This is a genomic window from Sphingobacterium sp. UBA7625 (genome assembly GCF_002484085.1).
Classification (GTDB): Bacteria; Bacteroidota; Bacteroidia; order Sphingobacteriales; family Sphingobacteriaceae; genus Sphingobacterium; species Sphingobacterium athyrii.
Window position 1 is genome coordinate 115,343 of record NZ_DLJD01000026.1, and the last position, 115,343, is coordinate 230,685.

103 protein-coding genes, 1 tRNA gene and 2 pseudogenes (1 of these 106 cut by a window edge) are annotated in these 115,343 nt (G+C 40.5%); 61 read left to right on the forward strand and 45 right to left on the reverse strand.

What is annotated here, in order from left to right:
* The 4 genes in view from B4G94_RS10945 to B4G94_RS10960 are tightly spaced (at most 29 nt apart) and all read left to right on the forward strand, a layout consistent with a single transcriptional unit that may run on beyond the window.
* Positions 1 to 1,481, forward strand: partial view of a SusC/RagA family TonB-linked outer membrane protein gene (locus B4G94_RS10945; RefSeq protein ID WP_286858868.1) — the end only. Its footprint begins 1,648 nt before the window's first position; only the last 1,481 of its 3,129 coding nucleotides appear in the window; the start codon falls outside the window, past its left edge; the stop codon is at positions 1,479 to 1,481.
* 13 nt (positions 1,482 to 1,494) lie between these two features.
* A complete protein-coding gene (locus tag B4G94_RS10950; RefSeq protein ID WP_286858870.1) occupies positions 1,495 to 2,928 on the forward strand; it encodes a RagB/SusD family nutrient uptake outer membrane protein in 1,434 nt (477 codons plus the stop codon).
* 1 nt (position 2,929) lies between these two features.
* Positions 2,930 to 3,985 (forward strand): isoaspartyl peptidase/L-asparaginase family protein, encoded by a 1,056-nt coding sequence (locus B4G94_RS10955; RefSeq protein ID WP_286858871.1) that lies wholly within the window; start codon positions 2,930 to 2,932, stop codon positions 3,983 to 3,985.
* A gap of 29 nt (positions 3,986 to 4,014) precedes the next feature.
* Positions 4,015 to 4,857, forward strand: a complete 843-nt coding sequence (locus tag B4G94_RS10960) for a cyanophycinase (RefSeq protein ID WP_286858872.1) — start codon at positions 4,015 to 4,017, stop codon at positions 4,855 to 4,857.
* Here the strand turns inward: B4G94_RS10960 and ytxJ are convergent, their stop codons facing one another.
* The 5 genes from ytxJ to B4G94_RS10985 form a co-directional block, all read right to left on the reverse strand.
* Positions 4,858 to 5,187, reverse strand: a complete 330-nt coding sequence (ytxJ, locus tag B4G94_RS10965) for a bacillithiol system redox-active protein YtxJ (protein WP_286858873.1) — start codon at positions 5,185 to 5,187, stop codon at positions 4,858 to 4,860.
* Positions 5,188 to 5,189: 2 nt separating this feature from the next.
* The gene (locus B4G94_RS10970) at positions 5,190 to 5,930 is read right to left on the reverse strand and encodes a hypothetical protein (protein ID WP_286858875.1); all 741 of its coding nucleotides are present in this window, start codon (positions 5,928 to 5,930) and stop codon (positions 5,190 to 5,192) included.
* Between the two features lie 147 nt (positions 5,931 to 6,077).
* Entirely contained in the window at positions 6,078 to 6,566 is a 489-nt protein-coding gene (gene ribH / locus B4G94_RS10975; protein WP_108636317.1) for a 6,7-dimethyl-8-ribityllumazine synthase, read from the reverse strand.
* Between the two features lie 83 nt (positions 6,567 to 6,649).
* Positions 6,650 to 7,321: a tetratricopeptide repeat protein gene (locus B4G94_RS10980; RefSeq protein WP_108636316.1), complete on the reverse strand. Its 672-nt coding sequence runs from the start codon at positions 7,319 to 7,321 to the stop codon at positions 6,650 to 6,652.
* Positions 7,322 to 7,399: 78 nt separating this feature from the next.
* Positions 7,400 to 9,127 carry a nucleoside-diphosphate sugar epimerase/dehydratase gene (locus B4G94_RS10985; RefSeq protein WP_349681864.1) on the reverse strand — a complete coding sequence of 576 codons (1,728 nt, stop codon included), beginning with the start codon at positions 9,125 to 9,127 and terminating at the stop codon, positions 7,400 to 7,402.
* A 416-nt stretch (positions 9,128 to 9,543) separates the two neighbouring features.
* Between B4G94_RS10985 and B4G94_RS10990 the strand changes: the two genes are divergently transcribed.
* Together B4G94_RS10990 and B4G94_RS10995 are read left to right on the forward strand one after the other, a co-directional pair.
* A complete protein-coding gene (locus B4G94_RS10990; RefSeq protein WP_108636315.1) occupies positions 9,544 to 10,755 on the forward strand; it encodes an alanine dehydrogenase in 1,212 nt (403 codons plus the stop codon).
* Complete coding sequence (locus B4G94_RS10995; RefSeq protein ID WP_165305427.1) at positions 10,752 to 11,603, forward strand: alpha/beta hydrolase; 852 nt, start codon at positions 10,752 to 10,754, stop codon at positions 11,601 to 11,603. Before B4G94_RS10990 ends, B4G94_RS10995 begins: the two co-directional genes overlap by 4 nt.
* On the opposite strand, the gene B4G94_RS11000 is transcribed toward B4G94_RS10995, so the two are convergent.
* The 3 genes from B4G94_RS11000 to B4G94_RS11010 are packed head-to-tail and all read right to left on the reverse strand — an operon-like array spanning position 11,600 to position 14,643.
* Positions 11,600 to 12,643 carry an ABC transporter ATP-binding protein gene (locus B4G94_RS11000; RefSeq protein WP_286858880.1) on the reverse strand — a complete coding sequence of 348 codons (1,044 nt, stop codon included), beginning with the start codon at positions 12,641 to 12,643 and terminating at the stop codon, positions 11,600 to 11,602. The two genes, B4G94_RS10995 and B4G94_RS11000, sit on opposite strands and share 4 nt — an antisense overlap.
* Positions 12,644 to 12,666: 23 nt before the next feature.
* Complete coding sequence (gene tsaE / locus B4G94_RS11005) at positions 12,667 to 13,077, reverse strand: tRNA (adenosine(37)-N6)-threonylcarbamoyltransferase complex ATPase subunit type 1 TsaE (protein ID WP_286858882.1); 411 nt, start codon at positions 13,075 to 13,077, stop codon at positions 12,667 to 12,669.
* Between the two features lie 12 nt (positions 13,078 to 13,089).
* Positions 13,090 to 14,643, reverse strand: a complete 1,554-nt coding sequence (locus B4G94_RS11010; RefSeq protein ID WP_108636311.1) for a bifunctional response regulator/alkaline phosphatase family protein — start codon at positions 14,641 to 14,643, stop codon at positions 13,090 to 13,092.
* Between the two features lie 268 nt (positions 14,644 to 14,911).
* Between B4G94_RS11010 and B4G94_RS11015 the strand changes: the two genes are divergently transcribed.
* The 9 genes from B4G94_RS11015 to B4G94_RS11055 all read left to right on the forward strand — a co-directional run bounded on the left by B4G94_RS11015 (position 14,912) and on the right by B4G94_RS11055 (position 24,536).
* Complete coding sequence (locus B4G94_RS11015; protein ID WP_108636310.1) at positions 14,912 to 16,162, forward strand: HD domain-containing protein; 1,251 nt, start codon at positions 14,912 to 14,914, stop codon at positions 16,160 to 16,162.
* A gap of 33 nt (positions 16,163 to 16,195) precedes the next feature.
* Positions 16,196 to 17,236 (forward strand): UDP-3-O-(3-hydroxymyristoyl)glucosamine N-acyltransferase, encoded by a 1,041-nt coding sequence (gene lpxD, locus B4G94_RS11020; protein ID WP_165305430.1) that lies wholly within the window; start codon positions 16,196 to 16,198, stop codon positions 17,234 to 17,236.
* 143 nt (positions 17,237 to 17,379) lie between these two features.
* On the forward strand, positions 17,380 to 18,780 hold the full coding sequence (locus tag B4G94_RS11025) for a bifunctional UDP-3-O-[3-hydroxymyristoyl] N-acetylglucosamine deacetylase/3-hydroxyacyl-ACP dehydratase (RefSeq protein WP_181390675.1): 1,401 nt from the start codon (positions 17,380 to 17,382) through the stop codon (positions 18,778 to 18,780).
* A 10-nt stretch (positions 18,781 to 18,790) separates the two neighbouring features.
* Positions 18,791 to 19,579: an acyl-ACP--UDP-N-acetylglucosamine O-acyltransferase gene (gene lpxA / locus B4G94_RS11030; protein ID WP_075990789.1), complete on the forward strand. Its 789-nt coding sequence runs from the start codon at positions 18,791 to 18,793 to the stop codon at positions 19,577 to 19,579.
* Positions 19,580 to 19,602: 23 nt separating this feature from the next.
* Positions 19,603 to 20,226 (forward strand): ABC transporter ATP-binding protein, encoded by a 624-nt coding sequence (locus B4G94_RS11035; protein ID WP_286858885.1) that lies wholly within the window; start codon positions 19,603 to 19,605, stop codon positions 20,224 to 20,226.
* A gap of 84 nt (positions 20,227 to 20,310) precedes the next feature.
* Positions 20,311 to 20,871: an elongation factor P gene (gene efp, locus B4G94_RS11040; RefSeq protein ID WP_077438233.1), complete on the forward strand. Its 561-nt coding sequence runs from the start codon at positions 20,311 to 20,313 to the stop codon at positions 20,869 to 20,871.
* Between the two features lie 126 nt (positions 20,872 to 20,997).
* Positions 20,998 to 21,573: a 5-formyltetrahydrofolate cyclo-ligase gene (locus B4G94_RS11045; protein WP_165305431.1), complete on the forward strand. Its 576-nt coding sequence runs from the start codon at positions 20,998 to 21,000 to the stop codon at positions 21,571 to 21,573.
* A gap of 217 nt (positions 21,574 to 21,790) precedes the next feature.
* On the forward strand, positions 21,791 to 23,470 hold the full coding sequence (locus B4G94_RS11050) for a tetratricopeptide repeat protein (RefSeq protein ID WP_286858887.1): 1,680 nt from the start codon (positions 21,791 to 21,793) through the stop codon (positions 23,468 to 23,470).
* Between the two features lie 331 nt (positions 23,471 to 23,801).
* Entirely contained in the window at positions 23,802 to 24,536 is a 735-nt protein-coding gene (locus B4G94_RS11055) for a hypothetical protein (RefSeq protein WP_286858888.1), read from the forward strand.
* A 155-nt stretch (positions 24,537 to 24,691) separates the two neighbouring features.
* On the opposite strand, the gene galE is transcribed toward B4G94_RS11055, so the two are convergent.
* The gene (gene galE, locus B4G94_RS11060; protein WP_286858890.1) at positions 24,692 to 25,723 is read right to left on the reverse strand and encodes a UDP-glucose 4-epimerase GalE; all 1,032 of its coding nucleotides are present in this window, start codon (positions 25,721 to 25,723) and stop codon (positions 24,692 to 24,694) included.
* Complete coding sequence (locus B4G94_RS11065; RefSeq protein ID WP_286858891.1) at positions 25,723 to 26,715, reverse strand: UDP-glucuronic acid decarboxylase family protein; 993 nt, start codon at positions 26,713 to 26,715, stop codon at positions 25,723 to 25,725. The genes galE and B4G94_RS11065 overlap by 1 nt, the downstream gene beginning before the upstream one ends.
* A 66-nt stretch (positions 26,716 to 26,781) precedes the next feature.
* Here B4G94_RS11065 and B4G94_RS11070 point away from each other — a divergent pair, with 66 nt between their 5' ends.
* Complete coding sequence (locus B4G94_RS11070; protein ID WP_286858892.1) at positions 26,782 to 28,020, forward strand: 3-deoxy-D-manno-octulosonic acid transferase; 1,239 nt, start codon at positions 26,782 to 26,784, stop codon at positions 28,018 to 28,020.
* Positions 28,021 to 28,172: 152 nt separating this feature from the next.
* Here B4G94_RS11070 and B4G94_RS11075 read toward each other — a convergent pair whose 3' ends face one another.
* On the reverse strand, positions 28,173 to 29,621 hold the full coding sequence (locus B4G94_RS11075) for a glyceraldehyde-3-phosphate dehydrogenase (RefSeq protein ID WP_286858893.1): 1,449 nt from the start codon (positions 29,619 to 29,621) through the stop codon (positions 28,173 to 28,175).
* A 131-nt stretch (positions 29,622 to 29,752) separates the two neighbouring features.
* Positions 29,753 to 30,931, reverse strand: a complete 1,179-nt coding sequence (gene hemW, locus B4G94_RS11080) for a radical SAM family heme chaperone HemW (RefSeq protein ID WP_313533322.1) — start codon at positions 30,929 to 30,931, stop codon at positions 29,753 to 29,755.
* Between the two features lie 209 nt (positions 30,932 to 31,140).
* Here hemW and B4G94_RS11085 point away from each other — a divergent pair, with 209 nt between their 5' ends.
* Positions 31,141 to 32,262 (forward strand): glycoside hydrolase family protein, encoded by a 1,122-nt coding sequence (locus B4G94_RS11085; protein WP_286858894.1) that lies wholly within the window; start codon positions 31,141 to 31,143, stop codon positions 32,260 to 32,262.
* Positions 32,263 to 32,405: 143 nt separating this feature from the next.
* Here B4G94_RS11085 and B4G94_RS11090 read toward each other — a convergent pair whose 3' ends face one another.
* Positions 32,406 to 34,283 (reverse strand): M1 family metallopeptidase, encoded by a 1,878-nt coding sequence (locus tag B4G94_RS11090; protein ID WP_286858895.1) that lies wholly within the window; start codon positions 34,281 to 34,283, stop codon positions 32,406 to 32,408.
* 160 nt (positions 34,284 to 34,443) lie between these two features.
* On the opposite strand from B4G94_RS11090, the gene B4G94_RS11095 reads away from it, so the two are divergent.
* Positions 34,444 to 35,301, forward strand: a complete 858-nt coding sequence (locus tag B4G94_RS11095) for a hypothetical protein (RefSeq protein ID WP_286858897.1) — start codon at positions 34,444 to 34,446, stop codon at positions 35,299 to 35,301.
* Positions 35,302 to 35,378: 77 nt separating this feature from the next.
* Here the strand turns inward: B4G94_RS11095 and B4G94_RS11100 are convergent, their stop codons facing one another.
* The 6 genes from B4G94_RS11100 to B4G94_RS11125 all read right to left on the reverse strand — a co-directional run bounded on the left by B4G94_RS11100 (position 35,379) and on the right by B4G94_RS11125 (position 40,586).
* Positions 35,379 to 36,776, reverse strand: a complete 1,398-nt coding sequence (locus B4G94_RS11100; protein WP_286858898.1) for an MBL fold metallo-hydrolase — start codon at positions 36,774 to 36,776, stop codon at positions 35,379 to 35,381.
* A 12-nt stretch (positions 36,777 to 36,788) separates the two neighbouring features.
* On the reverse strand, positions 36,789 to 37,604 hold the full coding sequence (locus B4G94_RS11105) for a sulfite exporter TauE/SafE family protein (protein WP_286858899.1): 816 nt from the start codon (positions 37,602 to 37,604) through the stop codon (positions 36,789 to 36,791).
* A 97-nt stretch (positions 37,605 to 37,701) separates the two neighbouring features.
* Positions 37,702 to 38,115, reverse strand: coding sequence for a DUF6691 family protein (locus B4G94_RS11110; RefSeq protein WP_108636294.1), 414 nt, complete (start codon positions 38,113 to 38,115; stop codon positions 37,702 to 37,704).
* A complete protein-coding gene (locus B4G94_RS11115; protein WP_206531857.1) occupies positions 38,116 to 38,676 on the reverse strand; it encodes a YeeE/YedE family protein in 561 nt (186 codons plus the stop codon).
* A gap of 82 nt (positions 38,677 to 38,758) precedes the next feature.
* The gene (locus tag B4G94_RS11120) at positions 38,759 to 39,199 is read right to left on the reverse strand and encodes a hypothetical protein (protein WP_245935912.1); all 441 of its coding nucleotides are present in this window, start codon (positions 39,197 to 39,199) and stop codon (positions 38,759 to 38,761) included.
* The gene (locus B4G94_RS11125; RefSeq protein ID WP_286858904.1) at positions 39,189 to 40,586 is read right to left on the reverse strand and encodes a WG repeat-containing protein; all 1,398 of its coding nucleotides are present in this window, start codon (positions 40,584 to 40,586) and stop codon (positions 39,189 to 39,191) included. The genes B4G94_RS11120 and B4G94_RS11125 overlap by 11 nt, the downstream gene beginning before the upstream one ends.
* 293 nt (positions 40,587 to 40,879) lie before the next feature.
* On the opposite strand from B4G94_RS11125, the gene B4G94_RS11130 reads away from it, so the two are divergent.
* From B4G94_RS11130 to groL, 26 genes and pseudogenes are all read left to right on the forward strand, one after another.
* Complete coding sequence (locus B4G94_RS11130) at positions 40,880 to 41,560, forward strand: response regulator transcription factor (RefSeq protein ID WP_108636292.1); 681 nt, start codon at positions 40,880 to 40,882, stop codon at positions 41,558 to 41,560.
* A complete protein-coding gene (locus B4G94_RS11135) occupies positions 41,550 to 42,932 on the forward strand; it encodes a sensor histidine kinase (protein ID WP_286858906.1) in 1,383 nt (460 codons plus the stop codon). The genes B4G94_RS11130 and B4G94_RS11135 overlap by 11 nt, the downstream gene beginning before the upstream one ends.
* A gap of 153 nt (positions 42,933 to 43,085) precedes the next feature.
* Positions 43,086 to 44,294 (forward strand): porin, encoded by a 1,209-nt coding sequence (locus tag B4G94_RS11140; RefSeq protein WP_165305443.1) that lies wholly within the window; start codon positions 43,086 to 43,088, stop codon positions 44,292 to 44,294.
* A gap of 36 nt (positions 44,295 to 44,330) precedes the next feature.
* Positions 44,331 to 44,633: an urease subunit gamma gene (gene ureA / locus B4G94_RS11145; protein ID WP_046674789.1), complete on the forward strand. Its 303-nt coding sequence runs from the start codon at positions 44,331 to 44,333 to the stop codon at positions 44,631 to 44,633.
* A gap of 16 nt (positions 44,634 to 44,649) precedes the next feature.
* Positions 44,650 to 44,946 (forward strand): annotated as a pseudogene (ureB, locus tag B4G94_RS11150) (urease subunit beta); the annotation flags it as partial.
* A gap of 81 nt (positions 44,947 to 45,027) precedes the next feature.
* Positions 45,028 to 46,878, forward strand: a complete 1,851-nt coding sequence (gene ureC / locus B4G94_RS11155; protein ID WP_286858908.1) for an urease subunit alpha — start codon at positions 45,028 to 45,030, stop codon at positions 46,876 to 46,878.
* Positions 46,879 to 46,887: 9 nt separating this feature from the next.
* Positions 46,888 to 47,382, forward strand: a complete 495-nt coding sequence (locus B4G94_RS11160) for an urease accessory protein UreE (RefSeq protein WP_286858909.1) — start codon at positions 46,888 to 46,890, stop codon at positions 47,380 to 47,382.
* A 1-nt stretch (position 47,383) separates the two neighbouring features.
* A complete protein-coding gene (locus B4G94_RS11165; protein ID WP_104385299.1) occupies positions 47,384 to 48,070 on the forward strand; it encodes an urease accessory protein UreF in 687 nt (228 codons plus the stop codon).
* 116 nt (positions 48,071 to 48,186) lie between these two features.
* On the forward strand, positions 48,187 to 48,816 hold the full coding sequence (ureG, locus tag B4G94_RS11170; RefSeq protein ID WP_108636387.1) for an urease accessory protein UreG: 630 nt from the start codon (positions 48,187 to 48,189) through the stop codon (positions 48,814 to 48,816).
* Positions 48,817 to 48,828: 12 nt separating this feature from the next.
* Positions 48,829 to 49,785: an urease accessory protein UreD gene (locus B4G94_RS11175; RefSeq protein ID WP_286858911.1), complete on the forward strand. Its 957-nt coding sequence runs from the start codon at positions 48,829 to 48,831 to the stop codon at positions 49,783 to 49,785.
* Positions 49,778 to 50,257 (forward strand): urease accessory protein UreE, encoded by a 480-nt coding sequence (locus tag B4G94_RS11180; RefSeq protein ID WP_286858912.1) that lies wholly within the window; start codon positions 49,778 to 49,780, stop codon positions 50,255 to 50,257. The genes B4G94_RS11175 and B4G94_RS11180 overlap by 8 nt, the downstream gene beginning before the upstream one ends.
* A gap of 106 nt (positions 50,258 to 50,363) precedes the next feature.
* Positions 50,364 to 51,413: an A/G-specific adenine glycosylase gene (gene mutY / locus B4G94_RS11185; protein WP_286858913.1), complete on the forward strand. Its 1,050-nt coding sequence runs from the start codon at positions 50,364 to 50,366 to the stop codon at positions 51,411 to 51,413.
* A 19-nt stretch (positions 51,414 to 51,432) separates the two neighbouring features.
* Positions 51,433 to 51,891 carry a single-stranded DNA-binding protein gene (locus tag B4G94_RS11190; protein WP_108636283.1) on the forward strand — a complete coding sequence of 153 codons (459 nt, stop codon included), beginning with the start codon at positions 51,433 to 51,435 and terminating at the stop codon, positions 51,889 to 51,891.
* 294 nt (positions 51,892 to 52,185) lie between these two features.
* On the forward strand, positions 52,186 to 53,226 hold the full coding sequence (pheS, locus tag B4G94_RS11195; protein ID WP_108636282.1) for a phenylalanine--tRNA ligase subunit alpha: 1,041 nt from the start codon (positions 52,186 to 52,188) through the stop codon (positions 53,224 to 53,226).
* A gap of 114 nt (positions 53,227 to 53,340) precedes the next feature.
* Positions 53,341 to 53,916, forward strand: coding sequence for a TetR/AcrR family transcriptional regulator (locus tag B4G94_RS11200; RefSeq protein ID WP_286858914.1), 576 nt, complete (start codon positions 53,341 to 53,343; stop codon positions 53,914 to 53,916).
* A 258-nt stretch (positions 53,917 to 54,174) separates the two neighbouring features.
* Complete coding sequence (gene rlmD / locus B4G94_RS11205) at positions 54,175 to 55,587, forward strand: 23S rRNA (uracil(1939)-C(5))-methyltransferase RlmD (protein ID WP_286858916.1); 1,413 nt, start codon at positions 54,175 to 54,177, stop codon at positions 55,585 to 55,587.
* Positions 55,588 to 55,592: 5 nt separating this feature from the next.
* Complete coding sequence (locus B4G94_RS11210) at positions 55,593 to 55,991, forward strand: hypothetical protein (RefSeq protein WP_108636280.1); 399 nt, start codon at positions 55,593 to 55,595, stop codon at positions 55,989 to 55,991.
* Between the two features lie 152 nt (positions 55,992 to 56,143).
* Positions 56,144 to 56,905 carry a hypothetical protein gene (locus B4G94_RS11215; RefSeq protein WP_108636279.1) on the forward strand — a complete coding sequence of 254 codons (762 nt, stop codon included), beginning with the start codon at positions 56,144 to 56,146 and terminating at the stop codon, positions 56,903 to 56,905.
* A gap of 200 nt (positions 56,906 to 57,105) precedes the next feature.
* A complete protein-coding gene (locus B4G94_RS11220) occupies positions 57,106 to 57,795 on the forward strand; it encodes an OmpA family protein (RefSeq protein WP_108636278.1) in 690 nt (229 codons plus the stop codon).
* Positions 57,796 to 58,056: 261 nt separating this feature from the next.
* The gene (gene miaB / locus B4G94_RS11225; RefSeq protein WP_286858920.1) at positions 58,057 to 59,493 is read left to right on the forward strand and encodes a tRNA (N6-isopentenyl adenosine(37)-C2)-methylthiotransferase MiaB; all 1,437 of its coding nucleotides are present in this window, start codon (positions 58,057 to 58,059) and stop codon (positions 59,491 to 59,493) included.
* Between the two features lie 37 nt (positions 59,494 to 59,530).
* Positions 59,531 to 60,808, forward strand: coding sequence for a sigma-54 interaction domain-containing protein (locus B4G94_RS11230; protein WP_108636276.1), 1,278 nt, complete (start codon positions 59,531 to 59,533; stop codon positions 60,806 to 60,808).
* Positions 60,809 to 60,818: 10 nt separating this feature from the next.
* The gene (locus tag B4G94_RS11235; RefSeq protein WP_108636275.1) at positions 60,819 to 61,334 is read left to right on the forward strand and encodes an LptE family protein; all 516 of its coding nucleotides are present in this window, start codon (positions 60,819 to 60,821) and stop codon (positions 61,332 to 61,334) included.
* Between the two features lie 12 nt (positions 61,335 to 61,346).
* The gene (locus tag B4G94_RS11240; RefSeq protein ID WP_286858922.1) at positions 61,347 to 62,420 is read left to right on the forward strand and encodes a hypothetical protein; all 1,074 of its coding nucleotides are present in this window, start codon (positions 61,347 to 61,349) and stop codon (positions 62,418 to 62,420) included.
* A 12-nt stretch (positions 62,421 to 62,432) separates the two neighbouring features.
* Positions 62,433 to 62,852 (forward strand): preprotein translocase subunit SecG, encoded by a 420-nt coding sequence (gene secG, locus B4G94_RS11245; protein ID WP_165305450.1) that lies wholly within the window; start codon positions 62,433 to 62,435, stop codon positions 62,850 to 62,852.
* Between the two features lie 301 nt (positions 62,853 to 63,153).
* The gene (locus B4G94_RS11250) at positions 63,154 to 63,429 is read left to right on the forward strand and encodes a co-chaperone GroES (RefSeq protein ID WP_286858923.1); all 276 of its coding nucleotides are present in this window, start codon (positions 63,154 to 63,156) and stop codon (positions 63,427 to 63,429) included.
* 114 nt (positions 63,430 to 63,543) lie between these two features.
* Positions 63,544 to 65,181 carry a chaperonin GroEL gene (gene groL, locus B4G94_RS11255; RefSeq protein ID WP_104385281.1) on the forward strand — a complete coding sequence of 546 codons (1,638 nt, stop codon included), beginning with the start codon at positions 63,544 to 63,546 and terminating at the stop codon, positions 65,179 to 65,181.
* Positions 65,182 to 65,248: 67 nt separating this feature from the next.
* Here groL and ggt read toward each other — a convergent pair whose 3' ends face one another.
* The 4 genes from ggt to B4G94_RS11275 all read right to left on the reverse strand — a co-directional run bounded on the left by ggt (position 65,249) and on the right by B4G94_RS11275 (position 70,414).
* Complete coding sequence (gene ggt, locus B4G94_RS11260; protein ID WP_286858924.1) at positions 65,249 to 66,952, reverse strand: gamma-glutamyltransferase; 1,704 nt, start codon at positions 66,950 to 66,952, stop codon at positions 65,249 to 65,251.
* A 67-nt stretch (positions 66,953 to 67,019) separates the two neighbouring features.
* The gene (locus B4G94_RS11265; RefSeq protein ID WP_108636271.1) at positions 67,020 to 67,346 is read right to left on the reverse strand and encodes a nucleotide pyrophosphohydrolase; all 327 of its coding nucleotides are present in this window, start codon (positions 67,344 to 67,346) and stop codon (positions 67,020 to 67,022) included.
* A gap of 18 nt (positions 67,347 to 67,364) precedes the next feature.
* The gene (dtd, locus tag B4G94_RS11270) at positions 67,365 to 67,823 is read right to left on the reverse strand and encodes a D-aminoacyl-tRNA deacylase (protein WP_286858925.1); all 459 of its coding nucleotides are present in this window, start codon (positions 67,821 to 67,823) and stop codon (positions 67,365 to 67,367) included.
* A gap of 134 nt (positions 67,824 to 67,957) precedes the next feature.
* A complete protein-coding gene (locus tag B4G94_RS11275) occupies positions 67,958 to 70,414 on the reverse strand; it encodes a TonB-dependent receptor (protein WP_286858926.1) in 2,457 nt (818 codons plus the stop codon).
* Positions 70,415 to 70,826: 412 nt separating this feature from the next.
* On the opposite strand from B4G94_RS11275, the gene B4G94_RS11280 reads away from it, so the two are divergent.
* Genes B4G94_RS11280 through B4G94_RS11290 form a run of 3 tightly spaced genes read left to right on the forward strand, consistent with a single transcriptional unit; the run spans position 70,827 to position 73,830 of the window.
* Positions 70,827 to 72,002, forward strand: coding sequence for an amidohydrolase family protein (locus B4G94_RS11280; RefSeq protein WP_286858927.1), 1,176 nt, complete (start codon positions 70,827 to 70,829; stop codon positions 72,000 to 72,002).
* 37 nt (positions 72,003 to 72,039) lie between these two features.
* Entirely contained in the window at positions 72,040 to 72,321 is a 282-nt protein-coding gene (locus tag B4G94_RS11285) for an acylphosphatase (RefSeq protein ID WP_108636268.1), read from the forward strand.
* 6 nt (positions 72,322 to 72,327) lie between these two features.
* Positions 72,328 to 73,830: a lipopolysaccharide biosynthesis protein gene (locus tag B4G94_RS11290; RefSeq protein WP_165305453.1), complete on the forward strand. Its 1,503-nt coding sequence runs from the start codon at positions 72,328 to 72,330 to the stop codon at positions 73,828 to 73,830.
* A gap of 52 nt (positions 73,831 to 73,882) precedes the next feature.
* Here the strand turns inward: B4G94_RS11290 and dusB are convergent, their stop codons facing one another.
* From dusB to trmD, 13 genes are all read right to left on the reverse strand, one after another.
* Positions 73,883 to 74,878, reverse strand: a complete 996-nt coding sequence (gene dusB, locus B4G94_RS11295; protein ID WP_108636266.1) for a tRNA dihydrouridine synthase DusB — start codon at positions 74,876 to 74,878, stop codon at positions 73,883 to 73,885.
* 66 nt (positions 74,879 to 74,944) lie between these two features.
* A complete protein-coding gene (locus B4G94_RS11300) occupies positions 74,945 to 77,386 on the reverse strand; it encodes an outer membrane beta-barrel family protein (protein WP_286858929.1) in 2,442 nt (813 codons plus the stop codon).
* A gap of 10 nt (positions 77,387 to 77,396) precedes the next feature.
* Complete coding sequence (locus tag B4G94_RS11305) at positions 77,397 to 78,530, reverse strand: PepSY-associated TM helix domain-containing protein (RefSeq protein WP_108636264.1); 1,134 nt, start codon at positions 78,528 to 78,530, stop codon at positions 77,397 to 77,399.
* Positions 78,531 to 78,603: 73 nt separating this feature from the next.
* A complete protein-coding gene (locus tag B4G94_RS11310; protein ID WP_165305456.1) occupies positions 78,604 to 79,833 on the reverse strand; it encodes a hypothetical protein in 1,230 nt (409 codons plus the stop codon).
* A 23-nt stretch (positions 79,834 to 79,856) separates the two neighbouring features.
* Positions 79,857 to 82,238, reverse strand: coding sequence for a TonB-dependent receptor (locus B4G94_RS11315; RefSeq protein ID WP_286858933.1), 2,382 nt, complete (start codon positions 82,236 to 82,238; stop codon positions 79,857 to 79,859).
* A 114-nt stretch (positions 82,239 to 82,352) separates the two neighbouring features.
* Positions 82,353 to 83,441, reverse strand: a complete 1,089-nt coding sequence (locus B4G94_RS11320) for a hypothetical protein (protein ID WP_286858935.1) — start codon at positions 83,439 to 83,441, stop codon at positions 82,353 to 82,355.
* A 145-nt stretch (positions 83,442 to 83,586) separates the two neighbouring features.
* On the reverse strand, positions 83,587 to 84,225 hold the full coding sequence (locus tag B4G94_RS11325; RefSeq protein ID WP_209577603.1) for a hypothetical protein: 639 nt from the start codon (positions 84,223 to 84,225) through the stop codon (positions 83,587 to 83,589).
* Between the two features lie 49 nt (positions 84,226 to 84,274).
* Entirely contained in the window at positions 84,275 to 84,790 is a 516-nt protein-coding gene (locus B4G94_RS11330; RefSeq protein WP_286858938.1) for an RNA polymerase sigma-70 factor, read from the reverse strand.
* Positions 84,791 to 84,850: 60 nt separating this feature from the next.
* Positions 84,851 to 85,633, reverse strand: a complete 783-nt coding sequence (gene trpC, locus B4G94_RS11335) for an indole-3-glycerol phosphate synthase TrpC (protein ID WP_108636259.1) — start codon at positions 85,631 to 85,633, stop codon at positions 84,851 to 84,853.
* A 16-nt stretch (positions 85,634 to 85,649) separates the two neighbouring features.
* On the reverse strand, positions 85,650 to 86,228 hold the full coding sequence (locus B4G94_RS11340; RefSeq protein WP_165305461.1) for an anthranilate synthase component II: 579 nt from the start codon (positions 86,226 to 86,228) through the stop codon (positions 85,650 to 85,652).
* Positions 86,215 to 86,508: a chorismate mutase gene (locus tag B4G94_RS11345; protein ID WP_108636257.1), complete on the reverse strand. Its 294-nt coding sequence runs from the start codon at positions 86,506 to 86,508 to the stop codon at positions 86,215 to 86,217. Before B4G94_RS11345 ends, B4G94_RS11340 begins: the two co-directional genes overlap by 14 nt.
* A complete protein-coding gene (locus B4G94_RS11350) occupies positions 86,505 to 87,908 on the reverse strand; it encodes an anthranilate synthase component I family protein (RefSeq protein WP_286858942.1) in 1,404 nt (467 codons plus the stop codon). The genes B4G94_RS11345 and B4G94_RS11350 overlap by 4 nt, the downstream gene beginning before the upstream one ends.
* A 257-nt stretch (positions 87,909 to 88,165) precedes the next feature.
* The gene (gene trmD, locus B4G94_RS11355; RefSeq protein ID WP_209577610.1) at positions 88,166 to 88,843 is read right to left on the reverse strand and encodes a tRNA (guanosine(37)-N1)-methyltransferase TrmD; all 678 of its coding nucleotides are present in this window, start codon (positions 88,841 to 88,843) and stop codon (positions 88,166 to 88,168) included.
* An 84-nt stretch (positions 88,844 to 88,927) separates the two neighbouring features.
* Here trmD and B4G94_RS11360 point away from each other — a divergent pair, with 84 nt between their 5' ends.
* The 12 genes and pseudogenes from B4G94_RS11360 (at position 88,928) to B4G94_RS11415 (ending at position 102,338) form a co-directional block, all read left to right on the forward strand.
* Complete coding sequence (locus B4G94_RS11360) at positions 88,928 to 90,559, forward strand: ABC-F family ATP-binding cassette domain-containing protein (protein WP_286858969.1); 1,632 nt, start codon at positions 88,928 to 88,930, stop codon at positions 90,557 to 90,559.
* A 122-nt stretch (positions 90,560 to 90,681) separates the two neighbouring features.
* Positions 90,682 to 90,752 (forward strand) — tRNA-OTHER (locus tag B4G94_RS11365).
* A 218-nt stretch (positions 90,753 to 90,970) separates the two neighbouring features.
* Positions 90,971 to 91,596 (forward strand): annotated as a pseudogene (locus B4G94_RS11370) (FGGY family carbohydrate kinase); the annotation flags it as partial.
* Positions 91,591 to 92,424, forward strand: a complete 834-nt coding sequence (locus B4G94_RS11375; RefSeq protein WP_286858971.1) for an FGGY-family carbohydrate kinase — start codon at positions 91,591 to 91,593, stop codon at positions 92,422 to 92,424. The pseudogene B4G94_RS11370 and the gene B4G94_RS11375, both read left to right, overlap by 6 nt.
* 16 nt (positions 92,425 to 92,440) lie before the next feature.
* Positions 92,441 to 93,763: a gluconate:H+ symporter gene (locus B4G94_RS11380; protein ID WP_286858944.1), complete on the forward strand. Its 1,323-nt coding sequence runs from the start codon at positions 92,441 to 92,443 to the stop codon at positions 93,761 to 93,763.
* A 272-nt stretch (positions 93,764 to 94,035) separates the two neighbouring features.
* Positions 94,036 to 95,511 carry a TPM domain-containing protein gene (locus tag B4G94_RS11385; protein WP_286858946.1) on the forward strand — a complete coding sequence of 492 codons (1,476 nt, stop codon included), beginning with the start codon at positions 94,036 to 94,038 and terminating at the stop codon, positions 95,509 to 95,511.
* A 162-nt stretch (positions 95,512 to 95,673) separates the two neighbouring features.
* Positions 95,674 to 96,279, forward strand: a complete 606-nt coding sequence (locus tag B4G94_RS11390; protein ID WP_286858948.1) for a CDP-alcohol phosphatidyltransferase family protein — start codon at positions 95,674 to 95,676, stop codon at positions 96,277 to 96,279.
* Positions 96,272 to 97,117 (forward strand): phosphatidate cytidylyltransferase, encoded by an 846-nt coding sequence (locus B4G94_RS11395; protein ID WP_286858950.1) that lies wholly within the window; start codon positions 96,272 to 96,274, stop codon positions 97,115 to 97,117. Before B4G94_RS11390 ends, B4G94_RS11395 begins: the two co-directional genes overlap by 8 nt.
* Before the next feature lie 70 nt (positions 97,118 to 97,187).
* Positions 97,188 to 98,219 (forward strand): patatin-like phospholipase family protein, encoded by a 1,032-nt coding sequence (locus B4G94_RS11400; protein ID WP_286858952.1) that lies wholly within the window; start codon positions 97,188 to 97,190, stop codon positions 98,217 to 98,219.
* A 153-nt stretch (positions 98,220 to 98,372) separates the two neighbouring features.
* A complete protein-coding gene (locus B4G94_RS11405; protein WP_209577620.1) occupies positions 98,373 to 99,128 on the forward strand; it encodes an SDR family NAD(P)-dependent oxidoreductase in 756 nt (251 codons plus the stop codon).
* On the forward strand, positions 99,110 to 100,534 hold the full coding sequence (locus B4G94_RS11410) for a phosphatase PAP2 family protein (RefSeq protein WP_209577622.1): 1,425 nt from the start codon (positions 99,110 to 99,112) through the stop codon (positions 100,532 to 100,534). The genes B4G94_RS11405 and B4G94_RS11410 overlap by 19 nt, the downstream gene beginning before the upstream one ends.
* A gap of 97 nt (positions 100,535 to 100,631) precedes the next feature.
* Positions 100,632 to 102,338 carry a bifunctional alpha/beta hydrolase/class I SAM-dependent methyltransferase gene (locus B4G94_RS11415; protein WP_209577625.1) on the forward strand — a complete coding sequence of 569 codons (1,707 nt, stop codon included), beginning with the start codon at positions 100,632 to 100,634 and terminating at the stop codon, positions 102,336 to 102,338.
* A 414-nt stretch (positions 102,339 to 102,752) separates the two neighbouring features.
* On the opposite strand, the gene B4G94_RS11420 is transcribed toward B4G94_RS11415, so the two are convergent.
* From B4G94_RS11420 to B4G94_RS11430, 3 genes are all read right to left on the reverse strand, one after another.
* Positions 102,753 to 103,109 carry a helix-turn-helix domain-containing protein gene (locus B4G94_RS11420; RefSeq protein WP_286858954.1) on the reverse strand — a complete coding sequence of 119 codons (357 nt, stop codon included), beginning with the start codon at positions 103,107 to 103,109 and terminating at the stop codon, positions 102,753 to 102,755.
* 25 nt (positions 103,110 to 103,134) lie between these two features.
* Positions 103,135 to 103,326 carry a Txe/YoeB family addiction module toxin gene (locus B4G94_RS11425; RefSeq protein WP_286858972.1) on the reverse strand — a complete coding sequence of 64 codons (192 nt, stop codon included), beginning with the start codon at positions 103,324 to 103,326 and terminating at the stop codon, positions 103,135 to 103,137.
* 71 nt (positions 103,327 to 103,397) lie between these two features.
* Positions 103,398 to 103,604: a DUF2683 family protein gene (locus B4G94_RS11430; protein ID WP_108636245.1), complete on the reverse strand. Its 207-nt coding sequence runs from the start codon at positions 103,602 to 103,604 to the stop codon at positions 103,398 to 103,400.
* A 526-nt stretch (positions 103,605 to 104,130) separates the two neighbouring features.
* On the opposite strand from B4G94_RS11430, the gene B4G94_RS11435 reads away from it, so the two are divergent.
* Positions 104,131 to 105,096 (forward strand): hypothetical protein, encoded by a 966-nt coding sequence (locus B4G94_RS11435; RefSeq protein ID WP_209577629.1) that lies wholly within the window; start codon positions 104,131 to 104,133, stop codon positions 105,094 to 105,096.
* Between the two features lie 255 nt (positions 105,097 to 105,351).
* On the opposite strand, the gene B4G94_RS11440 is transcribed toward B4G94_RS11435, so the two are convergent.
* From B4G94_RS11440 to B4G94_RS11465, 6 genes are all read right to left on the reverse strand, one after another.
* Complete coding sequence (locus tag B4G94_RS11440) at positions 105,352 to 110,196, reverse strand: DNA repair ATPase (RefSeq protein WP_286858955.1); 4,845 nt, start codon at positions 110,194 to 110,196, stop codon at positions 105,352 to 105,354.
* 104 nt (positions 110,197 to 110,300) lie between these two features.
* Positions 110,301 to 112,418, reverse strand: a complete 2,118-nt coding sequence (locus B4G94_RS11445; protein ID WP_108636241.1) for a flotillin family protein — start codon at positions 112,416 to 112,418, stop codon at positions 110,301 to 110,303.
* Between the two features lie 121 nt (positions 112,419 to 112,539).
* On the reverse strand, positions 112,540 to 113,262 hold the full coding sequence (locus B4G94_RS11450; RefSeq protein ID WP_108636240.1) for an OB-fold-containig protein: 723 nt from the start codon (positions 113,260 to 113,262) through the stop codon (positions 112,540 to 112,542).
* Positions 113,263 to 113,273: 11 nt separating this feature from the next.
* A complete protein-coding gene (locus B4G94_RS11455) occupies positions 113,274 to 113,468 on the reverse strand; it encodes a DUF4177 domain-containing protein (protein WP_181390665.1) in 195 nt (64 codons plus the stop codon).
* On the reverse strand, positions 113,455 to 114,162 hold the full coding sequence (locus B4G94_RS11460; RefSeq protein WP_108636238.1) for a PspA/IM30 family protein: 708 nt from the start codon (positions 114,160 to 114,162) through the stop codon (positions 113,455 to 113,457). The genes B4G94_RS11455 and B4G94_RS11460 overlap by 14 nt, the downstream gene beginning before the upstream one ends.
* A 4-nt stretch (positions 114,163 to 114,166) precedes the next feature.
* Positions 114,167 to 114,556 (reverse strand): YbjN domain-containing protein, encoded by a 390-nt coding sequence (locus B4G94_RS11465; protein WP_108636382.1) that lies wholly within the window; start codon positions 114,554 to 114,556, stop codon positions 114,167 to 114,169.
* 91 nt (positions 114,557 to 114,647) lie between these two features.
* On the opposite strand from B4G94_RS11465, the gene B4G94_RS11470 reads away from it, so the two are divergent.
* On the forward strand, positions 114,648 to 115,307 hold the full coding sequence (locus tag B4G94_RS11470; RefSeq protein WP_165305474.1) for a helix-turn-helix domain-containing protein: 660 nt from the start codon (positions 114,648 to 114,650) through the stop codon (positions 115,305 to 115,307).
* The last annotated feature ends 36 nt before the right edge of the window (positions 115,308 to 115,343 follow it).

Below are 115,343 nucleotides of genomic sequence, written 5' to 3' on the forward strand. Positions count from 1 at the left end.
GATTAACCTATCAAAATACTTTTGACGAAAAGCATAATTTGGAGCTCTCAGCTTATTTTGAATATTTATATCGACGTAACCGCGCCTTTGGATACAAAGGTTACGGTATTGATAGCCGTCTGCCCGAGAATCCGAATGGTGTAACAGTAAGTCCGACCTATTTACCAGCAATTTTGGGTGGGCGTACTAAATACGCGTTGGCTTCGTATATGGCCTTGGGAAGGTATACTTATGACAATCGTTATTCGTTGACGGCAAGTTATCGTTATGATGGCTCTTCCCGTGTGGCTGAGGCGAATCGTTGGCATGGTTTCTACTCCTTCGGCGCAAATTGGAATATCAAGGAAGAGGAATTCTTGAAATCCAATGAATTCATACAAGGCCTATCTCTACGGGCCAGTTATGGTACCACGGCCAGTACAATCAATGGTGATTTCAATTACTTAGCAACTTTTAGAAAGGACATTACCTATGGTGGTGAAACAGCCATTCGTCCTTATGATCCCGGAAATCCGAATTATGACTGGGAATATGTGGATGAATTCAATGCTGGATTTGATTTGGAGCTTTTCCCATCAAAGCGGCTTCGTGTTGCCATGGATTATTATAATAAAATAACCAAGAATATGTTTTTTGATCAGCCGATTTCCCTGACATCGGGATTCTTAGATCGTAAGCTACCATTGAGCACAGGCAAGATGCGTAATAGGGGAGTGGAAATGAGCGTGTCCGGTGACGTCGTTAAGACGACGGATTGGGGGCTGACTTTAGGGGTCAATGCATCGTATAATAAGAATACGATATTGTACCTTTCTGATGCATTGACAGAGGTTTTAGATGGAGATACACGTATCATGCGCGTTGGACTTCCCTATGGGACCTACTACGCGCCTGAGTGGGCAGGTGTTAATCCCCAAACGGGTGATGCACAGTATTATAACCGTGACGGCAGTGTAACGACCGAATACGACGAAACTTCACAGGCTGTTACGAAATCCGGAAGCATGTTTCCGAAATGGGTCGGCGGATTTAATACAACTGTTCGCTGGAAAAACCTCTCGTTAGACGCCTTGTTTGCATTCGTTAGTGATGTTCGCCGCTGGAATAACGAGGATTTTTATAATGAGAATTCAAGCTATATGACGAGTAACCAAAGTATACGCATGCTTACGGACCGCTGGAAACAACCGGGGGATAACGCCATTTTACAGCGGATTGATATACCGCGCGAATATACGTCCAAAGATATTCAGGACGCCTCCTTTCTCAGATTGCGGAATGTGAATTTGGTTTATCAGTTTCCGAAAACGTTGTTTGGAGATCAAAAGGTGATTAAAGGAGCCCGGATTTTCTTTCAGGGGCAAAATCTATTGACCTGGACGTCCTGGCGAGGGCTTGACCCCGAAAATAGTGAGGGGATCAGCCGTTTTAACTATCCTGCACCGAGGACATATACCGCGGGATTCAGTGTTAACTTTTAAAAAGACTACGGTGATGAAATCATTTAAAAATATGTTGACAATTGGCCTCTTTACTGTGGGCTTGGCAACTTTATATTCCTGTAATAAATTAGATCTGAGACCTTCAGATACCATTGATCCTGAAAAGGCTTATCGTAACTTGGAAGACATCGATATGGCCATCAAGGGAGCCTATGCAGGGATGACCTATACGCTCATCGGAAATAGTGTGGTTGTTTCGGATGAAGCGATTTACCCCTTGGAAAATACAGTTGGCAATGTGAGTGCTTATCGTTGGCAATATACAGCCTCAAGTTCATCGGTGACGAGCGCTTTTGGTGAGTACTATGTCGTCATAGATCGTGCGAATCGCGCTTTGGCCGGACTCGAAAAATTAGAGAAAGTGGATGCTGATAAGAAGAAACATTACCAGGGGGAATTGTTGGCCATACGTGCTTTTGCACACGTTGAATTGTTGAGAGCCTATGCCGCCGGTTATGAACCTGCAGCATTGGGCATTCCCTATATGATGAAGTCTGAAATAGGGCATCCAAGACGGAACACCGTTGCCGAAGTATTTAATTTGGCCCAAAAGGATATCAATGATGCTTTGGCATTAATTGGAGATGAGGAAGCGATTTATCGCTTTTCTAAAACAGGTTTATATGCATTGCAGGCGCGAGCCGCTTTATATGCAAAAGATTGGACCTTGGCAATTACGGCTTCATCAAAAGTCATCGCAGCAAAACCCTTGGCTGATAGGACTTCCTTTCCGAAAATATGGTCAGACGAGAGTTTCAATGAGGTTGTTTTTTCGTTGCATAGGACTGCTGGGGATCTTCCAAAAGACGATGATTCTCCAGCTGAAGGACCGATCGGGGCGATGTTCTTCAGGCAGGATGGTGAAATAGCACTTTACACACCTTCAAATAAGTTAACTGCTTTATTTGACAAGAATAGAGACATACGTTTTAGAAGCTATATTCTCGATGACCCCAATCGAGGTGCGGGGAAACAACAGTACCTGATTGGAAAATATTTGGGCCGCAAAGAAACTGATGCTACAGCTGGTCTCGTAGATGTAAAATTATTTAGAACAGGCGAGATGTACCTGATCCGGGCAGAAGCCAATGCGGAAATCAATAAGCTCAATGAAGCAAATACTGATTTGAACGCCTTAAGGAGGGCACGTATTCAAGATTATCAAAATCAGGTCATATCCTCTAAAGACGAACTAATTGACGCCGTTTTAGCAGAGCGTTACAAGGAATTAGCATTTGAGGGACATCGTTTTTTTGATTTAAAAAGAAGGAAAATGCCCGTTCGTCGAGGAGCTCAAGATGCTGTAAATACGGCAGGAGCATTAATACTGGAGCCTACAAAAGCGCAATACAATTTTCCAATTCCTGCGGATGAAATATTTGTTAATAAAAATATGGTTCAAAATCCAGGTTATATAAAAGAATAAAATGAAGATACATGCAATGATAGCGGTGATTATGGGTACTGCTGCGGTGACGCTTTCCTGTAATCATAATGATGGAAAGGAAACACAAGAAATGGCGAAAGAGCAATTTGTTCTGGCAATCCATGGCGGAGCGGGGACAATTTTGAAAAAAAATATGACTGACTCCACGGAGAAGGCTTATAAAGCAGTTTTAGAGCAGGCTTTACAAGCTGGTTATAACCAATTGAAGCAAGGTAATTCAAGCGTGGATGCCGTTGAACAGGCGATTCATGTAATGGAAGATTCTCCATTGTTTAACGCGGGAAAGGGAGCCGTATTTACGAATGCAGGAAAAAATGAACTGGACGCGTCGATTATGGACGGAAAGACATTAGCTGCTGGTGCAGTAGCCGGCGTTACAACCATCAGAAATCCAATTTCTGCAGCGCGTGCCGTGATGGAAAAATCGGAACATGTCATGATGGTGGGCAGAGGAGCGGAAGAGTTTGCCAAAGAAGCCGGTTTGCAGCTCGTGGATCCATCTTACTTCTGGACTAAAATGCGTTGGGATGCATTGCAAAAAATTAAAAAAGAAGACAGTACTAAAACGCAGCTGGATCATGATCAGAAACAGAGTTCCCGTTTGGGGATCCTTAATAAGGACTATAAATTTGGAACAGTGGGTTGTGTCGCATTGGATAATCAGGGGAATTTAGCTGCCGGTACTTCGACCGGTGGGATGACGAACAAAAAATTTGGTCGTGTTGGCGATTCACCAATTATTGGCGCAGGGACATATGCTAATAACGCAACTTGCGCGGTTTCCTGTACCGGGTGGGGCGAATTTTTTATTCGTCATGTAGCGGCATATTCTGTTTCAGCCTTAATGGAATATAAAGGAGACAATGTATGGCAAGCTGGTCAAGCTGTTATTGATCGGATTGGCAAGATGGGCGGAGACGGTGGAATGATTGTTATGGATAAAGAAGGTCATGTCGCCATGCCGTTTAATACCGAAGGGATGTATAGAGGGACGGTAACCAAGGATGGTAAGATAAAAGTAGAAATTTATAAATAAATCAAAGGTATTATAAAGGGAAAGCTGTCATGAAAAAGTTGTTGTGTATTATAGTGGTCGTGGTGCTGTGCTCTTTCGCCAGCCAAAAGTCGAAGATTTCACCTAAAGGGACGCTGTTTATTATCGGTGGCGGACATAAGGATGAACATCTGATGGGGGCTTTGGTACAGGTGGCCCAGCTCTCGTCAAAGGACTATATTATGATCTTGCCGATGGCTTCAACTTTGCCCGAAGAGTCCGTTGAGGATATGGTAAAGCAACTGAAGGAGGTCACGAAAAATAAGGTCACCAGTATCAATTTTTCAAAATCAGATGCTGAAAATAAGCGCCTCGTTGACTCGGTCCGTCGCGCTAAATTGATCTATATTACAGGCGGGGATCAAAACCGCTTTATGTCGATAGTCGAGCATACGGCATTGTTCGATGCGATTCACGCGGCTTATCAGCAAGGTGCATGTATCGCGGGTACAAGCGCTGGAGCAGCTATCATGAGTGAGACAATGATTACGGGTAATCAATTAAAAGATTCGACCTATCGACCTACATTCAATAGGCTGGAACATAAAAACTTGGAGACGGCCAAAGGTTTGGGATTGATAAAATCTGCCATTATCGATCAGCATTTTGTGAAGAGAAGCCGATATAATAGACTTTTTACTGCCCTAGCAGAGTTTCCCGACAAGACCTGTATCGGGATTGACGAGGGGACGGCAATTATCGTGCGGCAGAATACTATAAAAGTGGTTGGGGAATCCCAAGTAATCGTTGCCAAAAATCCACGTGGATTAAAGAAAAAATCCAATGGATTGATCACTTGGGATAATCTTACGCTCAGTGCCTATGATGAAGGTAAAATGTTTAAGCTAAAATAATTAAAGGTATTTTTCAATTTCATCAAATTGAATATCCCCATGTGATGCATCGTAAAGACTGTTTCTACCTTCGATAATAATGATCTGGGGGGATTGATGCTCGATATTCCACCGTTGTGCAATTTCATTCGAAAGCGCGCGGTAGCGCAACAAGTCTAACAGGTAGATGGAATAATCCCGATCAGATGTATTTGACATACGTTCTAAGCTGCGCTTTGCCATGTTGCTGATACCACAAGTCGTACTGTGCTTAAATATAGCGGTAACCTTATCCGACTGATAAAGTTCCTGTAATTGTTCTTCTGTATTTAATTCTATCCAATTGATCATAACTATAGTTCTTTGAATTTTTTTTGCTCGACCTGTACAAAAGAAGAGATCGAAGAGAATACGCAGCTTTTCTTAGCATTGCTGACGCAGCTAAATAGACTTGGTAAACGTATCCCGTCACCGATCTCCTTGTACCGGCTTATCTCATAAACGATTTTTTCTGTTTTATCCGTGTAATCATAACGTGTAATCTCGCCCGTATTTTGATCAATATAGAGTAAGCCATCTAGCTTTGAGCCCAGCACTTCACCTGATGAAGTAATGCTTGCAATGGTCAGTTTTTGCCCGCCAGTAAACTGTTCTTTCTGATTTTTAAGCTGGATACTTTTCTGCTCGATGAGTGTTGGTAGCAAAAGCAGATTGAGATCTACAAAAAGTTGGTTTTTAATGGATTTTTTGATTTCCTGACCATCGGTTGCGACATTACCACCTATAAAAAGCTTATCGGTACCACTGCCCTTAAAATTGAATAAATAGGTCACCTGATCAGACCCGCTATACCCGTCGAACCTACATTCCCCGGTTGTCCGGTTAAAGAGGAATTTGCGTTCCTCATTGGACAGCTCTTCAGACATGGTATTTCCCTTCGCTGAAAAAGCTAAGTATTGCAGGGAATCCCACTTGTCTTGGCCACCAATACTACGCCAGATCTGTCTGTTTAAGCTATCATCCTGAGCTGACAGATGTGCCTGGCAGAATATCGATAGCATAAATACCAAAAGTATGTTCGATAATGTTTTCATAATCATATCTAAAAAATAAAAATCGATTAATAAGATATTACCATACTTTATTAATCGATTTATTTAAAATAAAAGTACTGGTGCTTTTTTATGTTTTGGCCCAGAATACTTTTTCATGACTGAATACTAGACAAAATTGATACCAAACTAGAATTTTTTAGCAATGGCAGCCATTTGTATTGCCGTAATAGCAGCTTCTTCTCCTTTATTACCATGTTTGCCACCAGCACGATCCAAGGCTTGTTGAAGATTGTCTGTTGTCAGTACACCGAAGATTACGGGCTTGTTATATTTTAGGCCTACATTTGAAACGCCATTGGCGACCGCATGACAAATAAAATCAAAATGTCGGGTTTCTCCCTGAATGACACAACCCAGACAGATGACAGCATCAAAGCTTTGGTTTCTTAATGCCAGATCTGCTCCAGAAGTCAACTCGAAGCTTCCCGGAACTTCAATGACCTCAATATTACTTTCTTTTGCGCCGTGTTTTTCTAAACCCGAGATTGCGCCGTTCAATAATGCACCAGTGATTTCCGCATTCCACTGTGCAACCACAATTGCAAATTTGAATGGACTTGCATCCGCAACTTGGATATGCGAAAAGTCTGATAGATTTTTAATGCTACTTGCCATAATGGATACAAAGATAATGAATTTAGATGGTCACAAAAAAAGAGGCCATGAAATAGCCTCTTTTTTTGTGTATTTATGTTCTCTTATAAATGTGCTTGTACTCTGCCCAATAGACCATCTATAGTAGATGCTTCTTGGCTTTCAGGGAAATCAGTTTTGATTTTTTTGTATGCTGTTTCAGCACTTTTGTAATCGTTCTGTGCTTCATAAACAAGCCCTAATTTTTTTAGAAATAAAGGTGTTGTGTATGAGTTGCTCGATTTTTCAGAAGCTTGTTTATAGTGATCAGCTGCTTTTTTATAGTCTTTGAGCTCTGAATAGGCATCTCCTGTTAAACCGATAACCAGTGGGTCTAAAATTTGACTTCCTGTAGGTGAATATTTCTCCAATGCTTTTACTGCATCATCAAATTTACCTTGACGTAGGTAAAGACCTCCTAAGTATGCATTTGCAATATTTGCAGATTTTGTATTTGAATATTCATCGGCAATTTGTTTAAAACCAAGGAATGCTCCGTCACCTGCAATTGCTTTATTCTGTAAAGAGTCAATTGTAACAAGTTGCTCAGCTTTATACATGCGATTCGATGCTTCTTCAGCTCTTGGCTGCAAGTAAAGTTTCTCGTATCCAAAGTACAGCAAAATCAATACAATGATACCACCGAAAATAAACGCAACGCTTTTTTGGTTATCTTGAAAAAAAGATCCTTTTGAAGGTTTTAAACCTTGATTTGTATTATTTGTATTTTTAGACATTACTAATCAGTAAAATATGGATTGCAAAAATACACTTTTCGAGCAAATTTGCAAGTATTTTGGAAATTTTAAAGTGAATTAACTTTTGTTTTCGGACTCATTTGATAATTCGATTTCTTTGTCCAGCTGTTCATAGATTGAATTTTTACTTTTAAATTCTGGAACGATAAGCTTCATCTGGTAGACAACCTCATTTTTATTTTGAGTAGCTAACCTCTCTTTTAATTCAGCTAATTTTAGACTGACAATGTTATAATTATTTTCGCGGACTTTGGCGATCATAATTTTCTCATGATGTGTCGGAAGGGTATTCTCAAGGTCATTTAGTAACTCTTCGTATAGTTTTTCTCCTGGCCTTAAACCGGTGAATTTGATTTCGATATCTTCATTCGGTTTAAATCCGGAAAGACGGATCATCTTCTTGGCCAGCTCTACTATTTTTACAGATTTACCCATGTCAAAGACAAATATCTCTCCGCCTTGTCCCATTGCACCGGCTTCAAGAACAAGTCGACATGCCTCAGGAATAGTCATAAAATAACGTGTAATTTCAGGATGGGTTACTGTAACAGGGCCCCCTTTCTGGATTTGATCTCTAAACCTCGGAATGACAGAACCATTGGAACCAAGGACATTTCCGAATCGTGTTGTAATAAATTTAGTGCTCCCATCCTGAATGCTTTCCAGATGATTGTTGAGCGATTGAACATATATCTCGGCAATTCGCTTGGTCGCGCCCATAATATTTGTAGGGTTGACCGCTTTGTCCGTTGAAACGAAAACAAATTTTTCGACCTGGAATTCAACGGCTAGGTCAGCTAGATTTTTAGTTCCCAGGACATTGGTCTGTACCGCTTCCAAGGGATGATTTTCCATCATGGGAACATGTTTATATGCGGCGGCATGGTAGACATAATGTGGTTTAAATGTTTCAAAGAGCAAACGCATTCTTTTTGTACTTCTGATATCAGCGATATAGGTATGATACACCTGATCCGGAAATTCGTCCTGCAGATCCAGTTGTAAATTATGTAATGGTGATTCAGCCTGGTCACATAGAATAATCATTTGAGGTTCATATTTCCCCAATTGAGAAGCAATCTCGCTTCCGATTGAGCCTGCAGCACCAGTAACAAGTATTCTTTTACCTTTTGTCTGGCTTAGAATATGATCGTCATTGATTTTGATCGGATCTCTTTCCAATAGATCTTCAATTTTTATTTTCTGAATCTGATTGGGATTAAGATCTCCATTCATGATTTTTTTAACAGGTGGAAGTGTTAAGATGCTTACATTTCGTTCCAGGGCAATATCTGTAATTTCATTCTTGCGTTCTGAAGGAATATTGTGCGATGCAATAATGACCTCCTCCACATTGAGGGTATTGATAAGATGATTAAACTTCTTGGAGGAGTAAATTTTCGTTCCATCAATCACTTTATTGATTTTTTGGTCGTTATCATCCAAAAAACCAATAATGGCATTTTTCGATCGAACGTCATGGTCCAACGTTCTTTTTACCGCAATACCTAGATCACCAGCACCATAGATTAAAGTTTTCTTTCTACTGCCATTGACCTTTTTAGTATATAAAAAGAAAATTTTGATAATGGTTCGATAGACCGTTAATATTAAAAATGAAAAGAGCGCAAAGAAGATAATTAATGCCGTCGGAATATTTCGCTCGATTTCGTTTGCCTGGATAATCAATTTGAGGACCAAAAGTATGAATACGCTAAATACTATGGTCGATAATATTCGTATGGAGTCAATGGCACTTGTGTAACGAATTATTCCCGTATACATTTTGAATAAGTAGAATGACAGGGAGCAAACGCTTATAAACAAAATATATCGTATGCTGAAATCTATATCAAGGAGAAAGTCGAAGTTAAAATCGTAATAAATAACATTTGCAAGGAGATAGGCAATAGAAACACTGAAAATGTCCAATAAAAAAATGATCCATCTGGGTACGATACTGATTTTACTTAGCATGGTATTAAGTCTGATTAATTTAGACAAATGTAGATAATTTTGTACCATTTCAATGGTCTTTATATGTATTAATCTTTTACAATATATAATGGTTCATGAGGGGAGATCAGTACGCTAGGAATTACGATATTACTTGGAAAATGACGCAGTTGTCGCAGCAATTTTATCTTCGTTTGATTAGATTGATTATTTATCGTAATTTTAACTAAAGTCAATTTAACAAAATGAATGAGTTAGGGAAGCTTGCGAGTCAGGCCATGATGTCTCCGAAAGAGATGCTTTTTGAGAAGAAGAAGAATGCAAAAAGTCTTTTTATTGGGATTCCAAAAGAGACCTCACTTCAGGAAAAGCGTATATGCCTGACACCCTTGGCTGTGGCATTATTGGTCGAGAATGGTCACGAGGTATTAATTGAGACCGGAGCTGGTGCCGGAGCTAATTTTTTAGATCACCATTATAGTGAACAGGGAGCCCGGATAGTGTCTTCGAGAGAAGAAATCTATCAGGCCGATTTGATTATTAAAGTTGGCAGCCCTACCGTGTCAGAAGTCAAATTGATGAAGGAAAGGCAAGTGCTGTTATCTTCGCAGCAACCTTCGCTAATGAATGTGGACGTATTAAAGGCGCTTATGCATAAAAAGATCACAGCAATCTCTTATGAATACCTTAGGGATGAGGGTGGTTGTTTGGCTGTCGTGCGGGCAATGAGTGAGATTGTTGGTGCAACCGCGACCTTAATAGCCGGGGAATATCTAAGTAACGCATTTGGCGGGAAGGGGCTCATGCTAGGCGGTGTTACCGGAGTCGCATCTACGGAAGTCGTTATTATTGGGGCCGGGACTGTAGGAGAGCAAGCGGCACGGACTGCTTTGGCACTAGGGGCTCAGGTAAAGGTCTTTGATAATTCGATTTACAAACTTCGTCGTTTGCAAAACAACCTTGGGAGCAGGGTGTTTACTTCCGTTATTCAGCCCATTATCCTAAATAAGGCCGTAATAAGTTCGGACGTTGTCATTGGTGCATTAAGAGCACAGAATGGCCGCTCTGCTTGTGTGATTTCCGAAGAAACCGTCTCGAAGATGAAACCTAATTCGGTTGTTATTGATGTCAGCATTGATCAGGGGGGGAATTTTGAGACATCGGAAGTAACTTCACACGATAAACCGGTTTTTCGAAAATTTGATGTCATTCACTATTGTGTTCCCAATATCGCGTCGCGGGTGGCGCGTACGGCAACCTATGCGATGAGCAATATTTTTACATCCATCTTGTTGGACTTTGCCGAATTGGGCGGATTGAGAAATGCAATTTGGAAAAGTCCGGGAATAAGAAGTTCAATCTATTTATACCAAGGTAACCTGACAAATGCCGATATGGCTTCCCGATTTAATATGACCGCAAAAGATTTAGATTTATTAGTAGTTTCGTCGTTATGAAAAAAATTCTTATGATCTTATGTTCTTTGATTTCGCTTGCAAAGGCTCAGGAAGCGATTAATCTTTATCAAGATTCTATTCCAAATGCAGCTGATAAAGCTCAGGTTCTTTTGGAAAAAAATATACCTAAATTATTTATCTATACGCCAGATAAAAATACAGCTAAAAATATTGCCGTGCTTGTGATCCCGGGAGGAGGGTACTCGCATATTGCTATGGATCATGAAGGACACGCAGTCGCTAAGGAGCTTGTAAAGAATGGTTATTCGGCATACGTATTGCAATATAGATTGCCTTCGCCAAATATCATGCGGGATAAGAGTATCGGGCCGCTTCAAGATGCGCAACGGGCGATGCAGTTGATTCGTAGCTCCAACCCGCAATTAAAAAAAGTTGGTGTTATTGGTTTTTCAGCGGGAGGACATCTTGCATCAACCCTCATGACCAAGTTTAAGAAAGCATATATCGCCAATCCGTCACATGTGTCACTGCGCCCTGATTTTGCGGGACTGATATATCCAGTGATTTCAATGGAAAACGATGTGACGCATAAAGGTTCAAGAATTAATCTCATTGGAGAAAACCCATCCGAAGAACTTGTTCGGTTATTTTCTTCGAATCTACAGGTTTCTCCCGAAGTATGTCCCGCTTTCTTTGTTCACGCCAAAGATGACACAGCTGTTCCTATCGAAAATAGTTATCGGATGATGGCTGCGTTGGATAAGGTAAATATTCCAAATACGCTCTATGTCTTTGATGAAGGTGGCCACGGCTTCGGGTTAATCAATAAAACTTCGGAAAAAAAATGGTTTGATGCATTTCTTTCCTGGCTGTCGACCTTAAATTAATCGAAAGCGATCCAATTGGAAATTGTTAGATCAACAGCTTGATTTTTCTTGGGTATTAACTGCGAGGTGGTGATGCAATGCAGATCAACGGCATTATTGGAAACCAAAATTTCATAATAAAAACCTCTGAATTTGCTGTCTTTGACAAAGAAAGACGATTCTTCTGTGGTGGAAATAGAAATCCATTCCTGATGAATTCCGATGGACTTTTTACTTTCAATACCCAAATTTTGCGCCTGTTCAGGATTTAATATGTTACTTTTTGCAAGCAGCTGTGCCGTATAAGGGTGTGATGGCTCACTATATAGTACATGTGGATTATTTTGATCCAATATTTTACCTGATTTCATGACAATAAGATTGTCCGCAAGCGCGAGCACTTCGGTGGGATCATGCGAAACTAAAATTATCGTCAGTCCTGTATCGCTGACAATATCTTTTATGTCCTGTTGTAAGGTGTCCCGAAAGGATGCATCGACTTGGTTAAAGGGTTCATCCATCAACAGTACTTCAGGTTCATTGATCAATGCGCGGCAGATGGCAACGCGCTGTTTTTCCCCGCCACTAATGTCAGCGACCCTTTTTTTTGCCAAATGATCTATGCGCAAGCGTTGTAAAATCTCGGCGGTTTTATCCTGTTTACGTTTGATATCTGTATTAGGTAGCTGCGAAGCGACATTATCCCATACATTCGCGTATGTGTTCAAATCGTCAAATCCTTGTGATACGAGTTTCATGGCATCATGTCCGGGTATTAGTTTGTCTTTGCGTGTGGGAACTTGCCAGCCTTTGTACCGCACGGCACCGTTGGTTGGTTCCAATAAACCATAGATTAATCTTAGGAGCGTACTTTTTCCGCTTCCGGATTCACCGATAATAGCGGTTATCTTTCCTCCTTCAATAGCAAAAGAAGCATTTTCGACAGCGAACTGCACATTGTTTTCATGAAAGGAAAAACTTAATTGTTCGGCATGGATAGCTGCTAATCCGGGTACGTGGGTATCAGATGGAATATATTGACAAGACGATGAATGAGCCATAATGGAGGGTGATAAATGCTAGATTAACGGATGGATATTTTACGGGTATCGGGATCTACGATGCTGATCTGTATTTCCTTTGCTTCTTCAGGCAATAGATTGGGGATTTTTTCAGGCCATTCAATGAAGCAATACGCTCCCGAATAGAAATATTCCTCATAGCCAAAGTCAAATGCCTCCTGTTCATCTTTAATCCGATAAAAATCAAAATGATAGATTGGACCATTGTCAGAGTCATACTCATTGACAATGGAGAAGGTCGGACTTGAGGTACTATCCTTTACGCCCAACTGTTCACACAAATATTTTATAAAGGTTGTTTTTCCCGCCCCCATTGGGCCATATAACAGAAAAATTCGATCCTTTGGAAACCTGTTCAAAAGAGTTTGGGCTGCAACAGAAAGATCTGCCGTTGTGTTTACGATAATTTCCATGTTGCAAAATTACTATTTCGGCAAGTATGTCGCAAAGGGGATGATCATTTCTTCCAATGATATTCCTCCATGTTGGAATGTGCCGTTGAAGTAATTGACAAATTGGTTATAATTGTTCGGATAAACAAAGTAGGAATCCTCTTTGGCAAATACATAAGTTGAGCTAACATGGAGTTTGGGCAACTGCGCATCATGCGGATTCTTGATCGTAAATACATCTTTTTCAATGTAGTTTAGATTTTTACCTTGTTTATACCTAAGGTTGGTATTCGTGTTTCTATCTCCGACGATTTTACTTGGTTTTTTGACCCTGATCGTTCCATGGTCGGTGGTGATAATAATACGTACTTTTTTCTGTGAAAGCCATTTTAAAGCTTCTAAAAGAGGTGAATGTTCAAACCAGGACAGTGTTAGCGAACGGTATGCTGCTTCATCATTCGCCAGTTCACGGATCATCGAACTATCTGTTCGCGCGTGGGATAACATGTCGACAAAGTTGTATACCAGGACATTGAGCTGATTGTGCATCATGTTGCCCAAGTTGTCCAAAACATCCTTGCCCTGTTCAAGCGTTAAAACTTTAGTGTAAGAATGCTTTATCGGTTTACGGTATAACCTTTTGATCTGATCATCCAGGAACCGGTCCTCATATAAATTTTTGCCCCCCTCATCCTCATCATTTTGCCATAACTTAGGAAAGCGTTTTTCCATTTCCAATGGTGTTAAGCCGCTGAAAATTGCGTTTCTTGCATATTGAGTAGCTGTTGGTAGGATGCTGAAATAATTGATCTCTTCTTCCAGTCTAAAATAATCTGTAATCACCTCGTTGATGATTTTCCATTGGTCAAAACGCAAATTGTCTATCAGGACGAAGAAGGTCGAGATATTATCCTCAAGGACTGGAAATACTTTCTTTTTAAACAATTGATGGGATAAAATAGGACCATCCTCCGGACGGTTGATCCAATTGATGTAGTTGTTTTCGACAAATTTTGAAAACTGCATATTTGCCTCCGACTTCTGCATCGTCAATATTTCATGCATATTGTTGTCCTCAAGCTTTTCGAGTGATAATTCCCAGTAAACAAGTTTTTTATACACTTCCGACCATTGCATGAAATCTAAGTTGTCATTTAATATCATGCCTAGATTGCGGAAATCCTGCTGGTAGGCCATGGAGGTTTTCTCGTTGACAATACGTTTATTTTCAGTAAGTTTTTTTATTGTCATCAAAATCTGCTTAGGATTTACAGGCTTGATGAGATAATCATCTATTTTGGAGCCAATGGCATCCTCCATGACATGCTCTTCTTCATTCTTGGTGACGAGCACGATCGGAACGGTCGGATTAATGGATTTGATGATCGCAAGGGTTTCGAGTCCGGTCAGCCCCGGCATGTTTTCATCCAGAAAGATTAAATGAAAAAAACCATTTTTAAAGGCTTCAACCGCATCGTTTCCATTGTTGACGGTATCAACTTTATACCCCTTACTTTCTAAAAATAAAATATGAGGTTTTAGAAAGTCAATTTCGTCATCAGCCCAGAGAATATGTGTTTTTTGCATCTTGTTATATATGTCTACTTGTAAGAGAGGTTGGTAGTGTTACTCAAATTTGAATTGTAACAAAAGAAAATACCTCGTTTATTGAATGGATTTCAATATCATACTAACATAAGCAAATATCGTGCTTTAGATTTATTTTTAACATTTCTTAACGATGAACTAACTATCTTTGTTTTAAGTTTATATTAGTGATAACCATAAGTTTGTGTTTTATAAAACTAGGTTTTCAATTTAATATGTTGAAAAGTAGCATTAATTTATCGCCACATTGAACAAAAATAAAATCATCAATGATCCTGTGTATGGGTTTGTTGCCATTCCGACGGGATTGGTATTTGACCTTGTACAGCACCCCTATTTCCAGCGACTTCGTTATATTAAACAGGTGAGTATGACTCATTTGGTGTATCCCGGAGCATTGCATACACGGTTTCAACATGCAATAGGTGCTATGCATCTCATGTCGATGGCATTGGAAACCCTTCGGAGTAAGGGGATCGAAATTTCTGCGCTTGAGGAAGAGGCGGTCTTAGCGGCTATTTTATTGCATGATATCGGTCATGGCCCTTTTTCTCACTCTTTAGAACATAGTTTGATTGTGGGTGTTTCGCACGAGTTGCTTTCCTCTTTGCTGATGGATCGTATAAATCAAGATCTAGGCGGGCGATTGAGCTTGGCTATTGCTATTTTTAATAATCAATACGAGCGAAAATTCCTTCATCAGCTTGTTTCAAGTCAATTGGATGTGGATCGGATGGACTATTTAAATCGAGACAGCTTCTTCACGGGAGTTTCCGAAGGGGTTATTTCATTCGACCGGATTATAAAGATGTTGAATGTTGTGAATGATGAGATTGTCGTGGAATATAAGGGGCTCTACTCCGTGGAAAAATTCCTTATTGCGCGGAGGTTAATGTACTGGCAGGTCTATTTACACAAAACCGTTATCGGAGCAGAGCAATTATTGATTAAAATTTTACAAAGAGCGAAAGACTTGACCGCATCTGGTAAGGAACTTTTTTCCACGCCAGCATTTCATTGGTTTTTGAGTCAGCAGGTTGATCGCACAAATTTTTTGGATGACCCGTTGCATTTAGACTGGTTTACCCGTTTAGATGATACGGATATTATGTCCGCAATAAAAACATGGGAACGGCATGAGGATGAGATTTTGAGTAAAATGTGCCAGCGAATTATGAAAAGGGACCTATATCGTTCAATAATGAGCAATAAGCCCTTTTCTACAGCATACCTTGAACTGGTAAAAAGCAAGGTGCAAGAGTTCTTGGGAGTAAGAAGGGAGGATATCCATTATTATGTATTTACGGAAGAAATCCACAATCGTGCATATAATCCCTCAAACGATCAAATCAAGATATTATTGAAATCGGGTGAACTCATTGATATTACCGAAGCATCGGATCTTGGAAATTTAGAAGCATTGTCTAAAAATGTATCCAAATATGCGTTATGTTATCCAAAAGAGGTGGGATATATTGCAATTCCTTCTGCCGGATAGTTATTTTTTAATAAAAAAACATAGATTTGTACCATGCAATTTACTGCTCAACAAATAGGGACATTATTAGAAGGAAGGATTGAGGGGAATCCAGAAGTTACCGTAGGTAACCTTGCCAAAATTGAGGAAGGTAAAAAAGGCGATCTTTCTTTTTTGTCAAATCCAAAATATGAGCATTTTATTTATAACACGGATGCTTCCATTGTCATTGTGAATGAAGATTTGCAATTGATGCAAGATACCAAACCCACGCTCACGATTATTCGTGTAAAGAATGCGTATGCGGCTTTCTCTACCATACTGAATATGTATAACGAATTTCGTCTTGATAAAAGCGGACGTGAAGAACCGTGTTTCATACATCCTGAGGCAACAATAGGCACAGGGGGGTATATTGGGGCATTTGCCTATATCGGTAAAGGAGCGAAGATCGGCGATCATGTGAAAATTTATCCACAGGTTTTTATAGGAGACAAAGTCACTATTGACGATAATACAACGTTGTATCCGGGAGTGAAAATCTATCATGACTGCAAAGTAGGTAAGAATGTCGTTGTTCATTCGGGCGTTGTGATTGGTTCGGATGGTTTTGGTTTCGCGCCGCAGGAAGATGGTACCTATAAGAAGGTTCCGCAAATAGGTTACGTTCAGATAGAAGATAATGTCGAGATTGGCGCCAATACGGTGATTGATAGAGCGACGATGGGGGCTACGATTGTGCGTGACGGTGTCAAATTAGATAATTTGATTCAGATAGCGCATAACGTTGATATCGGTAAGAATACAGTTATTGCTGCACAGACAGGGATTTCCGGAAGTGCAAAAATTGGAGAGCATGTGGTATTAGGTGGACAGGTTGGTGTTGTAGGACATATTGTTGTCGCTAAAGGCTCCCAGATCCAGGCTCAATCCGGCGTTAACAGATCAATTAAAGATGAGGGGAAAAAATGGGGTGGGACACCAGTAATGCCGTATCAGCCTCAGTTAAGATCCAATGTCATTTTTGCTCGTCTTCCAGAACTGGAGAAACGCATCCAGGAGCTGGAAAAATTAATAGAATTGAAGTTAAAATAATCTTTTTTCATTGAAATAAACTGTTATTTAATTGTAATGAAGCTATCATGAGCGGCCCTAGCCTGCTGCTATTCGATATAAATATTATAATCTCATGATGGTTCCGTCAAAAGAAGTTTTGATTTAAAAATATGTTATTAGAAATGAATGTGAAACAGAGAACCATCAAAAACGAGGTTGAAATTTCGGGGGTAGGTCTTCATACAGGGAAAATTGTATCGATGACGATCAAACCTGCTCCGGAAAATCACTGGTTTAAGTTCAGACGTGTGGATTTAGAAGGTCAGCCGGAGATTTTGGTTGATGCAGATAACGTCACGGACACTTCCCGAGGAACTACTATTTCTCAAAATGGAGCAAGTGTTAGTACAATCGAACATTTAATGGCATCATTAATTGGTCTGCAAATTGATAACGTCCTGATTGATATTGATGGTCCTGAAATTCCAATATTGGATGGGAGTTCAGCAATTTTTGTGAAATTGTTGGAAGAAGCGGGGTTTGAAGAACAAGATGCTGATAGAGATTATTATGAGATATCCAATAATATCCATTATGCTGAGCCAGATCGTAAAGTTGAGATCCTGGGAATGCCTATGGATGGTTATCGGTTGACTTGTATGATTGATTTTAACTCACCTGTTTTGGGAAGCCAACATGCTGCGATTACTTCTATTGAAGATTTCAAAGCTGAAATTGCTTCTTCACGTACGTTTTGTTTTCTGCATGAATTGGAGATGCTTGTCGACCATGGATTGATTAAAGGGGGGGATCTAAGCAATGCGATCGTCATTGTTGATAAAGAGACTTCACCTGAAGAACTACAGAAGCTTGCACATCTATTCCATAAAGAGACTGTTGCCGTTGCCAAAGAAGGTATCCTGAATAATAATCAATTGCGTCATCAAAATGAGCCGGCCCGACATAAACTATTGGATATGGTGGGTGATTTGGCTTTAGTGGGAAGACCTTTGAAAGGCCATATTATGGCTGCCCGTCCCGGACATGCTGCAAATGTTGCTTTTGCAAAGAAAATTAAAGAGCAGATTAAGAAAGATAAAACCCGTAAAAAAATAAAAGTTTACGATCCAAATATGCCGGCATTGTATGATACCGTGGAGATTATGAAAATTCTTCCACATCGTCAACCAATGCTCATGGTCGATAAGATTTTGGAGTTAACCGAGACATATGTTGTGGGATTAAAGAATGTAACCATGAACGAAGACCTATTTATGGGGCATTTTCCCGGAGCTCCGTTATTTCCGGGGGTGCTGCAGGTCGAAGCGATGGCACAGACTGGTGGTATCTTGGTCTTAAAGACCGTTCCAGATCCTGAAAACTGGTTAACATTATTTCTCAAAATTGAGAATGCACGTTTTAAAGCACAAGTTACTCCCGGGGACTCTGTTATTTTTAGATGTGATTTAATGGAACCTATCCGGAGAGGTATCGCTAAAATGAAAGGTGTGGCCATGGTGGGAGAGAAAATTGTCTGTGAGGCTGAACTTATGGCACAGATCGTAAGAGTAAATAACAATTAAAGAAGTATAGATGATACAGCCATTAGCTTATATTCATCCAGAAGCAAAGATTGCTAAAAATGTAGTCATTGAGCCATTTGTAACCATTTACAAAGACGTTGTCATTGGAGAGGGAACTTGGATCGGCTCAAACGTGACCATTATGGATGGAGCTCGAATTGGAAAAAACTGTAAGATATATCCCGGCGCCGTGATTTCTGGTGAGCCTCAAGACTTAAAATTTGATGGTGAAATTACAACAGCAGAAATAGGTGATAATACAACGATTCGTGAATGTGTGACAATTAATCGAGGAACGAAGGACCGATACAAAACGGTCATTGGCAAAAATTGCTTGATTCAAGCTTACAGCCACGTTGCACACGATTGTGAGGTGGGCGATAATTGTGTTTTTTCGAATAATAGTACACTTGCGGGACATATTACCGTCGGGGATTATGTTGTTTTGGCGGGGATGGTGGCTGTACATCAGTTTGTGAAAATTGGTTCACATGCTTTTGTCACAGGTGGATCTTTGGTACGAAAAGATATTCCCCCGTTTGTAAAGGCAGCCCGTGAGCCGATCTCCTATGCCGGAATTAACTCTGTGGGATTGAGGAGAAGAGGGTTTTCGGAAGAGCAGATTGCCGAAATTCAAAACCTTTACCGTATTCTATTTGTTCAGAATAGAAATCTGGCTAAGGCAATAGAAATTATAGAAGCGGAGTATCAGGCAACGGAAATCCGTGATGAAATTTTGGATTTTATCCGAAATTCTGGCCGTGGTATCATGAAGGGATTCAATAATAGAGCAATGTAATTGCATTACCGAATCGGGTTACTTTGGAAATAACATTAAAGGATATTGGTCGAAGATATAACAGTGAATGGATTTTCAGGCATATTAATTATCGTTTTGAGTCCGGAAAGAGTTATGCCGTTCTCGGACAAAATGGTTCTGGAAAATCTACCTTCTTGAAGGTTCTCTCTGGCAGCTTATCACCCTCACAAGGGGAATTGATCTATACCGATAAAGAAATCAATATTGGTATAGATCAGATTTATCAACAGTTGTCTATCGCGGCACCATATATTGAACTGATCGAAGAATTTACCTTGCGTGAATTGCTCGATTTTCATTTTCAGTTTAAAAGTTATCTCCCGGGTTTTGATAAAGAAAGTGTTTTGAATTTGTTGGGGCTGGAACATGCCTTGGATAAAGAAATAAGACACTTTTCATCGGGTATGCGACAACGTGTTAAATTAGTTTTGGCCTGTTGTTCCAATTCAAATTTAGTATTGTTGGACGAGCCAACAAGCAATCTGGATAGTGCTGGAGAGGAATGGTACCTGAATTTAATAGCGCGTACCAAGCGCGATTTTAGATTGTTTATTATCTGTTCAAATCAAAAAAAAGAATACGAATTTTGTGACGAAACAATTTCTATTGTCGACTTCAAAAAGTAACGAATGAAATTTTAATAACACAATTAGTTTTTGTATTTTTGACGACTCAATAATGAGATAACCGTTTAAAGTTCAATTCAAAGAATGGCTAAGGCATCAGAGGTAAAATCAGGAAATATTTTAAGATTTAACGGAGAGTTAGTCTCTGTAGAAGAATATATACACCGTACACCAGGTAATTTACGTGCTTTCTATCAAGCAAGAATGCGTAACGTAAAGACCGGAAAATTAGTTGAATATCGTTTTAGAGTTGATGAGAGTGTTGAGATTGCACGTGTGGAAACAAATGATTATCAATACTTATACGAAGATGGTGAGTTCTTCGTTGTGATGGACAACAACACTTATGAACAATTCAATATCCCCAAATTCTTATTTGGCGATTCAGCTCGTTTCCTGAAAGAGGGAATGACTGTAATTATTGCTTTTGAAAGTGATGAACCGATCATGGCAGAAGCACCTAAAAGTGTTGAATTGGAAATTACATATACAGAGCCAGCAGTGAAAGGAGATACTTCTACAAATGCGCTGAAGAAAGCCACTGTAGAAACAGGAGTAGAGATTATGGTGCCTCTATTTATCAATCAAGGAGAGAAAGTAAGAGTCGATACGCAAACAGGTAATTATATCGAACGCGTAAAGTAATATAAGATTTTAGGTTTAGGTTGATTATTCGGTCTTGATAGCGCTCGCTACAAGGCCGTTTTTTTTGCTCTATCTGTGCTCACCGGTGATCAGCTAAATCATGGAATAAAAAATATATATTTAAGCATGAAATCAAAAAAGGAATTAAGACAGGAGTTTAAGATGAAAAGATGCCGGCTTTCCCTACCGGAGGAGGAAATGCTCAATCATAAATTACTGTTGCAATTTCAAAAAATAGATCTGACGACGGTCAGCTATATGCATGTATTTCTTCCTATCGAAAAATATCATGAGCCAGATACGTATTCCATCATCAACTATGTGAAGGAGTTTTTTTCGAATATTGTCCTTGTCGTATCCCGATCAAATTTTTCGGACTATTCCATGCAGCACTATATTCTTGATGCCCAAACTGTGTTTGAAAAAAATGAATGGGGCATTCCGGAGCCTGTTTCGGGGAAGGAGGTTTCGCCGTTGCTTATTGATTTTATACTCGTTCCTTTGCTGGCATTTGATGTGGATGGTCATCGGGTCGGTTATGGAAAAGGGTTTTACGATCGTTTTTTTGCGCTTTGTGCTGCAGAAACCCAACGAGTAGGATTATCTTTTTTTGATCCAATTGAGCGAATCGCTGATCGGAATGAACACGATGTCATGCTGACAAAAGCAATTACGCCCTATCATATTTATAGTTTTGTTTAGCGTAAATAAGCAAATAGCATGTTAGGGAGCTCTGTTATAGGCTTTATTTTATTGGTCAGCTCATTGATTTTTATTTATATGCTGATTTCAGCACATGATGATTTAATTAAAATTATTTTTTATTTTTAATGTGAAATTCTACTTGTATGCGGCTATGCTGAGATTTTTTCTTATACTTTTTTTTGCAGCTATAATTCCCAATAGTGCTGTTTTTGGAATGGATATAATGGATTCCAATTCCTCTGCAGAAGATAAAAAATTTTACGAGACGATCATCCGGGAGTCACAAAAGCACCGTACTTCCAGTGCAGCATTGAGTAGATACCTAACGCCCTATTTTAACCAGGCTATCCGAAAAAACGATAACGCCCTGCTTGCAATTTATTATTGTGTATTAGCAGATCACTCTTTTGATAATGAAGGTGGTAGAAATAGCTTTAGTGATAAATATTATCTTAAAGCCCTCGATCTGGAAAAGGAGTACAATTATCAAAACGTGAAGGCTTGGGTAAAGGTGATGTACGGATTTTATCTGTATAGATGTTTAAAGGCTTCGGAAGCACTTCCATTACTATTGGAGGGTGAAAAAAGCCTGGAGGATATACCGGGAGAACTGGTGTTAGATCTGACGCAGACTTACAAAAAGCTTGGCTATTTCTTCGGAACTTTGGGCGATTATCGTTCGGGAATTAAGTACCTGGAATTAGGTCAGCAACAGGCGGACATTTCTCCGCAATTGAAAGCGGAGATCTTAGACAACTTAGGCTTATTGATTTTAAAAAGTGGTGGGGATACCGTGCAGGCAATGAAAAACTTTGACCTTGCTCTGCATTTGGCGCTTTCTGAGAAGGATTCTCTTCGTTATGCGAAGGTTCTGGGTAATCAGGCACGGATTTATGAAGGGAGGAAAGATTATAAAAAAGCACTATCACTTTTAGATAAAGATCTAGAAATTTCGAAATCTCTGGGGAATGATAAAAATACCATTTTTGCCTTAATGACGCGGATTCGCTTGCGTATTGCTATGGGAGCAAATCAAGAGGTCCGTCAACTGATCAATGAAACCGAACATCTGCTGGAAGGCGCTGACGATAAAAAAACAATACTTGAGTTGGAGGGGCATAAGTTGAATCTTGCCATTCAAAACCATGATTTGAAGCAAGAGCTTAATGCGCGGCGCCGGATTGAACAGCTTCAGGATTCATTGCGCTTCTTGGACGGAGATCCTGTTTTATCGCAATTGAAATTTATGGCAGATAAACAAAAATATGCCGACAAATTATCCTTGGCACAAGCGCTAATAAAAAAGAAACGTGCCGAAACGAGATTGTGGGTTATATTAAGCTTGTTTCTATTGGTGCTGTTCTTTTTTATCTACAATGCTTTTAGATACCGTTCGAGGAAGCGCATGCAGGCATACGAATATCAGTTGCTGAACCTCAAGTATACCAAAGCCGAACTGGACAAAGAACTGATGAGTTCCAAAAGTCAGCTAGAGGAATACATGGTGTATCTCAAACGTAATAATGAGCAGATAAATCTTCTTTCTTCAATGCTTGATGAGATGGAGGAAACAAGTGCCAAAGACCGGGATGAACTTAAAACACTTTTGCAATCTCATCTTATCACGGATGAGAAATGGCAGGAATTTAAGTTCTTGCTTACCAAGGAATTTCCGAACCTGCTGCATGATATTCAAGGTAAATTTCCTGATATTACAGAGTCTAATCTGCGCGTGATTGTCCTAATGAAAATGGGACTGAATAATAGAGAAGTCGCTAATGTTTTAGGCGTTACACCCGACGCAATCAAAAAGTCAATGCAGCGTTTGAAAAAGAAATTGGGGGGACAGGCCGGAATATTGATGGAATATATTTCTGATAAAGAGCTTGTTTAGAAAGCTGAATTCCTGAATGTCACCCTTCGGCTGGCGGAGTGCTCTAATAGGGAGCAAGTTAATACCTGGTTATTACCAAGTTCGACCTGTAAGCAGATTGAGTGCACAGTGAGTCCACGTTGAGTCCACCTTTTAAGGTGCTTTCACCATGCCTGCATATTTTTTACAAGTCGGGAGCGGGGCGAGCATGGGGCGAACTTGTCGATAAGCTATTTACAATAAAGTCCCTTGAAAATTGCAAGATTTACAATTGTCATTTTACTCGAATTTGGAAATTTTTAAAAATTAATAAGATGCTTGAAAACAGGGTTTTACTGTAGTATCTTTAGGTATGGGAATAAATGATAATGGATTTATCAGGGGCCTGGTCGGTCCGCTGGTGAATAGAAAAGTCGGCAATAAAAACTACCTGCAAAGCAGGCCATACCGCGTCAAACAGACGGATGATACCAAGAGGGCAAGTAAAGATTTTGGAAACGTAAGCCGTGCCGGTGCGCTGATCCGAATGTGTTTTGGGGAAATTCATCAGCAGCTGCATGATGGGCAGATGGGCAATCGCTTAAATAGGCAAATTTATCGAGCGATAAAGACAAATCTTGATTGCGACAAAGGTAGTCGCGCGCTGAGCAACGGTGTATTGGATCGCTTGGTAAATTTTCAGTTCAATGAAAACTGTCACATGCAGGATTATTTTTTTATCGATCCGTTAATCTCCCTGAACAAGAAGAAGGATCTTAAAATATCTTTTCCAGAGTTTGATATCAAAAGAGCACTGGTACTTCCTGAAAAATGCAATGCGGTGGTATTCAAATTTCACGCATTCTCATTCGACTTCGACGAACTTGAGCATAAAGAAATAAAAGATACGGAGTGGGAATACGATTTGAAATATAAGCAGGATCCGATACCGGCAAAGACCCTGACCATCAAGTGTGGAGAGTTTATAGGTAGTTCAATATTCATTGGCTTTACCATTCTGTATCTGGAAAAAGATAGCCGCAGGTCAAATGTGCTCAATGAAATAGATTTTAATGCGGCTTCAATTCTTGCCGCATTTCAGCTGTGATAAAGAAATGATGAGCAGGATATCGGGGAGCCTTTGCAAAAAGAGAAAGGATTTGAACAATCCGATTCACTATAAAAAAATGACCGTCTCAGTTCGTAAGACGGTCAAATGAAGTGCAAAATTATAATGCTTTCTTGAGCTCAACGAGCAGCTATTTAATCCAACGGATTTTCTTTCAGGTTTTTTTCCCATGCCCAAGCCGAGGCCATCATTTCATCGATGCCCAGTTCGGCTTTCCAGTGCAACTGTTCAGCGGACTTGGTCACATCACCATAAACTTTGATGATATCGCCATCCCGACGTGGACCAATTTCATAATTCAATTTTTGACCGGAAGCTTTCTCAAATGCTTTGATGGCTTCCAGTACCGAATAGCCGTTACCGGTTCCTACATTGAATACATCATATTGTCCGTTAGGGTTTCCTTTTTCCAATAATTTGATTGCAGCGACGTGGGCTTTTGCTAAATCGACCACATGAATATAATCACGTACACAAGAACCATCAGATGTATCATAATCGTCTCCAAATACCGTTAGTTTTTCTCTTTTTCCGATAGCGGTCTGCGTAATAAATGGCAGTAAATTCTGTGGAACACCATTTGGCAGTTCGCCTATCAATGCAGACTCATGCGCACCTACTGGATTGAAGTAACGCAGGGCGATAATGTTATAATTATCGTATGCAATAGCTGTTTCTTCAAGAATTTCTTCAGCAATCTGTTTTGTGTTTCCATAAGGTGAAGCCGCTTTTTTAACCGGAGCACTTTCATTAACAGGAAGTGAGTCTGGCTCTCCATAAACCGTACAACTCGAAGAGAATACAAAATTAATCGGTTTATTTCGATAAGACTCCAAGATGTTGATCAAGGAGAAGAAATTATTGTGGTAATATTTTAAAGGGTTTTGAACGGATTCACCTACAGCTTTGGATGCTGCAAAATGAATAATCCCTGAAATATCACTGTTATTTTTCACAAATTCATTTACCTTATTGGAATCACAAAGATCGAATTGATGAAATTCGGGTTTAATCCCGATGATTTTCTCTATTTGATCCAATATCTTGATATTTGAATTGGAAAGATCATCAACGATTACAGGAATATATCCTGCCTGATGTAGTTCGACAACTGTGTGAGAACCAATATAGCCTGTTCCGCCTGTGACTAATATTTTTTTGCTCATTATTTTTGATTATAGTATGTAAAGTCTTTATGTAATAGCGTTTCCAAAGGAATCTTTCTGTAAAAATCTATGGTTTTTTCTAAGCCTAATTTTCGATCTATTTTGGGCTGCCAATTCAGTTTTGCCTTCGCCATACCAATATCCGGTTTACGTTGTTTAGGGTCGTCTATGGGTAATGGTTTATGGCTGATCTTACTGGAGCTGCCGGTAAGTGCTACAATCTCCTGTGCCAGCTGTAATAGCGATATTTCGTCGGGATTGCCTATGTTTATCGGTTGTATACAATTGGAATGCAACAATCTATAAATACCTTCGATTTGATCATCGATATAACAGAACGACCGTGTCTGTGAACCATCACCAAAAAGGGTGATATCTTCGCCACGGATAGCTTGTGCTATAAAAGTTGGGATCGCACGCCCATCATTTAGGCGCATTCTTGAACCAAAGGTGTTAAATATTCTTACGATACGTGTGTCAAGCCCATGTGCATTATGATAGGCCATTGTAATCGCTTCCTGGAATCTTTTGGCCTCATCATATACCCCTCTGGGGCCGACAGGATTTACATTGCCCCAATAATCTTCGGACTGTGGTGACACCAAAGGGTCGCCATAAACTTCTGAGGTCGATGCCACCAATATCCGGGCCTGTTTGGCCCTTGCCAAGCCAAGGAGGTTATGGGTACCTAACGAACCAACTTTAAGCGTTTGAATGGGAATCTTGAGATAGTCGACGGGACTGGCAGGAGAAGCGAAATGGAGGATATAATCCAAATCTCCAGGAATATGCACAAATTTTGAAACATCGTGATGATAGAAATCAAAATTCGCCAGCTTGAATAAATGCGCGATATTCTGTAGGTCTCCAGTGATCAGGTTATCCATGCCGATGACATCGTAATCTTCGGCTATAAAGCGATCGCAAAGGTGGGAACCAAGGAACCCTGCTGCTCCTGTGATTAAAATCCGTTTACGATGTTTATTTTCCACTCAATGGTTCCTTATTAATGAAATGGGTTTGATATCTTTGACTAAGATAAACATTATTTTCACAACATGCGTTTGCTTTATTCAATTGGAATCTTTCTTTATGGACTCTTATTGCGTATTTTGGTCCCTTTCCATGCCAAAGCGCGCCTTATGGTAACAGGGCGAAAAGACTGGTATTTGCGGATGAAACAATCGGTTGATCCTAGTCAAAAACATATCTGGTTTCACTTCGCTTCACTGGGCGAATTTGAACAGGGGAGACCTGTTTTGGAAGCCGTAAAAAATAATTATTCAGACCATAAAATAATTGTAACATTTTATTCTCCTTCTGGCTATGAGATAAGAAAAAACACCAATCTGGCGGATCATGTTTTCTATTTACCTTATGATACCGCTGGCAATGCCACATTATTTTTGGAACTTGTCAATCCCACTTTTGCCGTTTTTACGAAATACGAATATTGGTATTATTATTTTGAAGGATTGCACCGGCGCGGGATACCTTTATTCCTGATTGCGTCTATTTTTAGGCCGGAGCAAATCTTTTTTCAGGATTACGGTGGTTTTTTCAGGAAGATTTTAAGTTATGTGACGTATTTTTTTGTACAGAATGAGGAGAGTGTCCGTTTGCTCAAAGAGTATGGTATCCGCAATGCCGGGCTGGCCGGAGACACCCGTTTTGACCGTGTCATTGATCTTCCAAAGCAGCGGAAAGTGGTTCCTTTGATCAGTGATTTTGTGGGGATATCACCTACATTGGTAGCGGGAAGTACATGGCCGGAGGATGAAAAACTCTTGGAGGAGCTGTTGCGGCAGTTTACTGCATATAAGCTGATTTTGGCACCCCATGAGGTCGACGAAGCACATGTATCGAGCATCATGACGCTGTGGCCGGAAGCCTTGAGGTTTTCAAAAATAGATACATATAGCCGGGATACATTGCAGGCTGCGAAGGTATTGGTCATCGATAATATCGGGCTGCTGTCTTCCCTGTATGGTTATGGGCAGATTGCCTATATAGGGGGGGGATTCGGAGCTGGCATACACAACACATTGGAAGCAGCGACTTACGGAATACCGGTACTGTTTGGGCCCAAGTATAAAAAGTTTCAGGAAGCGAAAGACCTGATTGAACAGGGTGCAGGCTTCTCATTTGTTGATGGTAAGGGGCTTATGGATTTCTTTGGACGATTGCAGAATCAATCAAATCGGACGGAAGCATCCAAGGCAGCCCGCCAATATGTACAGCAGAAGGCGGGAGCAACACCCATTATTATGAAATATTTGAAGAATGCCAATTTATAAAAATATAGAGAAAGCTGTTTCAAAGGTAAAAGCAAATTAGCCGGGGATTGAATAGCTGAAAAAGAGATGCTAAAAGTAAACGAACGAAATTAGAGAAAAATAGGGTATCCGACCTTTTTTGGATACCCTTTCTCTATGTTAAAAATTGGATTTTAATAGTACGTATATCTTCTTACGCCCGCAATATGCCGCGATAAACGCATCACCTGATGTGAATATCCATACTCATTGTCATACCATACATAGAGTACGATATTTTTACCATCGGCTGAAACAATGGTTGCCGGTCCATCAACGACAGCTGCTGCGGTTGTGCCTATAATATCAGTGGATACAAGCTCATCATTGCTGGAGAATTTAATCTGTTCGACAAGATTGCCTTCCAATGCGCTCGTTTTTAAGAGTGTGTTTATTTGTTCCAAAGATCTCGCTGATGTTAATTCTAAATTTAATATGGCTAAAGACCCATTTGGTACGGGTACCCGGATTGCATTGGAGGTGAGTTTGCCTGTTAATGTTGGTAGGACTTTTGAAACAGCATTCCCAGCTCCAGTCTCCGTAATGACCATGTTCAAGGCCGCAGCACGACCTCTTCGGGCCTTTTTGTGCATATTATCAACCAGATTTTGATCATTCGTATAGGAGTGTATGGTTTCTATATGACCTTTCAGGATACCTATTTTATCTTCGAGGACAGCCAAAACTGGCGCAATAGCATTTGTGGTGCAGGAGGCTGCTGAAAAAATTGCATGTTTTTCCAGATCGATCGTGCCTTCGTTTACACCGTAAACGATATTGGGTACACCTTTACCGGGCGCCGTCAGCAATACCTGCGAGGCCCCTTTAGATGCTAAATGGCGGGCAAGTTCTTTTTCGTCACGAAAAGCACCTGTATTATCAATAACCAATGCGTTTTTGATGTCATATATTGTATAATCAATATCTTCAGGTTGTTTTGCTGAGATAAAGTTGACCGTGATACCATTAATGATTAGGGCATTCTTTTCGGGGTCGGTATAGACTTCGCCCTCAAATTCGCCGTGTATAGAATCGCTTTTTAGGAGAGCCGCTCTTTTTAACAATGACTTGGCATCATTAGGGTCCCTGGTGACTATTGCCCGTAGACGAAGTTGCTTGCCAGAGCCTGATTTATTAATGAGTTCGCGTGCCAGCAGACGGCCAATACGACCGAAACCATAGAGCACAACATCGCGGGGTGTTAATTCCTGCCAGGCGGCAATGCCCTCTAATTCATTGGAAATAAAAGAAGATAAATCCTCCGTATTGATCAGGTCGTTTGTGGCTTTTGTAGCAAGTTTACCGATATCAATTCGTGCGGGAGCCAGATTCGATTTTTCCAATACACGAGCAATATTCAATAGATCGAATATGGTCAGTATTTTGCCGGTAAGGATAGTACTTTCCCGAAGGTGCTTGAGAATCACACTTACTTTTTCATCAACAAGCTGTTCTCTGAACAGAACAAGTTCAATAGCTTGATTATACCAAAGATTACTAATGATTTGAATCAGCTCAACAGCTGCATTTTGCTGTTCTCTGTAACTTTTGATTTCTAAATCAAAAGAAGGACTATGTAACATAATATTTTATAATAGATTATGTTGCAAACATAGTATAAACAGAATTAAAAATGCGATTTGATTTTCATTTTCGTAATTTTTGAAATAAAAACACGTGAATTATTATTGTTTTGATAATTTTATGGGTTTTTTTATTGCCAATTTTCAATAATAAATAATTCGGACATGATATGGTCTGCCATTAATTTGCCAGCATCCGTTAATCTTAATGTATTGTCGTCTAATATTAATTGCTGCTGTTCGAGAAATGGTGCGGCATCTTCCATTATTTTACTTTTAACGGCGTAATCAAAATTCTTTTCTAACTGTTCCAGATCAAGCCCCCACATGGTGCGCAGTGAGGTCATAATACACTCATTAATCTGATCGCGAACAGATAGATGTTCGATCTCCAAGGGGAGTTGGTTGGTTTGTATTGAGCCTATGTATTTTGCATTATTGGCGATATTCCAGGATCTGGAATTGCCGTTGAAAGAATGGGCTGAAGGGCCGATACCAAGATAATGCTTGCCTTTCCAATAATTTGTATTGTGACGTGCATACAAACCATTTTTAGCAAAATTCGAAATCTCATATTGCTCATAGCCCGCACCTTTCAATGTGTCGATCAACAGGTTCATCTGATCAGCGGCCTGATCGGAATTAATAGCAGGACTCAAGCCCTTCTTGATGAAATGATCCAGGGCGGTTTTGGCTTCCACCGTCATTGAGTAAGAAGAAATATGAGGGATTGCATAATCGATCAGTTGTTGCATATTGTAGCGCCATTTTTCATCAGTCAACAAAGGATAACCATAAATAAGGTCACAGGTAATATTCTCAAATCCTGCATCCTGTACGCGCATGATCGCTGCGGACGCTTCCTGTCGGGTATGGGCCCGATTCATCCATTTAAGATCTTCCTCAAAAAAAGACTGTATCCCAATACTGAATCTATTGACTGAAGTTGATCTTAATGCATTCACTTTCGCCGAATTAAGATCATCGGGATTGGCTTCCAAAGTAATTTCAGCATGATTACTGATGTCAAATTGTTTGGCAACAGCATCAATGATCCTTGAGATTTCGTCCACATCCAATAGCGAGGGCGTCCCACCACCAAAATAGATGGATTCAATTTTTCTGTCTTCCAAATAAGGAGACCTAAGTTCGATTTCTCGCAAAAGGGCACTCACCATTTCGGCCTTGTATTGCAGTGAGGTGCTGAAATGGAAGTCACAATAATGACAGGCCTGTTTGCAGAATGGGATATGGATGTAAATCATGGGCACAAATATACCAACACTGGACCAACTTCGGAGTTTATTCACATTTTTTCTTCCACTTGGGGAGTCGTTTTCCCTATCCTTTTGGATATTTTTTATTGGCGAGCAAAACCAGTGTTATGTCGCGTCGATGTCGAACGGATTTATGTTCTGAAATAGTCATTTAAAAATAGGAGATAAAGAGTTTGATAACAAACGAGTTATTTTCTATCTTGATGGTCAGATTCATTTTACATAATCAAAAAACCAATCATATGAAAATATCTTCCCGTCGTGATTTTCTAAAAGATATAGTTGGTACCAGTGCTTTATTGGCGCTTTCAAAGCATAGTTTCTCTCTGACTGATGATGCAGAAGAAGCATTTATCGATAGATTGCTCCCTGCAATAAAAGGGTGCGGATTCGCCATGGCAGACTATTGGATATGGGATCCTTCAGTGATTAAGGGGGAGGATGGTAAATATCATATGTTTGCATCACGTTGGAGCAAAAAATATGGCTTTGGTAACTGGGTGACCAATTCCGAAGTCGTGCGTGCGATTGCTGATACACCGGAGGGACCATATGAATTTGTCGAAGTGGTATTGCCTGCCCGTGGGAAAAAGTATTTTGATGGTTGTACAACCCACAATCCTCGGATCGTTAAAAACGGGGACTATTATGTGCTTTATTATTTTGGAAACAATTATGACGAGCCCAATCCCAGCTATTCCGAGAATGTTTGGGAATCGGGGCTGGCACAAAAAGCCTGGATGCATAAACGCATCGGAATGGCCTATTCAAAGTCGATATCAGGTCCTTGGAAGCGTGTAGATCAGCCCATTTTGAATCCTAGGCAGGGTGAATGGGATACTTCCATAACATCCAATCCTTCTCCGGTAGTTTTGCCAGATGGCAAGGTATATCTGATCTATAAATCATCACCGGTGAATTATAATCCCCCTTTGCTATTGGGGGCAGCACAAGCTGATTCGTTCTTGGGACCATATCTTCGTTTGGCTGATAAACCTATTTTTTCTTTCCATAGCGATCAAAATCATGAAAATGATGTGGAAGACCCGTTCGTATGGCATAATGGTCAGCAATTTGAATTGATTATGAAAGACCGCTATGGCAAAATCTGTGGGGAAGAGGGGGGTGGTATCCATGCATATTCGAAAGATGGAATCGATTGGCATCTGTCAAAAGCCGTCAAAGCTTATTCCAAGACGATTCGCTGGAATGATGGTACTGTAAGTCATCAAGCTAATTTTGAAAGGCCATTTTTACTATTTGAAAATGGAAAACCGACACATCTTTTTGCGGCTACAGGAGATGGATCCGAGTCCTATCAGTTTGAACGGACCTGGAATATGGTCATTCCATTGAGGGGGTAGTATTTTGCCGGTTCACTGGACAACCTTCATTTCGTTCAAATAGAAAAAAGCCCCGATAAATTGCAATTTATCAGGGCTTATTAAGTTATCACAAAGTAGTTCTTTTACATCAATCTGCTGCAATGCCTATTTTCAGTATTAAATTAGCGTGTGAGGCTATTGTTCGCTGATTCGACATCCGCAAGTCGAAGAGATGGATCTATCGTGATTGTTTTTGGTGCCTTATTGACTGAAATTTTATATTCTGGGTTGGTCCAGAACCAGTCTGTCAGTACTGTACGTTTTATACCCCGATAGATCTCAAAATTTTCCTCCGGTTTTTCACCGCGCATTTCACGTAAAGGAATGTAAAATAGCTCTTTGCTTCCATCTTTATACTCTACAAGTATATCGAGTGGCATCGCAAAGTTTGATTTATTGAGCAGTTGAATTTCTGAATCGCTTACATGACCGATTGCATAGTCAATTTGACGTGTGGTATTGATAAATAAATTGAAATACCATTTCAGGTTTATTCCGGATACATCCTCTGCAACACGCTTGAAATCATTAGGTGTCGGGTGTTTGAATTTCCAGATGTCGTAGAATTTCAAAAAGGTTTTCTCTAGATTTTCCTGACCGATAATGTAGCCTAATTGCTCCGCCAGAACAGCACCCTTATTGTAAGCTTCATTACTATATCCGTAATTCGTATTGTAATAATCTGCAAGTAGACTCATCGGCTCTTCTTTGCCTGAAAGTGCTAATTTATAATAAGCGCGATAAGCATCGATAAGTGGATTGGATGCGATGGCTCCGCGTTTTTCGAAGAGATGCTGCATCGCCAATTCTTCGACATAGGAAGTGAATCCTTCGTCAAACCACTCATCTACGGTTTCATTGATTCCGAACAAATGTTGATACCAGGAGTGAGCAGATTCGTGGAAGATGACACCAACAAGGCTTTTGAGATTACGGCCTCCAGTAATCAGGGTTGCGGTTCCATATTCCATACCACCGTCACCGCCTTGGATAATGGTATACGTAGGCCAAGGATAGGTGCCGAACTTAGCGCTGCAAAAATCGAAAAATTCAGTAGATAGGCCCAAGGCCGTCTTCCAGTTTGAAATAACTTCTTTGTCTGTTGGAAGATAAACCGTATACACTTTTATTCCATTCTTGCTGGAAGCGGAGTCTACCACAAATTTCGGATCCGCCGCCCATACAAAATCATGGATATTTTGGGCTTTGTAATGCCATGTAGCCTTACCGTTGTTTGCTTTTACTTTGGCTTTTGCCTGATAGCCTTTTACCTCATCGGGATTTTGAAGAACACCCGAAGCACCGACCACATAGTTTTTATTGAGGTGTATGGTAACGTCAAAGTTGCCGAAAGGCGCTATAAACTCACGGCCGATATATTCATCGAGATGCCAGCCGAATTCATCGAACTGTGCCATCTTCGGATACCATTGCGCCATAGAAAGCGCTACACCTTCCGCCGAATTGCGGCCTGACCTCCGGATCTGTTCAGGTACCTGTGCAGTCCATTCTATATTAAAATTTGCTGTTTCGCCATCTGCAATCGCGGTGGGTAGGGTAACTTCTAAGATCGTACCATCAATCTTATAGCTTGTATTGACCCCATTCATGCTGAGGCTTTTGATTTTTTGGTAACCGATTTGATTGGGTTGCAGGGTTTCGATACGGCTCTGCAATATTGGTTTTTCTTTGGTGCCAATATTTGATACCATTCGCTTATCAGGGTCGCTGATATTTTTCAACCGATAATCCATCATTGATCCTGGTTGAAATGCGTTAAAATATAAATGAAAATAAACTTTTTTTAAGGATTGGCCTGAATTGTTGCTATACTTCAAAGCCATTTTTCCATCATATTGATAAGCCTTTTCATCCATGTTGACATCCATTGTATAGTCAACTTTCTGCTGCCAGAATCCTTTTCTCTGGGCCTTTAGCTCTTGTCCCCAAATATTTATTACACATAAAAGTGCAAAAAAGGATAATATTTTGATTTTCATGTTTCAAACTTACAAAATTGTCTCAAGAAATGCCGATTAATCACCCTAATCGAGGTAAATGTCATCAAATCTTGACGAAAAGTGATTTGATTATTAATAATTGGCTTGGTTTTGGTTAGAAAATTTATCTGTTGAGTTAACAAATATTACAAATAAATTTATGGAAAATCTGTATTATAGGCCTTCGGGGAAGGTGCCTGCTTTAGCATTAATCGGTTCACTTGTGTTAGGTATTGTCGGGGCAATTGTTCTGGCCATTATCTACATCGCTTTACAATGGTTTATTCCGATTGTCTATTTCAATGTATTTATCACACTTGGGTTTGGCGCAGGACTGTTCTATCTGCTCAATTTTTGTTTCAAACAGTGGAAGCTAAGAAATAAAGGCGTCGCGATTATCATCACGCTGATTGTTGCCCTAGTTGGTTTTTACGCACAGTGGGCGCTGTTCGTTTCACTGATGTATAATGCTGAGGGTACCATGGGTGGAGACACTTGGGTAAAATCTTCTTTTAGTCTGGAAGGTTTTAAAGCGTTTTTTATGCATCCATCTTTTATCTGGGAGGCGCTGCAGGGGCTAAATGAGGTTGGTACGTTTACCTTAAAGAAGTCACCAGTCTCCGGAGCAATGCTCTGGGCCGTCTGGGCTATTGAAATGGCAATCATCCTGATTACACCCATCATCATGGCTTTTCGTGGGATTACCATTTATCCTTTTTCAGAAAAAGACGAAATGTGGATGAAAAAGAGAATTTTGCCCGGAAGATTAAAATTTATTGAGGACAAAGACGCAATGGCGAACACATTGGCAAATCATGATTTTGCCTATGTCTACGATCACCTTTCCGATGAGGAAGAGCATTTTTCTTTTGCGACTGCAGAAGTGTATGAATCGGATACTGATGACCATCAATATCTGACCATCTATAATCATCAATTTGTCGAGAAGAAAGGGAAGGTGGAAGAGAAGAAGGATGAGATTATTGAATTCCTGCGAATTAATAGGAACAGTCTATAAAAGCTCCTTAATAACTACGATAACAGAAAGACAAAATAGCTCCAGTGATAAATTCTGGAGCTATTTTGTTTAGCAGTCTATTTAACCAGTATGCCACCTTTAGCTTTCCAGTCATTGATGGATGCGCTGTATATTTTAACGTCTTTAATCACATGTTTAGCCAAGATCGAAGCTGCAATCGTCGCCCGATCCCCAGATTGGCAATGCAAGTATAATTCTTTCTCTTGATCAATCTTGTCCAGGTGGTTTTCAATTGTTCCTACGAAGAGATGAGTGGCATTGGGCAAGTGTCCTTCGGTGAATTCTGCAGTGTTCCTGACATCTAAGATTTGAACGTTGGAATTTTTAAATGCCTTATTCATTTCCTGGAATCCAATGAGCTGCTGGCGTTCCAAAGGAATTCCGAGTTGGGCAATGGTTTCCACTGAAATATAACCCACAGCATGATCAAGCCCAATGCGCATTAACTTACGTGCGATTTCATCCTTCTCCTTTTCATCCATGATAAGGACAAAAGGTTGCGTGTAATCCAATATCCAGCCAGCCCAGGTATTGAATGTTCGATTATGTTGTATGTTGATGCTACCCGGGAGATAACCTTGAGCAAAATCAAACTTATTTCGTGTATCAATAACTGTCGTACCAGACTGATATAATCTATTGAACTCTTCCATCGAGAGCTTGGGATACTGAGGTACGCTCGTTTGTAGCGGACGCCTGATTTTGTTGAGTTTCTTCATCATGGCAAAATAGCGTGGTGGCTCAGGCTGTCCATCCAAAAGTTCAGTGACAAAACCACTTTCATTATTTTGATATTGAAGTGCCCAGTTGCGAATCCGTTCGTAGCCAACGGTTGAACTAGGTACGGCGCCCAATGCTTTACCACATGCCGAACCGGCGCCATGGGCAGGCCACACCTGGATATAATCCGGCAGGGTCAAAAAAAGCTGTAAAGACTTAAACATCTGCTGTGCACCAATTTCTTTGGTACCGATGAGTCCAGCTGCATTCTCCAAAAGATCTGGACGGCCGATGTCTCCAACAAATACAAAATCACCTGTAAATATCATCACCGGATCCATTGTTGCCGGAGTATCAATTAGAACAAAACTAAGGCTTTCAGGAGTATGCCCCGGTGTGTGAAGCACCTTAAAAATTAGATTTCCAAGGTGGATCTGGTCACCATCTTTTAATCCAATATGTGGAAACTCATATTGCCAGTCTTCGCCCCCTTCGTCTGAAAGGTAACATTGGGCGCCAGTTAGTTCGGCTAATTCCAATGTTCCGGAGAGATAATCAGCATGGATATGTGTTTCGGCAATATGTGTAATTTTTAAATTGTTTTTTGCTGCAATCGCCAAGTAAGTGTCGACATCTCTTTTGGGGTCAATTACTAGGGCAACACCTTTGGCCTGGCAGCCAATTAAATAACTTGAATGTGCTAAAGATGACTCGAAAATGTGTTGAAAAAACATAATATATGATTTTTAATGATTTACGAATTGAATGATTTCGACCATAAGTATTAAGATACCGATACTGATCAGGAAATAACCGAAAATCCCCTGTAATCGCACCACTTCCAGTTTGTCTTTCCATTTGGAACCCATCTGAAGGCCTATTAAAGTGATTAACGTAAAAGTAAGCAATATCGGCCAATTCATGTGGTTCAACAGCTGGTAGTTCGCAATCAGACCAAAGGAGGCGTTTAACCCAATGATGAATAGTGATGTCGCGATAGCCTTTTTTAATGGAATGCCCAACAATAGCACCAAAGAAGGCACAATAATAAAGCCACCTCCGGCACCGACAAGTCCTGTCATGATACCAACGAGTAAACCTGCAATAATTATTTTTAAAACTTGACCAATATGCATTGTGACGGCTGATATTTCGACCTGTTTCCTTCTGCGGATCATTGCCAGAGCGGAAATCAGGATAACAATCGAAAACAGCAGCATAATAACGTGATTTCTGGAGACCGCCATTTCCGCAAGATGAAATTGCGTTGGTATGGCAATCAACAGGTGGCGCTTGGTCAAGTAGACTGACACTAAGGAAGGGATCAGGAAAATAGCTGTAGTTTTTAGATCTACCTCACCTTTAGTCACTGGCTTGACCGAACCTATCAGGGCCAGTATTCCAATGGAAAACAGGGAATAATCAAGCGCATATTGTGGTTCAACATGAAATAGGTACACGAAGATCGGTAGTGTTAAAATACTGCCGCCACTCCCCATCAAACCCATGGATAGCCCAACTAAAATCGCTAATAAAAAGCCAATTATAAATAGTAATTCCATTTGCCCTAAATTAAATGCTTTCTTTAAAATGAACCTTTGAAGTGGATTATCAGCTTTTTCTCATTTAAGCACAGCGCGGTTAGCGGTAAATCAAAACTCAATGGGGCAATTTGTTTCTCAGTACACCATAGATCCATGTTCCCAAGATGGCAAAGAGCAATACAATGCCCAATGTCCAATAGCCAGAACCGATCAACGCAAACATGGGGCCCGGGCAGGCTCCAGTCAATGCCCAGCCCAGTCCGAAGATGGTCCCCCCCGCCAAATAGCGTGTGATACTTTTGTCTTTGTCCAGAAAGACGATCGGCATGCCATTGCTGTCTTTGACCTGTTTGCGCTTTATAATTTGTACAAGTATAATCGCTGTTGCAAGTGCAGTGCCGATCATACCATACATATGAAAGGAGCGGAACTGAAACATCTCATAAATACGATACCAGGAGGCCGCTTCTGATTTGTATAAAATGATCCCAAATAAGATCCCGATCAATATAAATTTTACTGCTTTCATTTATGCGAAGATTAAAGGAAATAAGAAGTGAACCATGATAATTCCACCTATAAAAAAGCCAATGACAGCAATTAATGAGGGAAGCTGGAAATTACTGAGTCCTGAGATAGCGTGTCCTGATGAACAGCCTCCGGCGTATCTTGTTCCGAATCCAATCAATAGTCCGCCAATGCTTAGTATTAGAAACTGAAACCAAGAGCCATTAAAAATAAAGATAGATTCGGGAAGATAGCCCTGTAGCTGATCAATTATTCCCAGTTCCTTTAAATCAGCGACACTTTTTGCATTGATTTGCGCAGCGGCCCCGTCACTTAAAAAGTAATGAGCTATGAATCCTCCAATGGCGGTCCCGAGTACCACAAGAAGGTTCCAGGATTGCGTCTTCCAGTCGAAGCGAAAAAAAGAGGATGATTTACCGGCACCTAATACCGTACACATTGTCCGCAGATTGTTCGACATACCGAAATCCTTCCCCTGTTTTAGCAACAAGTACATGACTAATGCAATTAAAGGCCCTGAAATATACCAAGGCCATGGTTGTTTGATGTATTCCAATAACATAGCTTGTTCTAAAGTTATATGACAAAGGTACATAGCGCTATTACAAAAAACGGTAACAAATGTTACCGTGGAATGTGCTTTATTACATATCGTAATATTCAATGTTGGCTTCCTTGAGGGCCTCGACTAATAAGGGTAAGTCATCTTCTTTTTGAAATAATTTGTTGCGCCAGGTGCGAAAAGCGGAACCTTTGTTTTGGTTTATGATAATCAAATTTCCACCCGAGCGTCTGAGATTTCGGATATGTGAAATGTTGCTCAATGGGAATTCAATAGTTTTCTTTGAATTGCTGATGGTGAGTATATCCGTGTCCAATCGCCATGTTGAATCCAGTGTAGAACACTTGATCGCCAGATAAAGCGCCAAGGGAACCATCAGAAGAGCTATAATGATCTTATAAATTTCCTGAATCGGAACTTTTGACATCCCTATCCCTATCAATAGAATCGAGGTCAATAGAATAAACATGTATCTTCCGCGATGCAATGTTGAAAGATAGAATGTCTGTGGATTACTCTGCATACTTTTTTATAAACTTTCCTTGAGCATTAATATAGTAAAAATTCTCCAGGTCTTCGCTGACCAAGGCTAATCCATTTTCAAAGGTTTGTGCATTTTGAAATTTAAAAGGAATGACCACTTTGCCACTGTAGTCTATATAGCCATATTTGTTGTCTTTAAAAACCAATAATAATTTCTCGCCAGCAAAAGATAAGAACTCCTGACTTGTAGGTAACAATTTTTTACCGGATTTGTCAACTAACTGATAGGCTTGGTTTTCAATAATCAGTGCTAGGTGGTCACTGTATTCAGCTATTGTCTCATATTTTGCGGGAATCAATATATTGCCTTTCAGATCGAGCACACCGGTATAGTCCCCTTCGGTGTACAGCGCGTGGCTTAAGCTGGGAATGGAGATGAAATCATATTTTGCAGCGAGCAGTAGTTTTCCTGTATAATCCAATAGGCCATACTTTTGGTCTTTCATAAAGACTAACGGTGCGCCTTCCGAATCTAAACTTAACGATTCATATTGACATGGGATAACTTCTCTACCTTGTAGGTCGATCAGGCCAAACATCTGGGCTGCATCGGTGACGATTGCGTAATCACCCACGTAGGCGTAGATGGACGCATATTTTGCAGGAGTGAGTTTATTGCCTAAGCTGTCCTGTACGCCAAAATATTCAGTAGTAGAGTCCTGATACCAAGATAAATGGTCATTTAATGCAGAGTCAGCAGCGGCTTCTTCGGCTTCCCCTTCTTCATAACCTTCTGGAATTTCGAATAAGGCCGTATCATAAGGGACTTCTTCAACTGTAGTCGCCTGAATTCCTAAACCTTCTGCACCGATATAAAGGGCTGCTCCGGGCACCTTTTCGAGATAGTCATAAGTGCCCCAGTATAATTTGGGCAATTGTTCTGCATACCAGACTGTGATCTCAGTTTTTTTATCTTTACTGCCGGCCAGGTTGAATATCGCCTTTTTGCAGGGCAAGCCCGCGATAACTTTCTTTTCATTCGGGACTAGACTGATTTCAAAATCACTGGAATAAGCATAATCAGCACCTTCTGATGTTTCAATAAGCTTGCCGGACGCCAAATCGGTCGGTGTGTAGGTTTTGCTGTTTTCATCTATCAGATAGGAAGTCTCTTCTTTTATATTGCTAATCTGTACTGATTTTCCAAAAAGTAGCGTTTCTACGCGCATTTGATCGTTGCAGATATAGGCATGCATCAAGGCCTCTCCGCTACCGGCCAATATTTTGATAAATTCGGAACTTGATGTGTCTGTACCTGTTTCGGGATCTGCAAACTGATAGGTGATTTTGAATAGTTTTTGTTGAGCCGAACCGGTTTTAACAAAAATTAATGTGAAAAATGCTATGCAAAGGAAAAAATGTTTCATTAGGAATACAAATTAAAATACGAATGTATTGAAATTTGACTGGTTTGTGAAATAATCTTTTGTCATTTGAGAAAAATCATGCAAAAATTTTGATATTATTGTGAGCGAATGCCATTTTGTAAAATAAGTGATTAAAAGCAGACCGAGGTAACTCTGCTGCTTATATCATCGTAAAAAGTATCATATAAAAGTCAAGAAAGAGTGAATTTCATGATAGACAACGGTTTATATAAGAGCTGTGCTGATATTTTTGTATTTTACAAACCTTAAATTTACTTTTTAAAACAATATCTGTGGAACTATTGCTTATAGAAGACGAACCGTCGGTCATATCATTAATAGAAAGAGGGCTAAAGGAAGAAGGCTATAACATTAGCATTGCAATGGATGGCTATACTGGGTTGAAAATGGCCGGCTTAAATCATTATGACCTCATTTTGCTGGATGTTATGCTGCCGGGGATGAATGGTCTGGATGTCTGCAAAAACATCCGTATGTCCAATAATGAGATTCCTATAATTATTCTAACAGCATTAAACCAAACAGAGGATATTGTTGCGGCTTTTGAGCGTGATGCTGACGACTATCTCACCAAACCGTTTCGTCTGGAAGAACTAAAGGCCAGGATCAATCGCTACAGCCGTAAATCCAAAACCGTTAGCGAACAAAAGAATGTGCTGACGTTCGACGATCTGCAACTGGATCGGGACAGTAAATCGGTACAACGAGGAAATACGCCCATCATACTCACAGCTACGGAGTTCCGTTTATTGGAATTCTTAATGCTCAATCGAAATAAAGTATTAACGCGGATAGATATCCTGGAGGAAGTATGGGGGATGGACGTCGATCTAAGTACGAATGTCGTGGATGTGTATGTCAATTATCTTCGGAAGAAGATTGACAAACAGTTTGCACGTAAATTAATCCATACGGTTATCGGTATGGGCTATGTCATCCGTCATGAAAATTAGGACCAAGATTGTACTCTTATTTTCGATCATCAGCACGCTTTTGCTTGTTGTCTTTGCCCTTTATGTTTCTTATTTTACCTACGATAGTTTGCAGACTAAGTTTTTTCACCGGTTAGAAGAAAATGCAGTTATCGTCGGCGATCATATTGTGCACCAAAAGGAAGAAAACAAAGAATTATATATTCAGGTAAAACGCAAATACCTCAAGCAGCTGTCTGAAGGGACAGATCATTTGCTGCGGGTGGTGAAAGGCAGCGACAGTATTCGGTTTAAACCTAACTTACCTATGCCCATGAGCTTCTATAAGGACGTCATTAAGAACGGCAAAGGTAGGTATATGCACAACGAAACTGCATTTGTTGCGGTATTCTTTAACGACAATCTCCATCATGACAATCTTATCGTCGTATCCGAAGGTATAGATGAGTATGGACATGACGAGCAGCGTCACCTAGACCGTACCCTGATAACAGGTGGGTTTTTAGCCATTTTACTGATTATCCTCATGTCATTTTATTTTGCGGACCGACTGCTCAAGCCAATAAAGGATATCAACCGTGATTTAGGGAAGGTGGATATTTCAAATCTGGACTATAGACTTTTCAGTAAATTCAGTAACGCCAAAGATGAACTTGGCGTACTGATCGCGAACCTGAATTCTATGCTCAATCGCCTGGATATTTCTGTGCAGTCCCAACAGAGTTTTATCGGTAATGCGTCCCATTCGCTAAAAACCCCTTTGACAATCATTGGCGGTGAGGCAGAGCTGGCGCGGAATCTTATCCCTAGAGAACATGAAGCGTATTACTCGTTGGAGACAATTGCAAAATATGCCGATAAAATGGAACTTATTATTAATAATTTGCTCCAATTATCCCGTATGGGCTTTAAAGGGGAGGTAGATAATAAAGTAATCATCCGTATTGATGAATTGCTCTATGAAATTTATAAAGCGGAACGAAGCATCTATAAGGATTTTCGGCTGTCTTTTGATCTTACCCAGATCCCCGAGGATAGTGATGAGCTAACTGTCTTTGCAAATCCTGATTTATTTTATATTGCTTTTAGCAATATCATCTCCAATGCATATAAATATGGTAATGGCGAGCAGATACAGATTGCCATCAGCTGTGATGACCAAAATATTACAGTTAAAATATTTGACAAAGGCATCGGAATTCCTCAGAAAGATCAACCCCATATTTTTACTTCTTTTTATCGTGCTTCCAATGTGGGGGATATCTATGGAAATGGCCTTGGCCTTGTTTTAGCCAAAAATATCTTTGATCTACATGGTGCGGAGCTAACCCTAATCTCAGCCGAAGGACAAGGTACCCAAGTGCTTGTCAAATTGCCAAAAATTGTGTTCTAATCTGATTTTAATCTCATCCTTATTCCATTTTTAATTCGCCATGATATACTTGTACACGAATTAGGTATATCATATGAAACCATCATGATTTATTCAAACATATAAACGAATAAATCTGATCGCTTCATCACGAATAAAAAGCGATTTAAACGGATGAAAAAAACACTTTCACTTATTACAACCTTGGGTTTGGGCGTTGTGACATTAAATGCACAGACTCAGACTCCAGTGGATTCTATTCCCGCAGAAAGAAATAGCTTATTATCCAGAAGTAGTTTATTATCAAAAGAACCCGCTAGAGCAAAATCATTTCAATTGGACGTTATGTTGCGCGCTGGTCTGCAATCTGATAATGGGGATGGCTCTGGCCAGGCGAAGGCTAATTTGGATGATGCCCGTATTTTGATGAGCGGTGACTACAACGAGCAGCTTTCTTATAAAGTACGTTTTCGACTGAATAGATCATTTGCACCGACCAGTCAGGACAATGGTTCAAGGGCATTGGATATGGCCTACATCAAATATAAGTTCGGTAAAGATCTCAAATGGTCGGTCACAGCAGGTAAGCAGAGTGCCATTGTGGGGAGCTACGAGTTTGAAAACAATCCAATTTACGAATATAAATTCACGGATTATGTTGATCGCATCCTGAATTTATTTGTAGTCGGCGGAACATTGTCCTACGAAGTTAATCCCAATCATTCCTTACATGCGCAAGTGTATAATACCACAAACGACAGCTTTATGGATGTGCACAGCAAAAATGGGTTTGCAGTAGGTGATCTGGAGCGTTCTGATGTGCCAATGGGTGCTTATTTTACTTGGGTAGGTGCTTTTCTGGAAAAAAAAATAAACACAAAATGGTCTTATAATATCTCTCAGTTTGCAAAGGGACATACCAATCATTCCATTTCCTTGGCAAACAAGCTTAAAACGCCAAAACAGATGCTCTATTTGGATTTGCAATATTCCTATCTGGGTGTTGACCATGCGCTGATTGCTTCATCTGCCATCAACGACTTTTACGGACGTACGGGTACGGGGCGCGTTTTGGCAAAGGATGTCAGTTATACCTCCGCAATCCTTCGGTATGATCAATTTTTGAGTAAAAAATGGGAGGTAGCGCTGAAAGGTGGTTATGAGACTGCTGGAGCAAAAGACGATGATGAAGTTGGTAAAAATTTCCGTCAAAACTGGACATATTTTGCAGCCTTGCAACATAAGCCTTTTCATAATCAGGATCTGCGATTTTACCTTGGTTATGTAGGTAATACCGTAGACTACAAAGGGCATATGAAAATCGACAAAAGCCAATATAACCGTGTTGCCTTTGGCGCATACTTTACAATTCCGGTCTTGTAATAATTCCTTTAACAAAATAACAAACAGATATTTTTTATGCGTTTAACACCGAGAGAAACAGAGAAGCTGCTATTGCATTTAGCAGGAGAATTGGCAGCAAAGCGACTAAAGCGTGGGGTGAAACTAAATTATCCCGAATGTATTGCCTATATCAGTGCGCAGATCATGGAGGAAGCAAGAGACGGACGCTCTGTTGCTGACTTAATGTCTTATGGTACGACCTTATTGAAAAGAAGCCAGGTCATGGAAGGTGTCCCTGAGATGATCCATGATGTGCAGATTGAGGTTACTTTTCCGGACGGCACCAAGTTGGTCACCGTTCATGATCCTATCCGTTAATAAAAATTAAAATAATATGATTCCAGGAGAATACATTTTAAAGAAAGAAGAGATCAAGGCAAATGTGGGCCGAAGGACCACTAGCGTTGTTGTAAAAAATGAGGGCGATAGACCGATTCAGGTGGGATCGCACTATCATTTTTTTGAGGTGAATAAATTGCTGTCCTTTGACCGGGAAAAGGCATTTGGCATGCGCCTGAATATTCCAGCAAGTACAGCAGTACGATTTGAACCAGGTGAACAGAAGTCCATTATTCTGGTTGAATTTGGCGGGAGTAAAGAAATCCACGGATTTAATGGATTGACAAATGGGAAGTATACTGATCAGCATGTCAAAACTAAAGCCGTTGAGAAAATGAAAAAATTAAAATTCAGACAATCTAAATAATATAGCATGGGAGGATGGAATAGACGCGAATGGATTAAGGTTGTAGGACTCACTGCATTGGGTTCTACCGTTGGTCTACATGCGCTTGGTTTAGATAAACTAGGTTTAGATAAATCATCTGTTAAATATATTGATGGGGAGCTTTATATCCCTAGAGAGAAATATGCTGCTCTTTTTGGCCCGACAACGGGTGATAAAGTGCGTTTAGCTGATACGGAGCTGTTTATAGAAATTGAAAAAGATTTCAACGTATATGGCGAAGAGAATAAATTCGGTGGGGGTAAAACGATCCGTGACGGTATGGGACAATCTGCCCGTGCATTACGCGATGAAGACGTATTGGATTTTTGTATTACCAATGTGATCATTATTGACCATTGGGGTATCGTGAAGGGGGATATTGGTATCAAAGACGGGAAAATCGTTGGTATCGGAAAAGCAGGTAATCCTGACGTACAGGATGGTGTCACCAAAGGAATGATTATCGGCGCATCTACCGAAGTTCATGGTGGTGCGGGTTATATTCTTACTGCTGGTGGTATTGATACGCACATTCACTTTATATCACCACAGCAGATCGAGACCGCATTGTATTCTGGGGTAACCACATTTATTGGTGGTGGTGCTGGCCCAGCAGATGGTACTCTTGCGACGACTGTTACATCAGGTAAATGGTATATCGAGCGTATGTTTGAAGCGTTTGAAAACTTACCGATCAACGTTGGTTTCTTTGGTAAAGGTAACGTTTCGACAACAAAGCCGATCGAAGAGCAAATTGAAGCTGGTGCATTGGGGGTGAAAATCCACGAAGACTGGGGTGCTACACCTGCAACAATAGATGCCGCGTTAAAAGTTGCTGATAAGTATGACGTACAGGTGGCTATACACACAGATACATTGAATGAAGCTGGTTTCTTGGAAGATACCGTTGCTGCCATCGACGGTCGTGTTATTCATACCTTCCACACCGAAGGAGCTGGTGGTGGTCACGCACCTGATATCATCAAAATAGCGATGTATCCAAATATCCTTCCTGCATCTACCAATCCGACAAAACCATTTACAGTGAATACTGCAGAGGAACACCTGGATATGTTGATGGTCTGTCATCACCTGGATAGAAATGTAAAAGAAGACGTTGCTTTCGCTGATTCACGTATCCGTCCACAGACGATTGCCGCTGAGGATATTCTTCAGGATATGGGGGTATTCTCCATTATGAGTTCGGATAGCCAGGCGATGGGGCGTGTGGGGGAGGTGATCTCTCGTACATTCCAAACCGCACATAAGATGAAAATTCAACGTGGGCCACTAGCGGAAGATAAAGCACATGGAAATGACAACTTCCGCGTAAAACGTTATATTTCCAAATTTACGATCAACCCTGCAAAAGCGCACGGAATTGATAAATATATTGGATCTATCGAAACAGGTAAATATGCTGATCTGATCTTATGGAAACCCGAGTTATTCGGTGTAAAGCCAGAAATGATAATCAAAGGCGGTATGATCCTAGGTGCGAAAATGGGGGATGCAAATGCGTCCATTCCTACACCACAGCCAATTATCTACCGGCCGATGTTCGGAAATTATGGTAAAGCGGTGTCAAGACTGTGTTTTAACTTCGTTTCAAAAATATCGCTGGAGAATGGAAATATCCAGAAATTGAATTTATCACGTAAATGTTTGCCAGTAGAAGGCTGTCGTACAGTGATGAAAAAGGATATGGTACATAACCATGCCACACCTAATATCGTGGTCAATCCAGAAACGTATGAAGTAACAGTAGATGGTGTGTTAGCGACTTGTGAGCCGTTGAGCGAACTTCCGATGGCACAACGTTACTTCCTGTTCTAATTTGAATATATGATTTTAGCAAGAGACGTTAAAGGCAATATTTGGGCAGCTGGCAAGGAGCATGATGCTAGAGAACTCGATTTTTTAGAGCTTGAATGGTTTGATACTGAGCGGCGTGTCATTCGGGGATTTACCGTTCAAGGCCGGGAGATCGGATTTAAAAACCTGGGTGAAGACTCTTTGTTTGATGGTGATGTCCTGTTTGAAGCAGAGGAGTTCCGTATCGTTGTCCGAATATTGCCCTGTCCTTGTTTGGTCGTACGACCAAAAAATGTATTGGATATGGCAAGAATATGTTTAGAAATAGGCAATAAGCATATCCCAGTTTTTATCAACGCAGCTCATGAAATCATAGCGGCTTACGAAAATCCGCTGTGGGAACAATTACAGCGGGCGGGATTTACACCAACGCAAGAGTCACGGGTAATCGAACGCACGCATACATTGCGCATCCATCAGTATGCCGTAGTGCAAAATAAAATCACACTAGCAAAGGGGGTATAATATGAATCCATTGTTGACATTGATGCAGATCAATGATTCCGTTTTTCCGATTGGAGGATTCACACATTCCTATGGATTGGAAACCTATATAACCAAAGGTCTCGTACATGACTCGAAAACTGCCAAAGAGTACGCGCAGACTTTATTGGAACATAGCTTCTATTACAATGATGCGGCCTTTTTTCATAAGACATGGCAGTTATGCGAGACAAAGGCAACAAAGAAAAAGGTAGCAGAATTAGATGCCTTGATCACAGCCTTTAAAGCGCCATATGAAATTCGGGATGCAAGTAAAAAACTAGGAATACGTTTCTTGAAACTGACTGAAAAACTGCAGCCGGTTAAACGTTGTTCAGCTTATTTAAAAGCAATAAACACCCAAGAACTGCATGGGCATTACGCCATGGCATTTGCCATGTTTGCACATGCACAGGGAATTAGTTATACAGATGCACTGAGCGCATTTTATTATAATTCACTCAATGGTATTATGACCAACTGCGCAAAACTGGTCCCTATTAGTCAGATGGATGCACAGCAGATTCTGTTTAAGTTGCAGCCATTGATCAACAAGTTGGTTGCAGCGCAACCAGCGTTAGAAGAGGATTTAATCGGTAATTGTTGTATCGCGCAGGATATCCGCTGTATGCAACATGAAAAGTTATATACACGTATCTATATATCGTAAAAGCAAGATTACTGTTTATACTTAAAATTTATTTTATCTGATTGAGTGATTTAAATTTTAAGCGGAGTAAACTTCATCTAATCGATGGAAAAAATAATAAGGAAAAAATTATACGGATGAAAAAGACGTCAAAAAGAAATTATGTGAAAATTGGTGTTGCCGGACCTGTTGGATCGGGCAAGACTGCTTTGATCGAACGATTGACACGTTCGATGTCTGCAGATTACAGCATATGTGTTGTTACAAATGATATTTATACACGTGAAGATGCGATGTATCTGCAGCAAAATTCGGCACTCCCGGCTGAACGCATTATTGGTGTAGAGACTGGCGGATGTCCACATACGGCGATCCGTGAGGATGCATCAATGAATATTGAAGCTGTGGAAGAATTGGCTGGTCGTTTTGAGGATGTGGAGCTTATTTTTGTTGAAAGTGGGGGGGATAACCTGACAGCAACGTTCAGCCCTGATCTAGCGGATTTAACCATCTTTGTTCTTGATGTTGCCGAAGGAGAAAAAATGCCGCGCAAAGGTGGGCCGGGTATCACACGCTCAGACTTATTATTGATCAATAAAATTGATTTGGCACCCTATGTACATGCAGATTTGGAGGTCATGCGCCGGGATACATTGCGCATGCGTGGAGAACGTCCTTTTATTTTCACGAATCTGATGACATTAGAAGGATTGGAAGACGTAAAGAAATGGATCAAAGAGTACGCTTTATTAGAACAAGTAGGCTAAAAACAATAGGATATGGATAGTAAGATAGTATTAAATGTAGCCAAAGAGGAAGGTAGAAGCAGGCTGAAAGAAAGCTATCACAATGCGCCTTATAAATTGACCCATTATGGAGCAGTGAATCTAACTGACCATCTGGAAATGATTATCATGAGTGCATCACCCGGTATTATGGATACAGATCATCTTCATATTGATGTCCATGTAAAGGAAAAGGCCCAATTAAAGCTGTTTACGCAGTCTTTCAATAAATTGCATCCGATGAAAACGGGTGCCAGTCAGCATACAGATGTACAGGTTGCATCGGGGGGGATATTGCATTACATCCCACATCCGGTCACGCCTTTTAAAGACTCTATATTCAAGGCGACCAATCATATTCATCTGGCCGAAGATGCGGTTTTGATGTGGGGTGATATCATCAGTGTCGGGCGGATTTATATGAAAGAAGCATTTGAGTTTGATCGTTTGCATACACAGACTAAGATTTTCAGATCTGGAAAACTGGTCTTTATTGATAATCAGCTGTTGCAACCAAAAATGCAGCCCATCAAAAAAATGCTGTTCTTTGAAGGCTACACCCATCAGGCGACCTTTTTATTCTCCGCTCTTTTCGCTCAGGAATTAAAGAATGAGCTTGATGAAATATTGACCGTAGAATATAATGATATCTCTTATGGATTTACACAGGCTTCATCGGATGTAGTTATCCTTCGGGCGCTGGGTTCTGACGGTGAGTTGCTCTATGATTTTCTGCAAATGTTGGGGCAACTGTGCTGGGACTTTACCATGCATAAACTGTCGGAGTCAAAAGAAGTTGAAGTTATCGAAAATGTAGGGGCTGAGCTTTCGCCAGTTGTGGCGGGAACAGTTGTGACAGAAATAGCTGTTGCTGAAAAGAAAAGCGCAGCCAGTCCGCGGAAAAGGAGGGCAAGCAAAAATAAAACAGAGGAAGGACTGAAATATGCGTAAATCGAAAGAGCCGACAGAAATCCTTATTGAGTCCATTCTCAATTTTGAGCATGTTAAATTCAATCGTGAATCGGATATTTTGGATCTTTCCTACTTTGAAGTGAATAAACGCGTTATCCATCGAAAAACGCGTAAGGGCAACACAGTCAAGATACAGCGGGATGACAGTGCGGCCCTACAGTCGGGACAATGTATCTATCATAGTGATGATTTGTTTATTCAGGTCAATATTTTGCCTTGTCTTTGTGTATTGCTTGACAGTCAGGATCTTTCCATGGTCGGCGAATTTTGTTTTGATGTAGGCAATCGTCATTTGCCTGTTTATCTGAAAGCAGATGGACGCTTTGCTGTCTCCTATGATGGGCGGTTGTATCAGGCATTAAAAGAAAAATATAACGGTTCCATTAGTTTGGAGAATGCCATTTTGGAACCGGACGAACAGATTACATCGATTCGCAATGCGAAAAAATAAGAGGTGAGTATTGGAATGCTTGTTTCAGGTTTTGATTTGTTAGCGGCAGCCGATCTTTGTTTGCGCGCTGCTTGAAAATGCTGAAAAATTGTGCATTTTTGTTGTTATGACATTTGGTGCGGAATTGCAGGCCTGGTATAAACAACATAAGCGTGATTTACCATGGCGGGAAACAAAAGATGCCTATAAGATATGGCTTTCGGAGATTATCCTGCAACAGACTCGGGTAGAACAAGGCATGCCCTACTATTTACGATTTGTGGAACGGTTTGAGACTGTCGTTGACTTTGCCAATGCGGAGGAAGACGATATTTTACACCTTTGGCAGGGACTAGGTTATTATTCAAGGGGACGAAATATGCATAAGGCTGCACGAATTGTCCGTGACGAATATAACGGCATTTTTCCCGTAGACTATAAAACGCTGCTAAAACTTCCCGGTGTAGGCGAATATACAGCTGCCGCAATATCATCTTTTGCCAATAATGAGGCTCAGGCTGTACTGGATGGGAATGTGTTTCGTGTGCTATCGAGATACTATGGAATAGATACAGCGATCAATTCTACTGAGGGAAAGAAAATTTTTACGACTATCGCTCAGGAGAATTTAGATCAAGACCATCCGGCGTTATACAATCAAGCTATCATGGACTTTGGGGCCACTCATTGTAAGCCAAAACAACCCTTGTGTATTACTTGTATGTTTAATACATCATGTTATGCCATTCGCCAAGGGGAAGTCGACCGACTGCCTGTTAAACTTAAGGGCAAGGCCAGCAGAGAACGGTATTTTAATTATTTTATCCTTAAAGACGAAGCGCAAATTTTGATGTCAAAGCGCGGAGAAGGCGATGTCTGGCAGAATTTATATGAGTTTCCCTTGGTCGAGTCCGATCGGACTTTAACGATACCGGAGATTCTTATAGATGAGCAATTTGTCCGGTATTTTGGGGAAAAGGCGGAGATCAAACTCCTGCAAAAACAAACTAAACATATTCTGAGCCATCAGAATATTTATGCGACATTCTTTGAAGTGCAGTTAAAGGGCGGTCTAAAACAAAAAAAATCCAATTGGGATTATGTATTTTTAAAAGATTTAGATAAATTAGCTAAACACAAGTTGATCTTTACCTTTTTGGAAAGATCCAATTTTTAACCATTTATGCTTTTAAATTATGTCAGGAGTTAACAAAGTTATTTTAGTGGGACATCTTGGAAAAGACCCCGAAATTCGATATTTAGAAGGCAATGTCTCCGTTGCCAGTTTCCCATTGGCAACTTCAGAAACGTATAACAAGGACGGAAAACGGGTAGAACAAACCGAGTGGCACAATATTGTCATGTGGCGCGGTTTGGCAGATGTGGCGGTAAAATACCTTACTAAGGGCAAATTGGTCTATATCGAAGGTCGATTACGTACGCGTACCTACGAAGATAAAGAGGGTATCAGACGTTATGCTACTGAGGTGGTTGCTGAGACATTTACTCTTTTGGGACGCAAATCGGATTTTGAACCAGCTGGAACTGCTAATACGGGAAATGTTGCAAGCACCCCGGCGCAGAAGGCCGAGGATAAAGAAATCGAAGTTGATTTTACCGAAAATGATCAGGAAGATAATCCGCTTCCATTTTAATCGAACTCGAAAGCAGCTTTGAATATTGAGCGGATATTATTTTACATTATATAGTTATGAGCAAAAGAGCGGATGAAAGTCTGCTCTTTTTGATTTTTAGTATACTCTTGCTTGCCTCTGACAGGGATGAAAAAATCATCTTACCAGTGTTTTTATGTCCAATGAGTTGATTACAAACAGGTTTATTCTGGTTGATCTTAATTGAAATTTTGCAGACAGGGATGTTTTCGAAGCCGTTTGAGAGATGGCTAAAATTTCTTTTTGGCAGAAATTTTGGCTATGTTTGTCGTAATTATGTTGCAAGATAAAATTACGCAGTATACTGAAGAAATTAAGGCGTTTGTGCCATCTTCTTCAGCCGATGTAGAAAATTTCAGATTGAAGTTTTTGGTTTCCAAAGGGATCGTAAAAAATCTTTTTGACGAATTCAAAACAGTTACTCCTGAAGAAAAACGTACTTTGGGGAAAGTACTGAATGAATTTAAGCAGTTGGCAGAAAATACATTCAAGGAAGCACAGGAGAAATTTGGTTCCGGTGAGAAGCAGAAATCCCAACAAATGGAGGGTGATTTAACATTGCCGGGTAATGGGTTTCAATTGGGATCCAGACACCCAATCTCATTGGTTCGCAAGGAAATTGTTGAGATCTTTAAAAAGCTTGGCTTCATCGTTTCTGAGGGACCAGAGATTGAAGATGACTGGCATAATTTCTCCGCGTTGAATTTCCCACCTGAACATCCGGCGCGTGATATGCAAGACACATTCTTTATCAAAAAACAAGAAGGTAACGATATTACACTCAGAACACATACATCTTCTGTTCAGGTTAGACTCATGGAAGCTGGAAAACCACCTTTCCGTGCGATTATGCCCGGACGCGTGTATCGGAACGAAGCGATTTCTGCACGAGCGCATTGTTTCTTTCATCAGGTAGAAGGATTATATGTGGATGAAAATGTTTCGTTTGCTGATTTGAAGCAGACTTTGTACCATTTTGTTCAAGAAATGTATGGTGAGGGCACTAAAGTGCGTTTCCGCCCTTCGTATTTCCCATTTACAGAACCTTCTGCGGAGATGGATATCTCATGTACGATCTGTAAAGGTGCTGGGTGTAATCTTTGTAAATATTCAGGTTGGGTAGAGATTTTAGGTTGCGGCATGGTAGATCCGAATGTACTTGATAATTGTGGAATCGACAGTAAAAAGTATTCGGGTTTTGCCTTCGGTATGGGCATCGAACGGATCACAAATCTTAAATATGTGATCAAAGATTTGCGACTTTTCTCTGAAAATGATACGCGTTTCTTAGCTCAGTTTGAGACTGAATTAATATAAATCAATGCTAATAAAGACTATTGAAACCATCACACTACTACCAATCCTCGCGTGTGTCTTCTTCGGCCCGGGTATTGGGCATAGTGTGATGTGTTCTAGTCTTATCTGAAGAATATGGAACCAGATCATATCATTGAATCCATAAAAAGAACAGCACGGGAACTCTTTCGTCAAAATGGTTATCATAAAACCAGTGTAAACACGTTGGCCAAAAAAGCTAAGATTGCTAAGGCGACGGTTTATAAATACTTTGATAGTAAGGAAATGATCTTGCATGCCATCTTGATGGATTATCTGCGGGCGAGTCTGCTGGATATCTTAAAGACCACAAAATATGAGGATGATATGGCCTCTTTTTTGGCTTCCACCATTCTTCGTGTCAGCCGGCTGACCTATACAGCATGCAATGAATTGATTGGCTGGGAATTTATCCGTGAGTCGGCCAATGCACAGGAATATCTAAAAACACTATCTGAGGATCTGGAATTCCTGCTTTTAAGTACATTTATCCAGAATGAAAAGATCAATGAAGCGATCAGTGAGGAAAAATTGGCATTTCTGATCAAATCAAGCAAGAGCATTGTATTCTCTTTTGCTTTTACTGCCGTTTCGGATGCCGATGTACGTAAAAATTTCATTTCTTTTCAAAAGGAGATTCTTCCGTACCTTGTTCAGGCAACGATTCTCTAATTGATTATGGGGTCTGTTGTTTATTGCTGCCCATTATCTTCCTGTTAAATAATCTTCCTTTTTTGCTAATTCTTTTTTTTTCAAGGAAGTATGTCTGAATTTAGACCTTTCTATAGGCTTAAGCAGTGCTGCATATCCGCGAATAATAAAGGAAATTTGTCTGATCAAAATGGATTATTGCGCTATATAAAAGATCTTTTTTCTAAGACCATGTAGGTCAGTGAAAAATCATTATAAAAAATTGTATTTTTGCGAACTATGAGTAGAAGAATTCCGCAAGAAAAGAAGTTCTTGAAAGATATCGCAATCATTGATATTGCCGAAGAAGGTAGAGGTGTGGGGAAAACCGAAGATCTGGTTCTGTTTGTCGAAAAAGCTGTCCCCGGTGATGTTGTCGATGTGGAGTTAATGCGCAAGAAGAAGAATTTTGCTGAGGCTCGGGTGACGAGCCTGAAGGAAGCTTCTACTTATCGCGTAGACCCTTTTTGTGAGCATTTTGGTGTCTGTGGGGGCTGTAAATGGCAGCATATGAGCTATGAAGCTCAATTAAAATTTAAACAACAGTCTGTTGACAATGCTTTATCCCGTATCGGGAAAGTAGATACTTCCGCCATGGAAGATATTTTGGGATCGGCTCAAACGGAGTATTATAGAAATAAATTAGAATATACATTTTCCAATAAGAAATGGTTGACCTCTGTTGATGAGGATGCTTCGCAATTGGAAATGAATGCTTTGGGCTTTCATGTGCCGGGGCGATTTGATAAGATTCTGGATATTGATCATTGTTTTCTCCAGGAAGACCCTTCCAATGAGGTTCGGAATACCATACGGGACTTTGCGCTAAGCAAAGGAATGACTTTTTATGATCTCCGCGAGCATACTGGGGTATTACGCAATCTGATCATCCGTATTTCGTCTACTGGTGAGATGATGGTGATTGTGGTTTTTGCTTATCCAGAGGAAGGTCAGGTGGAATTATTGATGAATTTCATCAATGAAAAGTTTTCTCAGATTGCCTCGCTTTTATATATCGTGAATCAAAAGCGTAATGATACCATCTTTGATCAGGATATTCATGTATATGCAGGTCGTGATTTTATTTATGAGGAAATGGAAGGTCTTCGCTATAAGGTTGGACCGAAATCCTTCTATCAGACCAATTCAGCACAGGCATACGAACTCTATAAGATCACACGCGATTTTGCGGATTTAAAAGGAGATGAACTGGTGTATGATTTATATACGGGAGCTGGTACGATAGCAAACTTTGTCGCTAAGAAAGCAAAAGAAGTCATCGGAGTTGAGTATGTCCCTACTGCAATTGAAGACGCGAAGGTAAATTCGGCGATCAATAATATCAACAATACGAAGTTTTATGCTGGGGATATGAAAGATGTGTTGATTCCTTCTTTTATTGCTGAGCATGGTAAACCAGATGTCGTAATTACCGATCCACCACGAGCAGGTATGCATGCGGATGTTGTGGCCCGTTTATTGGAGATGGAATCCCCGAGAATTGTTTACGTCAGTTGTAATGCTGCGACGCAGGCGAGAGATTTAGTTTTATTGGCTGAAAAGTACAATGTGAAGCGTATTAAGCCGGTGGATATGTTTCCGCATACACAGCACGTAGAAAATGTCGTTCTATTAGAGCTAAAAAAATCATAATATATATGGAAGTAGAGGATTTATTTTCAGGCGGAGCAAGGGAGGAAGCCGCGCAATCTACTGGGCAGAGTCCATTGAAAAGTTTGCAGGTTGATCTTGATTTTTATAGTGAGTCAATCCGTGAGGTTGCGATGGAAATCATTGAGGAAGGCTATTCTTCCTACCCGATTTTTGTGGCACATCAACATGAGGTTTCGGTAGGAGAGGTAATCTTGGACCGTACGGAGCTAGAAACGAATTGGACAATCAATGCCTCTACTTTGGAAGAATTTGTCGAAATGGATATTATTCAAGAAGACCGTAAAGCCACTTTTATCCAGAATTATAAATCTGCTAGGGATTTTATGTGCCTGTTTGTGGTTGTTGCCGAAGGAGCCAATTTTGTCTTTTACCCCTATAAATAAATAAGGAATATTTAAACTTTTTTAACAATACAATTGTCAAACTATTACTATTTTTAACAAAATAGACTGGGAGCATGGTGGGTAAACAAGCCCCAAGCGCTAAGTGCAACATGAGGTTTTAAAGCTTGGCGTGATAATAACAATATATTCCAATGAGAAGAATACACATACATATAGGAGGGTTTTTAGGCATATTGATGTTGCTTTTGACGGCATTCGGAGCAAAGGCGCAACATATACAACAAGTATCGGGTATGGTGATGCGGAAGGGAACTGCCAATAGAATTGGTGATGTGGTGGTGCTAAATTTGCGGACGAACAGATCGGCGCTGACAAATTCTTTTGGTGTCTTTACAATTGATGCTTCTGTGGGCGATTCGCTTTCTTTCACGAAGGTCGGATTTTCACCGGTAAAGACTGTGCTGACAAACCTGAATGAATTTTATATTGAGATGCAGGAAGGGATAAAGCTTGAGACAGTAATCGTAGAACGGAAGTCGAAAGAAGCTGAACTAAATGAGGCGATGGGAAACTACTCCAAAAAGGGAGTTTATAATGGGGGGAAAAATAAATTTGGAACCTATCTAGGAAGTCCTGCTACCGCACTTTATAATCTTTTTGGACGGGAAGCAAAAAATGCAAAACGTTTTGGACGTTTTATGGACCGGGAAAAAGAAGAATTGCAGGTCGACCGTATTTTTTCACGCGCGGCTGTCCAGAAATTAACAAAATTGGACAGTGCCGATTTAGATGCTTTTATGGTACGTTATCGTCCTTCATTTGATCTCGCCGAGCATTGGGGACAATATGATTTGATGAACTATGTGCAGCAGTCTTTGCAGGATTTCGAAGCAAAGGGCCGTCCAAAAGGGTCATTGTTGCCCGATATCGAAGTTAAGACGCAGGAAAAGTAAAACAATTTCCTTTCCCTACTGTTAGTTCTTGTGAACATTGGCCATCGGGATTATTTGTAGCGGATTGTCTTCATTTACACGTGTTGTAATGCTTTTTTGAGCGTATCGTAACAAAAAAGTTGAAAAAGGTTGCTTTTGGCACTTTGTTTGATTTTAACATGGACAGTATTTAGTTTGAATATTAAAAGTCTTAGATAGATATGAAAATGAATAGAAAATTAGCTGTATTTGGTTTGACTGTTGCAACCTCGGCTATGTTATTTGGAAGTTGTTCTACAATCCAAAATACAAATAATACGACTAAAGGTGGTGTAATCGGTGGTGTAGCTGGTGGTGCATTAGGCGCATTAATTGGCGGTAAGGCTGGTAATACGGCTATTGGTACATTAGCAGGTGCGGCCATTGGTGGTGCAGCCGGTGTATTGATTGGTAAGAAAATGGATAAACAAGCTGCTGAGATTTCTAAAACCGTCGAAGGTGCTGAAGTGACTCAATCCGCAGAGGGTATTGTTGTGAAGTTTGATTCAGGTATTTTATTCGATTTCAATAAATCTGATTTGAAAACCACTGCAAAAGATAATATCGCTAACTTGGTTACCACTTTAAATAAGGAACAAGGGACAGAAATCTTGGTTATCGGACATACAGATAATGTAGGTACGTTAGCGGCAAATGATAAAGTTTCTTTGGACCGTGCAAATGCGGTACGTGCGTTTGCTGTATCCAAAGGGCTGGCTTCTTCACGTATTAAAACTGAAGGAAGAAACTTCTCTGAGCCAATTGCAAGTAATGATACAGAAGCAGGACGTGCACAAAATCGTCGTGTGGAGATCGTTATCGTTGCTGGTGATCAAATGAAGAAAGAAGCAAAACAACAAGCTGGTCAATAAGGAACTGAACAGCTGCTTCCTGTGGAATCCTTTGCTGTTTAACGCTTCGAAAAAAAGTTTGTTGAGTTTCAAAATATATAGGCACGGAAATTTATCCGTGCCTTTTTTTATCATCTATACGCATCGGGAAATATAATACGGTCGGACCGTGCAGGAGTATTTAGCGCTAAAATTTGACAAAGTATAAACCATATTTCTGGCTGACAAACTGTCATTATATGGATTTTAATTTCTAACTTTGTAGTCTTTGAAAATTGAGCTATGCTAGATTTAACACATACAACTAAGGAACACGACGAATCTCGTCAGGGTGAGGCATTGTTATTGGAACAGGATCCAAAGATCAGTAATGGACGTAAACTGTACATTGAAAGTTACGGTTGTCAAATGAACTTCTCGGATAGTGAGATCGTTGCTTCTATTTTGTTGGATAAAGGTTTTGAGACGACAAAAAATTATCAGGAAGCAGATGTTGTCTTTATTAATACCTGTTCAATCCGCGAGAATGCAGAGCAGCGTGTTCGTAATCGACTGAAAGAATTTGAGGCAGCTAAGACCAGAAATCCGGGAATGATCGTCGGTGTGCTGGGCTGTATGGCTGAGCGTTTAAAATCGAAGTTTCTTGAAGAAGAAAAATTAGTTGATGTTGTGGTAGGTCCTGACGCGTATCGTGATCTTCCTAATTTAATTGATAAGGTCGATGACGGTGCAAAGGCAGTGAATGTACTGTTGTCACGTGAGGAGACTTATGCCGATATTAATCCGGTTCGATTAAATTCAAATGGTGTGACAGCCTTTATTTCGATCATGCGTGGTTGTGACAATATGTGTTCGTTCTGTGTGGTTCCATTTACCCGTGGACGTGAGCGCAGCCGTGATCCTCATTCTATTGTGAAAGAGGCGCAGGATCTATTCAATGCCGGATATAAAGAAGTAACATTGCTCGGGCAAAACGTGGATTCCTATAAGCATACAGCAACGGTTGCAGAAGGTGAAGCTCCTGCTGAGACGGTAACTTTTGCTAAATTGTTGGCTATGGTGGCGGAAGTCAGCCCGCTTTTACGGGTTCGTTTCTCCACATCACACCCAAAAGATATTACGGATGAGGTCTTACATACGATCGCGTCATATGAAAATATTTGCAATTATATCCATCTCCCAGTACAATCTGGTAACTCTAGGGTATTAGAGCTCATGAATCGTACTTACGATCGGAAGTGGTATATGGAACGTGTAGATGCTATCCGTAAAATTATTCCGGATTGTGCGATTTCTACCGATGTTATCACAGGATTCTGTACAGAAACCGAAGCAGAACATCAGGAAACATTATCGATGATGGATTATGTGAAGTATGACTTTGCATATATGTTTGCTTATTCGGAAAGACCAGGTACATTAGCTGCTAAGCGTTATGAAGATGATATTCCAGAGGATGTCAAAAAACGTCGTTTGACGGAAGTAATCAACAAACAGCGTGACCATAGCTTATATCGTTACCAACACTTTATTGGAAAGGTGTGTAAAGTCCTTATAGAGGGTTTTTCAAAGCGATCTGAGTTTGATTTCTGTGGTCGTAATGATCAAAATGCCTTGGTAGTATTTCCTATAGATCCTCGTTACAAACAGGGTGATTATGTCAACGTGCTTGTTGAATCATGTACGTCGGCAACCTTGCTCGGTAAAATTGTTGATTAAGAAAACTTAATATAAATTTATTTCCAACTGGAAATTTATGGATAATCAAGATATAAAAAATAGGTTTGGAATCATCGGTAACTCACCGTTGTTAAATCGGGCGATAGACATTGCCCGGCAGGTGGCTCCAACTGATATTTCTGTATTAATACAAGGTGAAAGCGGTAGTGGTAAAGAAGTTTTTTCGCATATTATCCATCAATTGAGTTCCCGTAAGCATGGCCCGTTTATAGCGGTCAATTGTGGGGCAATACCGGAGGGAACGATAGATTCCGAATTATTCGGCCATGAGAAGGGTTCCTTTACCGGTGCTCACGAAGCACGTAAGGGTTATTTTGAAGTAGTTGACGGCGGAACAATTTTCTTGGATGAGGTCGGGGAGCTACCTTTGGGAACGCAAGCCCGATTACTACGTGTTTTGGAATCTGGAGAGTACATTCGTGTAGGATCATCGAAAGTTCAGAAAACGAATGTACGTGTGGTTGCGGCGACAAACGTCAATATGTTTGAAGCTGTCCAAAAAGGTAAATTTCGGGAAGATTTGTATTACCGTCTCAACACCGTGCCGCTGCGTGTCCCTTCACTTAGGGAACGCCCTGAAGATATTAATTTATTGTTTCGTAAGTTTATTGTCGATTTTTCGGAAAAATACCGCTCTCCCGGAGTGCAATTGACTGAAGATGCTCAAAATATGCTACGCAACTATAATTGGCCGGGAAATGTGCGTCAATTAAAAAATGTGGCCGAACAGATTGCTGTTTTAGAGAAAGAACGTGTTGTTGATGCGCATACCCTGCAAAACTATTTGCCAAATGAATCGCGGACAAGTTTACCGGCCATAGTTTCATCAAATAATAGCGCAAAAGAAGATTTCTCAGAAAGAGATTTACTTTATAAGGTGCTTTTCGATATGAAGAAAGATATGGTCGATCTCAAAAAACTCGTTGTCGAGCTGATCCAGAAGGGCGTGGATTCTTCTACGTTCGATCAAAATTCGCCTTATATTAATCAGCTCTATCAGGAAATTGAACCACAGATAAAATCTGATGCCGAAGGATATGGTATTGCGCCAACACTGACGATACATTCGCCTAATAACAATACGGCAAATGTCTTGAAGAATCCTGCCGCGCAGGATGAATATCTGCAAGATGCACAGGAAGTGGAAGAGTCTTTGTCCTTGGTGGATAAGGAATCTGATCTTATCAAGAAGGCCTTGAAAAAACACCGCGGCAAACGTAAAGCAGCGGCACAAGAATTGGGAATTTCCGAAAGGACTTTGTATAGGAAAATTAAAGACTTAAATTTAGACTAAGGTTTTGCAGATGTTGTCAAGAAGAATTTTATATACCTTGCTCACGACCACTTTTCTATTCATCATGAACAGTTGTGGTGTAAAATATGGATTTACGGGAGGATCTATTCCAGAAGGGATGAAGACCGTCAATATTCAATATTTCGAAAATATTGCGCCTTTGGTTTATCCGACTTTAAGCCAGAATTTTACGGAGGCATTAAAGGAGCGTATTCGAAATCAATCCCGATTAAGTCAGGTCAACCAAGATGGTGATGCTACTTTTGAAGGATTCATTACAGATTATACGATCAGTCCAGCAGCTGTTGAAGCAGGGACGGATCGGGCTGCAATGAATAGATTGACCATTACCATTAAAGTGTCTTACCACAATAAGATTAACCCTAAAGACGACTTTGAGCAGCCTTTTACACGCTTCAAAGAGTTTGCTGGAAATCTTCAGAGTGCACAGGAAGAGAGCTTGGGTAAGGAGGTTATCCAGATGTTGACAGAGGATATTTATAATAAGGCGTTTGCCAACTGGTAATCCTTTCCCAAGATGAATATGACTATGCCACTATCGAATAATGAGCTTTTTTTTCGAGCGATCAATCAGCCGGAATCTGTTGATGAGGAAGTGATTTTAGGCTTGATTGAAAAATATCCGTATGCGCAAAGTTTACGATTTATTTATGAGCGTAAAGTTTTTGGTGAAAGCAAACCTGTGCAGAATTTATCGTCTACATTGCTTTATGCTTCGTCTCCAAACTGGTTGTATGAATTTATGCATAGCAGGCCAACGGTGGCGAGGGAAGAAGTCCAATTGGAGGACATCATAATTCTTGAGGACGACCTTGATGAAGATGTTGAGGCAACAGTAGTGGCTGAGACCGAAGATGAGGTGGTGGAAACTGAAGTTGAAAACGTGGTGGAGAAGCCCGATGAATTGGACCGTTTGATTCAAGCAGGTGTCGCGCAGGACTATTTTCGTTCGCGTGAAGCAAAGCAACAGGTCGCCCCGGTTGAGGAGCCAGAAATCGCTGAGCCGGTATCTTCTGAAACAGCTATCCAGCCAGTCAAGGATACACAGGAACGTGTCTCGGTCTATGATGATGATACTATGCCCTATAGTTTCTTGTGGTGGTTGCATAAAACGCGACTTGAATATGCTGAAACCTATCAGCCTTATGTAAAGTCACCTTTGGGTCCTATGGCACCGTCAAATGATGATATTGCCAAGATTCATGAAAAATTGGATAGCCAGCTATTGGATCAACAGATTCGGGAGAATATTTTCCATCTGCAATCGCCGGAGGCAAAACTCAGTGATGAGGTGAAAACAACAATTGCTTTCCAGATTCCGCGCAAAACGGATGAGGTGATCGAGAAATTTATCCGCGAGGAGCCTATGATCCAACCACTACAGGCCGAGAAGTTGGATTTGGAGAATAAAGCCAGAAAGAGCTCGGAAGATCAGCATTCACTGGTGACGGAGACCCTTGCAAAAATATATACCGAACAGGGTTTATATCCTAAAGCAATAGAGGTTTACGAAAAATTAGTTTTGAAATATCCAGAAAAAAATGCTTACTTTGCGGCACGCATAACAGAATTAGAAAAGAAATTAAATTAATTACATAAAGAGATGCAAGGATTATTAATTGGTCTTATCATATTAGCTAGTATTATTTTAGCATTTTTGGTTTTAATCCAAAATCCAAAAGGTGGCGGTTTATCATCTGGTTTTTCAGGCGGAACAAACCTAATGGGTGTAAAACGTACAGGAGACTTCTTGGAAAAAGGTACATGGATCATGGTTATCGCCATTATGATTTTTAGTTTGGGGGTTAACATTATGGGAACAGCGCCAAGTACATCCAAAGGTGGCTTGGGTGGTCAAATTGAAGCCCCTGCACAACAACAGGGACCTTTGAACTTAGGTACGCCGGCACAGAAACCTGCAGGTGCGCCAGCAGGACAAGAGCAAGCTGCTCCAGCGCAATCAGAGCAAAAAACTCCGGCGGCAACGCCAGCGGCTAAGCCAACTGAAGAAGCTAAGAAATAGTTGCGAACAAAGAAATTCAAAAGGCCTCGTCTACAATTTAGACGAGGCCTTTTTTGCTATACGCGGGTTTGTCAGTTTGCCTATCAAAGTCTGGTCGGGATGGCGAATACAGTTATGTAAGGATGTCATACAAACAGTGACAGTGTGACAGCAAAATCCGCTTTTATTTATTGACATGTTAAGTTTTCGGTGAAAAATTGTCTTATACATCACCTTATTTACAATTGGCATAAAAGATGATGTGTCTATAACGATTATAACATAAAAATAAATTCAATAACAGATAAAAAGTAAATTAATTATGGCATTAAGTATCAAACCTATCGGAGATAGAGTAGTAGTAGAAGCTGCTCCAGCAGAAGAAAAAACAGCTTCAGGGTTATATATTCCCGATACAGCAAAAGAAAAACCATCTCAAGGTACAGTAGTTGCTGTAGGTACTGGCAAAGTTGACGAGCCGTTAACTGTAAAAGTAGGTGACAAAGTATTATATGGTAAATATGCAGGTACTGAAATTACTTACGAAGGAAGAGAGTATTTAATTATGCGTGAGTCTGATATTTACGCTGTTATCTAAGAGGTCAAAAGTCAAAATTACAAAGTTAAATTTAAAAAATTGAGGCGGTTCGTAGCTGCAGACTTGTCATATTAGAGTCTCACTACCAATAGCTCAATACTCAATACTAAAGAAATGGCAAAACAAGTAAAATATAACGTTGAGGCTCGTGAGGCCCTTAAAAAAGGTGTAGACACTTTAGCTAATGCTGTTAAAGTAACATTAGGTCCAAAAGGACGTAACGTAATTATTGAGAAAAAATTCGGTGCACCGGTAATCACTAAAGATGGTGTTTCAGTTGCGAAGGAAATCGAATTGAAAGATGCTTTAGAAAATATGGGTGCTCAAATGGTAAAAGAAGTTGCTTCCAAAACTGCTGATCAAGCTGGTGATGGTACAACTACGGCTACTGTATTGGCACAAGCAATCGTTGCTCCGGGTATTAAATCTGTAGCAGCAGGTGCTAACCCAATGGATTTAAAACGTGGTATTGACAAAGCTGTGGCAGCTGTTGTTGCCAACTTGAAATCTCAATCTCAAGAAGTTGGTCAAGATAACAACAAAATCAAACAAGTAGCGGCTATCTCTGCGAATAACGACGAGGTAATCGGTTCTTTGATCGCGCAAGCGATGGAAAAAGTTGGTAACGATGGTGTTATCACTGTTGAAGAAGCAAAAGGTACTGAAACAGAAGTAAAAACTGTAGAAGGTATGCAATTTGACCGTGGATATTTATCTCCATACTTTGTTACGAACTCTGACAAAATGGAAGCGGAATTAGATAACCCTTACATTTTGATCTACGACAAGAAAATCAGCAACATGAAAGAATTGTTGCCTATCTTGGAAAAACAGGTTCAAACTGGTAAACCATTGTTGATCATTGCTGAAGACTTAGATGGTGAAGCTCTTGCGACATTAGTTGTCAATAAAATCCGTGGTTCACTGAAAGTGGCAGCTGTAAAAGCTCCTGGTTTTGGTGACCGTCGTAAAGCAATGTTAGAAGATATTGCTATTTTAACTGGTGGTACAGTAATCTCTGAAGAAAGAGGTTTCAAATTGGAGAATGCGGAATTATCTTATTTGGGTCAAGCTGAAAAAGTTCAAGTTGACAAAGATAATACGACAATTATCAACGGTGGCGGTAACGTAGATGACATCAAAGCTCGCGTTGCTCAAATCCGTTCACAAATCGAAACAACAACTTCTGACTACGATCGCGAGAAATTACAAGAGCGTTTGGCAAAATTGTCAGGTGGTGTTGCCGTATTGTACGTAGGTGCTACTACCGAGGTAGAAATGAAAGAGAAGAAAGACCGTGTTGATGATGCTTTACATGCAACTCGCGCTGCCGTTGAAGAAGGTATCGTTGCTGGTGGTGGTGTTGCATTTATCCGTGCTACTGAAGCTTTGGTAAGCCTTAAAGGTGAAAACGAAGATGAGCAAATCGGTATCGACATTATCAAACGTGCTATCGAAGAGCCTTTACGTCAAATCTGTAATAACGCAGGTATCGAAGGTGCGGTGATCGTTCAAAAAGTAAAAGAAGGTACAGCTGACTTTGGTTATAATGCACGTACTGACCGTTACGAGAACTTAATCGCAGCAGGTGTAATCGACCCTACTAAAGTATCTCGTATTGCTTTGGAAAATGCAGCTTCAGTTGCTTCAATGTTGTTGACAACAGAGTGTGTATTGGCTGACGAGGCTGAAGAAAACCCTGTAGGTGCTGGTGCTCCTCCGATGGGTGGTGGTATGGGTGGAATGATGTAAGATCATCCAAACTATTTGATATAGCAAAGGCTCATCTGGAATTCCAGATGAGCCTTTGTTTTGATGTTTAATATCCTTTTGCAGTATCATCGCCACGAGGATCGGCACCTGCCTGCAATTTGCCGTTTGGAAGGATAAGAATGTTTTCTACACGTCCTATTGTTCCCCGGGGATTTATCACATAACCATCCTTTGTCAATTTGTCTCGAAGTGTTGTATCAATCGCATCTTTCTCCACATCAATGCGGTCAGGTAACCACTGATGATGAAAGCGGGGTGAACTCACGGCGGCCTGTGCATTTTGACCAAAGTCGATCACATTTAATATGGTCTGGAAAACGGAGGTAATAATCGTTGATCCGCCGGGTGTCCCTACCACCATAAATAGTTTACCATCTTTTTCTAAAATGGTCGGTGTCATGGAACTCAGCATTCTCTTCCCGGGCTGAATTTCATTTGCTTTTTCTCCGGTCAAGCCATACATATTGGGTACGCCGGTCTTTACCGAGAAATCATCCATTTCGTTGTTCAATAAAAATCCTGCACCATCCACGATGACCCCGGATCCATAGGAATCATTGAGTGTGGTGGTGATGGCAACAGCATTTCCTTGCTCATCAACAATATTGAAATGAGTTGTCTGCTCACTCTCATAACCCGGAATGACATCTGCATTGACGTTTTTGCTTAAAGTCGCCTGATGAAAATTAAACGGATTCAGTTTAGCTGCATTTTTCGTGGAATCTATTAGTTGCTGTACAGGGACATTGATAAAATCGGGGTCTCCTAAATATTTTGCCCTATTTGCATACACATGACGTTCCGCTTCAACGATGACACGTATTGCGGAGTCCGTCTGAAAGCCCCAGCGCCGAAGCGGGAATTGTTCAACTGACTTTAATAAAGCCAATAGGGAGGTCCCGCCGCTTGATGGTGGAGGCATGGAAGTAACCTTGTGCCCTCTATAGCTTGATGCGATCGGGGCACGCCAGCGTGCCTGATAGCTCGTTAGATCCTCATGGGTAATGATGCCTTTGCCTCTATTCATTTCGGCGACGAGCATATCAGCCGTTTTTCCTTTATAGAAGCCATCGCGTCCTTCATTGGCGATTCGTTCGATGGTATTGGCAAGATCTTCCTGTACAAATAGGTCACCAGTTTGCCATGTTGTATTTTTGATAATTGCGGCACCAGTGGGATTCAGCTTTATAAATCGCTCTTTATGATCTTCAAACTCACGTGCTTGCCTTTCGCTGATCTTGAAACCTTTCCGCGCAAGTTCTATCGCGGGCAAGAGTAATTCTTTCCAGTCTAGCTTTCCATATTTCTGATGTGCTTCCCACATTCCGGCAACAGAACCGGGCACACCGGATGCCAGCTGACTGTATAAGCTCAAATCGGGAATAACATTTTTTTGTGCATCCAGATACATATCCCGGTGCGCGTTTTTGGGAGCAGTTTCCCGGAAGTCCAGGGCATCGTATTGACCTTGACTATTGCGGTATAGCATAAATCCACCACCACCGATATTACCTGCATTGGGATAGACAACAGCAAGAGCAAACTGTACGGCGACAGCAGCATCAACTGCATTTCCGCCCTTTTTCAGAATCATTACTCCGACTTCAGAGGCCAGGGGGTGGGCAGTGACCACAGCAGCTTTGTTGAATGTGGCAGGGCTGGTCCTATGTGAACCAAACTGCCTGCGGGTACTGGAACACGAAGCGAATAGTAAACTTCCTACTAGCGAATAAATAAATAGTTTATTCATAATATCTGCTCTAAAATTGTGCGTAAGATTAATATTAAACCTTGGACACCGATGGAACACAAAGGTGTTATTTTAATTTTTCATTGTTTTTATGACGGTCTGCATCCCGAATGGATTTCTTTTGAAGGTTCTTTTCCAGTGCATCGGTCAGGTCTATACCCGTTTGATTTGCAAGACACATTAAGACAAACAATACATCTGCCATCTCATCAGCCAGATTAACCTCTTTATCTGATTTTTTGAAAGACTGTTCGCCGTACTGTCTGGCCATGATCCGCGCGACTTCGCCAACTTCTTCCATGAGCATGGCTGTATTTGTCAGCTCATTGAAATAACGTATTCCTGTTGTATTGATCCATTTATCAATTACTTCCTGTGCTTCTTTGATTGTCATTTTTTCGGATTAAGTAGTTTAAAAATTGTCCTTATCTTTTGTATCCATAATGATAGTAACGGGACCATCGTTCAATAGATTGATTTTCATGTCAGCCCCAAATAAGCCGAGCTGAACAGGCTGATCGATCAGTTGGGAAAGTAATTTGGCCATTTCTTCATAAAGCGGTTTGGCGGTATTAGGTTTGGCTGCCCGAATAAACGAAGGCCGATTTCCCTTTTTTGTCTGAGCGAATAAGGTGAACTGGGAAATCAGTAAGATATTACCGCCGATATCCTGAATGGATTTATTCATTAGTCCCTGCTCGTCTTCAAAAATCCGTAGGTTAACGAACTTTTGTCCCAGCCATTTTAAGTCTTCAATTGTATCGGCTTCTTCTATTCCCAATAGGATCACCAAACCTTTTTGAATCTGCCCGGTGATCTGGTCGCCCACTGTACAGGAAGCATGTTTTACCCGTTGTATTACTGCACGCATAATAAAAAGTATAAAACCAAAGGTAAAAATTCCCATCGTCAAACACGATCCAATCTAACATTTATTGCTGCCAAAATAAAGAGCCGTCTTATCTATTTAAGACAAGACGGCCCTTAATATATAGGATTCTAACATTAGAATTTGATATTCAGGCCTAACATAAAATTTGCAGGTGCCTGTGGAAAGTAGAAATTATAATATTTTCTGGTATCTCCGTCCATTCCACCAAAGGTGTAGCCATTGGTTTCATACTTTTCGTTGAGGACATTGTTGACCTGTAAAGTCGCACTAATGTTTTTGATGCCTAAAGCCGTAAAATTATAATTTGCCAGCAAATTGTTGACAAAATAAGAGGAAATGCTTCTTTCTTCTGTGGATGAGTTGTCGAGGTATTGTCGTCCTACGTATTTTGACAGCAATGAAAATGTGAGCGACTCAATAGGGCTATAGGAAAAATTGCTGGATATAATCGTATTTGGAGACAGGGCAATATCTGTCTTTGGATAGAAAATTTTGGTATCGGGGCTGACACCGTTTATATCTTTCACAATTTCTTCAAAATTCTTAATTCTGTTTTGACTAAAGCTGGCTGTCGCCTTCCAGCTCAATTGCTTGCTAATGTTCCAGGCTCCGTCAAATTCCAGCCCGATGCGATAACTGTCTTTCACATTTTGTCGGATGGGAGCACCGGTATCACTGATCTCGCCTGTTGGAATCAACTGGTCTTTATAAAACATACCATAGCCATTTAATCCAATATTGAATTTGGTGTTGGTAAATCTATACCCAATTTCAATGTCCTGCATTTTTTCTGGCGTTGGATCCGGAAGTTTGCTGTTTTTCTCTATGAAATCTTTTCGGACGGGTTCCTTTTGCGCGAAAGCATAGGAAGCATAGACATTTGCATGGTCATTTAACAGATAAGTTGCTCCTGCTTTGGGATTTAGAAAATTGAATTTTGGGTGGTAATTATAGTTTTTAACCTTATCATCGTCCCCATACATGTGATAGTCTACATTTCTGTACTGGACGTCGGCCATTAAGATCCATTTATCCAATTTGTAATCTACCTTTAGGAAGTTGCTGAAATCATTTTTCTGCGATTTTCCGAAGTAATATTTGTCGTCTATAAATCCGTTAGAAGCGTACTGTGCCCAGATGACTTCACCGTAATGTTTTCCCCGATATTGATTGTATGCTCCACCCCAGGTAATTTCAAGTTGGTCATTCGGTTTGTAATTCAATGCGTAGGTCATACCATAGAAATAATTATCTAACCATCTTCTGCGGACTAGATCTGTTTTTTTTATGGTATCACTACCGATAATGACATCAGGCAAACCATATTTACTTAATTTATCACCGGGTCTCATCTCCTCATAATAGCCATAGCCTCTTGTATAATGTAAGGCTGTATTAAGTGTTAATTTGTCGCTTAGCATGTTGGTGTAATGAAGTTGATGATGTTTTTGCGTATAATTATCCGTCTGATTTCGATAAGTATACAGATTATAGTTTCGGCCGGCGTTCATAAAGCGATCTTTTTCTGTGCCTGATACGTATAATCCATTGTCAGCGTAATCGTCCATGCGAGATCTATCACCCGTGATCAAAGGTTCCGGGACGCCGTTCCAGGCTTGGTATGTCTTTTCCTTTCCCCAGAATACGATTCCTTTTAAGGTGTGTTTTTTGCCATAATAACCTCCATCGATATAGAAGGACTGTAGGTCTGAGGCACCTCTTTCGATATAACCATTACTGCTGATCCTGGATAAGCGGGCATTGAAAGCAAACTTGTCATCGATCAAACCGGTTCCGAGTTTTACTGTATTTTTCCAGGTATTATAAGACCCGAATGAATTATTAAGCTCGGCATAAGGTTTCTCTGCTAATGTATTTGATTGAATATTCAGGGAAGCTCCGAAGGATCCGGCCCCGTTGGTAGATGTTCCGATTCCCCGCTGTACCTGGATGCTTTCTGTGGAAGAGGCGAAGTCAGGGAGGTTGACAAAGAATGAACCCATGCTTTCGGCATCATTTAATGGAATACCATTAAGGGTTACATTGATCCGCTGGTTGTCAGATCCACGGATCGTCATGTTTGTATATCCTATGCCGGCTCCTGCATCGGAGTTTACCTGAACAGAAGGTGTTTGATTCAAGAGATAGGGGATGTCCTGTCCCAGATTATTCTTAGAAATCTCTTCTTTTGAGATGTTCCTGAATGTGGTCGGTGCATTCTTTTTAGCTCTGGTGGATACCACAAGGACCTCTTCGGTACGAATTGTTTTTGGATCGAGCTGAACGGTCAATTCCATATCCCGTTGGAGGTTTAGGTTTTGGGTCCAGGTTTGATATCCGACAAACGAGACCTGAATGGCATGTTTTCCATCTGCGATATTATATAATTTGATCAGGCCATCTCTGTCCGATTTGGTTGTAAATGAGGTCTGTCCGTCTATGGATACCGATGCATTCTGTAGCGGCCTTTGTGTATCCTTATCTACGGTTTTAATCGTCAAATTGTGCTGGGCAACAGCAATTTGGCTTAAAGAAGTAGCTAAAACGCTACAAATCAAAAATTTGATCATGTTGATGTATTTTGTTTAAGTTAAACAAATCATGGCAAGGGGTCACCATGACCGTTTTATTTAACTAACCTCTCCCTCCGCCAGCATTACCTGGATCAGGTGCACAGAACTTAATCTGTTGGGTATGATCTCAGCCTTTATTTGTGTTTCTGACAAAACAAGGCACCCCTAATCGACGCTGCGAATATATAAATTAAAATCGGAATGGTATATAAAGATGGTGTTTTTTACAAAAAGTAGACTTTTTGGAAAATGTGTAATAATTTCCTTTTGGTTTAAAATTTTACGTTTAGGCTTGTTTTTGGTGTTTGTTGTTCTTTTTAGGTACCTTGGTATAGAATTTTCTACTGTTAGTATGTATTCATATTCGGTCAAAAATTTTTAGTTATTAATTTGAGAGTGAGGAGATAAAATGTTTAAGTATTTAAGCGCAAATTATATTCTACCGATTACCTCAATGCCTATAAAAGATGGTATTGTAGCGGTAGACGAGGAGGGGGTAATTCAAGGCATCTATGACCCTACTTCATTCAAACAGACTGATAAAGTCAAAATCGAGCGGTATGAGGGAGTAATTATTCCGGGTTTTATCAATGCCCATTGCCATCTTGAATTGTCACATATGAAAGGCGTGGTCGCTAAAGGTACTGGTCTTCCCAATTTCCTTAGCCAAGTCATGACTTCACGTAGCGCATCTATGAAGAAAATGGATGATGCGATGGCGAAAGCGGATAAAGAGATGTATGAAAATGGGATCGTAGTGGTGGGAGACCATGCAAATACGGACAATTCTTCTAAACTGAAGGAAGACTCAAAAATACTTTATCATACCTTTGTGGAGGTCATTGGGGTTGAACCTGAAGAAGCTGATTTTAAATTAAAAGAAGCCAAGTCTTTAACACAAGAATTTAGAAATGGCCATGTGTCTATTACGCCACATGCACCTTATTCCTGTTCGAAAGTTCTTTTTAAGAAATTTAAAAAATCGGTGCCTGAGACTAATATCATTAGTATTCATAATCAGGAGAGTGACGAAGAGAATAAATTGTTTAGATACAAAACAGGTGAATTTCTGGATTTCTATAAGAGTATCGGAAAGAATGCGGATTCTATTAAAGCGCAAGCACGAAACTCCATCCAGTCTTACTTACCTTACTTACCTTATCCGAATAAGTTGTTGTTGGTCCATAATACCTATACTTCATTAAAAGATCTGGATTTTGTAGAACGAATGGACCGGGATGTTGTATGGTGCCTGTGCCCAAAAGCAAATTTATATATTGAAGGGAACCTTCCTAAGGTTCAAAACTTTATAAATGCGGGACAACGGTTAGTGATTGGTACGGATAGCCTAGCGTCGAATGATACACTTTCGGTATTGGAAGAACTGAAGGTATTGCATGAACATTTCGAAGATCTGGATTTCTTGCAAACAATCCAATGGGCAACAATCAACGGAGCTGTTGCATTGAATATTGAGGATGAATATGGATCTTTGGAAATCGGCAAAAAACCGGGGATTGTCCTGCTTGAGGGTATGGAAAACTTGCGTTTAATAGATAAAGTTAAAGTCAAACGTTTAGCGTAGTATTTAATTCCACAAAAACTTCTGTACTTTTGCTCTTATGAAACATTTGAATATTTCAATAAGAGGTAAAGTACAAGGAGTCTTTTTTCGATTGACGGCCAAAGCTGTTGCTGATCAGGTCGGTGTGAAAGGCTTTGTGCTCAATCAAAAGGATGGGTCTGTCTACATGGAGGCCGAGGGAGACGATTTTGCCCTTGATTCATTGTTGGACTTCTGCCAGGAAGGTCCAGAGGATGCAAATGTTGAAGCTGTTGAAGTTACGGAAGGAGAACTGAAAGGCTTTTCTAATTTTGAAGTGATTAAAAGAGTTCAATCCTAAAGCCCAGTGTCGACAATTAAGAAATTTCTCAGCGATACCGTTATTTATGGTGTGACTACTATCGTTTCAAGAATGATAGGATTCCTGATGACCCCGCTCTATCTCCGTAAATTTAAGGATGCAGCGGTCTATGGAATTTATTCTAATTTTTATGCATGGATGTCCATGCTGAATGCTATTCTAGCATTTGGAATGGAAACAACTTATTTCCGGTATTTACAGAAAGTTGAACCACAGAATAAGAATAAAGTTTACAATAATAGTTTCTTTATTACTTTATTTACCTCAGGAGTATTATTGTTGTCTGTATTTGTTTTCACAAGACCTATCGCTTCATGGTTTGCGGATGGGGGTGACGTGGATCTATATGAACAGTACATTAAGTATTTTGCTTTTATCCTTGTTGCGGATGCGCTGGCCGTTGTCCCTTTTACAAAGCTACGGGCAGAAGGCAGACCTTATAAATACAGTGCATTGAAATTTGTTAATATCGGTATTACCGTGATTTCAAATCTATTTTTTATTTTGTTCTTGCCGGATTGGGTACATAAGTATACATTTTGGGCGGATTTTGCTGGCACATGGTTCAAAGAGGGTTGGATCGGTTATGTCTTTATCTCCAATCTTTTCGCAAGTATCGTCACACTAATCCTATTGCTCCCTGAATTGTTAACTTTCCGATTTAGTCTAGATAGAAAATTAATGAATGAAATGTTAAAGTATAGCTTCCCAATTCTAGTCGCCAATATTTCATTTATTATTAACGAGAATCTAGACAAAATGTTCTTTCTGAAATTGATACCTGGAAAGGCGGGGAAAGATGAGTTGGGTATATATGGCGCGGTTGCTAAATTGTCTGTATTCCTAAGCTTATTTGTGACAGCTTTTAGGTTAGGGGCCGAACCGTTCTTCTTTTCATATTCAAAAAACCAGAACGCATCGAAAACCTATGCCCTAATCATGGAGTATTTTGTTATCCTTATGGTTATCGCAATGGTCGGATTGACAGTGAATTTGGATTGGCTGAAGTATTTTATTGAAGGTAATGAAAAAGAGGTCGCAACATACTGGACTGGACTTAAAATTGTCCCGATTCTTTTATTTAATTATGTGCTACTTGGAATATATATGAATCTATCGATTTGGTATAAATTGACTGATCATACACGTTATGCTATTTACATTTCGGGAATAGGGGCGCTAATTACAATTATGCTCAATGTGTGGCTAATTCCAACTTATTCCTATGTTGGGGCTGTTTTATCAACAACAGTAGTATATCTAGTCATGATCGCTTTTTCACTTTACTGGGGCCAGAAGTATTACCCCATACCCTATAAGATGATCAAGATCGCTGTCTATCTCGGAGCAGGGCTGTTGATTTCGTGGTTGAGCTTTCAAGTTTTCCATAGTAATATTTGGATAGGAAACGCTATGTTATTGCTGCTGCTCGGTGTTACTTTTTTCCTTGAAAAGAATGCGCTGATGAAATTAATACGAAGAAGATAATTTCATATTAAAACAAAGGCGGTAACTGTTAGGTTATCGCCTTTGTTATTTTTTAGATGAATTCAGGCATGAACGAATGTTCAATCTCATCAAGAACTTCAAGTATATCTGCTTGATTTTGAAGACTAACAAGTTTCATCCTATATTCTTTGAAATTCGGAATTCCTTTAAAATAATTTGCGTAATGTCTCCGCATTTCAAAGATCCCTAATTTATCACCTTTCCATTCAATGGATTTGTTTAAGTGTGTTCTGCAAACCTCAACGCGTTCGGCAATTGTAGGGCCCTCCAAGCGCTCGCCTGTATGGAAGAAATGCTTGATCTCTCTAAAGATCCAAGGGTAACCAATAGCCGCACGGCCGATCATAATGCCATCCACTTCGTATTCCTGTCTCCAGGCCGCTGCTTTTTCGACTGAATCCACATCACCGTTACCAAAAATTGGAATCTGAATGCGCGGATTGCGTTTGATGTCACGGATCATAGACCAATCAGCCTGACCTTTGTACAATTGCGCACGGGTACGGCCATGTATCGCTAATGCTTTGATACCGACGTCTTGCAACCGTTCAGCTACTTCGTATACATTTTTGGTATTATCATCCCAGCCAAGCCGTGTTTTTACTGTCACGGGGAGATGAGTTGCTTCAACAACAGCTTTGGTCATTGCAACCATTTTATCAATGTCTTGCAATAGGGAAGAACCGGCTCCCTTACAGACCACTTTTTTAACTGGACAACCGTAATTGATATCGATGAGATTTGGATTTGCTTTTGTGCAGATTTCAGCTGATTGACGCATACTTTCAATATCTCCACCGAATATCTGGATACCGATAGGCCGTTCATATTCAAAAATATCGAGCTTTTGAACAGATTTAGCTGCATCACGGATTAGTCCCTCTGAAGAAATAAATTCAGTATACATTAAATCAACACCATTCTGTTTGCATACATAGCGAAACGGCGGGTCGCTTACATCCTCCATTGGAGCTAGTAACAAAGGGAATTCACCCAAATCAATATTTTCACCAATCTTGACCGACATCTTCAATAATTTTTTACAAAGGTACAAAATTTGGTATTAGTATAAAGTTAGCTAACTGTCATGAGTTTAGAGTCGACTTTTTATGTCTTCAGAACCCGTAGCGCGCTGTGCTGTGGCGTTCTGAGAACCACCGAAACGGTAGCTGAAAGACAGGATGGCAGTTCTACTGTCTGGATTAGATCTACCGATGAGCCTTATGGTTGGCGAGATCGTTTCATATCGTCGATTGTTAGTTCTGAAAATATCGTTAACGACTAATTTCAGCGTCGCTTTTTTATTGAGGAGATTTTTTTGAATGCCGGAATATACCTGTCCATAGCTTTTGATATGACTGATCCCTGCCGTTAAGCCTGATACATAGTTGCCTCCCAGTTCAATAGACCAGTCCTTGGGCAATTTGAATGAATTTTGGCTGTTTAGACTTAACGTATTGCCTTTGCGAATGATCAGTTCATCTTCTTGTGGTAATTCATATTCATTCCGATAATAGTTTGCAAAATGTGTTGCCGACCACCAACTGGTCAATTGGGTCGGGGCAATAAAAGAGATACCATAATTTTTAAAAGAGCCTATATTTTCGGGTCTTTCAAAAGTAATATATGGGTTAAGCGGATCTCTTCCCAATATTTCGTTGACAACATTTGACCGCTGTGCATAATTCAGCGTTAAGACATATTTGCTTGCGTAAGTATAACCTAATTCAAAGGAGTGTTCATAGGCCGGGTTTAAGTTCGAATTTCCCTCAGCATAGGAAAAAGGATCTGTGTATACCCTGAATGGATTTAAATCCCAAAACGAAGGCCTTTGCACGCGATAGCTGTAACTGGTCTGTACTTTATGATTGTCATTGGCTGTATAAGTTAAAAACGCTGCCGGGAATAATTTGAAATAGGATCTTTCAAATTGTTCGTTCAATGTGATCTGATGACTACGTGTACGGGTGTATTCTCCCCGAATGCCTAATTGCGTTGAAAACTTATGCCAGCTTTTTGAAAGATTGACATAGCCCGCATGGATAGTCTCTTTGTAGATAAAGTGATTACTTGTGCCCAGATCCGGAACATATTGATCATTTTGTAATGTATCATAATGTAGATCGTTTTCAGTGCGCACATCACTGCTCTTCCAGCCAGCTTCGAGTTTGTACTCCTTTGGAAGCGGAAGTGTATAATCCAGTTTGGCAACATAAACCTGATTGTCTGAGGGGATATCACCGATTCTTGAGGAATTTGCAAGCGATGTTGAAGATCCCACATTGTGATATGCCGTATTCAGCTGCTGATCCATTTTTGAATAATGGTCAACGAAATCAAGATCTAGTTTTAGTTCATGACCTTTATCATTAAGCTTTAAATTATAATTGACGTTGTACAGCATATCTCGCCAGCGCTCCTTGCCTTCGGTGACGGTAGTGGATGCCGATATTAAATTATCGGTATTAAAATTCCTGAGACTATTCGTGGTGGGTTCGTACTTCGGATATTTTCCAAATCCTCCGTTAATTAAGAAGCCTATCGTCTGTTTGGAATTTATGCTGTAGTCCATGCCGACTCTAAAATTATTAGATCGGAGTTTGGGCTGAATGGTGTTTTCCTGCTGCGAATAAGAATCAGGATCGGATTCGCGGTCGGTATAAAAATAACGTGTAAGCGAGTTATAGTATTCCAGATTCTGGAAATACTGATTATAAATTCCAAATACATTAATTTTTTCTGTACGGTAATTGAGGTTTAAACTTCCGCCAAGATGTGCTCCTCTACCGGCACCGGCATTAGCTGATACGGAACCATTAAACCCCTGTTTGAGTCCTTTCTTTAATACAATGTTGATGATACCTGCGGATCCAGCGGCGTCCTGTTTTGCATTTGGATTTGACATAACCTCGATTTTATTGATATCCATTGAGGAGGTGCTTCGCAGGAGATTGGCCAATTGATCGGCAGACAGGTATGTAATTTTTCCATTGATCATGACCGTCGCTCCAGATTTACCTTTAATACTTAGCGAGCCACTTTCGTCGACTGCGACGCCCGGAATCTTGCTGAGTAATTCCAGCCCGTTGTTGCCGTCCGCGAGCGTTGAGTTTTCAATATTGAAAACCAGCTTGTCCTGTTGCTGTTCGATAAATTGTTTTTTTCTTTCGACTACGACCTCTGCGAGATAAGCATTGTTTTGTAATAAGAGGATCTTGCCAAGATCATATTCGTCAAAATGTTCGTCCAGCCTGAAGTGAGGACTGAAAGTATCCTGGTGTGTAAGACTTTTGACTTTAATAAAATAGGTGCCGGCTTTTAAGTTAGTGAACTTGAAATTTCCGGTACTATCTGAGGCTGCCGTACTAGCTAGGGTACCATCTTTGACGTGATAAAGCAAAATACTTACATAAGGAATGGCCTGTTTATCTTCGCCCACCGTCTGTCCTTTGATATGATTTGTTTTTTGGGCCTGGCTCGTAAATAAAGTACAGACCCAAAGGAGACTTAAGAGATAACGGAGGATATAAGGCATGGTGATGTGATTAAGTTGTTGCTAATTGTGTACGTCTTGCTTTTTTTGTTGGCTTTTTTTTCTTTCCCCACCAGATGTAGAATCCCGTTATGGGTAATGTGGCACAGATAAGTGAGGCAATAAAGTAAATGATTTTGGTGGTCATCCCACCTATAAAACCGGTATGCAGGGCATAATTGGAGCGCATGAGCCATTCCGCGGTATTGGCTTCATCAATTGGCCCCTGCTTGCGTCCGCTTAATTCCAAGGTATAACGGTCAAAAGTAAGATCTCTCCAGCTTCCGTTGGCCATATCCGTGCAGGCATATACCGTTTTGTCTTCCTTTTCAGGATAGTGTACGATGACAGCTTCCTTATTGAATTTTGCATACTCATGACGTACTTTATACCAGATTTGATCCGCCACTACCAGCGCATCATTTAGCGGTTGGTCCGGAAGCTCAGGTTTATTATTCTTTTCCGTCTTCGGTTTGTTGGGGTAGCCTCCCGTCACCCAGACGACAGAACTTCGGATCCAGGGAAAACTCATAATTAGTCCTGTAAAGCACATGACCAATGCGATTGTTAGTGTATAAAAGCCCAATACGTTATGGAGGTCGTAATTGACACGTTTGAATTTTGCTTTCCACTTGACGGTGAAACTTTGTTCTCTGGATCTACGGTTCCATTTCTTCGGCCACCATAATATCAAGCCTGTGATCAGCAGTATAAAAAAAATGAAGGTGCTCCAGCCAACGACCTGTCGGCCTATTTTTACAGGCATCCAAAGATGACGGTGCCCCTCATCCATGAAATGGAAAAAATCCTCATGATTGACAATGGCCAGGACTTCGGCTGTATAAGGGTTTACATAGACCAGACTATCGGAATGGTCTAAGCTTACTTTGACCGATTTGTCCAGTCCGTAATACCAGGAGCTCCCAATTTCATAATTGGGAAGTGCAGCCTTAACAGATTTATAGATCGCAGAGGGTGGAAGCTGTTCTGCTGGTTTTTGCGGTGCTACCTGAATATAGTTTGTAGTCAATTCTTTGATATCATGTTCAAAGACAAGTACGCAGCCTGTAATTCCTAAGATGATAACGGGTATACCCGCTGCCAAGCCTAGCCAGAGGTGCAACCAGGCATTAATTTTACTGAGCATAATAGTATTAAATATTGGAGAGATTTAAAATATATTCAATAGGGCAATAAGCGTTGCCCTATTGAAAAGGCGATTAATCTAAATTATAGATTATTGGTGTATCAGCATCACCGCCAAGTACTTTCGCCCCTTTTGTTAATTTGTCCGTCGTGGGATTATATTCCCAGATGTAGATGGCATCCGCTTTGGGATCATTCACCGCAATATATGCCTTACCATTTACGACAACGGCTGAACGGGAATTACTTACCAATGGAAAATCTAGCTTTTTGATTACTTTTTGAGAATTTACATCGACAATTAGGTATTCCCACATTGCAGCATACCACCAATCATTCCATTCTTTAACATTGTTTTTTGTGTCATGGGCACTGATGAGCAAAGCTTTTCCATTACCTAGATATGCAACGCCCAGTTGGTTGTCACCAGCTTGGTATTGACTGATGTTAAAGAAGTAGTTGGGATCTAATTTGTCGTCACCATCTTTGATACGATAGAATCCAGTAGGCATATTTTTACCGCCACCTAGTGCTGGCATCGTGTATGTCTGGAGATATGTATAACCGTTTTCTTTGAATTTATGGAAATAGCCATTTCTTACAGGGCCTACTGGTGCTGAACGATTGTCCTCACCTGTTTTTTTGAAATTCTTAAAAGAAGGGTAATCAACAGCGCCTGTGTACGTGACGTCATAACTCACTTTAGTGACATTATTGTACAAGCAATAGCCTAATACGACCTTATTTCCTTGGGGAAGAAATGCGTAAATACGCATACTGTGATCTTTTGGGATATCGTTTTCAGAAGTTATTGATCCATTTGCCTCTACAGTCATTGTTTTGGTGTTGATAATAGCATATTCATTGCTATTACGTGGGCCTACAGCTAGACGGTCATCATCTAACCAGCTATGCCAACCGATATACAAAGTGGTTAATTTGGTAAAAGGGATAACTTGAATAGTCTTTAGTACACCGTTTTCAAATGCATATTTACCAAATTTAGAAGCGTTTGGATCGATTGAATAAAAATATTTCCCTTTTTGAATCACATTTTCTTCCCATGGAAACATGCTTGTAACATCTGTACCTGCCCCTACTGGAGATATTGTGCCGGACATTAAGTCTTTTACCGGAAGCATAAAAGATCCATTGTCTGTACTAAACTTAATTGCAAAGTTTCCACCTACCTCTTCAGTGGGATCTGTTGGTTCGGCAGGATCTGGATTTGATTTGCTACAGCTCATAAGTGTCATGCCAGCCAGAGCGACCAGACCTACACTTTTTGTGATTGATTTTAACATAATATGAAATTTTAATTTATTTTTTAATGTGTGGATTGGATCAGATAACGCAGTTTTAGATACACCGAACGCCCGGGGCGCTGTTGCTTGAAAATATCATACGCAATTTGATCGGTCAGGTTTTTCCCTTCGATAGTGATGTTGTACTGATTATTATTGAAAGAATAGGTTGCGGCGATGTTGTGCAACCATTGTGCTGGGATGTAATCTTTTGTCGATTTTTCAGCTAATTTGGACCAGCTTAGTGAATAGTTGTTGATAAACTGCAAATAATAGTTTAACTGTATTCGATTATCTTTTTTATCAAATAAATTGTTTCGGCCGTAACTGATATCCAGATTCCCGAATAGCCAAGGTTCATTCGGTGTACGGTTTTTGTAGGTAATTTTTTCTCTGTTGTTATTATCAAAGCGCTCGCGATCGACAGCATTATAATAACTCATATTGAATACCGCCATAAAATCTGATTTGTAACCATATTTAATCTCAAAATCGACTCCATTCACCTTCACTCCACCTTCATTCTCGGCTAACTGTTTTTGTCCTTGCGGTGTATCATACATTTTACTGATGATATAGTCTTTTACATTTCTATAGTAGGTGGAAGCATCAAAGTTTAGACGATGATTTCCAAAGGCTGTAACGTAGTAGAGGTTTAAATTGTAATTGTCGCTGTTGGCCGGCCTTAATTTCTCATTCGGCATTATATTGAGTCCATCTCCGAAGAGTTGTGTAAAGGATGGTAATTGATAAGCATGCTCATACGATAATTTTATTCCGTAACTACTTCCAAATCTGATATTTGTTACTGCCCCATAACCTAAGTAATTTTTCGACGTTTTTTCTGAAGTATTGGTTTTGCCTGATAGTCCATATTCTTTTATGAAAAACGAGTTGTTGATTTTTTCCTTCCATAAAAATTGCTGATAATTTAATCCAGCATTAGTGCGGATGATTTGATTGGTAATATTATAAAAATCATTGTAGGGGTCTATTTCATTATAATTTTCGCGTTTATTGGTGTTTAAATTATAATTGAAATTGATGAGATGTTGCGCTGCCAGTTTATAGTTCAGGTTAAGCTGAGAAAAACTATTGTTGATCTTTTGGTGAATAATTGATTTATAGCTATTAAGTTCACCAGCCGTGGGACTATATTCCGTAGGAAGGCCATTCCAGAAATAATAAGTCCGTGAACTCGTATCGGTGATCACATTCTCACCCCTTGAATAGTTGGCGTATACAGTGGCTGATAGATTCTCAAAGAAGAGTTTGTCTTTTCTATACCTTAAACTGGGTGTTAATGTATGATTTTTACTAAATACTTGTCCTAAGACCCGTTCCTGTGTTGCCGCAGTCTGCTGTTGATCGTAGACATCGTTATAGGTTAATCCTAAAACAGCGATATCGGCCCATTTTTTGTTGCTCACACCAACCTCGACCTGGGTCATGAATGAGCGATAATCGTCATGAAAGCGTCTTGCGGATTGTAATGTGTCAAATCTCGAGGCATCTACGGGAGCAAGTATGTAGACTCCTGCCTTAGGATTGGTTTTCATTAAATAGTTATTGTTTGAAAAGTTGTAATAACTATTAAGGTTGACCATTAGTCCATTTTTTGGATGTTTATATCCAGCACTCAGCGCTGCTCGGTGCGTGTTGAATGAGCCGATGCTGTAACTCACATCCAAAGATTTTTTGTAATCACGGTTGGTCACGATATTGATTGCTCCTCCAAGAGCGTCTGAGCCTAGATGGGCAGGCACAACACCTTTGTAAACCTCGATTCGTTCCGCAATATTGACCGGCATATTGTTTAGGCTCATACCGCTTCCGAAAGATTCAATTGGCACGCCGTCAATAAAAAATTTGATGTTATTTCCTGATAATCCGTTCAGCGAAAAGGAATATTTTGATCCTAGTCCTCCTTGTTCTCTAATTTTTACCCCTGTGCTTCTGTTTAGAATTTGGTTGACATCGGAATTGGTATTTGCATATTGCTTTGTTTCAATGACGTTGACATTAAAACCGGAATCTTTTATTTTTTTACCTGCTGTTTTTCCGTTAATTTTTACTTCTTCTAACCCATTATTTTTTGCGGTCAGCTGTATTTCTCTGAGGATTTCATGTTCTTGATTAATTCTAAACTTTCTTTGTAAAGTTTTATAACCAACAGCAGAGATATTGATCTGGTATATTCCAAATGGAATGCCCTTTATTGTAAAGTTTCCATCTTGATCAGCTTTTGCGCCCTGCTTGATTTCTCTAAATGTAATGGAAGCTCCTTCAATTGGTTCATTGGAAGCTGTCACAATCTTACCTTTGAGTTCAGCTACCTGTTGGGCAAAAGAAGATTGAGATATGATTAAGAATACGATTAACCATATTATTTTAAATTTTGACATTATTTTATTTAGATTAATTACACATAGAAAAGTAGCGTAACTCTAAATTTACCGAAGGTCAAAAAAGTAAATAAATGATATTATTTTTTAATAAGCTGAATATCAGTCGAAAATTTAGTTTAATCGGTCTATTCGTACAATAAAATCGGTCGCTTGATCTAGGGTAAGACCCACCTGAATATTTTTTGATGTGATATCATAGACCCAAACTTGATGCTGATCCTTTGCATCGTCTATGGTGATATAGGCTTTCCCATTTTCAACGAGAACAGATTCTTTGCGTGTCCCCTTGTCGAAAGGTAAGTTTAATTTTGTTGTGGTTTGGCTGATAAGATCGACCACATAGTACTCAAATTGATAGGTGGAATGATGATCGCTAAAGTCGGTGTAGCGGTCTCTACGTTCACTACGGACGATAGCCTGATTGTTGCCCAAATACCACATGCCATAAGCATGATTGTGCGTTTTGGCTGTTAGATTGAGAAAATAAGTAGGGTTGATGTGGGTGGAATTGCTGTCAATTCTGAAAATTGCGGTAGGTTTCGACGGACTGTTGCCCAGCGCTATGCCCGGACAGGACATAAAATAGAAGTTCCCATTTTCGTCATGAAAGCTGTAAGACTGTACCGTATTAACTCCACCGGGGTAAGTGGATCGTATATCCTTTTGTATATTTTTCAATCGTAAAGTCGCCTTATCCAATGTTGCGACGTATAGGGTGTCTATTGTGGTGAAGTCAGTTTCGTTGATTACTTTATTAAACGTATAACCGACCAGCAATTGCTGTTGATGTACCGTGCCAAAGCCCACAGATAGGATATTGAAATCCGCTGCGGCCGAAGGTAGTTTTATCTCTTGCTGTTGATTGATTTTGAAATCATGGACGGCAATTTTATAGATCCATAGCCGACGATTTGTTTTGTTGTCCGAAGTAAATAGGAGCAATGTGTCTCGATCAAGCCAGTTTATATTTTCAATATGCTGATCTTGCATCGCCAACTGTGCAATTCCCTTTAATCCGTTTGATTCAAGTGTATATTTTCTGAATTTTCCCGCTCTTAAAAAATAAAAATGCTTGTCCTTAACGATGATGCTTCGATCAAAAAGTTTTGTAGAAACGTCGATTCCATTTTTCGAAATTGTCAGATTCCCGCTATCCACCGTATTTGTCGTCAGGATGGTATTGCTGAGATCCTTATTCATCGTATAAAGACTGTACTTTCCGGCTGCATTTTGTTCTCCGTCATCTGTTCCACAGCTTATTACCAAATGGAGTAATAACAAGGATAAGAATAGCGTGAAGCGGTTGGAGAGCATGAGTGTATGGACTAATTGAGGTTCTTCTTATTTAGATGATATTAAATTGTATTTTCAGTTCGTGTTGGATGGTCGGGGCTAAAAAGGTAAGTTCCGATTTGGAGATTATTACTTGCTTGCCATTTTTTTGTGGTTTTAATACAAAATATATTTCCCCATGTTTGAACTCCTTCTTTTTATCTGTTCCAGAAAAGCTAAAGGCAAAGTTTTTTTTGGGGATGAACATCATATTACCCGAAGTTTTGAATTCTCCGGTATCTGTATTGATTTCAGCACTTGCATGTTTACCCAGAATGATATTATAGTTATTCTGATTGATGTACTTCAATCCGGTGCTAGTGCGGTTTTCGAAAATGGCAGCTGCTTTGCCGGAGTCTTTACCGAACCAATAAAAACCAAAGCATAGTAAAAAAACAATGGTGGCGGCTACTCCGATATATTTAAAACTGTATTTTTTCTGGGGAATTGTTGCCGGAACGTCTGACTGATCAATATGGGCGCTCAGCTGGTCCCAGATATCTGTTTCTAATTTTGTTTTTTTAGCGATGGAAATAGACAGGGGCTCTGAATCGAGGGTATCATCCAATAACCATTCTTCCACAAGAATTTTTTCTGTTGGAGAGCATTGGCCTAAATGATATTTCTCTATGAGTTTATGGTCTATCTTCATATAATATACTTCCTGACAAAAGTACAGGATTTCTTTTGTATAGCTAAATTTAGGATATATATTCCGTTAGTTCTGTTTTTAATGTTTTTAATGCTCTTGAAATGTGATATTCTACCGCTCTTTCTGAAATATAGAGCTTATGTGCAATTTCCTTGTTGGTGAGCCCCTGTTCTCTGCTCATGCGGAAAACATTTTTACATTGTTTGGGCAGACTATCTATCAGCATTGATATTTTCTTCGCCAGTTCGTCGGCGATCAACGAATTATCCACATAATGCTCTTCGCGCGTATTTGAAATGTTGTCCAGGTGTTGCTGCCGCGATACTTTATTGCGAATGTATTCAAATGTTTTGAGTTTTACTGATCTGATCAGATACCGTTCAACCTCGATGAGACGAAGTTCATCACGCCGTTCCCAGAGTGATTTGAAAACATCCTGTACAATTTCCTTGGAATGTTCTTCATCTTTGATGCTGCTCAGGCAAAAGGCAAACATACCTTCCCAGTGTTGAAGATATATTTGCTCAAAACCTGCTTTATCTATAATAAAAAACTCTTTTTCCAAAATACCAGTTCGCTGTTCTGACGCAAAGATAGGCTTATTTAGATTCGTTTTAAATAATTTCTAAATTTCTTTTACGAAATCCTTGATCGCTTTCCCCGGATCTGTGGTTTTCATAAAATTTTCACCGATTAAAAAGCTTTGGAAACCAGCCTTTTTTAATGCTTTAATCGTCTTGGGATCGGAGATGCCACTTTCAGACACTTTGATGTATTCGGATGGAATCTTATCCAAAAGGTCATACGAATGTTGTAGATCGACGGTGAAATCTTTAAGGTTTCTGTTATTGACACCGATGGCATCAATGTCGTCAAAAAGATTATCCAACAGTTCCTGTTCGTTGTGTACTTCAAGCAAAACATTAAGGCCCAATTGATGAGCATAAGCAGCAAATTCCTGCACTTCTTCTTTTTTTAGACATGCTGCTATTAAAAGGATAACATCAGCACCATAAGCCTTGGCCTCAGTAATCTGATATTTGTCCACAATGAATTCTTTGCGCAAAATAGGGATGTTAATTGCTTCCCTTGCTTTGGAAAGATCTTCCAGATTGCCCTTGAAAAACTCCCCATCGGTCAGCACAGATACCGCCGAGGCACCGGCTTCTTCATAAGCCTTGACAACATCTTCGACTTTTGCTGTACTGTTGATATCTCCTTTTGAGGGAGACGCTCGTTTATATTCAGCTATAATTCCTGTTTTTTCAGGATCTAATATAGATTCCCGTAACGAAAGACAGGCTACGTTGAAATAGGGATAGTTCAACAGCTCTTCGAATGGAACTAAGGCTTTCGCTTTTTCTACTTCTATTCTTTTTCGTTCAATGATTTTATCCAGTATAGTCATTTGTAGTATTTAGATATTAGTGTTGAAACAACCAGTTTTCAATTAATTTTTTCCCATTTGTTGTTAGTACTGATTCCGGATGGAACTGCATGCCACGCACATCATACTCCGTATGTGTCAGTGCCATGATGATGCCGTTCTCGTCCACAGCCGTAACTTTAAGTGTACTCGGCAATGTATCCTTGTTTACTGCCCATGAATGGTAGCGCCCTATTTTAGAATCTTTCGGAAAATCCTGAAATAGCTTTTCGGATTCATCGGTTACTATAATGTCCGTTGCGACACCATGCAATGGTTTTTCCATGTTAAATAAGGTACCGCCAAATACTTCGGCGATTGCCTGCTGGCCTAGGCAGATGCCTAATATACTTTTGTGTGGCGCATAGGTGCGGATCACATCAAGCAGTAAGCCCGCCTCTTCAGGAATCCCCGGACCTGGGGAAAGGAGGATTTTATCGAATGCTTCCAGTTCTTCCAGTTTGAATTTATCATTTCTCAACACCACATAGTCCTGTCCCAGTTCCTGGAGCAAATGAACCAAATTATAGGTGAATGAATCGTAATTGTCAATGACAACGATTTTATTGTTGCTCATAACCTCTTGTTGTATAGTCCTGATTAAAGTAATTATCTATTTCCTGAAATATCGCCTGGACAAATTCTATTGGCAGATCGAATCTCTTTGCCAGTGTCACCTGATTGCTGCTGATATTTTTAATAATATGCTGCTCGTTATCTGTATCATCCTGCAATACTTTTGCCTTATGGAGATATGCTTTCCGTAGGGCTAGCAATTCAACGATGCGGTTGTCGATGGTGTCGATTGAAACATTGATATGTTGGGTATTGACACAGTATTCTAATGGTCTGATCATAACGTTTCTGCTAATTGTAATGCTTTTCGCAAAGCAGCTATTTTATTGTTGACTTCCTGAAGTTCCATTTCCGGATCCGAATCCAGCACAATTCCGCCTCCGGCCTGATAATGTAAGGTATTTTGTTTGCTCAGGAATGAGCGGATCATGATGGCATGATTGAAATCTCCATTGAAACCCATGAAGCCAATTGCTCCGGAGTAGAACGAGCGTTGCAATCCCTCATAGCGGTCAATGAGTGTCAGGGCCATATGTTTTGGTGCCCCGGACAATGTTCCGGCAGGGTAAGTATCTCCTACAATGTCAAAGGGATTGATATTTTCCTTAAGCAGGCCAGTTACCTTCGATACCAAGTGGATAATATGCGAGTAATATTGTGGTTCCATATACGATTCCACTTTAACTTGGGTACAGTGTCTGCTCAGATCATTACGGGCGAGGTCTACCAACATCACATGTTCGGATGTCTCTTTCGGGTCTTGTTTTAGTCGAGAGGCAATTTTTTGGTCTTCCTCCATGTTTCCGGTTCTTTTGAAGGTTCCGGCAATAGGGAAGATGGTCGCCTGTTTGCCGTGGATGCGCAACTGAGCCTCGGGCGATGATCCGAATAGTTTAAAATCACCATAATCAAAATAGAATAGGTAAGGCGAAGGGTTAATGGAGCGCAATGCACGGTAGACATTGAACTCATCTCCCGAGAATGGTGTTCGGAAACCCCGGGATGGAACAATCTGAAAGACGTCACCGCGTTGGATATGTTCTTTCATCTTCTTGACTAGTTGACGGTGCTCCTCATCGCTACGGTTGGAACTTTCCTCTCCGGCCAATTTAAATGTGTACTCTGGGAAGTTTTTGTTCTGGATCAGGAACTGCATACGTTCCAGTTCAGACTCCTCATCTCCCAAAAGATGTTCGAAAATATACAGCTGATTACGGAAATGGTCAATGGCGATCACATATTTGTAGACGTGGTACTGCATAAACGGTATCTTGCGTGCCGGATCGACAGGTGTGGTCAGCTTGATATCCTCAAAATGCTCAATGCAGTCAAATGTAAAGTAACCGAATAACCCATTGGAGATTAAATTCAGTTCGGCAATTGTCGAATCTTCGAAAGAATTCCGGAAATCGGAAACTTCCTGGCGTAATTCGATTTCTTGTGCATTTTTGACAATTCGTTCTTTCCCGGGATAGGTTAAGGTCAGTTCCTGCTCGTCCAGCTGGATCCCTGCAATGGGTTGGCAGCAGATATAACTGATATTGTTATCACGACTATGGTAATCTGAACTTTCCAATAGCAGTGAATTTGGAAAGATATCCCGTAATCGAAGATAAATACTCACCGGTGTAGTTGTGTCGGCGAGCAACTTTCTGCTCTGTGTTTTGAATTTATACTTCATTTTATTCTTTTATTCGCTTTGATAAATTTTATACATAAAAAAACCCGATACTGGTTAGCATCGGGGTTGGAATTTCCATAAATGGTTTTGGTTGATTATGAAATATTATAACAATACCAATTGATTCCCGATGCTTATTGCTCCAGGCCACCACCAATTTGTATTTGTATATCTTCGTGTCATTATTACACAAATTTATAAAAAAAAATAAATAAGCAAACTTTTTGTGACAAAAAAACAAAAATTCCGCTTATTTCTTAATCATTTAATAAATCAGGGCGTCTTTCTTGTGTCCTTTTCAACTGTTGTTCATCTTTCCATGCGGCAATTTTTGCTTCGTGACCGCTGAGTAGAATATCAGGTACTTTATGGCCTTTCCACTCTGCAGGGCGTGTATAGATCGGTGCGTCGAGCAATCCATCCTGAAATGAATCGGAAAGAGCGGAAGTTTCGTCTGATAATACTCCAGGAATTAATCTGATAATAGCGTCTGTAACAATTGCGGCTGGAAGTTCTCCTCCAGATAGCACGTAATCGCCGACCGAAATTTCTTTTGTTACGTAGATATCACGAATACGTTGGTCAATTCCCTTATAATGTCCACAGAGGATCATCATATTTCCTTTTGTAGATAGTCCGTTCGCAATATCCTGATTGAATGTTTCACCGTCTGGAGTCATATAGATGATCTCATCGTATACACGTTCGGATTGCAGTTGCTCAATACACTTTGCAAAAGGCTCGATTTGAAGAACCATACCGGATCCGCCGCCGTAGGGATAATCATCTACACTTTTGTGTTTATTGGTTGAATAGTCTCTTAAGTTGTGAACATGTATTTCAGCCAGACCTTTATTCTTCGCTCGTTGCAAAATTGAGTGTGCAAATGGACTTTCAAGTAGGTCTGGTAAGACCGTAATAATATCAAAACGCATGGCGCAAAGATACACAAAAATGCACCATTGTCTATTTATAAGATTGATTCGCTTATCTTTGTGGCAAATTTAAGTGTACATAAAGTGATTGACGTAAATAATATTTCCGTTTCCTTTGGGGGAACGACTCTTTTTTCAGATGTATCTTTCTCGATTAATGAGAATGACAAGATCGCATTGATGGGCAAAAATGGTGCTGGTAAATCTACCTTGTTGAAAATTATAGCGGGGGCAGGAAAGCCAACTACAGGTAATGTTTCGGGGCCAAAGGATGCGATTATAGCCTATTTACCACAGCATTTGCTGACACAGGATAATGTGACTGTCTTTGAAGAGACATCTAAGGCTTTCGAAGAAGTCTACGGAATGCGTGATGAGCTGGAAGGCTTGAATGAGCAGTTGAATATTCGTACGGATTATGAATCTGATGATTATATGCAATTGATCGAACGGGTATCTGAATTAAGTGAGAAGTTCTATTCGATTGAGGAAGTCAATTATGATGCTGAGGTTGAAAAGGTCTTGAAGGGTCTTGGTTTTGAGCGCACGGATTTTACTAGACAGACCTCTGAATTTTCTGGTGGCTGGCGTATGCGCATCGAGTTGGCTAAGATATTACTAAAAAAGCCAGATTTGATTTTATTGGATGAGCCTACCAATCACATGGATATTGAGAGTATTCAATGGCTTGAGGACTTCTTGGTCAATTCGGCGAAAGCAGTTATTGTTATTTCTCACGACCGGGCTTTTGTCGACAATATTACGAATCGGACCATCGAGGTGACGATGGGACGGATTTATGACTATCGCGCCAAGTACAGTCATTATCTGGAATTACGTCAGGAGCGCCGTCAGCATCAATTGAAAGCTTATGAGGAACAGCAGCGTTTTATTGCTGACAATCAGGAATTCATCGACCGTTTCAGAGGTACTTACTCGAAAACTTTGCAGGTGCAGTCGCGTGTCAAGATGTTGGAGAAATTGGAAATCATAGAAATTGACGAAGTAGATACTTCGGCCTTGCGCCTAAAATTTCCACCTTCACCTCGGTCGGGTCAATATCCGGTCATTGTCGAAGATCTTACAAAAGCTTATGATGATCATGTGGTATTTCAAAAAGCAAACATGGTCATTGAACGTGGAGAAAAGGTGGCTTTTGTAGGGAAAAACGGTGAGGGTAAATCGACGATGATCAAAGCAATTATGGGTGAAATCGATTTCGAAGGGACGTTAAAGGTTGGGCACAACGCGAAAATTGGTTACTTTGCACAAAATCAGGCGGCATTGCTGGATGGTGAACTGACCGTTTTTGATACCATTGATCAAATCGCAGTAGGTGAAGTACGTGTTAAGATGAAAGATCTTTTGGGCGCTTTTATGTTTAGTGGCGATGATACGACCAAAAAGGTGAAAGTGTTATCTGGAGGAGAAAGAACGCGTTTAGCCATGATAAAACTTCTTTTGGAACCAGTGAATGTATTGATTCTCGATGAGCCTACCAACCATTTGGACATGAAGACCAAGGATATTATCAAAGATGCATTGAAGGATTTTGATGGCACATTGATCCTTGTTTCACACGACCGTGACTTTTTGGACGGTTTAGCGGAAAAAGTCTTCGAGTTTGGAAACAAACGTGTCCGTGAGCATTTTGAGGATATCAAAGGATTCTTGGAATATAAGAAAATGAGCAGTTTAAAGGATATTGAGCGATAGCATCTAAATCAACGGAGTGTAAACGTATTCTGTTAGTCTATCTCACATAATCATACGTTACAAGTTTTTGTTCAAATCCGATATTTGCAGTACAGAAATCAGAAACTTTATCTGTAAACGGAGCCTCCTGAGCTTAGCTGGTGGAGCAACGGACTGTAATCCGTGGGTCATTGGTTCATCTCGATAGGAGGCTCAATTATAAAAAGCGGCTTTATATAAAAAAGCCGCTTTTTTGCGTCTTGAACGAAGATTAAATCGAATCTTCAAGCTTTTTTTTCTTAATCCCAAAGTGTATGAAAGATACCTTCCTGATCAATAGGACGATGTGCATTAGGGGAAATAATTTTTTCCAGACCGGGTAAAACAACAGATAATCCGTATATTGAGTTCTCCTAAACATCAATTTTATTTATGATCATTGGATTAGACATTGGTACATCATCTGCGAAAGCTGTTGCATTTGACTGCGAAGGTAACATCTTGTCGCAGCATAGTATATCTTATCCCATATTAAACCCGTCGGAAGGCTGGTATGAGCAAGATCCGGAGATTGTTTATGCTGCATGTATTGAGTCTNNATTTCGGTGAGCAGTGCTATGCACGGACTGATCGCTGTTGACTCGGCTGGCAAACCACTTAGCAATTGCATGATATGGGCAGATCGCAGAAGCGAGGATATTGCGGTTGCTTTGGAGGCAAGTGAGGCGGGCAGGCAGCTTTATCAGCAGACCGGTACACCCATACATCCCATGTCTTTGCTTTGCAAATTAATGTGGATAAAGTCTAACGATCAAAAATTATTTGCTCAGTCGCACAAGTTTATCGGTATCAAAGAATTTCTTTTTTACCGGCTCTTTGGCGTCTATGTGGTCGATCATTCCATTGCATCTGCAACAGGGCTTTTCGACATACATCGCCTAACATGGTCTGATCAGGCGTTAAGATTGGCGGGCATATCGGAGGGGCAACTAGCATCGCCAGTTCCGGTCGATTATATTTTAAATATGCCTAGCCGAGAAATTGCGGCTTTGATGCACATCTCTGAAGATACCCCTTTTGTTATAGGTGGTAGCGATGGTTGTTTGGCTAATCTCGGGGTAGGGGCTATAAGTCCTGGAGTGGCTTCGGTAACTATCGGTACCAGTGGAGCTATTCGCGTAGCAAGTTCGCAGGCAAATCAAGAAAAAAAACAAAGGCTATTTACCTACCTACTGAGGCCAAATGAATATATAATTGGTGGCGCTGTTAACAATGGCGGTGTATTGCGCAACTGGTTTCGAGATAACTTTTTGGATGAATTTGCCCAAATGGAAACGGATGGAGATTCTTCTGCCTCGTTAAATGCTTTGATCGAGTCCGTCGTTCCTGGGGCAGAGGGCTTGATATTCTTGCCCTATTTAACCGGTGAGCGGGCACCACATTGGAACTCCAATGCAAAAGGCGTTTATTTTGGAATACAGCTGCATCATGGCAGAGCGCATTTTGCGCGGGCCATGATGGAAGGGATGTTGTTTGCAATTTACAGTGTAGGAATCGCATTAGAGGAGAACACCGGCCCCATTCATACGATCTTTGCAAGCGGCGGCTTAGCACGTTCATCGATGTTGGTGCAAATGCTTGCAGACATTTTCAATAAACCTGTATTCACCAAAAATACGGTAGAAAGCTCTGCATGGGGAGCCGCATTGATAGGCTTGGAAGCATTGGGTATACAGAGGGAGGAGCCTACCGTAAAAAACAAGCAAGCGGGGGGAGCACAAGATACCGAGCACTATTACAAACCGAGTGCGGAGAATCACGCCGTATATATTAAAAACTTCCAGAAATTTGAACACCTGTACCATATATTGGAAGGTGAGTTTTAACTAGATGTAAATTATTATGCCTCTAATCATCGTTATTTTGGGAGTAGCTTTACTACTTCTTTTAGTCACTGTCGTCAGGTTAAACACGATCTTCTCGTTACTGATAACCTCTGTTGCGGTCGGTTTTGCCATGAATATGAATGCCGTCGATATCCTTAAATCTGTTGAAACCGGAGTGAGCAGTACGATGGGCCAATTGGCACTTTTGTTGGCTTTCGGGTCTTTACTGGGTAAATTGATGGCGGAAGGGGGAGCTGCAGAAAAGATTACAACGAAACTAACGGCTGTATTTGGCCGAAAGAACTTACCTTGGGCAATGGTTCTCACGGGCTTTTTAGTAGGAATTCCCTTATTTTACAATGTCGGTTTTATCGTCTTAGTACCGTTCGTTTTCATGGTATGTGCTTCCAATAAAATGCCCTTGCTTTACGTAGCCATTCCACTGCTGGCAGCGCTGTCCGTGACGCACGGTTATTTGCCACCACATCCGGGCGCTACAGCCATAGCGGTTACTTACAATGCGGATATAGGCTTGACAATGGCCTATGGCATTGTTGTAGCAATTCCTGCCATAATTATCGGTGGACCACTTTTTGGCAGAATGCTTAAGCGTATTCCGACCAACCCACCGGCCGAGCTTTTTCCTGAACACGATCAGGCAGATAGGAAAGAGCTTCCCGGATTTGCAATTAGTATATTTACGGGGCTGTTTCCAATAATTTTAATTGCTTTTGGTTCATTTGCACATCTAATATTCCCAGAAGGCTCCTCTTGGCTGACGGCACTACGTTTCTTGGGTGACCCGGTGGTGGCTTTAATGATTGCATCGCTAGTGGCGATGTACACGATGGGTATCCGCCAAGGTAAAAGTTTGCGGGAGCAGTCAGAAAGTGTGGAAGAAGCAATTCGTGGGATAATGATGATCCTTTTTATCATTGCAGCATCAGGCGCCTTCAAGCAAATTTTGGTAGATAGTGGTGTAGCCAACTACATCGCTGAGCTAACCGCAGACCTGAGCTTGTCGCCTCTTGTGCTTGCATGGTTAATAGCCGGCATCATTCGCCTAGTTATCGGTTCGGCAAGTGTTGCTGGACTCACTGCAGCGGGTATTATGCTTCCCATTGTGCAAGCAGGAAATGTTACTCCTGAATTAATGGTGCTAGCGACGGGAGCGGGCAGTCTCATGTTCTCACACGTCAATGATCCGGGGTTTTGGATGTTTAAATCTTATTTTGGAGTGAGCATGAAGGATACGTTTCGCTCATGGACGGTGATGGAAACGCTCGTTTCTGTTGTTGGATTGATCGGTGTCTTGATTTTACATTGGCTTGGCCATTGACAACGAATGGGAAAGTTTCATATCATTTTTAAAGTTGCCGCAAGACACGCTCCATGAACCGTTGCTGTAAAATAAATCTAGTTCATTAGCTCAACAAAACGATTATATGAAGTAATCGCAAGGATATACATAAATAGCTCAAACGAATATTGAATTATACAGGCCCATAATCAACCAATTATGGGCTTTTCTTTGATGGAAACGTTTGTTTGATTTTTTTTTCTTAATATCGTGACAATGAACCGAATTTTATTGTTCTAGTTGTCTAAAATATGCATAGATCACATCCACTCTATATCTTTATTTTACTTTGGCTAAGCTGCTGTTTGAATGCTGTTCCGGTGTTGGCCCAGTATACCGTTGATAATATTCCCAGTCCGAAGCAGAGGGGGCAGGACTATTTTGTATCCAATCCTGATGGGATTTTGTCATCGGGTACTGTAGCTGAACTGGATGGTTTATCCACACAGATTGAGGCAGCTACTAAAAGTGAGTTTGCCATTGTATTGGTCAATGACTATGTCGGTGACAGCGATTTTGAATTTGCACTCAAATTATTTAATACCTGGGGTATCGGTAAGAAGGAAAGTAACAATGGTTTATTATTGTTTATAGCCAAAGACCGGCGGGAATATCGTTTTATTACGGGTTATGGGATGGAAAGTACCTTGCCGGATGCCTATTTAAAGCGGATCGGTGAGAAGTATCTCGTACCAAATTTTCGAAATGGAAATTATGATCAGGGCGTTCTTGATGCTTCACAGTTTATCAAAACGATCCTGATGTCGCCTGATAGCAAGGCTGAATTGGAGCGCCTGATGCCTGAGGCAACTCCGATCTGGAGCTTCAGCAGTCCTATCCTGCGAAATTCACTTTTGGTACTGGCTTTATTTGCCATTTGTTATATCTGGCTGGGAGAGGTGACCCGCGCGATAAAAGGGCAACTGACCAAGAAAAGTAAGTATTTCCCACCACTGGTCAGCGGCTGTGGTTGTATGGGGATGTTGATGTTTGCCAGTGTGTTTATTTGTGCTTTTGCGTTGAACAACTTTGAAGTCGTTTATCAATGGAAAAACCTTCCTTACTTTATTTTTATATTTGGCAGTATCACATTGGCGATGAAATATAATGCGAGTCGTACCCAGATTGTTAATTCTTATCGCGATGAGGAGAATATCCAGCAAGCTCTGCGTAAATTTCGCATTTGGGGACTTGTTCCTTTACTATTAAGTCCTTTGGCGCTGTTTGATCTCTTTGGAATAAATAAACGGATCCGAAGGAATGAACTTAGACTGACTCCTCCGGATGATTCGGGAAGTTGGTTACGGATGAATAAGGATGATGTATCTACCCGAGAAAGCGCTTACTTGGATAAGGGACAGCTCATGGAGGAGAAAATTGGCAGTCGATCTTATGAGATCTGGGTAAATCAGACAAGCAATGAAATCAAGCTGGTTCCCTGGGATGAAAACGCAGGCTATATGGATTGTCCGCAATGCCATTACCATACGTTTGAAACGGGGCTTTCACATACGATCCGATCTGCAACTTACAGTTCGCAGGGCCTGGAGGAGCGTTTTGATAAATGCAAGAACTGTGGTCATCGCGTATCCCATGGTGAGCATACTATACCTGTTAAAGTAAGGTCTTCATCAAGCAGATCTGGTGGCGGAGGCTCCAGCAGTAGTGGCGGAGGCAGCTTTGGCGGTGGATCTTCAGGTGGTGGTGGTGCTGGCGGAAGATGGTAATTCCTGATTTAGGGCAAAAAAAAAGGTTTTCAAACGGGGAGAATGAAAACCTTAAATAACCAATTATAAACCTAAATTATGATGACACAAATATAGTGTATTTATTACACTATGCAAAATTTTTTTTAAAAAAATCAAAAAAATAAGTTACATAGTGCATATATGATTTCTGTTTATAAATTAAAACCAAAGTTTCAGCAGTTATTGATGCCGATTCTGACCTTCTTACATCGGAAAAAGGTAACGGCCAATCAGATTACGATTGGCTCAATCGTTTTGTCTTTGGTTATTGCGGTACTGTTCTGGTATGCCGATCGGATGCCAATGTTGTTTTTGGCATTGCCAATCGGTTTATTATTTCGCATGGCCTTCAATGCACTGGATGGTATGATGGCCCGTCTTTTTGATCAGACGAGTAAGAAAGGTGAAGTTCTGAACGAGGTGGGCGATATTGTCTCCGATGTCCTGATCTTTTTCCCCTTGCTGAAATTTCATCCCGAGAGTTTATACCTGGTTGTATGCTTTATTATACTGAGCGTGATCAATGAATTCTGTGGTCTAATTGGAAAAGTGGTCGCCAACGACCGTCGTTATGATGGGCCCATGGGGAAAAGTGACCGCGCACTGATGTTGGGGTTATATGGTATTTTGAACTTGTTGCAGATCTCAATAACGACTATTTCGGTCTATATTTTTGCTGTGCTGTGTTTGTTATTGGTCTTGAGTTCGATAACGCGATTGAGAAAGGCATTGGTAGTCCATGAGTGAGTTATCCAATCCGAAGGACAAGTTTGCTGATGTACCTGTCCGCGTAAGAAGCTGGGGCTATATCGTGCTTGTATTGGCGATAGCTTTCGTTTCCCAAACAACATCTTTGCTGTTTGTTTCCTGGCTGACATTTCAGGGCATGCGCGAATTTATGAAGATGTTTGTGCCACATTTTAATCTTGTATTGGTCTTTGCGGTTGTAACAGGCCTATTGCAGCTGATCCTGTTATTGTACTGTTCATACAGTGGCTACCTATTGTGGGCGACACTATTGTGCATCGGGATCGGGCTGTTTTTCCGGTTGGGACAGAAAACAGCGATGGGTGCTGCTATCGGAATGACAATTGGAGCGGCTGCTTGCTTACTTGCATTCAGCCACCTGGCTTTTATTCGGGCAGTAGAAATTCATCAGAATGAATGGATGGGATTGCGGCTGGTGGCCTTTATCATCGTTTTAACGGAACTGAATGATGTATTCCAATACCTCATGGGCAAATTCTTTGGTAAACGAAAGATCGTTCCGCGCATCAGCCCAAATAAAACGGTTGCCGGATGTCTCGGTGGTATCGGACTGACGATAATTTTGAGTAATATCTTGGGCTATTTGTTGTTACCATTTGGAGATTTTATTGGCTTTTCTTTGTTGGGTTTACTCTTCGGTGTTTTAGGTTTTTGCGGTGATGTGCTTTTCTCCTTTTTGAAACGTAGGACTGGAGTCAAAGATACGGGGGCATTAATCCCCGGACATGGTGGACTGTTGGATCGGATAGATAGCCTGCTTTTTAATGCGCCTGTTTTCTATGGTTTAATTTGTTTGATAGAAATGACGAATTTGTAATGGTGACTAAAAAATTGGAATTAGGTCTTGACTTTGTAAAAGGATACACATACATCTAATATATCGCAAAATGAATTATCAACGGGCAGTTTTATTTTCAGGTGGTGGTACTCGTTTTGGCTTGTACCTGGGAATGTATGCGGCGTTGGACGAACTAGGATTAAAGCCGGACTTACTGATAGCTACCTGCGGTGGATCATTGGCTGCTGCGATTATTCAGGCTTTTGCAAGGGATGCAGAACGGAAATCCTATCTCCAGTCCGAAGAGTTTTACCGCTTCTTCTGTGGACATCGGCTTACAGAGCAGCGCCATCTGGGCAAACTTGGTTTATATGTGTTAAAAAAGCAATGGGATAAACGATCTGCTCCTTATTTGGAAGATGTCTTTGATCGTTATCTGGTCAAGATGGAACATGATCTTTCCCCTTTATTACCGACTTTGAACCGCCCGTTTTCACAGGAAATACCCTCAATTATTATTGGTTCGAGAATGCTTTTTGACCGTTCGGAAGTTGGGGAGAGACGTGGCGAACGTAAGCTCTATCAGAAAGTCCTGATGGGGAATGCAACTGCCCTGTCGAACGTAAATCTGGATAATATCCAAATTCAAGGTGAAAATTATGGACAAAGTGCTGTTGCCCCTGCGGTAGCAATAAATTCAACGGTAACCTTGTTGGAAGCTGTTCGTATTTCCATGTCCGATATGTTTTATATTGAGCCAATACAGCGGAATGGAGAATATTATGCTGGTGGAGCCATTGATCTGGTACCTGTAGAACTGGCGCAGTCTTTGGCAGCAGAAGTAATCTGTGAGCGCAAGCAGAGGTATAAATTGCAGGAGGAGGGATTGGTCAGAGCGGTATTGGGCTTCAGCGGAAACCAACGCCTGCGGGATATTGATCAGCAATTTCAGGGCCTCCGATGGATCGATACAAGGGATGCTGCGGAAAAGTTAGCAGGAAACTATTGCAGAAAAGACATAGATTGGCGTAGATTTGAAATAACATTGTCCCTTCCGGCAAGTCTGGATGAATTTGCGGTTGCGATGGAAGCACAGTGGAATTATGGATATCGCAGGGCGATGGAACTGCGGATGGCGTAGTACACGATGTATCTGGGTAATGGTTCTTGGAAGTATTTATCGTGTAATACGGGATCTATTGGAGAGTTTAGGTGGCATACATCGAAAGTTTATTTGTTTGACAGGATAGCCCGATCAAGCGGGTAATATAATCGCTATTTTTTTTTTTATAAAATGAAGGTATTTATCGCAGGCGGAACAAGCGGAATAGGTTTGGCACTAGCACAATGCTACCTCCAACAAGGGGCTGAAGTTGCTGTATGTGGTCGAGACCTTTCAAAGTTGACCAATCAAGCGACATACGATGCGCTCATCAAGTTTGAAGTGGATGTATGTAATCGGGACGTATTGGCTGATGCCGTTGATTCTTTCTGTGATCATGGGACATTGGATCTTTTTATCAATTGTACCGGAAGTTATGCCGATGATGTGGCACTGCGCATCAGTTATGAAGAGGCAAGTGCGATGCTCCGCGTCAATATGCTGGGTACCCTGAACTGTTTTGAAGTCGCCCGCGAAGCCATGCGTGGACAATCAAATGGGCAGATCGCAACAATAGCATCCGTCTCGGGGACGCTGGATTTTCCAAACTCAAGTTTGTACAGCAAAACAAAGCGGGCTGCAATTCAAGTGGCTGATGCCTACAGAAGGGCATTGCTTCCGTATGGGATTGCGGTGACAGTCATCGCACCGGGGTATGTGGATACAACCAAACTGCGCGAACTTAATCAGCAGGATCTCTCCAAAAAGCCCTTTTTGATTAGCGTGGACGATGCCGCGCAACGCATCTTAAAGGCGATACAGCAAAAGAAAGAAATCGTGATTTTTCCGATGCGCATGAAATGGCTGATGGGATTTTTAGGTCTGCTTCCCCATGTATTATTAAGTAAAATCATGTTTAGGAAAGCCAAATGGATGAAAAACGATTAAAGAAGGTAAGTGGGCAGCTCCTTGTTGCCATTTATTGCCTGTTGCTTTTTCAACTTACCTATCCTTATACAGCAGGCTACGCCTCCAGTTTAGTTGCGGTGCCTTCCTTTGTATTCGATTTTGAACAGTATATTTCGTTCGTTCCATGGATGATCCTACCCTATATGAGTAGTGGCCTGTTTTTTTGCTTCGTGCCGTTTTACTGTCGACAAAAAGGGGAGCTCCTGTGCTATGCAAAGCGATTTACGTTTGTTACCCTGATTGCGGCATTGTGCTTTCTCCTTTTTCCGTTGCGGTTTTCTTTTGACAGACCGTCGGTTGAATATCCTTTGTTTACTATTTTCTTTTCCTTCTTAAAGGAATATGATTCGCCTTTTAATCAGGCACCCTCCCTGCATGTCGCTTATGCCTGTATTTTTTGGTCGGTGCTGCGTTGGAAGTTCAACGGTTGGAAGAAAATAATCTTGGGCATCTGGCTTCTGTTGATGGGTTTAGGAACATTGGCCGTATATCAGCACCATGTGATCGATCTATTGACAGCTTGCATACTCGTTCAGTTCAGTTTTATACTCTTTCCGAATGCCATTGAACAATCGGTACAAGGGGTGGCTATAGGTCAAAGCAGGGGGCGGAACGAAGAGAAAGCTGAGAAATCGGGCATTGATACCCAAAATCTTGATAGTTGTCGTCCGGTAGTCAGAAACCAACAACTAGCGAATAGTTATTACCTTATTGGGTGGATATTCATGCTACTGGCGCTGCTTTGCGAGGGATATTTATTGCCGCTGATTGTTTTTGCTTGGGTAGCCTTCGTCTGCTTTGCGGTTGGTTACAATTACCTGCGCGGTAATACGAGGTTTTTAAAGGATCATCGGGGTCGAATATCGCTGATAAAGAAAGTATTTTACGCTCCTTACCAATTTGCGTACCGATTGATGTGGCGTTTTTTTAGAAAGAAAAATAATCCGCCGCTGATGGAGTTATTGCCCCGCTGTTATGTGGGGCCAAGGTTGAACGCTTCGGAACTTATAGGCTTGGGATTGGATCGCAATCTGGTTGTTTTTGACCTTGCAGCTGAGCTGGAGGAGGTAAAACTCTTAGGTGCCATGGAAAAGTATTATTCTTTCCCTTTGCTGGATATTGCGGAGATCGATTTGCATCATGCCCATGTGATCATAGACGCTATGGTATCCGCTTACCGCAAAATGAACGAACATGAAAATATGGTCATTCATTGTACAATGGGTTATAGTAGGAGCATGATTTTTGCTGTTCTGATGACGCAGGAATTATTATCTTTAGATTTAAATAAAGCTATTGGTCGGGTGAAGTCGATCAATAGGCATATGGTGTTACATGATCATGCGATCCAGCTGATGAAAATTATCGTCGCGGGCAGATCGTGATCAAAAAGGGTGGCTTGGTCTTTGTTTTTAAAAGGCATATCGAAAGAGAAACTAAAATTACATACACCATTGTATTAATGGAATAAATTATAAAAAGATGAAATCAGGTTATTTTAAGAGTTTCGATCAAGGGGAACTGCTATATCGTGTTTGGAATTATCAACAGGGACAAAAGGCTTTAATTGTATTGCACCGTGGGCATGAACATTCAGAACGCTTGCAGGAGATGGCTACCGATCCGCAGTTTGCCGATTATTCCATCTTTGCATTCGACCTGCGTGGACATGGCCATACCAAAGTGCCCGTATCACCGGTTTTCATGGATAATGTGCGTGATCTGGACTGTTTTGTGTCCTATATTCATACCGAATATGCGGTTGATACGAAGGATGTCTTTGTCATCGCCAATAGTATTGCTGGGGTCATTGTAAGTGCTTGGGTACATGATTTTGCCCCTCCGATTGCAGGTATGGCTTTATTGGCGCCCGCATTTGAAATCAAACTGTATGTGCCCTTGGCCAATCAGATGATTGCACTGGGAACTAAACTGAAAAAGGATCTTGTTATCCAAAGCTATGTTAAAGCGAAGGTATTGACGCATGATATCGAACAACAACAGGCTTATGATGCTGATCCCCTAATCTCAAAATCCATTAACGGCGCTTTATTGGTCGATCTATTGAAAGCTGGTGTGCGTATCGTAGACGATGCAGCCGCAATCGATATTCCCGTGATTGTGCTATCTGCTGAAAAGGACTATGTGGTTAAAAACTCGGTGCAAAAGCAATTCTTCGTTTCCATCGCTTCCAAGCTAAAGACATTTATTACCCTGCGTAATTTTTATCATGGTATCCTGTTTGAATCCAACAGACAGAAAGTCTATACCTATTTAAAAGATTTTATTACGAAAGCCTATGCAAGGCAAATGCCCGAACAGGGACTGGAGGCTGACGAGTTTTCGGTAAAAGAATATGAGAAATTGTACCATAAGGTGATGCCAGCGGCTGAGAAGCTAAACTATGCATTCCAAAAATGGACTTTAGGCAAGATCGGATCATTGAGTCATGGGATGAACTTAGGTCTTCAATTTGGCTTTGATTCAGGAATTTCATTGGATTACGTTTATCACAACGAGCCAAAGGGTAGGTTGGGACTAGGTAAAATCATCGATAAAGGGTACTTGGAGGCGATTGGATGGAAAGGAATCCGTATACGCAAACAGCATCTATTACGTCTATTAGAAGAGAATATTGAGCAGGTCAAGTCTACCGGCCGACCTGTAAAAATTCTGGATATTGCTGGCGGTACCGGAAATTATTTGTTTGACATCAAAGAAAAATACCCAGAAGTGGAGATTGTGATCAATGAGTTTATGTTGTCAAATATTGCAGTCGGTGAGAAAATCATTAAGAGGAAAGGGCTCCGCGGAATACGTTTCAGCAATTACGACTGTTTTGATCCGGCTACATACAGCAAACTGGATTTTGCCCCTAATATTGTGGTGATCTCCGGTATTTTCGAATTGTTTGGCGACAATGAAATGGCGAGCAGTGCTGTACATGGCGCGACTTCCATTTGTGAGGAAAATAGCCATCTGGTCTATACCGGACAGCCATGGCATCCACAGTTGAAAATGATCGCTTATGTGCTGAATAGTCATCAGAAGAAAGACTGGGTCATGCGCCGACGGTCGCAGAAAGAATTGGATCGGATTATGGCTTACAATGGAGTGCACAAGGAGCGGATGCTTATTGACGATTACGGGATATTTACCGTTTCTTCGGGGACTGTGAAAGCCGGATAATCGTATTTCCGAACGATCTGTATATAGAATCGTAACCAAGTAAGCTGTTAAATTATTTTCATGTTCTTGGTTAATAGGATTGTACGTATGAAATGAACAGAATAGGGGGTGAACTTGTGCTAAATAGATAGTGTTTAAGCTATTGATTTGGCGCAAGTTGACCCCTTGTCTACGCAAAATACCCCATTTTCTGCTTCCATTGCTCAGAAATGCAGATCCAATCCGTTTGACAAAAAGACTTTATTCCACTTTTCAGCTCGAAAGATCTACGAAAAGTAGTTGTAATAGCTATATACTCCAAATATGTTAAACGAGCTGGAGAAGACAATAGAATATCTTGAAGAGAGCTTTAGCGGAGAAGAGAACAAAAAATTAGCTCAAAAGATTGAAAAGCTTATAGCCTAGTAGTAATTACTAATAGGCTTGTATAAGTACATCTGTAGGGATATTGAGTTTTTCGCGAAGTTTTCTAATGATCTCAAGAGAGAGTTTCCGCTTTCGATTTAATATTTCACTTGCACGGCTTTTTTGACCAAGAACATCAGCAAGATCATTCTGTGTAAAATTTAGCTGCTCCATTCTGAATTTGATGGCCTCAACAAGATCAGGGAGATTAATAGGAAAATGTTCGGTCTCATATTTATCGATGAGAAGCCCCAAAACTTCCAATTCATCTCCTTCTTTTGAACCTATTTTAGCATCAAATATTACTTCAAGGCGGTCTAAAGCCTGTGCATAATCTTCTTCAGTTTTAATAAGTTTTGCTTCCATCCAGTATTTTCGCTGAGTTTATTATCTACAGATAATGGCCTTTAAGAGACTGTATTTCGAGTATTGTTTCTCCATTTTCTTCGTATACTTCATAGATAAGTCTGTGCTCCTGATCTATTCTTCGTGACCACGAGCCGGATAATTCATATTTCAACGCTTCTGGTCTGCCTATACCCTCAAATGGTGTTTCTAATATAGAAAGAATAAGAGTTTGAATCTTCTTCTAGATTATTTTGTTACCTGATTTTTTCCAGAATTTTAAATCTTCTACCGCTTGCGGAGTATAAATTATTTCCATAGATCATCAATGCCGATTTTAGTCCCTTTGCCGTTCTTAACATCCGCTCGGCCATTTTGTATCTTTTTTACAAAATCTGGATTATAGGTACTGCCTTCTACAGTGGTAGTCTCAAATTTCATTTTCAATGCTTTGGCAATTGCCTTGATTGCTTCAAGTTGCTCTTTGTTTTGCGGATGTAAAAGTATTGCTTCCATGATTAAGTCCTTTAAGTTCGTTCTTCTGCTAAATATTTATCCAAAGATCCTTTGCATAAATCTGCTATTCAACTAGCGTGATCTACCTGTTAAAAAATTACAGCTAGTTAAACTCTTACAAAGATACTAGTTTTAAACATGCTAACAATTTACAGGTCAATTACCTTATGATATTCTGCTGTTCAAATTCTCTCATTGACTCTATTCAAGTCAATGGAGAGTGATCGGGTATGTGGTTTTAGTTCTTATGCTCCCGAATTGCCTGAATAATACCTTCCAAATTTTCATTGAAGTCCAGTAACTGGCCGAATACTTTATCATCTTTAGCCAGTCCACCGTGTTTATTGTTCTTGCGGAAGATTTCTTGTATAACATATTTTATTTAAAAATTTTATAATTGTATAGATTATCTTTATTTTTGTTTTGAAATATAAAATAATCGTGAGCATCTTGCTTCATGGTACAAGCCTGCTTAGTGATATTTCGAAGGAGAGAAAATTATAAACCAATATAAATTTTTAAAATTATGGATGACATACATGGAAGTGTAGGGACTATTTATCACGGGTCTGTTAATAAAAGCCAAAATCAGAGAATCACCACAAATCATATCTATCTCCATCCCGGAGAGCGAAGTGGTGAATTTGAACGTTGGATGCGTGAGATAGGCGGATTGCTCCAACTTGATCGCGAGTATTCAACGTTAAAACCATTATTGGATTTAATAGTTGCTGTATTGGAGCCAAATCGGATTTTCTTGATACCACACCCTGCTATTGAAAAATACCAAGTTAAGCCCTATGTAGAGATTATTTTGATACTTGATGGCTGGGAATATGATTTAGATCGGAACGAACCGATCGTAAAAGGTATTCTTGAGCTTGTGTGTATGAAACAGCGTACTGTTGTGTTTAATATTCATTCGGGAGATGAATGGGAAGCAGAAATGAAAGATGGATACTTTTACAATGTTGCGCACTGTCGATCTAAATTTCTGGTGTTTTCGGGAAGCCCATATCGTTTGGAGGAACCGGAAGCTGATTCTCTAAAAAATTTTCAAGATAATTTTTCGTCTAAATTCAATAATCAGGTTGAGATAACAGAACATTTTTTAAAGAAATGTAAGGCCCTGCTTTGTGAAGGAGATGTTGTTTCAGATTTGGTTTTTACTCTTTTTTTGTCATGCTTAAAACAAATCTACCGTATGGTCATCTGGGCTCTATCATTCGATATTCCGAGTTTGAATAGATCAAGCAAAGAACTCGAAGAAATGGCTGCAAGAGTGCTGCCGCAACTAAGGGGGCAGCTAAGTAAAAATACAGATGTTTATCTAAGTTTTGGAAGTGATTATTTGGAAGCTCATGATGGAGAAATAGTCGGAATGGAACACTACGTTTCTTACCTCACAGAACTTGAACGTTTATTTGAAATCGCTAAGATCGCGTTCGAGCAGAAGATGGTCGTATTATTTGATCCTGAGGAAAAGATATAATAGAAATTAAAACAGTTATGGAAACAAAGTATCATACTAAATATCCTGAGGCGAGTGATTAATTTTAAAGTTTCATTTGTAATAGTCTGCGGTGGTTTCATTATGATGATAGTATCATTTGATACTATCAAAGATCATCATTAATCAGTCCTAAATTAGCTAAAACTTAAAAAAAAGTTGATAATAATCGTATCAAAACACTGCTATCCCAGGTGAACGGACTAGAAAAGTGAGCTGGGATAGCAGTAGAAAATCTTAATTCTTATACTCCCGAATTGCCTGAATAATACCTTCCAGATTTTCATTGAAGTCCAGTAGCTGACCGAAGACTTTATCATCTTTGGCTAGTCCTCCATGTTTATTGTTTTTGCGGAAGATCTCTTTGATGGCTTCCCAACGTTCCTGCTCGACAGGGTTCAGTAGTCCGGCAAGCTCTTTTAGTTTTAAAAGGTTACTTTCAGTGTCCGCAGTTAGTGTCTGCGATTCGCTCTCATAGTGTGCGAGAAGAACCTGATCAATTTCTTGCTCATTCATCATGGGGACCACCTGTGCAACCAGTTTGCTCATATTCCGATACGATCCCTGCATTTTAAATGGCGGTTCGGTACGGTAATTATCCTGCATCGCTGCACTCTGAATATAATTCTGATTCACTTTGATCACAACATTTCTGATTTTTAGCACATGCCGTAGCACAGCGATAAAGTCATCAATATCCTGTTTCAGATAGTTTCCCTCTAAATTGGGCAATTGATCCATAACAGACTGTGCATAGTTGACCAGGGCATAGAAGTCATTAAACGACTTGCTTGCAATCTTCTCGAGGTAACTGTTTTCAATCGCCGCATTTTCAATCAAACTGAGGTTGAATAATGCTTCGGTATCACCGATCACATCGCCGAGATTGTACACATCTGCCCGATTGGCAAGCATGTCGGGAATCTGAAACTTAGAGCCGCTCTCGGTATACGGGTTTCCTGCCATCACAATACAGAAGCGCTTGCCACGGAGGTCATAGGTCTTGCTCTCACCCTCAAAAATACCATCAATCTTACGTTGACCATCGGCCAGAGAGATAAATTTCTGTAAAAACTCCGGATTTAAGTGCTGGATATCGTCCAAATACAGCATGACATTGTCAGCCATCTCAAATGCAAGATTGATCTTTTTGAGCTCTTCCCGTTCTCCGGATGTTTTCGCTTCAATCGGGTCAATGGATGTAATCGAATGACCAATGGTTGGGCCATTGATTTTGACAAAATGTAAACCCATAGTTTTGGCAAGATATTCCATTAAGGTAGTCTTACCGTAACCCGGAGGCGAGATCAACAGAAGCATGCCCATACGGGCCGTACGCTTGTTGTCACCTGCAGCTCCCAGCTGTTTCGCGAGGTTATTTCCGATCAATGGAAAGTAAACTTCGTTGATCAGCTTATTACGTACAAAGGAAGTCAGTACTTTGGGCTCAAACTCACCGATCTTTAGTTCTTTGGCATAGGACTTCGCAAGCTGCTCTTTCAATGTGGAGAAAGCCACAAAACGAGGTACATTATACGCACTGAATTGCGCGAGACGTGCTAAAAAATCATGATATTGAATATGTTCTTCTCCATTGTTCAGGATCGCATGATTGCCTTTTAATCCGCTGATATGCGCCTGGTCTTTTGCAATGATCAGGTGATACTCATGGGTCGGATAAAGCAACATGATCGCTGCTTCCTCAATATATTTACGTAACGTAAGATATTCCGGATGCTCATCAACGAAGGAGTTGAGCCAGTTTAAAGTCAGGTAAAAGCGATCTACCACGCTAAATTGTTCGTTCTGAATATCCGCTTCAAAAAGCTTGTAACTTTTCTTGGATTCCAGCAGTCGAATAAACGCCTTTTTCAGATCATCGGACTGTTCACTGACGACAAAGGTATTGTAGCTCGTAAACGTTTGAAAAAGGTAAGTTGCCAAGTCACGGTCATGAATGGTGGCGCGATCCAAATGTGTCTCCCAGGCATTGAACAACTTGCTGAGTTCATCAATGACGGATTGGTAACGATTTGAATTTGGAAACGTTTTCAATATCGTGTAAGTCGAGTGTATCAGCGCCAGCTGTTTTGCACGCTGATCATCAGAAAGCGATTGCCAAAATAGCTGAGCCATCGTGCGCAAAGAAGGATCATAGCGTAGCAGATCCAGTTTGCTATCGAGCTGTTTTATCGTATCATAGATCAATAGCGCATCCACATTGTGAACCCCTTTGACATAGCCTTCCGAATAACTTTGTTCCACGGTCTGCGTGATGAACAGTGCAGCATCAAAATCTTGTTGTCCTTTCGAAGCCAGGAATGCTTTGTATGCAAGATATTCTGCACGATAGACTTCCTTGTTTTCAGAGACAAGTTCCTGATCCCAGATATCCTGAAACCTGTTGATCTCCTCGGCCTGCACCTTTTGATAGAAACTTGTCCCAGTCAGGTGGAAATACAGTTCGTCATTTCTGCGTAGTAAGGTAAGGCTAAGGGATTGGTTGTTGACCGCAAACTTATGCTTGCCCAGCGCGATGATATTTTCGCCGTCCACAAAGAGGTCATTCTTATCCCGTAAAACCCGTAAAGCGTCTTCCTGTGATTTCTTTAATAGGTTTTCAAGATTTTCCGCTTTTGAGACATCCTGCAGTGTTTTTAGCTCCTGTACCAACTGTCTGATCTTGTCGATCATCAGATCCGAGGCAAAAAAGCTGAGGATCTCTTCCCGCGTTGCAAATGTCTTGGATTTGTTCTCAATATTCTTTAATACACGAAGACCGATCTGTTCGATCGAGGACGTACGCTTGTTGATCTGTTCAACGATTTGTTCTCTGCGGGAATTAAAAGCCTTGATAACCTCATCACGTTTGTCCGCGATCTTGAGGGCAAAATCTTCAAATTCGGAAAACTTACTTTCAAGTTCCTCCAGCTGAACGATAACTTTTGTGTAATATTCGTCTACCTTTTCGGTTGTCGTCGACAGTTCAAGGTAGTTGGTCACGGATTGCTCCAACAGGGTCAGCTGTGCAGAGAATTCGGCTATTGCTTCTGTACTCTTTAATGAATTGAGTTTTCGCGTTAGCTGTGCGCGGACTTCATTTAAGGAGGAGAAAATAACCGAAATTTTCTCAATGATTTTGGTTGTCTGCGTGGAGTCGTCAATTTTTAAACTATTGAGGATATCAATCAATAGTTCCAATTCACCTGAAATGGCCAAATTGGCTTCCTCGATTGCCTTGGCATCGTATACCTTCACTATGGCATCCACATTCTTCTTTTGCTGTTCTACTTTCTGTTCATAAGGAAGCAGAGCTTCATCACGTAGGAGAAAAGCAATGGTTTTTTCAGCCAGCCCAGAAGTGATAACCTGCAGTTTTTCCAACAGACTATCTATGCTGACCGTATCGATATATTTTACATTTTTAAGGTCAATGATTTCACCCTGAAGACGACGGGAGTCGGCCAATTGATGGACGAGCTGATCGAGTTTGTCTACAACGGTACTATTGATGGAGAAGGTGAGTTCTTCCATCTTCTTTTCCGCTGCGATATTTAATTCTGCGGCATGTTTGCGTTGTGCCTGTACTTTGACAAATTCATCAATGGCGGTATTGGCGACTTCCTTGATCTGTGTTAATGGCTGGCCAAGATTTGATAAGGCCTCATCTTTGATCCAGAAATAGGAATCCAATAAAACCGTGGACTTTTTGAGGATATCTTCGTATAAACCTTCGTAGCTGTCCTCTTTGTTGATCAGCTGTATAACCTCCTGAGCCTCGGCCATCGCCTGCACGATCTGTTTATTGCCTACCTTATAGAGGGGATCATCTTTCTTTTGCTCATTTTCTTTGAGCATGGCCATATAGGGTGTTTCCCAGATCTGAACCTGATGATGTCTGGTGGCTTCTGCCTCGGTGCGGAAATAAATTAAGCTACCATCTTTGAACAGGGTAAATCCGTTGCAGATAATCGGAGTCTCGACATGCTGCTGAATGATGTTATATGACAGTAGGATATAGGTATTGGTTTCCTCCTGACAGAATATATATAGAAAATCCTCACCATTGGGGGAGGCTATTCTACGAAGGAACGATACCTGCTCAAACTGGGCGTCAAAAACTTTGTTTGTGCCATTTTGTAAATAGTAGCCATTGGAGAAAATAATCCCTTGGTTGTCTGGTAACAATATTGCGGATTCATTCAGTGATTTGAGGTTGATTACTTCCTTCGTCCGTTGGTTATAGACAAAGGCCCTAAAATCTTCCTGGTATGGCTTGATGCGTACCGCAATAAGATTGCCGAGATCTGCATAGTAATAATCGGCATCGTCCAATTGTTGGTCTGCATTGACCACTTTTTCGGAATAGATCCCTTTACCACTGTCTGTATTGTTTTCGATCTTGAAGGTGATGTCGCCATTGATCGCCTCAATAAAGATCTTATCCATAATGGATATATGGGGATACTTACCGAGCCGACGGTCTTCAAGCGTGGTTTTCGTCCAGTCAAATTCAAATTGATTGGGCAATTTGACTTCGTGGATGCTGCGGTCATCCTGATACTGGAGCTTACCATCTTTGATTAACCATTTGAATGCTTTGAGGTCAGCAGGATTTTTGCTGGTCTGAAAGATCATGTACAAATAGTTCTCCGTCCTACGAAATTTGGAGAATATGGAGTCCCTGTAGTATTTATATAGATTTTGGTAATCTGAAATAAAATTTTGATCGTTGATCAGGTCGAGGGACTGCGGAATAAATTGATTATTCTCAAATGCATAAACACTGAAAACATCTTCCAGCTTGATCTCGGTACGCAGTCCAAAATGCACGTTATACCCAAAAATACATTGATTATCCAAGGCCAGAATACCGCGGGCAACACAGTTGTTTTCTGTGGTGATCCGTTGATTGGCTTTGAGGACAAAACTCGTCGAATTAAAGACTTCTTTACGGGCTTCATTCAACTGTTGGAGCTTGGTCGCGAGTTCTTCTTTTTGTGTAAGAAGCCGCTTTCGGATAATCTCATATGCACCTTGGTCAAGGCTGTCGTTCTGATTTATTACGTTTTCTTCTGGCATAAAATGAGCTTTCTCTACTGGATTGTTGTGACAAAATCAATTTTAACTACCCGCAGGAGCCATTTTGAAATGGTCTTGCGGATAATTAGTAAGCTTAAGATGTCTTAAGACAGCTTCTTGTTGGAAATGCCTAAGTTTTTTGCCAACCCAAATAAGGAATTGATAAAACCTGCATCTTCACCGTTTTCGGCATCTGTGGCTGCCTGTTGCAGTTTGATCAACGCCGCAGAAACTGTTAAGTTCTTGATATCATTGGATGAGATACCATATTTATCTGCCAGTCCACGTACTTTTTCGGCGAGATCACCTTTCCCGTCTGGGCCCAATAGTGAATTTTTGATATCAGTGGCATGTTTCGAATTGTCGATCAGATGGTCAAAACCTTTGGCATTGGACACCTGACGTACAATGTTTTCGAAGAACATGGTTTCACCACCGACGATGTCTATCTTCGCTGTTTTAAGCGCTTCGGACAATACCCCCGCCTGTGCTTGTGCAATATCTTTTTGGATATTGATCTGTGCAAGTTCGATGTCACGTTCTTTCTGTAACTGTAATTTGAACTCTTCGTGGTCTTTACCCACACCATCCAGTTTTTTCATAGCTTCGGCTTTCTCTTCGATACCTTTTGCCTCCGCAAGTGCCTTTTCACGGACAACTTCCGCCTGTGCTAAACCTTCTTTGCGCATGGCTTCGGCTTTCTTCTCAATAACATTTGCCTGTACAGTACCTTGCTTCTCTTCGGCTTCGGCTTTTGCGACCATTACTTCGGCTTCTGATAAACCAATTGCAGCTTCTTCTTTCGCCTGAGCTTCAGCTATGATCTTACGGCTTTCGGCCTCTTTGAGTGACGCCTCTTTTTTCGCTTCGGCGTCTATCAATAATTCCTGAGCACGTTTTTCTGCAATCTTACGCGCCGCTTCGGCGTCAATCACTTTTTTCTCAGCCTCTTGTTCTGCCGCAATTTTTGCTGCTTCAGCCGCTTTCACCGTAGAAATTAATTTCTCTTCTGCTTCTTGTGATGCTGCAATAACACCAGCTTGTTTCTTCCGTTCTACTTCACGGAATACTTCAATATCTTTGACACCTTGTTGCTCTTCGATAACGCCTTTTTCTAATTGGACGCGTTCTTTGATTACTCCTTGAATACTTTTCTTCTCGGTCTCAATCGAACGCTCTTTGTCAATCTGAGCCAAGGTGACAATACGCTCACGTTCGGTTTGTTCCAATGCGCGGTCTTTCTCTACGCGTTCGGCTTCCACAGCATCTGTACGTTGCTTGTTTTTCTCGGCAATGATAATTTGGCGTAGTTTATTTTCTTCCTGTACTGCCAGCTGCTCTTCGGTGGAAATGCGGACGCTTTCATATTTCAGGCGCTCTTCTTCACGTACCTTAGCAATCTCTGCTTCCTCGCGGGCCTTGATATTATCAATTTCACGTTTTTGTTTTTCTTCTTTTTCGGCAAGTTGACGATCCAGTTCTAAAATTGCCTCCCGTGCTTCTACGTTTTGTTTTTTGATTAATTTCTCTTCGTCACGACGGATAAAGTTGGCATTGATATTTTGTTTTGCTGTCAGCTCGGTGATTTTCTTAATACCTTCACTATCCAGGATGTTGCTGGGATTTAAATGTTCGATATCTGTTTGTTCCAGGTAGTCGATCGCACAGTCATCAAGGATATAACCGTTCAGGTCTGTACCAATGATATTGAGGATTTCATCACGGAACTCACGACGTGCTTCATAGAGTTCGATAAAGTCGAATTTTTTACCTACGGTTTTTAAAGCTTCAGAAAATTTAGATTCAAAGATGCTCTTTAAAGTTTCGGGTTCGCTGGCACGGTCGCATCCCAAATTCTGGGCAACGTTGATCACATCATCAACATTTTTGTTGACACGAACAAAGAATGCCACCTTGATATCTGCGCGGATATTGTCTTTACAGATCAGTCCTTCGCTCTGCATACGGGCGATTTCAATTTTTTTGATGGAGATGTCCATGATCTCCATCTTGTGGAAAACCGGGACGACATACATACCCTTGTTGAAGGCAACTTTCGTTCCGCCAACACCTGTTCGGACAATTGCCTTTCCCTGCGGGATCTTTTTGTAGAATGCACTCAGTACAACAAAGAATGCAAAGATTAGAAAAACAGCTAAACCGACAATCAGCAATATAATTCCGTTTAAGCCGCTTAAAAATAAAAGAGGTTGATATAGCATATTGATTAGTATTTATTTAGATTTTAGTATTTAGATATGAGTATTTGGATTTTAGTTGCGCAAGCCTACGGCTTACCGATTAAGTCTTTAATCCTTGCTCCTTGTTTTTTTTTATTTTCGATTAAATATTGTCAATGGTGATTTCCTTGGTGACATAATAATATTTTTTGTCTTTGGATTCGTCCACAATAATGACATCATCGCCATAGCCGATTTTCTCGCCATTATGACTTACGACATTGAGACGAATTGGATCTTGTTGGATAATAAATTCAGCAGAACCTATTTTTTTACCCTCAATACTTGCACGCATTTTACCCATGCGGCCGAGGAAATCATGGCTCTCTTCGCCATTATAGCCAATATTTTTGAACATTCTTGCTAAAGGTTTGGTCAGAAAATGCATTAAAAAGAATGTAACGATAAAAACCGGAACCAGGATCAATACCGATTTTATTCCCCAGGATGCAACGTCAATATACAATGAAGATACAATGGTGATCACCCAGCCAACGAATTTAAACATGGTCACAATAAGCATAATGGGCACTTTTCCGACATTGATATAATCCATTGCCTTGGCAAAGAAACCCGGTTCGGTATGCGTATCGGAGTCTGTATGATGATGTGGATGATCTGGTCCATCGGTATCAATATCATGTGAGCCATCGACGTCACTGACATCAGGTGTAGGATGTAGGTCCACATCGGCATCCGCGTCAAATAGATGCACACCATCGCCCATGAGAAACATAAATAACCAATACACTACAGACAGGCCTGTCAGGACAGTCATGATGCCATTTGACAATGGGTTGAATAAGATATTGATTAATTCTGTCATCGTATTTTCTTTTAAATTTTTTCTCTTTTGAAGGTATAATGAAATGACCAGGAATTACCATTCATTTCAAGGTCCTGCATCGCGACCAGCTCCCAGCCCTGATCACCGAGGTCGTTCAGAATCTTGTCGATTTTGTCCGAGTCCAATTTGGTTCCCCAGAAGCCTTGGGGTTCAATTTTGATTGTTTTATACTCAAATTTCCGCATCGCCATTCAATTTTCGTTTTAATTCTTCCAGTTCACTGTTTACAGCGTCCGAACCACCTATGGATTCATTGATCTCATCCACCTTGCTTCTATTACCTGTTGCGATTTCACCATAGGCTTTCGCTAATGCTTCGTCCTCTTCGACTTTTTCTTTCATGCGTTCCAACATGGAAATCGTGCTGTTGGAATCAATGTTGGCCAGTTGCCGGTTGACCATTTTAGCTGCGTTGGAAACCTTGACCCGTGCTTTCAAAGTTGATAATTCGCTTTCCCATTTAGCGATATTGAATTTAAGTATATCCACATTTTTATGCAATTCCTCTGCGGAACTCTGATGAATTGCTGCCTGTTTATCCAGTTCGGTAGCTTCAATCAACAATTGCTTTTTCAGTAATAGGGCCTCTTTGGCCAGGCTTTCTGCTTTTTCGGCAGAAAGTTCTCCTTTTTGTGCTTTCTGCAACAATAAAATGGCCTTGCTTTCAAATTCATTGGCTTCTTCCTTTTTCTTTTCACAGTTATTCTGCGTGCGTATCGCTAGCGCTTTTACTTTTGCATAAGCCTCTAACGATTGTTCCAGGTCTTCTTTCATCTCACGGATACCTTGCTCCGTCATTTTGATGGGGTCCTCCATTTTGTCCACTACAGCGTGGATCTCTGCCTGACCGATTCTGAAAATTCTCTTAAAAATATTCATTATTCTATAATTTTGAAAAACTTATTAACTGATTATAATATTCACTGATCAAAAGACTAAGTGAATTGATGGCTGCATCAAATTCATTTTGATCCAGATTATGTATCTGCAAAGTATATCGGAATATGACCTTTCTGCCATCCTCCGTCAAGGCAAATCCGCCATGGATGATATCTCTATTTTTTATGAGTAACGATCTGAACATGTCCATGTTCTCGTTGTTGATGGTAAATAGATACTGCTCGAAAATTACGATGGGATGTGCTATACCCACAATGAGGTTGCGAATACCATCATCTTCGTTTTCGATGACAAAGACGCCTTCTTTTTCATCCTTATGGGTAATGTTATAACCGATGTTGGCGATATAATTTTCAATTTTTGAGAAGTACATAATCAAGTTTTTTATATATTGCACATATTCTTTGCATAAAGATAGTGAATTGCAAAAATATTTTGCAAGAAAAAATTAATTTTTTTTTAAAATGAGTAACGTCGGGAATAATATAAAAAAGCTGAGAAAGGTGAAAGGATTGAGTCAGCAGGCTTTTGGAGATGTTTTTAATCTTACTAGGGGGAATATTTCATCTTACGAAGAGATGCGTGCCGAACCAAAAATAGAGATTGTCTTAAAAATTGCAAATTATTTTGGCATTCCTGTGCAACATCTGATTGAAAAAAATCTTTCTGTTAATGAGATTCTCAATTTTAACGATTATTTTCAGCCTGATACGCCTGCAGTAGGAGGGAAGCGATTGGCACAGGTCCCGTTATTGGAACGTGAAGCGCTGTTAGATGCTTGTACTTATGTGTCAAAATTAAATGAACTGCCGGTCATCGAGTTTCCGTTGCAGAGCCGCAATCGTTTTATTGCGATGGAGTATATGGATGCTATACCGGTACCCGGTGACTTCGCTGTATCAGCACAATCAATTCTATTTTTTGAAGAAATTGACATTGAAAGCTTGCATACGCTAAACAATGCCTTCGGCCTATGTTTTTCAGCCGAGGAATTCTTTATTGGAAAATATACCTTAGCAGAGCAGGAAATAAGCTTGGTTTTAAACGCATGGAAGAAAGTCGACTTTGTATTGGCCGAGAAGGGAAATTTTTGGAAACTGTATGGTAAATTTGAAAGGATATAAGTCGAGATTGGAGGCAAAAAGCAAACACGAGCTCAT

Bases quoted from the DNA above. Each gene is read 5' to 3' on its own strand.
- B4G94_RS10950 (WP_286858870.1), top strand. From the start codon at position 1,495: ATGAAATCATTTAAAAATATGTTGACAATTGGCCTCTTTACTGTGGGC.
- B4G94_RS10955 (WP_286858871.1), top strand. From the start codon at position 2,930: ATGAAGATACATGCAATGATAGCGGTGATTATGGGTACTGCTGCGGTG.
- B4G94_RS10960 (WP_286858872.1), top strand. From the start codon at position 4,015: ATGAAAAAGTTGTTGTGTATTATAGTGGTCGTGGTGCTGTGCTCTTTC.
- ytxJ (WP_286858873.1), bottom strand. From the start codon at position 5,187: ATGATCAATTGGATAGAATTAAATACAGAAGAACAATTACAGGAACTT.
- B4G94_RS10970 (WP_286858875.1), bottom strand. From the start codon at position 5,930: ATGAAAACATTATCGAACATACTTTTGGTATTTATGCTATCGATATTC.
- ribH (WP_108636317.1), bottom strand. From the start codon at position 6,566: ATGGCAAGTAGCATTAAAAATCTATCAGACTTTTCGCATATCCAAGTT.
- B4G94_RS10980 (WP_108636316.1), bottom strand. From the start codon at position 7,321: ATGTCTAAAAATACAAATAATACAAATCAAGGTTTAAAACCTTCAAAA.
- B4G94_RS10985 (WP_349681864.1), bottom strand. From the start codon at position 9,127: ATGTATACGGGAATAATTCGTTACACAAGTGCCATTGACTCCATACGA.
- B4G94_RS10990 (WP_108636315.1), top strand. From the start codon at position 9,544: ATGAATGAGTTAGGGAAGCTTGCGAGTCAGGCCATGATGTCTCCGAAA.
- B4G94_RS10995 (WP_165305427.1), top strand. From the start codon at position 10,752: ATGAAAAAAATTCTTATGATCTTATGTTCTTTGATTTCGCTTGCAAAG.
- B4G94_RS11000 (WP_286858880.1), bottom strand. From the start codon at position 12,643: ATGGCTCATTCATCGTCTTGTCAATATATTCCATCTGATACCCACGTA.
- tsaE (WP_286858882.1), bottom strand. From the start codon at position 13,077: ATGGAAATTATCGTAAACACAACGGCAGATCTTTCTGTTGCAGCCCAA.
- B4G94_RS11010 (WP_108636311.1), bottom strand. From the start codon at position 14,643: ATGCAAAAAACACATATTCTCTGGGCTGATGACGAAATTGACTTTCTA.
- lpxD (WP_165305430.1), top strand. From the start codon at position 16,196: ATGCAATTTACTGCTCAACAAATAGGGACATTATTAGAAGGAAGGATT.
- B4G94_RS11025 (WP_181390675.1), top strand. From the start codon at position 17,380: ATGAATGTGAAACAGAGAACCATCAAAAACGAGGTTGAAATTTCGGGG.
- lpxA (WP_075990789.1), top strand. From the start codon at position 18,791: ATGATACAGCCATTAGCTTATATTCATCCAGAAGCAAAGATTGCTAAA.
- efp (WP_077438233.1), top strand. From the start codon at position 20,311: ATGGCTAAGGCATCAGAGGTAAAATCAGGAAATATTTTAAGATTTAAC.
- B4G94_RS11045 (WP_165305431.1), top strand. From the start codon at position 20,998: ATGAAATCAAAAAAGGAATTAAGACAGGAGTTTAAGATGAAAAGATGC.
- B4G94_RS11050 (WP_286858887.1), top strand. From the start codon at position 21,791: ATGGATATAATGGATTCCAATTCCTCTGCAGAAGATAAAAAATTTTAC.
- B4G94_RS11055 (WP_286858888.1), top strand. From the start codon at position 23,802: ATGGGAATAAATGATAATGGATTTATCAGGGGCCTGGTCGGTCCGCTG.
- galE (WP_286858890.1), bottom strand. From the start codon at position 25,723: ATGAGCAAAAAAATATTAGTCACAGGCGGAACAGGCTATATTGGTTCT.
- B4G94_RS11070 (WP_286858892.1), top strand. From the start codon at position 26,782: ATGCGTTTGCTTTATTCAATTGGAATCTTTCTTTATGGACTCTTATTG.
- B4G94_RS11075 (WP_286858893.1), bottom strand. From the start codon at position 29,621: ATGTTACATAGTCCTTCTTTTGATTTAGAAATCAAAAGTTACAGAGAA.
- B4G94_RS11085 (WP_286858894.1), top strand. From the start codon at position 31,141: ATGAAAATATCTTCCCGTCGTGATTTTCTAAAAGATATAGTTGGTACC.
- B4G94_RS11090 (WP_286858895.1), bottom strand. From the start codon at position 34,283: ATGAAAATCAAAATATTATCCTTTTTTGCACTTTTATGTGTAATAAAT.
- B4G94_RS11095 (WP_286858897.1), top strand. From the start codon at position 34,444: ATGGAAAATCTGTATTATAGGCCTTCGGGGAAGGTGCCTGCTTTAGCA.
- B4G94_RS11100 (WP_286858898.1), bottom strand. From the start codon at position 36,776: ATGTTTTTTCAACACATTTTCGAGTCATCTTTAGCACATTCAAGTTAT.
- B4G94_RS11105 (WP_286858899.1), bottom strand. From the start codon at position 37,604: ATGGAATTACTATTTATAATTGGCTTTTTATTAGCGATTTTAGTTGGG.
- B4G94_RS11110 (WP_108636294.1), bottom strand. From the start codon at position 38,115: ATGAAAGCAGTAAAATTTATATTGATCGGGATCTTATTTGGGATCATT.
- B4G94_RS11115 (WP_206531857.1), bottom strand. From the start codon at position 38,676: ATGTTATTGGAATACATCAAACAACCATGGCCTTGGTATATTTCAGGG.
- B4G94_RS11120 (WP_245935912.1), bottom strand. From the start codon at position 39,199: ATGCAGAGTAATCCACAGACATTCTATCTTTCAACATTGCATCGCGGA.
- B4G94_RS11125 (WP_286858904.1), bottom strand. From the start codon at position 40,586: ATGAAACATTTTTTCCTTTGCATAGCATTTTTCACATTAATTTTTGTT.
- B4G94_RS11135 (WP_286858906.1), top strand. From the start codon at position 41,550: ATGAAAATTAGGACCAAGATTGTACTCTTATTTTCGATCATCAGCACG.
- B4G94_RS11140 (WP_165305443.1), top strand. From the start codon at position 43,086: ATGAAAAAAACACTTTCACTTATTACAACCTTGGGTTTGGGCGTTGTG.
- ureA (WP_046674789.1), top strand. From the start codon at position 44,331: ATGCGTTTAACACCGAGAGAAACAGAGAAGCTGCTATTGCATTTAGCA.
- ureC (WP_286858908.1), top strand. From the start codon at position 45,028: ATGGGAGGATGGAATAGACGCGAATGGATTAAGGTTGTAGGACTCACT.
- B4G94_RS11160 (WP_286858909.1), top strand. From the start codon at position 46,888: ATGATTTTAGCAAGAGACGTTAAAGGCAATATTTGGGCAGCTGGCAAG.
- B4G94_RS11165 (WP_104385299.1), top strand. From the start codon at position 47,384: ATGAATCCATTGTTGACATTGATGCAGATCAATGATTCCGTTTTTCCG.
- ureG (WP_108636387.1), top strand. From the start codon at position 48,187: ATGAAAAAGACGTCAAAAAGAAATTATGTGAAAATTGGTGTTGCCGGA.
- B4G94_RS11175 (WP_286858911.1), top strand. From the start codon at position 48,829: ATGGATAGTAAGATAGTATTAAATGTAGCCAAAGAGGAAGGTAGAAGC.
- B4G94_RS11180 (WP_286858912.1), top strand. From the start codon at position 49,778: ATGCGTAAATCGAAAGAGCCGACAGAAATCCTTATTGAGTCCATTCTC.
- mutY (WP_286858913.1), top strand. From the start codon at position 50,364: ATGACATTTGGTGCGGAATTGCAGGCCTGGTATAAACAACATAAGCGT.
- B4G94_RS11190 (WP_108636283.1), top strand. From the start codon at position 51,433: ATGTCAGGAGTTAACAAAGTTATTTTAGTGGGACATCTTGGAAAAGAC.
- pheS (WP_108636282.1), top strand. From the start codon at position 52,186: ATGTTGCAAGATAAAATTACGCAGTATACTGAAGAAATTAAGGCGTTT.
- B4G94_RS11200 (WP_286858914.1), top strand. From the start codon at position 53,341: ATGGAACCAGATCATATCATTGAATCCATAAAAAGAACAGCACGGGAA.
- rlmD (WP_286858916.1), top strand. From the start codon at position 54,175: ATGAGTAGAAGAATTCCGCAAGAAAAGAAGTTCTTGAAAGATATCGCA.
- B4G94_RS11210 (WP_108636280.1), top strand. From the start codon at position 55,593: ATGGAAGTAGAGGATTTATTTTCAGGCGGAGCAAGGGAGGAAGCCGCG.
- B4G94_RS11215 (WP_108636279.1), top strand. From the start codon at position 56,144: ATGAGAAGAATACACATACATATAGGAGGGTTTTTAGGCATATTGATG.
- B4G94_RS11220 (WP_108636278.1), top strand. From the start codon at position 57,106: ATGAAAATGAATAGAAAATTAGCTGTATTTGGTTTGACTGTTGCAACC.
- miaB (WP_286858920.1), top strand. From the start codon at position 58,057: ATGCTAGATTTAACACATACAACTAAGGAACACGACGAATCTCGTCAG.
- B4G94_RS11230 (WP_108636276.1), top strand. From the start codon at position 59,531: ATGGATAATCAAGATATAAAAAATAGGTTTGGAATCATCGGTAACTCA.
- B4G94_RS11235 (WP_108636275.1), top strand. From the start codon at position 60,819: ATGTTGTCAAGAAGAATTTTATATACCTTGCTCACGACCACTTTTCTA.
- B4G94_RS11240 (WP_286858922.1), top strand. From the start codon at position 61,347: ATGAATATGACTATGCCACTATCGAATAATGAGCTTTTTTTTCGAGCG.
- secG (WP_165305450.1), top strand. From the start codon at position 62,433: ATGCAAGGATTATTAATTGGTCTTATCATATTAGCTAGTATTATTTTA.
- B4G94_RS11250 (WP_286858923.1), top strand. From the start codon at position 63,154: ATGGCATTAAGTATCAAACCTATCGGAGATAGAGTAGTAGTAGAAGCT.
- groL (WP_104385281.1), top strand. From the start codon at position 63,544: ATGGCAAAACAAGTAAAATATAACGTTGAGGCTCGTGAGGCCCTTAAA.
- ggt (WP_286858924.1), bottom strand. From the start codon at position 66,952: ATGAATAAACTATTTATTTATTCGCTAGTAGGAAGTTTACTATTCGCT.
- B4G94_RS11265 (WP_108636271.1), bottom strand. From the start codon at position 67,346: ATGACAATCAAAGAAGCACAGGAAGTAATTGATAAATGGATCAATACA.
- dtd (WP_286858925.1), bottom strand. From the start codon at position 67,823: ATGCGTGCAGTAATACAACGGGTAAAACATGCTTCCTGTACAGTGGGC.
- B4G94_RS11275 (WP_286858926.1), bottom strand. From the start codon at position 70,414: ATGATCAAATTTTTGATTTGTAGCGTTTTAGCTACTTCTTTAAGCCAA.
- B4G94_RS11280 (WP_286858927.1), top strand. From the start codon at position 70,827: ATGTTTAAGTATTTAAGCGCAAATTATATTCTACCGATTACCTCAATG.
- B4G94_RS11285 (WP_108636268.1), top strand. From the start codon at position 72,040: ATGAAACATTTGAATATTTCAATAAGAGGTAAAGTACAAGGAGTCTTT.
- dusB (WP_108636266.1), bottom strand. From the start codon at position 74,878: ATGTCGGTCAAGATTGGTGAAAATATTGATTTGGGTGAATTCCCTTTG.
- B4G94_RS11300 (WP_286858929.1), bottom strand. From the start codon at position 77,386: ATGCCTTATATCCTCCGTTATCTCTTAAGTCTCCTTTGGGTCTGTACT.
- B4G94_RS11305 (WP_108636264.1), bottom strand. From the start codon at position 78,530: ATGCTCAGTAAAATTAATGCCTGGTTGCACCTCTGGCTAGGCTTGGCA.
- B4G94_RS11310 (WP_165305456.1), bottom strand. From the start codon at position 79,833: ATGTTAAAATCAATCACAAAAAGTGTAGGTCTGGTCGCTCTGGCTGGC.
- B4G94_RS11315 (WP_286858933.1), bottom strand. From the start codon at position 82,238: ATGTCAAAATTTAAAATAATATGGTTAATCGTATTCTTAATCATATCT.
- B4G94_RS11320 (WP_286858935.1), bottom strand. From the start codon at position 83,441: ATGAATAAGGATCTCAGCAATACCATCCTGACGACAAATACGGTGGAT.
- B4G94_RS11325 (WP_209577603.1), bottom strand. From the start codon at position 84,225: ATGAAGATAGACCATAAACTCATAGAGAAATATCATTTAGGCCAATGC.
- trpC (WP_108636259.1), bottom strand. From the start codon at position 85,633: ATGACTATACTGGATAAAATCATTGAACGAAAAAGAATAGAAGTAGAA.
- B4G94_RS11340 (WP_165305461.1), bottom strand. From the start codon at position 86,228: ATGAGCAACAATAAAATCGTTGTCATTGACAATTACGATTCATTCACC.
- B4G94_RS11345 (WP_108636257.1), bottom strand. From the start codon at position 86,508: ATGATCAGACCATTAGAATACTGTGTCAATACCCAACATATCAATGTT.
- B4G94_RS11350 (WP_286858942.1), bottom strand. From the start codon at position 87,908: ATGAAGTATAAATTCAAAACACAGAGCAGAAAGTTGCTCGCCGACACA.
- trmD (WP_209577610.1), bottom strand. From the start codon at position 88,843: ATGCGTTTTGATATTATTACGGTCTTACCAGACCTACTTGAAAGTCCA.
- B4G94_RS11375 (WP_286858971.1), top strand. From the start codon at position 91,591: ATGCACATCTCTGAAGATACCCCTTTTGTTATAGGTGGTAGCGATGGT.
- B4G94_RS11380 (WP_286858944.1), top strand. From the start codon at position 92,441: ATGCCTCTAATCATCGTTATTTTGGGAGTAGCTTTACTACTTCTTTTA.
- B4G94_RS11385 (WP_286858946.1), top strand. From the start codon at position 94,036: ATGCATAGATCACATCCACTCTATATCTTTATTTTACTTTGGCTAAGC.
- B4G94_RS11390 (WP_286858948.1), top strand. From the start codon at position 95,674: ATGATTTCTGTTTATAAATTAAAACCAAAGTTTCAGCAGTTATTGATG.
- B4G94_RS11395 (WP_286858950.1), top strand. From the start codon at position 96,272: ATGAGTGAGTTATCCAATCCGAAGGACAAGTTTGCTGATGTACCTGTC.
- B4G94_RS11400 (WP_286858952.1), top strand. From the start codon at position 97,188: ATGAATTATCAACGGGCAGTTTTATTTTCAGGTGGTGGTACTCGTTTT.
- B4G94_RS11405 (WP_209577620.1), top strand. From the start codon at position 98,373: ATGAAGGTATTTATCGCAGGCGGAACAAGCGGAATAGGTTTGGCACTA.
- B4G94_RS11410 (WP_209577622.1), top strand. From the start codon at position 99,110: ATGGATGAAAAACGATTAAAGAAGGTAAGTGGGCAGCTCCTTGTTGCC.
- B4G94_RS11415 (WP_209577625.1), top strand. From the start codon at position 100,632: ATGAAATCAGGTTATTTTAAGAGTTTCGATCAAGGGGAACTGCTATAT.
- B4G94_RS11420 (WP_286858954.1), bottom strand. From the start codon at position 103,109: ATGGAAGCAAAACTTATTAAAACTGAAGAAGATTATGCACAGGCTTTA.
- B4G94_RS11430 (WP_108636245.1), bottom strand. From the start codon at position 103,604: ATGGAAGCAATACTTTTACATCCGCAAAACAAAGAGCAACTTGAAGCA.
- B4G94_RS11435 (WP_209577629.1), top strand. From the start codon at position 104,131: ATGGATGACATACATGGAAGTGTAGGGACTATTTATCACGGGTCTGTT.
- B4G94_RS11440 (WP_286858955.1), bottom strand. From the start codon at position 110,196: ATGCCAGAAGAAAACGTAATAAATCAGAACGACAGCCTTGACCAAGGT.
- B4G94_RS11445 (WP_108636241.1), bottom strand. From the start codon at position 112,418: ATGCTATATCAACCTCTTTTATTTTTAAGCGGCTTAAACGGAATTATA.
- B4G94_RS11450 (WP_108636240.1), bottom strand. From the start codon at position 113,262: ATGACAGAATTAATCAATATCTTATTCAACCCATTGTCAAATGGCATC.
- B4G94_RS11455 (WP_181390665.1), bottom strand. From the start codon at position 113,468: ATGCGGAAATTTGAGTATAAAACAATCAAAATTGAACCCCAAGGCTTC.
- B4G94_RS11460 (WP_108636238.1), bottom strand. From the start codon at position 114,162: ATGAATATTTTTAAGAGAATTTTCAGAATCGGTCAGGCAGAGATCCAC.
- B4G94_RS11465 (WP_108636382.1), bottom strand. From the start codon at position 114,556: ATGTACTTCTCAAAAATTGAAAATTATATCGCCAACATCGGTTATAAC.
- B4G94_RS11470 (WP_165305474.1), top strand. From the start codon at position 114,648: ATGAGTAACGTCGGGAATAATATAAAAAAGCTGAGAAAGGTGAAAGGA.